Source organism: Streptomyces sp. NPDC049040 (genome assembly GCF_043197715.1).
Classification (GTDB): Bacteria; Actinomycetota; Actinomycetes; order Streptomycetales; family Streptomycetaceae; genus Actinacidiphila.
Genome location: NZ_JBICTO010000019.1, coordinates 1 through 109,774, shown reverse-complemented (window position 1 = coordinate 109,774; position 109,774 = coordinate 1). Strand labels below are relative to the sequence as shown.

Below are 109,774 nucleotides of genomic sequence, written 5' to 3'. Positions count from 1 at the left end.
CGGCCATCGCACCCGCCGCGGCCTGGTCGTCGCCTGCGAAGACGGCGGTGAACTCGGGGCGGCCGTCGCAGTCGGCGAGGATCTGGCGCATGGCCGCGTAGCCGTGGGAGCGGCCGAGGCCCACTCCGGCGATGCGCTCGGCGGCGGGGCCGAGGCCGTGGTCGGCGAGGGCGCGGCGGTAGCCGGCGATGCGGGGCTCCACCGTGGTGTGCCCCGGCATGGTGCCCAGGTAGAGGATGTCGCGGTGGCCGGCCGAGAGCAGGTGGCTGACGACGGCGTAGGCGCCGGCCTCGTTGTCGTACTCCACGACCAGCACCGGCATGTCGGCGCTGGGTGCCGGCCGGCCGCACAGGACCAGGCGGGAGCCGGCGGCGGCGAGCCCGTGGGCGTACTCGGTGAGCCGGGCCTGGTAGCGCTCGTCCTCGACGGCGCCGCCGACCAGGACCACGAACTCGGACCGCTGCTCCCGCATCATCTGGACCAGGGCGAGTTCGCGTGCCTCGTCGCCGCCGTGGCTGCACACCATGCACAGCCGGCCGCGGGCGGCGGCCTCCTGCTCGACGCCTTGGGCGACGCTGGCGTAGAAGGCGCTGTCCACGGAGGAGACGATGACGGCCACGGTCTTGGGCCCCGTGCCGGCCAGTGCGCGGGCGCGGCCGTCGATCACGTAGTCGAGGTCCTTCACGGCCCGCAGCACCTTGGCGCGTGCCGCGGCGGACGTGGGGTAGTTCCCGGCCAGTACCCGCGAGACGGTGGCGACCGAGACGCCCGCCCGGTCGGCGACATCGCGGATGGTGACGCGGCGGGCGCTGCCGCCGATGGTGCCCGGCCCTGGTGAAATCTCCGCCATCCCCGCCATCCGATGTCCCCGGCGCGCCGGTGTCCTTTGCGGCCCGCGCCGCCGCCCAGCGTAATGGGCCTGCCGCGGCGGCGCGGGCGGGTATCCGTCAGTGGTTCGAGGCGTAGTCCTTGGCGTAGTCCTCGGCGATCTGGTCCAGGCCCATGCTGCGCATCTTCTTGACGGTGTCGTCCCAGGCGCTCAGCGGTTTGCGGCCGGCGATGATCGAACCGACCGTGTCGGTGCGCAGGGTGTCGATGGACGCGCCGACCCGGCTGGTCGTCTCGGACTGCAGGCCGAAGCTGGGGTTGCGCACCAGCATCGGTGCGATCTTCAGCTGCCAGGCGTGGTTGCGCTGGACGACGTCCGGGCGGCCGGGCAGGTAGAGCACCTGCGGGGCGTCGCACAGGTACTTGATCGGGAGCTGCACCGGGTTCTCGACCAGGCCCAGCTCGGTGGCGATGGGCGCGCCGGTCTTGTCGCGGGTGAAGTGCGTGCCCTCCACGCCGAAGTGGTTGAGCTCGTACTCCTTGGTGCCGAACGGCGAGGCCAGGTAGTCGAGCACCCGCAGGATCAGCTTGATGCGGTCCGGTGTGGTCTTCTTCAGCGCGGTGTAGCCCCAGGCGCCCTTCGCCCGCTGCATGCCCGGCTTGGCGCCGTTGCTCGGCTTGTACGGGACTGCCGCGTCGAGGACGAAGGCGTCCTTGATGCTGGGGATGGAGGTGCCGAGCGCGCCGAAGCCGTCGACCATCGAGGCGACGGTGCCGTTGTAGAAGTACGTCTTGGTGTCGACGGTGGAGGTGCCGAGCACGTTCGGGTTGTAGAGGCCGGCCTTCCGCAGCTTGGTCATGTACTCCAGGCCGGCCCGGTATTCGTCGGTGGTGTAGGCGCTGACGAAGGAGCCGCCGTCGAGCTTCCAGCCCTGGGGCGCGCCGAAGGCCATGGTGTGCATGGTCTCGCCGAACAGCAGTGGCGCGGACGAGCCGAGCCCGTACTTCTTGCCGTGGGTGGCGTTCTTCGCGACGGCCATGAAGTCGTCCGAGGTCCAGCCGTCCTTCATGCCGGCCTGGGTGAAGACGTCGTTGTTGATCCACAGGCAGTTGCCGGGTGCGGAGCGCTGGACGGGGATGCCGTAGAGGCGCCCGCCGATGTGGCCCATGTCCTGCCAGACGTACGTCGGCAGGTTCGCCAGGTTCGGGTACGCCTTGATCGCGTCGCCGGAGATGTAGTCGGACAGGTCGGCGCACTTGGACGCCACGAAGTCGGCCTCGCGGGGCAGCGTGTGGCCGCCGCCGAAGTTGATGACGTCGGGCAGGTCGTTGCCCGCCATCATGGTGGCCATCTTCGTCATGTAGTCGGCGTCGGGCACGACGGTGAACTCGATGGTCACCCCCAGCGCCTCGTTGATCGCCGCCCAGAACTTGTTCTGCGCCGCGGGCTTGGGCGGGGTGCCGTAGGTGATGGCCATCACCTTGATCGTCTCGCCCTTGCCCGGCTTGTCGTGGACCGCGCTGACCAGGTTCTTGGGGTAGGACAGGTAGCCGGGCTGTATGCCGTCCGCGGTGCCGGGCAGGTCGGGGGCGGGGCCGGTGAAGGGGACGTACGCCGGCCAGGGGGCGAGCTTCTTTCCGGCGTTGCCCACATCGTGCTTGGCCGACGAGGTCGAGCAGGCGGCGAGGACGGACGGTGCGGCCAGGGCGGCGCCACCTGCGGCGATCGAACGCAGCAGCGTACGCCGCGAGAACGACGAGGAACTCACGGTGGGTCCTTTCTTCGAGGGGTGTGTGCGGGGGCGACAGGCCCTAGGACTTGATGGCGCCGGTGAGCACGCCCTTGGTGAAGTACTTCTGGAGGAAGGGGTAGACGAGCAGGATCGGCACGGTGGCCACCACGAGCACCGCCATCTGGATCGTCTGCGGTGCGGCCACGGTGCCCGCGTCGCCGGCGGCGGAGTCGGCGAGCTGCGAGCCGCCGACGACGTAGGTGCGCAGCACCTGCTGCAGCGGCCAGTGGCCGGAGTCGAGGTAGATCGACGCGTAGAACCAGGCGTTCCAGTACGAGACCGCGTAGAACAGCCCCACCACCGCGAGTGCGGCCTTGGACAGCGGCAGCACGATGCGGCGCAGGATCAGCCATTCGCTCGCGCCGTCCAGCCGCGCCGCCTCGTACAGCTCCTCGGGGACGGACTGGAAGAAGCCGCGCAGGACCACCAGGTTGAAGACGTTGATGAGCACGGGGGCGACGAGCGCGCCGTAGCTGTCGAGCAGGTGCAGGCCCTTGACCAGCAGGAAGGCCGGGATGATGCCGGGTGGGAAGAGGAAGGTGAACAGGATCAGCAGCAGGATCGGCCGGCCGCCGAAGACGTCGCGGCGGCTGAGGGCGTAGGCGAGGCCGATGGTGCAGGCCAGGCTCGCCGCGGTGCCGATGACGGTGACGCCGGCGCTGACCCACAGGGCGTGGGTGACGATGCCGCCGTCGAACAGCTCGCGGTAGGCGCGCAGGGTGGGGTGCTGCGGCCACAGCACCCAGCCGCCGTTGGCGACGACTTCCGCGTTGGACGCGAAGCTGGTCGAGACGATGATCAGGAAGGGGACGCTGACCAGCAGGACGACCGCTGCCAGGGCGACCGCCTTGGCGGCCTGGGTGGCCGGCTTCGGCCGCTCCATCCACGCCGGGCGCACCGGCCTTGCCGGGCCGCTCCGCCGCGGTGCGCGCCTGGGTCCGCGCAGGCTCCAGGTGGTGCTGCTCATCGGTAGACCCCCTGCTCGCCGAGGCGGTGTGCGACCTTGTTGGCGGCGAAGACGAGTGCGGCGCCCACGACGCCCTTGAACAGGCCGGCCGCGGCGGCGTATCCGTAGTCGCCGCCGACCAGGCCCTTGTAGTAGACGAAGGTGTCGATGACCTCGGCCGCGTCCGGGCCGACCGAGGCCCGCTGGAGCAGCATCTGCTCGAAGCCGACGGACAGGATGTCGCCGAGCCGCATGATCAGCAGCAGCACGATGATCGGGCGCACCGACGGCAGGGTGATGTGCCAGAACCGCCGCCATGGGCCTGCGCCGTCGATCGCGGCGGCCTCGTACTGCTGCTCGTCGACCTGGGTGAGCGCGGCGAGGAAGATGATCGTGCCCCAGCCGCAGTCCTTCCAGATCACCTCGGCGATCACCAGCGGCTTGAAGGCGGTGGGATTGCCGATGATGTCCACGGAGTGCAGGTGGGCGTCGCCGAGCACGTTGTTGAGCAGGCCGGTCTCGCCCAGCACCTGCTGGAAGACCGCGACGACGATCACCCAGGACAGGAAGTGCGGCAGATACGCCACCGACTGGACGAACTTGCGGACGCTGTCCCTGGTCAGGCTGTGCAGCAGCATCGCCAGCGCGATCGGCACCGGGAAGAAGAAGACCAGCTGGAGCAGCGCGATCCACACGGTGTTGAGGACCGCGGACCAGAAGTCCGGGTCGCCGAACATCGTCCGGAAGTTGTCGACGCCCACCCACTGGCTGGCCCACAGGCCGTCGAAGGGGACGTAGTCCTTGAACGCGATGACGTTGCCCGCCAGTGCGCCGTAGTGGAAGACCAGGAAGTACGCCACGCCCGGTGCCATGAGCGCCAGCAGCACCCAGTCCCTGCGCAGCCGTTTGAGGCGGGTGTCGTGCCCCTTCCGTCCGGCCCTTCGGTCTGCCCCGGACGCACCTGCCGCCCCTGTGCGGCTGGTGGCGTCCCGTTCGGCTATCGCCATCGCGTCCTCCTCGACGCCTAAGGTGGGACGGAAACTAAACCGGTTACTACGACACGGTCAACCCCTCGCGCCGGAATGACGTTGACCCTAGGCTGGCTCGCACCTAATCTGAGTGCATCAGGAAAGTAACCGATTACACGCGAGGGGCAGACATGGCGGAGCGGCCGAAGCTGGTGCTGGCGATGCGGCAGGACATCCTGGACCTGGTCCTTCCGGCCCCGCTGCGCGCCCGGCTCGACACGCTGGCCGACGTCCATCCGCTGCTGCTCACCGATGTGGCGGCACCCGGCGCGGGCGCCGCCCTCGCCACCGCCGAGGTGCTGCTCACCGGGTGGGGGGCGCCCGAGGTCGACGCCGGGCTGCTGGCCCGCGCGCCCCGGCTCGGCGCGGTCGTCCACGCCGCGGGCACCGTCAAGCACCATGTGCACGCGGCGGTCTGGGAGCGGGGGATCGCGGTGTCGTCGGCCGCCGACGCCAACGCCGGGCCCGTCGTCGACTTCACCATGGCCACGGTGGTCCTCGCCGCCCGGCGCACCCTCGGCGCCGCCGCCGACTACCGCCGCGGGCGGCTGCCCGGCTACCCCGAACGCCGCGGCGCCGACGGCGCCGTCGTCGGAGTCATCGGCGCGTCACGCATCGGACGCGGCGTCATCGCCCGGCTCCTCGCCGCGGACTCCGGCTTCCGGGTGCTGCTGGCCGACCCGTACGTCTCGGCGGCGGACGCCGCCGCACTCGGAGTGCGGCTCGTCGACCTCGACGAGCTCTGCGCCGCCTCCGACATCGTCACCGTCCACGCGCCCGACCTGCCGGAGACCCGGCACCTCCTCGACGGGCGGCGGCTGGGGCTGCTCCGCGACGGCGCCGCCGTCATCAACACGGCCAGGGGCCGGCTGGTCGACACCGAGGCGCTGGCCCGCGAGTGCGCGACCGGGCGGCTCGACGCCTATCTCGACGTGACGGACCCCGAGCCGCTGCCGGTCGGCCACGTGCTCCACACCCTGCCCAACGTGCTGCTCACCCCGCACATCGCGGGGTGCCAGGGCTCCGAGGTCCAGCGCCTGGGTGCCTACGCGGTCTCCGAGGTCGAACGCTGGGCCGCGGGCCGCCCGCTGCTCGGCGCCGTCCACGCCGCGGACCTCGCCCGCATCGCCTGAGGGCCGCCCCAGGGGCCTCAGTGGTGGCGGAGCAGGTGGGCGAAGCCGGACGCGCGGATGCGGGTGGCCAGGTCGTCCGGGGTCAGCGCGAGGGCGGCCGCCGCGCTGGGGATGTGCCAGTCGTGCGCGGCGAGGTGGGAGAGGATGTGGCCGCGGCGGATCTGCGCCTCGGAGAGCCGGAAGGTCTTCAGATAGGCGATACGGCCGTCGGGCGCGGTGATGGCCTCGCCGATGTGGTTCTCCGTACGCGGCCGGAAGGCGGGCAGGAAGCGCCGCAGGGTGAAGTCCCCGGCCCGGTGGACGGTGCGGGCGGTGTACTCGGGGGCCAGCAGCCCCGCCGCCATCGTGCCGCTGTGGAAGTCGGCCCACTCCCGCCGCTGTACGGCGAGCGCCGCGCGCAGGTCGGCCGTGGAGCCGATGCGCCCGGCGTCCAGGCGCGGGACGAAGTCCTGGACCGGGGCGCCGAGCAGCGCGTAATGGTGGATCAGGTCGCCGTAGAGGTCCTGGACCAGCGTGGTGTGCAGGGCGCGGTAGTCGTCGGGGTGCGGGACGGCGAAGGCCGCGGCGACGGCGTCCGCGGTGTGCAGGACGACCCCGCACTGGCCGGGGTGGATCTCGAACACCCGCAGCGCGTCGGCCAGTCCGCTGACCTCTGCGCCGATGTACGCCTCCTCCACCCGCGGCGAGAGCCCGCGCCGCAGCGCCTGCAGGGACCACTCCTCCCAGGCGATGGCGGGCCCGCCGAAGTGCAGCGCCAGGTAGCCCTCGAGGGCGAGGTGCAGCGGCAGGAAGCGCAGCCGGCGCTTGGCCACCCGGCGGGCCATGCGGCGGTGGACGTGCAGCGGCATCGCCTCGACCGGCTGCGGTGCGCCGCGCCCGCCGCGCAGCTGGGTGCCGTAGGCGGCCGCGGGCTGCGCACCCCAGTCGGCGACGAAACCGTGCGGGATGTACGACGTGTAGGCCGTGTGGTCGCCGACGTCGACCACGCCGACGCCGTCGGCGTACAGCTCGCGGTGCAGCCGAAGGCCCGGCAGCGGCTCGTCGCGCACCAGCGGTACGAGGCGGATGCCGCCCCACACCTGGGCGGGCATGGTGCGGAGCCCGTCCAGGTCGAGCCGCAGCGCGGCGGTGGCGGTCATCGGGCCTCGCCCCCCGCGGCGAGGAAGGCGGCGATCCTGGTGTCGAGGTGGGCGCGCAGCTCCGGCAGGCCGGTACGGCCGGTGGCGAAGTGCGCCAGGCCGACCAGCGAGGGGAGGTCCTCGGCGTCGCGGATGCCCGCGGTGGGGACCGCGGGCGACAGCCGGCGGACGTCGAAGCCGCCTGCGTCGTAGACCGGGTTGAGGTGGACGACGGCGACGCGGCCGTCCGGGTCGAGCCGCTCGCGCCACACCCGCAGCACCTCCGCGGCCATGCCGGGCGGCGCGTTGTCCCAGCCGTCGGAGACGATCACGAGCCGGTCGGGCCCGGTCTCCAGCGCGTCGGCGATGCGCTCGCCGAGCGGCGTCGCACCGAACGGGTACGCCAGCAGCGGGTCGCGGCGGCCCGAGGTCCACAGCGCGGTGTAGCTGCCGGCGAGGGCTTCGAGCAGGTGGTGCGAGGCGAGCGCGACGGCCAGCGGGCGGCGGCGCTTGTGGCCGGAGGCGTGGGTCGAGAAGCTGTCGTCGAGCACGGCCGTGACCCGGCCCCAGCCGCCCGCAGCGGCGCCGGCGGTGCGGCGGGCGGCGGCGCGCAGCGCCCCGGTCAGCTCGGTTCTGCGCGCCACCCGGTCGCCGAGCGGCAGCCCCAGGACGTACGAGGCCAGCCGGGTGAGCGGCATCCTGGCCAGGTCGGTGCGTACCGCGGTCGCGCCCCGCTCGCGAGCGGACTCCTGGAGGCGCAGCCGCTCGCCGCGGGTCATCCGCGGGGCGATCCGGTCAAGGAAGGCGCCGCGGGCGATGCCGTGCCGGGCCGCGAAGCCCTCGGCCACGGTGAAGGGCAGCTCGTAGACGGCCGCCTGCTCGTAGTGCGCCCGCCGCCACGTCTCCAGCAGCGGCGCCGCGTAGTGCTTGCGGCCGCGCGGCCGGAAGAGGAAGTCGCCCAGTTCGGGGTCGGGCGGCGCAAGGTGGGCGTGCCGCAGCGCGGTCTTCACCCCCGCGCGGTATTTGACGGCGTCGAAGACCGGGTCGGGCCGTGCCGCCAGCCAGTCCCGCAGGATCGCCCGGGTGCGGCGGTTGTTGACCTTCGCCCCGCGCAGTTCTGCGATGAGGGCGTAGACGCGCTGCGGCGGCAGCAGCGCCAGCCGGCGGGCGATCAGCCGCCCCTCGACGGCGCGCCGGCCGGGCGTGGCCTCGCGTGCGGTGGCCAGCAGGTGGCGGATGATCAGCGCCGCGTTGTGGTCGTTGATGTCGAGGGCGAGCACCGCGGCGTAGAGGTCGCGGTAGTTGCCGAGCATGTACGCGTGCAGGAAGTCCAGGGACAGCCGCTGCTCGGAGGCGTCGGTGTGGAACTCGCGTTGCGAGGTGGCGGTGATCGCGGCGTTGGTGAAGAGCAGGACGTCTTCTGCGGCGATCAGGCCCTCGGCGGGCATCGGCAGGCTCCCGGTGCGTTGGGGTGGGGGTGCCGACCGGGGAATGAGGGCGCGAGCTGCGAATCATTGCTTCAAAGGCAGTTTCCGGAAGTCGCGACGGAGTCCCGCGGTCGGCCCAGGCACCGTAACAGGCGCCGTGCGCGCGGCTCTCGGGGTTTTCCGCCGCCCTGCCCCACCGTCCGGCCGTACCGCCCTGCCCGCTCACGGGGCCGCACCGCCGGCCTGCCTCGCCGGCCCGGACGCTCAGCGCAGCCGGATCGCGTCCCGCACCGACGGCGGCAGGCTGTCCGCGGTGTCGTCGCCGAGGGCGAGCCGCTGGTCGGCGTGCTGCCACAGCGGGGCCTGCCAGCGGGCCGTGGCCTGCTCGGGGGACCGCAGCACCGCCAGGGTGGGCAGGCCCGCCGCGGTGCCCGTGGCAAGCAGGTCCGGCAGGTCGGGTGCGGGGGCGAGGGCGGCGACATCGTCGAGCACGAAGGTCAGTGGTGGGTCGAGCCGGCCGGCGGATGACCCTGCGGCCATGCGCCGGCCGTGCTCGACCACGCTCGAGAGGAGTGCGGTGAGCAGCGGCATCGCACCCAGGTGGGTGCGCGGGTCCTCGATCCGTTCGCCCATCACGTAGAGCGTTCCCTTTTCCGCGGCCCATGACTCCAGATCCAGGCCCCCGGTACGCGCCGGATTGCACGCGTCGCGGATGTGCACGGAATTCAGCGGCTCCAGGATCTGCCGGATCAGCGCCTGGGCGGCGTCCCGCCGTTCCGGATGGGCATGCAGCACCGACTCCAGCTCGCCGCTCCAGCCGGAGGCCGCGCCGGTGTCGGTGCGCAGGATGCGTACGGCGTCGGCCGCCGCGCTGCCGCCCGCCGTCCAGCGGTGCACCTGGCGGAAGGGGCGGCCGTCCACGGCGGCGGCGTGCAGCCAGCACCGCAGCAGGGTGACCGCGGTGGAGTGCACGATGGCCTCGTCGGCGCGCGCGGTACGCAGCGGCGCCAGCAGCGCCGCCGCCCGGGTGGCTGCGGTCGCGGGACGCTCGCAGCCGCGGTGCGGCGCCCAGCGCAGCCGTCCGGGCACGTCGAGCAGATGCGCCGGGTCGTAGACGTGGACGGGGCCGAGCTTGCTGCGGTTGCCGACTGTCTGGTGGTAGGTGTCAGGGTCGGCGCTCGTCACCAGCACGGGTCCCGCCGCGGCCAGGACAGCGGGCTGCACCACGCGTTTGGCCTGGTCGCCGCGGGGCCCGGCGAAGAGCGCGTAGGTACGGGTGACCTCGCCGCCGTCGAGGACGGCGGGCCGCGGCTCGCGGACGGGCGGCATCGCCAGGCCGACCGCGGGCAGTTCGGTGGTGACCGGGTCCGCGGCCCGCGGCGGGACGGCCCGCGGCACGGTGCGGAACCAGGCGTCGAGCCCGTCCCCCTCGGCCTTCCCGCCCGCCTCGCCGTGGCCTTCGCCATAGCCTTGGACGTGGCCTTCGCCGCGGCCTTTGACGGCCGGTGCGCGGCCCCTGCGGCGGGGCGTGGGCACCGCGGTGGCCGCGGGCTCCGGCTCGGCCCGCGGGTCCTCCTGGCGGCGCTCGTCGCGGGTACGCAGCCTGGCCACCACGTTGAGCACCCACACCGCGACCGTGAACAGCACCATCAACTGCCCGATGAGGATGCCCCAGAAGAGGCCGGCCCCCGGCAGCTCCCCCGGCCGGGCGCCGGGCCATGCCGCGGGGACGTCGTGCGGCTGCCCGATCAGCGCCCGCATCGCGCCCGGGGTGCGGGTGAAGTGCACGTCGCCGGGCCACGCACCGTGCGAGAGCAGGGCGGAGATGCCGGTCGCCGTCCACACCAGCAGGGTGACGCCCAGCAGGAACGCGATGATCCCGACGATCAGCCCGTCCGGCAGCCCACCGCTCTGCTCCCGCTTCCGTGCCGCCATGTCATGCCACCGCGTCGTCGGCCAATTGCTTGGCGAGTGCGACCTGCGCGGCGGCGTGCGCCTCCGCGCGGGCCTCCGCCTCGGCTTCGGCCTCCGCCTCGGCCGCCATGCCTGCGGCGTGCTGCACCGAGGTCTCCGTCATGGCGCGGTCGGTGAAGACCAGCGGCCGCTCGGTCTCGGTGATCAGGTGCTTGACCACCTGCACATTGCCGTTGACGTCCCACACCGCGATGCCGGGGGTCAGCGTGGGGATGATCTCCACGGCCCAGCGCGGCAGCCCGAGCACCCGGCCCGTGGCGCGCGCCTCGTCGGCCTTCTGGGCGTAGATGGTGCGGGTGGAGGCCATCTTGAGGATCGCCGCCGCCTCCTTCGCCGCGGCCCCGTCGACCACGTCGGACAGGTGGTGGACCACGGCGACGAAGGACAGGCCCAGCCGGCGGCCGAACTTCAGCAGCCGCTGGAAGAGCTGCGCCACGAAAGGCGAGTTGATGATGTGCCAGGCCTCCTCGACCAGGAAGATGCGCTTCTTCCGGTCGGGCCGGATCCAGGTGTGCTCCAGCCACACCCCGACGATGGCCATCAGGATCGGCATCGCGATGGAATTGCGGTCGATGTGCGACAGGTCGAAGACGATCAGCGGCGAGTCCAGGTCGATGCCCGCGCTGGTCGGCCCGTCGAACATGCCGCGCAGGTCGCCGTCGACCAGCCGGTCGAGCACCAGGGCCACGTCCAGGCCCCAGGCCCGCACGTCGTCCAGGTCGACGTTCATCGCCTCGGCGGACTCCGGCATCGGGTGCCGCAGCCGGTCCACGATGTCGGTGAGGATCGGCTGGCGCTCCGTCACCGTCTCGGCCACGTAGGCGTGCGCCACCTTCAGCGCGAAGCCCGACCGCTCGTCGAGGCCGCGGCCCATCGCCACCTCGATGATGGTGCGCAGCAGGGCCAGCTGGCCGGTCACCGTGATCGCCGGGTCCAGCGGGTTGAGCTTGATGCCGCCGTCGAGTGCCGCCATCGGGTCGAGGCGGATCGGGGTCAGGCCCATCGCCCTGGCGATGAGATTCCACTCGCCGACGCCGTCCTCGCCCTGCGCGTCGAGGACCACCACCTGCCGGTCGCGGAAGCGCAGCTGGCGCAGCACGTAGGTCTTCTCCAGCGCCGACTTGCCGTTGCCCGACTCGCCCAGCACCAGCCAGTGCGGGGCGGGCAGCTGCTGGCCGTAGAGCTGGAAGGGGTCGTAGATGTAGCCCTTGCCCGAGTAGACCTCGCGGCCGATGATCACCCCGGAGTCGCCGAGTCCCGGCGCCGCGGTCGGCAGGTAGACGGCCTGCGCCTGGCCTGTCGAGGTGCGCACCGGCAGCCTGGTCGACTCGACCCGGCCGAAAAGGAAGCTGGTGAACGCGTCGGTGAGCGCCGCAAGAGGGTCCAGCATGGGCATGGCGATGGCCTCCTCGTGACGGACGACTAGCGGCGGATGCCGGTCGCGAACGGCAACGTATTGACGAATGCCCGGTGGTGCTCACGATCGCACCATTCGAGCTTCAAATACGACTTACCGGCGGAAGCACGGATGGTGCGCTTGTCGCGCGCCAGCGCTTCCGGGGAGCGCGAGGACACCGTGATGTACCCCACCAGGTTCACCCCCGCGGCGCCGCTCGCCAGGTCCTCGCCGCGCTGGTCGATCCGCCCGTGGTGGGCGATGTCGCGCGGGTCCACCACGCGGTTCATCTTCGCGGCGCGGCTGGCCTCGGCGTCGTCGTTGGTCTTCTCGGTGAGCATCCGCTCGATCGCCACGTCCGTCGGTTCGAGGTCCATCGTCACCGCGACCGTACGGATCACGTCCGGGGTGTGCACCAGCAGCGGGGCCAGGAAGTTCACCCCGACCGGCGTCATCGGCCACTCCTTGATCCAGGCCGTCGAGTGGTGCCAGGGGGCGCGGGTCATCGACTCGCGGGTCTTGGCCTGGAGGAAGGTCGGCTCGGTCGCGTCCAGCTCGGCGGGCCAGGCGTTGCGCCTGGTCATCGCCTGGATGTGGTCGATGGGGTGGTCCGGGTCGTACATCGAGTGCACCAGGGACGCCAGCCGGGCCTGGCCCAGCGGCTGCCTGACCCGGATGTCGGCCTCGGCGAGCCGCGCGCAGATGTCGTTCAGCTCGCGGGCCATCACCGCGGCGAGGCCGCCGTCCTTGTCCACCTTGGTGCCGCGTACGGCCGTGGCGCGGGCCATCGCGTTGCCCTCGGCCGACAGCTCCCTGGTGAAGTGCATGCACGCCACCAGATACGCCCGGTGCTGCTCGGAGGATGTCGACACCATCGACTGGAGCTGCTCGTAGGACTCCTTGAGCCACCGGTCGGCGTCCGGGTCGCCGCGCTGGGCGACGTCCTTGGCGTGCGCGTCCGGGTCGGCGGGCAGCGTGCGGGCCAGCATCTGCAGCCGGGTGACGAAGCCGTCGCCGTTCGCCACGTGCTTGAGCAGCGTGCCGAAGCGTTCCACCAGGGCTTCCTGGTCCTCGCTGTCGCGCAGGCCCACACCGGGGCCCTCGATCTCGATGGCCGCGGTGACCGTACGCCGGTCCACATGCAGCAGCACCGCGATCTCGTCGGGCCCGAAGGGCGCCGCGAGCCAGCTGATCCGCCCGATGCCCGGCGGCGGCCCCACCTCGATCTCCCGCCCGTCCAGCGCGGTGCCCGCCTCCTGCACCGCCGAGCGGTAGGTGGGCGAGACCCGCAGAGTGCGGCGGTAGGTGCGGTTGATCTCGAACCAGCGGTAGAAGGTGCGCCGCCGGTAGGGCAGGAAGACCGCCGCCAGCGCCAGCGTCGGCCAGCCGACCAGGCCGATGATCCGCAGCAGCAGGATCGGCACCAGCAGACCGTTGAGCATGCCGAGACCGGCGCCGAGCACGATCAGGACGATCTCGCCGGTCTCCCGGTTCTTGCCCACGATCGCGTTGGGCCTTGCCTTGCCGATCAGATAGGTCCGGCGCGGCTGGGTGAAGGGCTGGGTCGTCACCCGCGATCACCTCCCTGCGTGCCGTTGTTCGATCCCTGGTTCGATCGGAAGGGCGAGCCGAAGCCGCCGCCTCCGCCGCCTTGCCCGCCGCCCGGCCGGGGTGGCGGTGGCGGTGCGGCGGCGCCGCCCTGGTTGCCGCCGCGGGAGCTGTGTGCGGCCATGCCGCCGGCCACCGCGCTGGACGGCTGCGCGCCGCCGCCCTGCGCCTGCTCCTGCGGGCCGCCGCGGGCGCTGTGCGTCTTGATGCCCTGCTTGACCAGCGCGGCGGGCGAGGAGATGACCGCGGCGGCCTGGCTCTGCCCGCTCGCCTTGCGGTTGTTGCGCAGATTCACGACGTCGTCGCCGAAACCGGGCACGAAGCGGTAGATCATGGCGCTCGCGAAGATCGCCAGCAGGATGATGGCCAGGCCAGAGACGACCGCGGAGAAGGCGTCGGGGCCGCTGTCGGACGAGGACAGCGCTCCGGCCAGGCCCAGCACGATCACGATCACCGGTTTCACCAGGATCACCGCGATCATGATGCCGGCCCAGCGCCTGACGTGGTGCCACATGTTCTTGTCCACCAGGCCCGCGTAGACCGCGGTCCCCAGCATCGCGCCCACGTACAGCAGGGCGGCCCTGATCACCAGTTCGAGCCACAGCACGCCGGCGGCGAGCACCGAGACCATCGACACCACGATCAGCATGATCGGGCCGCCGCCGATGTCGGTGCCCTTGGTCAGGGCGCCGGAGAAGGAGCCGAAGAAGACATCCGTGTCGGACTTCGTGCCCGAGGACACCACGTCGGTGACCGCGTCGGTCGCCGACACCACGGTGTAGAGGATCAGCGGGGTGAAGGCGGAGGCCAGCACCGTCAGCCACAGGAAGCCGACCGCCTCGGTCAGCGCCTCGGTCATCGGGACGCCGCGCACCGCCCGCTTGGCCACCGCCAGCAGCCACAGGATCAGCGTCAGGATCGTCGACGCGGCGAAGACCACGGCGTACTGCCGCAGGAAGGAGGTGTTGGTGAAGTCGACCTGCGTCGTCTTCGTCACCGCGGCCGACAGCTTGTCGATCGTCCAGGCGGCGGCGTTGGCACACCCCTTGGCGAGCGACGTGAGCGGGTCGAGCGAGTCGGTCGGGTTGGTGCCCTTGGCGGGGGCGCCGGTGTCGCCCTTCGTGCAGTAGTCCTTGGCGGCGCCGATGAGGCCGTCGCAGGCGTTGCTGGTGGGCGGCGCCGCGGAAGGGGTGGCACCGGGCGCCGAGGGCGGCGGGGTGGCCGCCAGCGCCGCGCGGGCGGGCAGCGCGAGCGCCGCGGCGGTGAGCACGGTCAGCGTGGCGGGTACGGACCAGCGGCGGTGGCCCGACTGGCCGCCGACGGTGCGGTTCTGACGTCGGGTGCGGCTGCTACCTGGCATACGTGAACCCTCCGTAGTCCCGGACCGCGCCGGCGATTTCGTCGGCGGAGGCGGCCTGGTTGTCGGCGGCGACCGGGGCGGGGCCCTCCTTCTGGGTGGAGGACCGGATCTTCCAGTCACCGCCCGCCCAGACCAGCTTCTCGGTGATGGTGAACCAGGCGGTGCTGACCGGCTTGGTCGAGCCGGTGCCCGCCAGGCCGATCAGGTCGGTGCACCAGACCTCGACCGTCCTGGCGTCGGCGGAGCCGCCCGCGGTGGTCTTGGTGCCGATCGGGACGGTGCGGGAGACGAAGGTGAGGCCGGCAGGCGCGGTGCCGTCGGCGGACAGGCCGAGGCTCTTGAGCGTCGCGCCCGAGTAGGCCCGGTCCAGGTCGGCCTGGAGGGCGGCGCTGACGGCGGGGTCGTAGATCGCGCCGACGATCGCGTGCCTGCGGCCTGCGTTGAACATGTCGGTGGAGCCCAGCGCCACCGCGAAGTTGGCCGCAGCGGACTGCGCGCCCTGCTCGGTGTGCGCGAAGCCGGCCGGGATGCCCGCGTCGCTCTTGCCCTCGACGGGCTTCTGCCCGGTCGGGGCGGTGGGCGCCGCGCCGGAGCCGCGGGAGCCGGTCGAGCCGCCTGAGGCCGTGCCGCTGCCCTCGCCGGCGCCGTCGGCCGACGGTCCGCCACCGCGGTTGGCGAAGGCGAGGGCCGCGATCAGCAGGACGACGACGCCCACCACCGTGACCAGGGCGCGCCGGGGCTGCGGGCGGCGGGTGCCGCCGCCGTGGGCCCCGTGGCCTTCGGGCATCCGGGTCCTGGTCGGAGGTCCGTCCTGGCCGAGACTCATCGCGCGGCCACCCCTCGGCGCGCCGCGGGCGCGCGGGAGGACCGCGTGGGGCGGACGGCTCCGCTGCTTGGTCGAGTGGGCATCAGCACGCAGCCTCGGGTGGGAAGGTGGGGCCTGGGACGGGCTCCGGGGACTTGGCGGAAGGGCAGGGCCGGGCGGCGGCGCGCGCGGCTACACGGCCATTCCGTAGACGATGGTGAACAGCGTGCCGAGCGATCCGATGATGAACACGCCGGTCAGCCCGGCGATGATCAATCCCTTGCCCTGCTCCGCGCTGAAGGTGTCGCGCAGCGCGGTCGCGCCGATCCGCTGCTTCGCCGCACCCCAGATCGCCATGGCCAGGCACAGCAGGATCGCCACCGCCATGACCACCTCGATCATCACACGGGCTTCCTGGCCGAGGGACCCGAAAGGCCCCCAGTCGGGTGCGATACCGCCGATGATGGTGTTGATGTCGCCCTTGGGGGCTGCCACGAACATGTAACTCACCACCCCGCTCTGTCAGTTGGCTCCCCTGCCGGGGCGCAAGGGGCCAGCATCTATCTTGACCGACGTTTCCGCTGTTGCGCGCCGCTCAGCGACTTTCTCGGCGGATCGTCCGTGTGATCCGGCCCGGAGCCGTCAGACTGTTGGGCGGACCGGTGTTCGATGGGACATGGATGACTACTCTGTGTATCACGAGCATAACCGCAGGGCAACGATGGGAACGTGCGTTCCTGCAAGGGCGCGCAGGGTGAGGTGGACACGGTGCGGAAGGGGAGGCGGCGCTGATGGTGCGTAAGGTCTGGCCGGCCGTCATCCTCGGCGGTGGGCTGCTCTTTTCACTCATGGCCCTGCTGGTGGTGGGCACCTATTCGGCGGCCGCCGGGCTCGCGGGCAAGAGCGGCGGCGCGGTGGGTCTGGCCAAGGGCGCGGTGCCCGACATCTACCAGCCGCTCGTGCAGCGGTGGGGCGACCTGTGCCCGGCGATCAACCCGCCTTTGCTGGCCGCCCAGCTCTACCAGGAGAGCGGCTGGGACCCGCGGGCGCAGAGCGGTGCGCAGGCGCAGGGCATCGCCCAGTTCATCCCCGGCACCTGGGCGACACACGGAATCGACGGCAATGGCGACGGCAAGGCCGACGTGTGGGACCCCGAGGACGCGATCCCGTCGGCCGCGACCTACGACTGCGACCTGGCCTCCTACGTGAAGAACGTGCCGGGCGACAACACCGACAACATGCTGGCGGCGTACAACGCGGGCGCGTACGCCGTGATCCAGGCCGGCGGGGTGCCGCCGTACGCGGAGACACAGAATTACGTGAAGACCATCCGCACCCTGGCGAAGAGCTTCGCCGCGCCGGTGGGGGCGGTGGCACCGTCCCAGCAGGCGGCGGGGGCCATCTACTTCGCGCAGCAGCGGATCGGCACCCCTTATCTGTGGGGCGGCGAAGGGACGGCGGCGCAGGGCGGGCGGTTCGACTGCTCGGGGCTGACGCAGGCGTCGTACGCCTCGGTCGGCATCACCCTGCCGCGCGTCGCCAACGACCAGTGGAACGCAGGCGCGCACCCGGCCAGGAGCGCGCTGCTCCCCGGCGACCTGGTCTTCTTCGCCTACAACCTCAACGACCCGCGCTCGATCCATCACGTCGGCATCTACGTCGGCGGCGGCTACATGATCGACGCGCCGCACACCGGCGCCGAGATCAGGTTCGACCGGATCGACAGCCCCGACTACATCGGTGCGACCCGGGTCACCCAGGCGGGCGCGGCGGCGCTGCCGGTGGCCGCGGCCTGATCGCTCGGGTGCGCCGGTGGCCGCCGGCGGCCACCCGCGGTCGCCGGGGCGAGGGCGGCGCCGCAGCGCCCGCCGGTGCGTCCGGAAGGGGCGTCAGGACACCTTCCCGACCGCGGGGCGTCATCCCCTGGCCTACGGTCGGCCGTTATGCATGTCCACTGGTCACCCTTGGATAACAGCATGGTGATCTTCTGGCGAAGACCGGAACGCTACGTACCGTGTCGGCCGTTGTACGGGCGACAATGGGTTGGTACGCAAGCGACGGGGGTTGCAGACGTGCCGAGCCGCTGAGGCACGGTCAGTTGCTAGTGGTTAAGGGGCACCACCGCCATGGCAGAGGTTGCTAACGACAGCGCGAACCCCGACATCACCCTGCTCCGCTCCATCAACGATCTCGCCAAGCAGGCCCCCCGCGGTGTCGACAAGGCCGTGGAGTTCGCCGGCGAGTACGGCCTGATCATCCTGACCGCCCTGCTGGCCGGATGGTGCTGGTGGCGGGTGGCCAGGCGGTCCTCCGACGCGCCCGCCGCGGTCGCCGGCGTGCTGTGGTCCTGCCTGGCCGCGGGCACCGCCCTGCTGCTCAACTTCCCGGTACGCGCGCTGGTGCGGCGGCCGAGACCCTACGTCGACCACGACGGCCTCGACGTGCTGGTGCCTGGCCACCACCCGATGTCCTTCGTCAGCGACCATGTCACGCTCACCGCGGCGGTCGCGGTCGGGCTGTTCATGGTCAGCCGCAAGGCGGGCGCCATCGCCCTGGTGATCGCCCTGGCAGAAGGCTTCACCCAGGTCTACCTGGGCGCGCACTACCCGACCGACGTCGTCGGCGGATTCGCCCTCGGCGCCGCCACCGCGCTGCTGCTCGCCCCGATCGCGCTGGCCCTGCTCACCGCCCTGACCACGGCGGTGGCCCGCACTCGCGCGTCCTTCCTGGTCCGGGCCCGCCCCACCCCCTACGGCGGGCCGCCGCGTGCCGCCTCGCCGCACCACCGGCACAGCGCCGACGACAAGGACCTGGCGGCCTGAGGGCTGCCGGTGATCCCCGGCGGCCGTGCGGCGACCCCCGCGGCACCTCGCGGCGTCGTCGGGCCCGCAGGACCCGCCCTTGGCCGGTCCTGCGGGGCCGGCCGCAGTCAAGGCGTCTTCCGGCCGTTCCGGCCGTTCGCGCGGAATGCGGTCACAGGGCCTGCGGGAAGTCGAACAGCCGCTGCGGGTCGAGGGTGTGCTTGAGCGCGGTGAGCCGGTCGGCGTTCTGCCCGTAGTAGGCGGTGCGCCAGTCGGTGAGGGCCGGGTCGGTGTAGTTCTGGTAGGCGCCGCCCGACGCGTAGCGGCGCATCGCGCTGTGGATGCCGTCCAGCCAGGAGGTCGTGGACAGGGCGTCGGAGGCCAGGTATTGGGCAAGGAAGCGCGAGCCGCGGTGGCTGAAGGCGGTCGCGGTGGGGGAGACCCGGTTGACGGCGCCACCCAGTGCGGTCAGGGCGACGCTGCCCGCCCCGCCGCCTGGGGTGTTCGCCAGCCGCTGGACCTGGGAGAGCAGGGCGCTGATGCCGGCCGCCGGCAGGTCGGCGTCGTAGAAGTCGGAGCGCGCGGTGTACGTCTCGCGCCCGAGGCGGCCGGCCGGCGCCGGATGGCACTGGGCGGCGGAAAGGCCGGAGCAGCCGGCGTAGGAGAAGGTCGCGTCCAGGTAGCTGTGCGGGTGCAGCGAGACCGAGGAGGCGGATGCGCCGGCGCTGTCCGCGAGCCGGTCGGCGGCGGCGGCCAGGTCGGAGCGCGAGCCGGTGGACAGCATCGCCACCGAGACCGTCGGTGAGCCGCCGGGGGAGCAGTCCAGGTGCAGCGCCGACCAGATGTGGTCCGGCTGGTCGGGCCCCCAGCCCTGCCAGGCGGCGATCACGTCGGCGGCCCGGCTCCAGGGCCAGGTCAGATAGCCGGTGACCACATCGGGCACCGGATGCGTGGTGAAGCGCAGCGAGGTGACGACACCGAAATTCCCGCAGCCCGCGCCCCGCAGCGCCCAGAAGATGTCCGGCTCGTGGTCAGCCGACACCTCGTGGGTCGTGCCGTCGGCGGTGATCAGGGTGGCGCCGATCAGGTTGTCGCAGGTCAGGCCCATGGAGCGGCTCATCACGCCGTGGCCGCCGCCGAGCGTGAGGCCGGACACGCCGACCGAGGGGCAGGACCCGGCCGGGATCGTGCGCCCGTATTTGCCGAGCGTGGCGTAGACGTCTATCAGTTTCGCGCCGGCGCCGACGGTGGCCGTGGTGCCGTCCAGCCGGACCGAGCTGAGCCGGGAGACGTCGACGATCAGCTTGCCGTCGCCGCTGGACCAGCCCGCGTAGGAGTGGCCGCCGCTGCGGACGACCGGTGTGGTCGCGGTGCGGTGGGCGAAGTCCAGGCAGCGCCGGATGTCGTCGGCGCCGGTCACGTAGGCGATGGCGGCAGGGCGCAGGCCGTCGAAGCGGGTGTTGTGCAGGCGCCGGTCGGTGGCGTAGGCGGCGTCCTGCGGGCGGACCAGGCCGCCGTGCAGGGAGGTGCCGAGCGCGGACCAGTCGGGGGCGACCGGCGAGAAGGACGGGCTCGGGCTGCGGGTGGCCGTCGTGGTGGCGGTGGCGGTGTGCGGCGGGGGCGCCTTGCCGTCACCGCCGTCCCCTCCGGCGGGGCCGCAGCCGGTCAGCCAGCCCGCGGCGAGGACGCCGCCGCTTGCCTTGAGCGCGGTGCGCCGCCGCACCCTTGTCGTGGTCCGGGGCCTGGGGGCCGGCTCGTCCACTGTCCTCACCACCGCATTCGTCGGGGACTCTGCAAGTCCTAGACGTGGCGGGGGAGGTGCTGGTTGCGGCTGGTGCGCGGGGGCGGGAGATCAGCCGGCGGTGTGCTCGCTGGCGTCGCGCCTGGCCCGGTCGCGGGCCCGGCGGGCGGGGCCCGACCAGCCGCAGGAGCAGCGGGCGCTGGCGAACGAGCCGCGCTCCACCACGGACGTCCTGTGGTCGCCGGCCGCCGGCTCCTGGCCGGTACGCATCTTGAGCACGCCACCACGGTAACGGGCGTGACGGCGTGCTTCCGCCCGTCGTTACCGAGGTGAGGCCCAGGCGTTGACAGGGATGGTTCAGGGATGGTGGCGGCGATGTCCACGGGGGTACCTGCGACGGCCGCGGGCCGGCGGCTTCTGCGTACGGCCACGGCGCTGGCCGCGGCCTGCTGCGCGCTGGTGCTGGTCACAGGTTGCGCGGAGCGCGGTGCCGCGGCGGACAGCGGTTCCGCGGCCGCGGCCGGCCCCGGCGGCGCGAAGGGTGTGGCCGCGGATCCGGCGGCGGCGGTGCGGGACGCGGCCGACGTGCTCGTACGGGCGGGCAGCTCGCGGGTGGACACCTCGATGCGGATGGCCAGCGGCGGCACCTGGGTCACGGTCACCGGCACCGGCGGCTTCGACTACGCCAGGCGGCAGGGCGAGCTGACCCTGGTGCTGCCGAGCGACGCGGCGGGGGCGCAGGAGCACAAGCCGGTCACCGAGCTGCTGACGCCGGGCGCGCTCTACATGAAGGACCGGGGCGAGGGCGTGCCCGCGGGCAAGTGGGTACGGGTGGACACCACGACGCTGCCGGACGGCAATCTCGTCACCGGGGGTGCCACCGAGCCGCTGGCCGCGGCGGAACTGCTGCTCGGCGCGCGGGACGTGGTGCTGGTCGGCACCGAGAAACTGCCGGGTGCCGCGGCGGTGCGGCACTTCCGCGGTGTCGCCGACATCGCGGAGGCGGCGCGTGCCGCGGAACCGGGCGCCCCCGGTGCGCTCACCGCCGCGGCGAAGGGCTTCGCGGTGACGGCGGTGCCGTTCGACGCGTGGCTCGATGGGGAGGGGCGGCTGCGCCGGCTCACCGAGCAGTTCACCTTCGGTGCGCGGGGCAGGGGCGTGGGTGTGACGTCCACGACGGTCTTCGACGGCTTCGGCGCGGGGGTGGCGGTCGCGCTGCCGAGGGGCGAGGACATCTGGGCCGGCAAGATCGTTTCTTCCCCGTAGCCGCAACGCCCCGCCGCGCTCCCCCGCCGACCCGGGCGGGGGGCCAGGAAATGGTCCTTACGTGCCATGCGCCGGGGCAAGGGCGATCCCTACGCTGGATGGCGGCCGTTGGACCGGACGCGTGGCGGAGGAGGTGGTGCGGACATGGTGCCGTCGCCCGGGGCTACGGTCCAGGACGATCCGGTGGCCCTGGCCGAGATCGAGCTGTGCGGGGAGCTGATCATCGCCGCCTCCACCGCCGACGAGGAGCGGCTGAGCTTCGCCCGCATCGACGAGGTGCTCGAGGTCGACCGCACCCCCGCACCCTGCCGGCTCTAAGGCGGGTCCCTTCGCGGCGGGGCTACGTCCGCAGCAGTCGCGCTATCGCCGCCGTCGCCTCGGCGACCTTCTCGTCGATCTCGGGGCCGCCGCCCACCGCCGCCGCGGCGACGCAGTGCCGCAGGTGCTCCTCGAGCAGTTGCAGCGCGAAGGACTGGAGCCCCTTGGTGCTGGCCGACACCTGGGTCAGGATGTCGATGCAGTAGACGTCCTGCTCGACCATCCGCTGGAGGCCGCGGATCTGGCCCTCGATCCGCCGCAGCCGTTTGAGGTGGGACTCTTTGTCATGGCTATAGCCATGCGGCCCCGGCGGCGACACAATCTCGTCTGCTGCAGAACCCGCCGATCCCGCCGCTGAATCCGTCACTGCCGTCTCCGCCGCCGTGTCCGCCATCCCGCCGCCCGCCCTCTCTGTCCCCTTATACCCCTGGTGGGTATATCTTACCGAATCGGTACCGTGTGCGACGCATCCCCTGTGAGGGGGACTCTGTCCCATGGGCGACACTGGATGACGCCGGTTAGCTGTGGCCGGATGTTGCGCCTAGCATCAACAGACCGACTCCGATGTATCCCGAGGAACCCACGTGCGCTTTCGTCTGACCCCCAGGGAGACGAGCTTCTACGACATGTTCGCCGCTTCCGCGGACAACATCGTCACCGGTTCGAAGCTCCTCATGGAACTGCTCGGAGCCGATTCGGCTACCCGCATCGAGATCGCCGAGAGGATGCGGGCCGCGGAGCACGCGGGAGACGACGCGACCCACGCGATCTTCCACCAGCTGAACTCCTCCTTCATCACGCCCTTCGACCGGGAGGACATCTACACCCTCGCCGGCTCGCTCGACGACATCATGGACTTCATGGAGGAGGCCGTCGACCTGGTCGTCCTCTACAACGTCGAGGAGCTGCCGAAGGGCGTCGAGCAGCAGATCGAGGTGTTGGCCAGGGCAGCCGAGCTGACCGCCGAGGCGATGCCGAACCTGCGGACCATGTCCAACCTGACCGAGTACTGGATCGAGGTCAACCGGCTGGAGAACCAGGCCGACCAGATCCACCGCAAGCTGCTCGCCCAGCTCTTCAACGGCAAATACGACGCCATCGAGGTGCTCAAGCTCAAGCAGATCGTGGACGTACTCGAGGAGGCCGCGGACGCGTTCGAGCACGTGGCGAACACGGTGGAGACCATCGCGGTCAAGGAGTCCTGACCCACGTGGACACCTTTGTGCTGATCGTCACCATCGCGGTGGCGCTCTTCTTCACCTACACCAACGGTTTCCACGACTCGGCGAACGCCATCGCCACCTCGGTCTCGACCAGGGCGCTGACCCCCAAGGCGGCGCTCGCGATGGCCGCCGTGATGAACCTGGCCGGCGCCTTCCTCGGCAGCGGGGTGGCCAACACGGTCAGCAAGGGCCTGATCGCGACCCCCGAGGGCCGGTCCGGCATGGGCATCCTCTTCGCCGCGCTGGCAGGGGCGATCGTCTGGAATCTCGCCACCTGGTACTTCGGGCTGCCGTCGAGTTCCAGCCACGCGCTCTTCGGCGGCCTGGTCGGCGCGGCGCTGGCCGGCGGCACCACCGTGCACTGGTCCGGCGTGGTCGACAAGGTCATCGTGCCGATGTTCCTGTCGCCCGCGGTCGGCCTGGTGCTGGGCTTCCTGGTGATGCTGGGAATCCTCTGGTTCTTCCGGAACGCCAACCCGCACAAGGCCAAGCGCGGCTTCCGCATCGCGCAGACCGTCTCGGCGGCCGGCATGGCGCTCGGCCACGGTCTGCAGGACGCGCAGAAGACGATGGGCGTGGTCGTGCTCGCGCTGGTGATCGACGACCCGACCAGGGGCTTCGGCATCCCGATCTGGGTCAAGTTCGTGTGCGCGGCCATGATGTCGCTGGGCACGTACGCGGGCGGCTGGCGGATCATGCGGACCCTGGGCCGGCGGATCATCGACCTGGACCCGCCGCAGGGCTTCGCGGCCGAGACGACGTCCGCGTCGATCCTCTACGCGACCTCGTACATCTTCCAGGCGCCGGTCTCCACCACCCACGTGATCACATCCTCGATCATGGGTGTCGGGGCGACCCGGCGGGTCAAGGCGGTCCGCTGGGGAGTGGCCAAGAACATCGTGGCGGGCTGGTTCATCACCATGCCGGCCGCCGCGCTGGTCGCCGCCGCCTGCTTCTACGTCGTCAAGCTGATCTTCGGCTGAGCGCCGAGGGTTCCGCACACCGGCCCCGCACCGCGAGCGGCCCGGAAACGGATCAGGCCCCGCCCCCCTTGGAAGGGGAGCGGGGCCTGCGCCTTGCGGTGGCACCGCCATGCAGCACCGCACGGCGGTCCTGGTTATCCGAAGCGGCCGGAGATGTAGTCCTCTGTGGCCTGCACGGACGGGTTGGAGAAGATCCGTTCGGTGTCGTCGATCTCGATGAGCTTGCCGGGCTGGCCGACCGCCGACAGGTTGAAGAAGGCCGTGCGGTCCGAGACGCGGGCGGCCTGCTGCATGTTGTGGGTCACGATGACGATGGTGAACCGGGTCTTCAGCTCGCCGATCAGGTCCTCGATGGCGAGGGTGGAGATCGGGTCGAGCGCCGAGCACGGCTCGTCCATCAGCAGCACCTGCGGCTCGACCGCGATGGCGCGGGCGATGCACAGCCGCTGCTGCTGGCCGCCGGACAGGCCGGAACCGGGCTTGTTGAGCCGGTCCTTGACCTCGTTCCAGAGGTTGGCGCCCTTGAGTGACTTCTCGACGATGGAGTCCAGCTCGTTCTTCTTGCGGATGCCGTTCAGCTTGAGGCCCGCCGCCACGTTGTCGTAGATCGACATGGTGGGGAAGGGGTTCGGACGCTGGAAGACCATGCCGACGGTACGGCGCACGGTCACCGGGTCGACGCCGGCCCCGTACAGGTTCTCGTCGTCGAGCATCACCTTGCCCTCGACGCGGCCGCCGGGGGTGACCTCGTGCATGCGGTTCAGGGTGCGCAGGAAGGTGGACTTGCCGCAGCCGGACGGGCCGATGAAGGCGGTCACGGAGCCGGGCTCTATGGTCATCGAGATGTCGTCGATCGCCTTGAAGGCGCTGTAATACGCGGACAGGCCGCTGATGTCGATTCGCTTGGCCATGGGGATCACTTCTTTTCTGCGGGCGGTCGCTGACTGCTGGGGGGTGGGCCGCGTCAGCGACCGGCCTTGGGCGCCTTCCAGCGGGAGATGAGCCTGGCGATCAGGTTCAGGATCATCACGAACGCGATGAGGACCAGGGCGGCGCCCCACGCGCGGTCGTAGCTGGGCTGGTTGCCGTTGTTGTACTGCTCGAAGATGTAGTACGGCAGCGAGGACTGCGGGTCCTTGAACGGGTTGGTGTTGATCGCCGCACTGCCGAAGACCAGCAGGGCGATCGGGGCGCTCTCACCCGCGATACGCGCGATGGCCAGCATGATGCCGGTGGTGATGCCGCCGACGGCGGTGGGCAGGACCACCTTGACGGTGGTGCGCCACTTCGGCACGCCGAGCGCCAGGGAGGCCTCACGCAGCTCGTTCGGGACGAGCTTGAGCATCTCCTCGGTGGAGCGCACCACGACCGGCATCATCAGCAGCGCGAGCGCCAGCGAGCCGGCGAAGCCGGAGGCCGGGGCCTTGTCGAAGGCCACGAACCACACGGACAGGATGAAGAGACCGGCCACGATCGACGGGATGCCGGTCATGACGTCGACGAAGAAGGTCACCCACTTGGCGAGCCTCCCCTTGCCGTACTCCACGAGGTAGATCGCGGTGAGCATGCCCAGGGGGGCGGCGATGACGGTGGCGATGCCGACCTGCTCCAGGGTGCCGATGATGGCGTGGTAGACGCCGCCGCCGGGCTGGATGGTCAGCACGTTGTTCATCGAGTGGGTCAGGAAGGTGCCGTCGATGACGTCGGCGCCCTTGCTGATCGTGGTCTCGACCAGCGAGTAGAGCGGGATGACGGCCAGGATGAAGCTCGACCAGACCAGGCTGGTGGCGACCCGGTCCTTGGCCTGCCTGCGGCCCTCGACACGGGCGGTGATGGCGTACGAGCCGGCCACGAACAGCACCAGGGCGATCAGGCCCCACTGGATGTGGCTGCTCAGCCCGGCGCCCGCGCCGATCCCCACACCGATCGCGATGGCGGCGGCGGCGATGGCCAGCGGGCTCCAGCGCGGCAGGTGGCGGGAGGCGAGCCGGGGGGAGGAAGGCCTGCCGGACGCCTGCTTGGCGTCCATGATCGTGTCGCTCATGCGTTGGCCCCCGAGTATTCCTTCCGCCGCTGGATGATCATCCGCGCGGCGCCGTTGACCAGCAGGGTGATCAGGAACAGCACAAGACCGGACGCGATCAGGGCGTCCCGGCCGAAGTCGTCGGCCTCGCCGAACTTGGCGACGATGTTCTGCGAGAAGGTGCCGCCGACCGGGTCCAGGATGCGCGCGGACAGCGTCGGCGAGGCGGACAGCACGGTGGCGACCGCCATGGTCTCGCCGAGCGCGCGGCCGAGGCCCAGCATGGAGGCGCTGATGATGCCGGAGCGGGCGAAGGGCAGCACCGACAGGCGGATGACCTCCCAGCGGGTCGCGCCGAGCGCGAGGGCCGCCTCCTCGTGCATCTTCGGCACCTGGTTGATCACTTCGCGGCTGACGTTGGTGATGATCGGCAGGATCATGATCGCCAGCAGGATGCCCACGGTGAACAGCGAGCGGGCGGCGGAGTTCGGGTCTTCCTTGTGGAAGATGTAGGTCCAGCCGAAGTAGTCGGTCAGCCAGAGGTTGACGCCCCGCAGGTGCGGCACCAGGAAGAGCGCACCCCACAGGCCGTAGACGATGCTGGGGACCGCGGCGAGCAGGTCGATCACGTAGGCGATCGGACCGCCCAGGCGGCGCGGTGCGTAGTGGGTGATGAAGAGGGCGATGCCGATCGCGATCGGCACGGCGATGGCCATCGCGATGATCGAGCTGACCACGGTGCCGTAGGCCAGGACCGCGATGCCGAAGACCGGCGGGTTCAGACTCGGCGTCCACTCGAAGGTGGTCAGGAAGTTGCCGTGGTCCTTGGAGATGGCGCTGACCGCGCGGACGGTCAGGAAGAGTGCGATGGCGGCCATCACCACCAGCAGCAGGATGCCGGATCCGCGGGCCATGCCGGCGAAGATGCGGTCGCCGGGGCGGGACACGGTCTTCGCCGCCCGGTGCGGCTCCGGCCTGGTCGGGGGTGGAGCGGTGGTTGTCATAGGTGTTTTCTCCGGTCTGGGTGGGGGAGCGCGCTCCCCCGGCGGCGGTGCACCGGATACGCGGAGGGTCCCGCGGCCGTCGGCCGCGGGACCCTCCGCGCTTCGATCAGGAAAGGGCGGAGATGGTGGAGCGGACCTTCGTGGCGATCTCGGTCGGCAGCGGCGCGTAGCCGGCGGCCGAGAGCTTGCCCTGGCCGGCGTCGCTCGCGATGTAGTTCAGGAAGGACTTGGTCAGGGCCAGGGCGTCGGCCTTGTTGCCCTTGTCGCAGGCGATCTCGTACGTCACCAGGACGATCGGGTAGGCGTTGTCCGTCTTGGTGGTGTACGCGGCGCCGAGGTCGAGCGCCAGGTCGGAGCCGGTGCCGGTGACCTTCGCGGCGGCGATGCCCGCGGAGGCGTTGGCGGTGGTGGCCTCGACCGGGGCGGAGGCACCGGTGTTGATCTTGACGGTGGGGATGCTGCTGGCGGTCGCGTAGGACAGCTCGAAGTAGCCGATCGAACCCTCGGTCTGCTTCACCAGCGCGGCGACACCCGCGGACTTCGCGGCGGCCTGGCCGCCCTTGGCGGCCCACGCCTTGGCGTGCTCGTACGGCCAGTCGGCCGGCGCCGAGCCCTTGAAGTACTTGGTCAGGTTGTCGGTGGTGCCGGAGTCGTCCTGGCGGTGGACGGACTGGATCTTGGTGCTCGGCAGGGTGACGCCCGGGTTGAGGGCGGTGATCGCCTTGTCGTTCCAGTTGGTGATCTTGCCGTTGAAGATCTTCGCCAGCGTCGAGCCGTTGAGCACGAGGTTGTTCACGCCGGGCAGGTTGTAGCCGATCGCGATCGGGCCGCCGACCATCGGGATGTTGATGCCCTGGCCGCCGGTGCAGACCTGCTTGGACTTGGCGACCTCTTCGGGCTTCAGCGGCGAGTCGGAGCCGGCGAAGGCGTCCGTGCCGTTGTTGAAGTCGATGATTCCCTCACCGGAGGAGGACGGCTTGTAGTTGATCGTCGCGCCGCTGCACGCCTGCTGGTAGTCCTTGACCCACGACTCGATCGCGTTCTGCTGGGCGGTCGAACCGGAGGAGAGGATCTTGCCGGTCGCGCAGGAGATGCCCGCCGCGTTGGTTCCGCTCGCCGCGCTGGTCGAGCCGCCGGCCGAGGCGCTCGGCGAGCTGGTGCTGTCGCTGTTGTCGTCCGAACCGCAGGCGGACAGGACGAGCGCACCGGTAATCGCGACCGCGCCGACGGTCAGGGCCCGCAGCCCGCTCTTACGCTGAAGCTTCACCTTCGTGTGTTCCTTCCGAGAGCCCGCCGGTCGACGGCGAAGCAGAGGGTTGTCTATCTGCGTCCTCCGGCGGCTGGTGCTCACCGGTACGGCCGAAATTAGGCAGATCAGGTGAAGCGACCAACGGGGGAGAATGAACGGGAGGTGAACCTCGTCCGTCAGGGTGGTGCCGCTATGCGCGTTGCGCGGAACGCGGGTCCTCTGTGACTCTTGGTGCTCGTGTGACTGGAGTGAAGAACACGAGCGGATCACGGTGAGGAAACGGACAGGTCACGGAGCTCGGTCCGGGCTGTTCAGCGGGGCAGTCGTGAAGATCGCCGCGACGAAACGTACGGCGGGTGAACGTCAGCCGACGCCCAGCACCGCGAGGAGCTCGTCGACCAGCGGGCGGTCGCGGTCGTGGGTGAGGCGGTCGCGGGCCGGCGCGGGGGCGAGCCAGACCATCTCGTCCACCTCCTCGTTGGCGACGAAGCCGCCTTCGCGGGCGCGGGCGGCCCAGTAGCGGACCTCCTTGGGCCGGCCGTCCACCAGATACCGCGTCGAGGACAGCGCGGCGCCCAGCTCGCAGTCGAGTCCGGTCTCCTCGCGGGTCTCCCGCACCGCGGCGGCGGCGAAGTCCTCGCCGCGCTTGAGCTTGCCCTTGGGCAGGCTCCAGTCGTCGTAGCGGGGCCGGTGCACCAGGGCGATCTCGACCCCGGCCGGCGCGGTGCGCCACAGCACCACTCCTGCCGCGCGGACGGCCGCGCTGTCGCCCGTGGTCATTCTCTGCGTGCCCCGGGGACCGCCGGCTGCCACAGCCGGGAGAAGGCGAAACGGGCCGCCTCGACCTCGTGCCGCTGGTCGGCGTGCAGCACGCCGAGCGCGTACGCCGTCGCGGGCGCTATCCGCGGGGTGCGCGCCGCCGAGGCGACAGCGGACGCGGACTCGGCCGCCTCCCGGTGCCGCTCCAGGAGCCCGGAGGCGTCGGCGAGCCGCTGCCGGTCGGCCGCCTCGCCGTCGGGGCGGACCACCTCGGCGGCGTAGCGGCTCAGCCGCAGCAGGACCCGGACCTGGTGCCAGGGTGCGTCCTGGAGGTCGGCGGTGAGGTCGGCGCCGAGCGAGGCCTGGACGGCGTCGGCGTTGTAGGGGTGCGCGGCCCGGTGCAGCGGCAGCGCGGCGGCGGCGTCGGCGAGCCGCTTGTACGCCTTCGCCGCCATCGGCGGCATGACCGTGCGGGCCCGGCCCGCGGCCGCGGGTGCGAGCGGCACCTCGGAGACCAGGACCGCGATCGAGTCGGCCAGCGCGTGGAACCTGGACGACCCCATGGCCTGGAGCGACGCCGAGTGCGCCCGCGTCCTGGCCAGCGTGAGCTGGCGTTCGAGCAGCGCGCCCGCGCGGGCCGCGCCCAGCGCCAGCGGGCCGCCGGACGGCGCGGGCCGCGGTGCGGCGCCGACCGTGACCACGGCCTCCTGGTCCTCCACGGCGACCGAGAGCCGCCGCAGCGCGTCCAGCAGCCGGGCCAGCCGGGCGGCGTACTGCGGCTCGCGGCCCAGCGTCGAGGACAGCCAGCCCAGCTCCGCGCGCAGCGGCTCGGCCCAGCCCGGGTCGGTGAGCTGCCCGTAGATGTGCAGCACCCCGCCGATCCTGCGGGCGCTGCCGCGCAGCATCGCGTCGGCCTCGGCCTCGTTCTCCCCGCGCAGGCTGAGCCCGCGCAGGAAGGCGGCGGCGCGCTCGTGCAGGTAGCGGGTGAGCGCCTCCCCCGCGGTGGCGCCGCCCGGTGGCGTGACGTCGTACGGTTCGGCGTTCATGCTGCTGCTGGTCCCCGTGTCCCCGTTGTCTGCCGGTACGGCCGGCAGTGCCGGTGCGCCGCCGCCGGGCGCGGTCAGGCGCTGCGGCCTGGCCATCTTCTGTGCCGCGGGCGGGGGCGGGTGTGCAGCCTCGCCCCCGTCGGGCAGGGTCTGCCGGTGCTGCGGCGGCAGCCGGTCAGGTAGCTGCTGATGGGCCACGCCGGCGCCTCCGGGCGTCGATGAGCATCTCCTGGACGTTGCGCAGCGGACGCCCGTCGGCGTCGGAGCTGTGCCGTGTCCAGTTGCCGTCAGCCGCCAGGTGCCAGGAGGACGTGCTGTCCGCCATCCCGGTCTCCAGCAGGCGGTTGAGGGTGGCGCGGTGGGCCGGGTCGGCGACCCTGACCAGCGCCTCGATGCGGCGGTCGAGGTTGCGGTGCATCATGTCGGCGCTGCCGAACCACACTTCGGGCTCGCCGCCGTTGCCGAAGGCGAACACCCGGGAGTGTTCGAGGAATCGCCCGAGGATGCTGCGGACCCGGATGTTCTCCGACAGCCCGGCCACTCCGGGCCGCACCGCGCAGATCCCGCGCACCCAGATGTCCACGGGGACGCCGGCCTGCGAGGCCCGGTAGAGGGCGTCGATCAGCGCCTCGTCCACGATGGAGTTGACCTTGATGCGGACGAACGCCGGTCGCCCGGCCCGCTGGTGCTCGATCTCGGTCATGATCCGGGCGACCAGGCCGTCGCGCAGCGAGCGCGGGGCGACCAGCAGCCGGTTGTAGGTGGCGCGCCGCGAGTAGCCGGACAACCGGTTGAACAGGTGCGAGAGGTCCGCGCCGACCTGCGGGTCCGCGGTCAGCAGGCCCAGGTCCTCGTAGAGCCTGGCCGTCTTGGGGTGGTAGTTGCCGGTGCCGACGTGGCTGTAGCGGCGCAGGGTGTCGCCCTCCTGCCTGACCACGAGCGACAGTTTGCAGTGCGTCTTGAGGCCGACCAGGCCGTAGACGACGTGGCAGCCGGCCTCTTCGAGCTTGCGCGCCCACTTGATGTTGGCCTGCTCGTCGAAGCGCGCCTTGATCTCGACCAGCACCAGCACCTGCTTGCCCGCCTCGGCCGCGTCGATCAGCGCGTCCACGATGGGCGAGTCGCCCGAGGTGCGGTAGAGGGTCTGCTTGATGGCCAGCACGTCGGGGTCGGCGGCGGCCTGGTCGAGGAAGGCCTGCACCGACGTGGAGAAGGAGTCGTAGGGGTGGTGCAGCAGCACGTCCCGCTCGCGCATCGCCGCGAAGATGTCCGGCGGTGACGCGGACTCCACCTCGGCCAGGTCGCGGTGGGTGCCCGCGATGAAGCGCTGGAATTTCAGCTCGGGCCGGTCCAGGCCCGCGATCGCGAACAGGCCGGTCAGGTCGAGCGGCCCGGGCAGCGGGTAGACCTCGGTGTGCTTCATCTTCAGCTCGTGCACCAGCAGGTCGAGGACCCTGGGGGCGATGGACTCCTCCACCTCCAGGCGCACCGGCGGCCCGAAGCGGCGCCGCATGAGCTCCTTCTCCAGGGCCTGGAGCAGGTTCTCCGCGTCGTCCTCCTCGACCTCCAGGTCCTCGTTCCTCGTCACCCGGAACATGTGGTGGTCGAGGACGTCCATCCCCGGGAAGAGCTCCTCCAGGTGCGCGGCGATCACGTCCTCGAGCGGGACGTAGCGCTGCGGCCCCGCCTCCAGGAAGCGGGACAGGATCGGCGGCACCTTCACCCGCGCGAAGTGCTCGTGCCCCGACACCGGGTTGCGCACCACCACCGCGAGGTTCAGCGACAGGCCGGAGATGTACGGGAAGGGGTGCGCGGGGTCGACCGCCAGCGGCGTCAGCACCGGGAAGATCTGCTGCCGGAAGAGCGTGGCGAGCCGCGCCTGCTCCTTCTCGGTCAGCTCCGCCCAGCGGATGACGTGGATGCCCTCGTCGGACAGCTGCGGGGCGACGTCGTTCTGGAAGCAGGCCGCGTGCCTGGCCATCAGCTCCCGCGACCTGGTCAGTATCAGGTCGAGCACGTCCCTGGGCTGGAGCCCGGAGGCGGAGCGGGTGGCCACCCCTGTGGCCATCCTGCGCTTGAGTCCCGCGACCCTGACCATGAAGAACTCATCGAGATTGCTGGCGAATATCGCCAGGAAGTTAGCCCGTTCGAGTAGCGGGGTGCTCGGGTCCTCGGCCAGTTCGAGCACGCGCTCGTTGAAGGCCAGCCAGCTGCGTTCACGGTCCAGGAAGCGGCCCTGCGGCAGCTCCGCGCCGAATTCCTCGCTTGCCGCCTCCAGGCCCGGCGCCTCGGGTTCCAGGTCGGGCACGACCCGCGGCCGGAAGGTGCCGAACGCGTCTGTGGTGCCCTCGCCGAGCCCCTGCCTGGGCTGGGCTGGGACGCTGGGATGATTCGTCTGGGCCATGGTGCGTGAGCCCTCCTCCGGTTCCGGCACGTCGTACGCGCGGCCGACACCCCCCGTCAGGCGGCCAGCAGCCGTCGCTCCATTGTCTCGTGCCAGCGGGGGTTTCGGCAGGTCGGGCGGGGGTGAGCGGTGGGGGGCAGCGGGCTGCATCCCGCGATGCTTGCAAGGGCGGTTGAACCGCCGGTAACGAGAGCATTGCCGTCAGGCAAGCGCAGCGCCTCCGACGAGGGTTTCCCCGCCCTTCGCAGGCGCCCCGTCCCCCTCCCGCGGGACCCCCGCACACCTGCTCGCGCCCGCCACCGCCCCGGGACCGCCGTCCCGTGGCGGGTCACGACTCCGTGCGGTACATCAGGTCGACCTCGTGGGTGGTGAAGCCCAGGCGTTCGTATACCGCGACGGCGGGCGCGTTGTCCGCGTCGACGTAGAGGAGCACCCCGGGCAGGCCGCGGTCCACCGCCAGGTGGCGCAGGCCGATCGTGGTGAGGGCGCGGCCCAGCCCGCTGCCCTGCTCGGCGGGGGCGACCCCGACGACGTAGACCTCGCCGAGGCCCTCGTCCGCGTGCACCTTCGTCCAGTGGAAGCCGACCGGCTCCGACCCCCGGAAGGCGAGGAAGAAGCCGGCCGGGTCGAACCACGGCTCCGCCTTGCGGTCGTCGAGGTCGCGCTGCGTGAGCGAGCCCTGCTCGGGGTGGTGGGCGAAGGCGGCCGCGTTGAGCGCGAGCCAGTCCGCGTCGTCCTGGCCGGGCCGGAAGGTCCGCACCGTCACCCCGTCCGGCAGCACCGGCTTCGCGAGGCCCTTGCCCGCAGGGTGCAGCGGCATCCGCATCTGCCGCAGCTCGCGGAAGAGCTTGAGGCCGAGCTGGACGGACAGGTGGCGCGCGGAGGGGTGGCCGCCGTGCGCCCACACCCGCAACCGGTGCCCGGTGGCGTCGAGCAGCGCGTCGCCGAGCGCCCGCCCGTGGCCGTGCAGCCGGTGCCGGGGAGCCACCACGAACTCCGCGGCGGGCGCCTCGACCGGGTCGGTGTCCTCGACCTGCCCGTATCCGGCGAGGACCTCGCCGTCCTCGCCGTCCGGTGCCCACAGCAGCAGGTGCCGTACGCCTTCCCTGCGCCCGCGGCGCACATGCAGCCGGCCCTGCTCCGACACCGCGGGCTGCCCGTCCGCCGCGGCGGCGGTGGCGATCAGGCCGAGCACGGCCTGCGCGGTGTCGGCGGGGAGGTCGGAAAGGGTGTCGAGCCGCCGGTCGGTCATGCCGGAATCGTACGGGTCGGCTCCGCCCCGGGCGGGGCGGGCACCGCCCGGGTCACCGGGATGACGGCGGCCGAGGCGCAGGCGGTGACGGCGGCAAGGGCGAAGCCGGGCCAGTAGGCGGTGGCGGAGATGACCGCGGCCATCACGGGCGGCACGACCGCGGCGGTCAGGTTCTGGCCGGTGTTGTGGACGCCGAGCGCGCGGCCGGACCAGGCGGGCCCCGCGTGTTCCGCGGTGGAGGTGAAGGACAGCCCGTTGGTGCTGGACGTGATCGCGATGGCGGTGACCAGCAGCAGCGCGGTCAGCGGCGAGGGGAAGGCGGTGGACACGGCGGCCGCGGCGACCACCGCCGCGGTGACCACGGCCAGCTGCCGCATGGGGCGCAGCCGGTCGCCGACCCGGTCCGACCAGCGGCCCACCAGGATCCGGGACAGCGCGCCCAGGCCCTGGGCGACGGCGATGAGCTGGCCCGCGTGCACAGGGGACCAGCCGCGTACGTCCACCAGCAGCACCAGGGCGAAGGCGCCGGCGGTGAACTGCGGGACGACCAGCAGGGCGGCCGACCCGTGGATGCGCCACAGCAGCCGCGAGCCGCGGTAGGGGTTGGGCGCAGGCTCCGCGTTCTTGGCGGCAGGGCGCGCGGGATCGGCGGCGAAGACCGCGATCAGCACGGCGATCACCCCGCAGAGCACGGCCAGGAAGCCGATGGCGCCCGGCAGCCCGTGCGCACCGGCCAGCGGCGGCATGGCCAGCGCCGCGAGGCCCATGCCCAGCGGGGTGGACGTCTGCCTGATGCCCATGGCGAGCCCGCGCTCGCTCGCCGCGAACCAGCCCATGACCAGCCGGCCGCTGGCCGAGTAGACCGACGCGCCCGCGGCGCCCGCCAGCACCAGCAGCGCGCCGAGGGCGGCCATGCCGTGCGCCCCCCAGGCGGCGCCGCCCAGCGCCCCGGCGGCCGCGCCGAGCCCGACCGCGATGACCACGCGCTCGCCCCAGCGGTCGGCCGCGGCGCCCCACCCGTACAGCGCGAGCACGAGACCCACGGTCGGGCAGGCCACCAGGAGGCCGACCTGGGTCAGGCTCAGATGCTGCTGTGTGCGCAGGTCGTCGGCGAGATACGGGATCCCGTAGACGAAGGCGCAGGCCGCGGTCTGCGCGGCGGTGCCCAGGGCGAGCATGATCCAGCGACGCACGGTCGACGCACCTCCGATGAGTGGATGGTGCAGCCAAGTATTCGCCTGTCGCCGATATCTGAGACGGCGGTTTCGCATGGTGAGACGTGCCGGCCGGGCCGCGGGGTGCTCCCGGCCCTCGGCCCACCGGGCGGTTACCCGGACTTAACCCCCGAACCCCTGCCGCGCTACGCGCGTTGACCCTATGCTGCCCCCGGCGTGACCCGTTGTTGACCTTTCTTTGACCCGAGGGGATCCATGTCTCTGACGCGCAGAATCTCCGCCGCGGCCGTCGCGCTCGCGGCCGTCGGCGCGCTCGTCGCCGCCGGCCCCGGCCACCACGGCGGCGGCCACCCCGGCCACGGGCGGCCGAGCAGCACGGTCGACCTCCAGCTGCTGACGATCAACGACTTCCACGGCAACCTGGAGCCGCCCGCCGGCTCCTCCGGCCGGGTCACCGAGGCGGAACCCGACGGAACGACCAAGACCATCGACGCCGGCGGTGTGGAGTACCTGGCCTCCAGCCTGCGCACCGCCCGCAAGGGCCACGACCGGTCGCTGACCGTCGCGGCAGGCGACCTGGTGGGGGCCAGCCCGCTGCTGTCGGGGCTCTTCCACGACGAGCCGACCGTCGAGGCGATGAACCGGATCGGCCTCGACGTCACCAGCGTCGGGAACCACGAGTTCGACGAGGGCAGGGGCGAGCTGCTGCGGCTCCAGAACGGCGGCTGCCACCCGGTCGAGGGCTGCTACGAGCCCGGCAGGAGGTTCGGGGGCGCCGACTACCCGATCCTGTCCGCCAACGTCGTCGACGAGAAGACCGGCCGGCCACTGCTGGCGCCGTACACGATCAAGAACGTCAAGGGTGTGCGCGTCGGCTTCATCGGCGTCACCCTCAAGGGCACCCCGAACATCGTCACCGCCTCCGGCGTGGCGGGCCTGAAGTTCCTCGACGAGGCCGAGACCGTCAACAAGTACACGGCGATCCTGCGCAAGCAGGGCGTCAAGTCGGTCGTCGCGCTGATCCACGAGGGCGGCTTCCCGGTCTCGGGCAACTACAACTACGCCTGCGACAGCGGCGGTCCCGGCGCCGGCATCTCCGGGCCGATCGTCGACATCGCCAAGAAGATCTCGCCGGACGTCGACGCGCTGGTCACCGGCCACACCCACAACGCCTACGTGTGCACCATCCCCGACCCCGCGGGCCACCCCCGGCTGGTCACCAGCGCCTCCTCCTTCGGCCGGCTCTACACCGAGCTGGACATGAAGGTCGACAAGCGCACCGGCGACATCGTGCGCACCTCGGTCAAGGGCACCAACCACGTCGTGGACCGCGTCCAGCCCAAGGCAGCCGACATGACCGCCCTGATCAGCCGCTGGAACACGCTGGCCGCCCCGGTCGCCAACCGCACCATCGGCTACATCAGCGCCGACATCGCCCGCACCGGAAGCACCGAGACGCCGCTCGGCGACCTCATCGCCGACGCGCAGCTCGCCTACGGCAAGACCCTCGACCCGACGGTGCGGGTCGCGCTGATGAACCCCGGCGGCATCCGCACCGACCTGGTGTACGCCCCCTCGGGCAGCGAGGGCCCAGGCGAGGTGACCTACGCCGAGGGCTTCGCCGTGCAGCCCTTCTCCAACACCGTCAACCTGGAGACGCTGACCGGCGCGCAACTGGTCACCGCACTCCAGCAGCAGGTCAGCGGGGCCAACGAGGCGGCGCCGAAGATCCTCCAGATCTCGGCCGGGCTCACCTACACCCTCGACCTCACCAAGTCCGGCGCGGCGCGGGTCGTCGCGGACTCCGTGCGGCTTGACGGCGTGCCCGTCGACCCGGCAGCGGACTACCGGGTCGCCATGAACAACTTCCTCACCGGCGGCGGCGACGGCTTCGCCGTCCTCGCCCAGGGCACCGCCCAGCTGGTCGGCGGCGACGACCTCGCCGCCTTCGCCGCCTACCTGACCGGAAACTCGACGGCCGCGGCGCCGCTCGCACCGCCCGCCGCCGACCGGGTCACCGTCATCAGGTAGCCGGACCCCGGCCGCCGAAGGCGGGCGGCCCGTCGGGCGGCGCGGTCGGCGCGCCCGGCAGCAGGAGGGAGGCGAGCGTGCCGCCCCCCTGCGCCGGGGTCAGCGTCACCTCGCCGCCCGACTGCTGCACGGTGCGGGCGACGATCGACAGGCCGAGGCCGCTGCCGGGCAGCGAGCGGGCCGACGGCGAGCGCCAGAAGCGTTCGAAGACGTGCGGCAGCTCCTCGGCGGGGATGCCGGGGCCGTGGTCGCGAACGGTGAGCCGGCCGTCGTGCAGGCGGACGTCGACGCGCCCCGCGGGCGGGCTGAACTTCACCGCGTTGTCGAGCAGGTTGACGATGGCCCGCTCCAGTGCGGAGGTCTCACCGCGGACGAACCACGGCGCGATGTCCGCGGTGATGGTCAGGTCGGGACCGCGCAGCCGGGCGCGCTCCAGGGCGGTGGTGGTGACCTCGTGCAGCGGGACGACGTGCAGCGTCGGCGTCGCGTCCGGGCGGGACAGCTCCTGGAGGTCGCCGATCAGCGCGGCCAGCTCGGTCATCTGGGCCTTCACCGAGGCCAGCAGCGCCCGCCGGTCCTCTGGGGGGATCGCCCGGCCGGTGGCCTCGCTGCGCTCCAGCAGCTCGATGTTGGTCCGCAGCGACGTCAGGGGGGTGCGCAGTTCGTGGCCCGCGTCCGCGATCAGCTGCTGCTGGCGGTCCCGCGAGGAGGCCAGCGCGGACGTCATCGCGTTGAAGGACTTGCCGAGCCTGGCGATCTCGTCCTCGCCCTCGACGGGGATGCGGACGCTCAGGTCCTCGGTGCGGGCGATGTGCTCCACCGTGCCGGTCAGCTCGTCCACCGGCCGCAGCCCGGTACGGGCGATCCACAGGCCGGCGCTGGTGGCGCCGAGCACCCCGATGCCGGCGACGGCCAGCAGGACCCAGGCCAGGGTGGTGAGGGGCTTGTCGACCTCGGACAGCGGGCGGGACACGGACAGGGCAAGACCCGAGGCACGGGCGGGGCCGATGAACAGCGGCTCGGTCGAGACGCGGACGGCCTGCCCGCTGTCGGTGCGCGCGTCGTGCGTCGCGCTGTGGACGCTGCCCGCCGCGACCTCGATGTCGGAGGCCTGCACCTTGACCGGTGTCGTGCCGGCCCCGATGCACCTGCTGCCGTCGCCCTTGACGATCTGGATGCCGACCGTGCTGGGCGGCAGGTTGCCGCTGGTCTGTGCGGTCGACTGGCAGTTGTCGAGGGTGTCGTTGAGGTAGCGGGGGTTGACCGACGCCGCCGTCGCGCGCAGCGTCGAGTCGAGCTGCCTGACCAGCTGGTCCCGGGTGATGAACCAGGACGCGAGCGCGACCGCCGCCACCGCCGCGGCCACCGCCGCGGCCGTCAGCAGCGTCAGCCGCGAGCGCAGGGTGAGCTTCTTCACGCGTGACCGCCGTCGGGGGCGCGCAGGACGTAGCCGACGCCGCGCACGGTGTGCACCAGCCGCCGCATGCCGCCCGCCTCCGTCTTGCGCCGCAGGTACATCACGTACACGTCGAGGGAGTTGGAGGACGGCTCGAAGTCGAAGCCCCACACGGCCTTGAGGATCTGCTCGCGGGTGAGGACCTGGCGCGGGTGGGTGAGGAACAGCTCGAGCAAGGTGTACTCGGTGCGGGTCAGCTCCACCGGGTGGCCGTCGCGGGTGACCTCGCGGGTGGTGACGTCCATCCGCAGGTCGGCGAATGACAGCACGTGGTCCGCGGGGTCGCCGCCGCCCGCGGCGACGGCGTAGGAGCTGCGGCGCAGCAGGGCCCGCAGCCGCGCCAGCAGCTCGTCCAGCTCGAACGGCTTGACCAGGTAGTCGTCGGCGCCCGCGTCGAGGCCGGTGACGCGGTCGCCGACGGTGTCCCTCGCGGTGAGCATCAGGATCGGCGTGGTGACCCCGGTGGCGCGCAGCCTGCGGGCGGTGGTCAGACCGTCCATCCGCGGCATCAGGACGTCGAGCACGATCGCGTCGGGGCGGTAGGTGTCCGCCGTCTCCAGCGCGGCCATGCCGTCCGCGGCCAGCTCGGTGTCGTAGCCCTCGAAGGCCAGGCTCCGCCGCAGCGCCTCGCGCACGGCGGGCTCGTCGTCCACGATCAGGATGCGGGCGGGTGCCTCGCCGGCCTCGCCGGCGCTGGGGGCGGGGCCGGGACCAGGGCTCATGGTGGGGGATACCTCGCTGCTCGACATGGGTGGTGCCGCTGACCCTCTCAGCGTCGCACGGCGCCGCGCGACCGGGGCCGGTCGGTGCCGCCGCCGCGCGAACGCGGCTAGTTGGTGCCGCCGCCGCGCAGCGTCGCCAGGTCGGCCTTGACGGTGTCGATCGGGATCGCGAAGCCGAGGCCGACGCTGCCGGAGGAGGACGAGGAGGAGCCGGGGGAGGACGAGTCCGAGTACATCGCCGAGTTGATGCCGATGATCTGCCCGGCCATGTTGATCAGGGCGCCACCGGAGTTGCCGGGGTTGAGCGAGGCGTCGGTCTGGATCGCCTTGTAGGTGGTCGTGGAGCTGCCGGTGTCGCCGTTGTACTGGTTGCCGCCGAAGGAGAACGGCCACTGGTCGCCGCGCCCGCTGCCGTTGGCGCCTGAGCCCTGGCCCTGGCTCTGGCCGTCCTCGACGGGCACGGTCACGTCGCGGTTGAGCGCGGAGACGATGCCGCTGGTCACGGTGTTGCTCAGGCCTTCGGGGGAGCCGATGGCGACGACCTGGTCGCCGATGGCCACGGACGAGGAGTCGCCGAGGGTGGCGGCGGGCAGACCGGTGGCGCCCTGGATCTTGATCAGCGCCAGGTCCTTGGCCGAGTCGGTGCCGACGACGGTCGCACTCGCGGTCTTGCCGTCGGCGTAGGTGACGCTGAGCTGGTCGGCGCCCGCGACGACGTGGTTGTTGGTGACGACCTGGCCGTCGGCGGTGATGATGATGCCCGAGCCGGTGGCCTTGCCCTGGCCGGAGGTCGCGTTGATCTCCACGACGCTGGGGTCGACCGCCTTCACGACGCCCGAGACGGTGCCGTCGAGCGCGGCGGCGTTCACCACGGCGGAACCGCCGCCGGTGGCGCTGCGCGCGCTGTCGGAGTGGTCGGTCGCGCTGCCGACCAGGGCGCCGACACCGCCGCCGATCACCCCGGCCACCAGCGCGGCGGCGGCGAAGAACAGGACGGGCTTGCGGGCCCGCCGCCGGTGGCCGCCGGGCTCGCCGGGACCGCCGGTCGGGGCGCCGGGGCCGTACGGGGGCGGCGGCGGGAAGCCGGCGTAGCCCTCGGTGCCCTGGCCCTCGGACGGCGCGTCGCCGCCGTCGTACGGGTGGGACGCGTGCACCGGGTATGCGGAGGGCTCCGGGTGGGCGGAGGGCTCCGGCGGCTGCGTGGACGCTGCGGACGGGACCGGGGCCCTGGGGCCGAAGTAGAGCGGAAGCTGCGGGTCGTGCGGGTGCTGGGGTTCGCCGCCGTTGCGGCTGCTCTCGGTCATGTCAATGACTCTGCGACCCGAAGATGAGAGTCGGCTGAGCACACGCTGAGAAGCCCGACAATATGCCCGATGTAAACAAGATCAGCCGGTGACGCGCCCCGCCCGGCGCCCGGCGCGGGCCGGCCGCGGGCTACTCGTGGCAGCCGCAGGACCCGCGGACCACCAGCCGGGACGGGAACTGCCGCAGCCGCTCCCGCCTGGCGCCAGGCACCCGCAGCGAGTCGTCGAGCACCGCGTCCACCGCGGCCCTGGCCATGCCCTGCCGGTCGGAGGCCACCGTGGTCAGCGGCGGGTCGGCGAGCGCCGCCTCCTTGACGTCGTCGAAGCCCGCCACGGCAAGCCCCTCCGGTACGTCGATCCGCAGCTCGCGGGCGGCGCGCAGGACGCCGATCGCCTGGTCGTCGGTGGCGCAGAAGATGGCCGGCGGCCGGTCAGGGCCCGCCAGCAGGTCGAGCGCGACCTTGTAGGCGTCGTAGCGGTTGTAGGGGGCCTGGAAGAGGCGGCCCTCGGTGGACCGCCCGGCTTCCTCCATGGCCCGCCGCCAGCCGACGACGTGGTCGGTGACGGGGTCGCCGATCACCGGGGTGACCTCGGTGCCGCCGAGGCAGGCGACGTAGGCGTGGCCGTGCTCCAGCAGGTGGCGCACGGCCAGCTGGGCGCCGCCGATGTCGTCGGTGCGGACCGCGATGTCGTCGATGGCCTCGGGCCGTTCGTGCAGCAGCACCACCCGGGCGTCCCACGCGTCGATCTCGGTGGCCGCGTTGTCGCTGAGGCCCTGGCTGATCAGGATCAGCCCCGACACCCGCATGCCGAGGAAGGCCCGCAGGTAGTGGACCTCGCGCTCGTCGAGGTAGTCGGAATTGCCGACCAGCACCATTTTCCCGCGCTCGGACGCGGCCTGCTCCACCGCGTGCGCCATCTCCGCGAAGAAGGGCTGGCGCGCGTCGGGGACGATCAGGCCGATCAGGTCGGTACGGCGGCTCGCCATCGCCTGGGCCACACGGTCCGGGCGATAGCCGAGCTGCTTGATGGCCGCGAGCACTCGCTCGCGGGTGGCCGGGGCTACCGGCCGGGGTCCGTTGTTGATGACGTAGCTGACGACCGCGGTGGAGGTCCCCGCCAGCCTGGCCACGTCGTCGCGCGTCACCTTGGGCACGACGCGCAGTCTACGCGTGTCTATCGGCTCGTCACGCGGATCGTCATACCCTCTGTTCAGCCGATGAACGGCCGTCCTGCCGGTCGCCCGGCTCCGCCGTCCGCGGGGCGGTCCCGCGGCCCTGTGCGGCCTCGCTGCGGGCGGCCTCCTCCGCGGCCCGCTCGACCTTCTCCGGGGTGACGAAGCGGTAACCGACGTTGCGCACCGTGCCGATCAGCGACTCGTGCTCCACACCGAGCTTGGCGCGCAGCCGCCGCACGTGCACGTCCACCGTCCGCGTACCGCCGAAGTAGTCGTAGCCCCACACCTCCTGGAGCAGCTGGGCCCGGGTGAAGACCCTCCCGGGGTGCTGCGCCAGGTACTTCAGCAGCTCGAACTCCTTGAAGGTCAGGTCCAGGACCCGGCCCTTGAGCTTGGCGCTGTAGGTGGCCTCGTCGACCGACAGGTCGCCGTTGCGGATCTCCATCGGGCTGTCGTCGCCGGTGATCTGCTGGCGGCCGGTCGCGAGCCGCAGCCGCGCCTCGACCTCGGCGGGGCCCGCGGTGTCGAGCAGTACGTCGTCGATGCCCCAGTCGGCGGTCACCGCGGCGAGACCGCCCTCGGTGACGACCAGCACCAGCGGGCAGCCGGGCCCCGTGGAGCGCAGCAGCTGGCACAGGCTGCGCACCTGCGGCAGGTCGCGGCGGCCGTCGATGAGGATCACATCGGCCCCCGGGGTGTCCACCAGGGCGGGGCCCTCGGCGGGGGCCACCCGCACGCTGTGCAGCAGCAGCCCGAGCGCGGGCAGCACCTCGGTGGACGGCTGGAGTGCGTTGGTCAGCAGCAGCAGAGAACTCACCTGAGGCTCCCGTCGGTCGTGCGGACATCGAGGGGGTTCGAGACCTCGCGCTTCGGCACATCGTGGCGGAGGTCGCGCGGCGGCCTGACCACCGCGGGCCTGCCGGATGGGTCGGACTGGCTCATTTCAACTCCTCCTCGGTGCTGCGAGGACGACATGTCTCGTGCGGAAAAGCACGAAAGGACCCGGGGGCTGCATTGCCCAGGTCCTCTTGCACGGAACAATAGCCCACATGGACAGCGCTGCCGAGGCCGAGGACACGCGTTTCTGTGTTTCACCGCTCACTTCGGGTGGTCGAAGTGCGGTTCTGTTGACGTCCGACGGCGTGCCGATAGAAGCCGAGCACCTGGCGGCCGCCGGCGGTGCGCGCGATCTGGCCATCGTCGTCGCGCACGGTTTCACCGGCGCCCTGGAGCGGCCCGCGATCCGCAGGGCGGCCGCGGTGCTGCGCGGCAGCGGCGGTGTGCTGACCTTCTCCTTCCGCGGGCACGGCCGCTCCGGCGGCCACTCCACGGTCGGCGACCGCGAGGTCCTCGACCTGGACGCGGCCGTGGGCTGGGCCCGCCGGCTGGGCTACGCGCGGGTGGCGGCGGTCGGCTTCTCGATGGGCGCCTCCGTGGTGCTGCGGCACGCGGGCGCCGGCCCCGACTCGGGCCTGCGCCCGGTCGACGCGGTCGTCTCGGTCAGCTCGCCCGCCCGCTGGTACTACCGCGGCACCGCGCCCATGCGGCGGCTGCACTGGGTGGTGACCAGGCCCGCGGGGCGGCTGGTGTCCCGGGTCGGGCTCGGCACCCGCATCCACCCCCGCGACTGGGACCCGGTGCCGCGCTCGCCGGTCGAGTCGGTGCCGCACATCGCCCCGACGCCGCTGCTGATCGTGCACGGCGACCGCGACGCGTACTTCCCGCTCGACCACCCCAACTCGCTGGCCGACGCCGCGGGCGACGGCCGCGCCGAACTGTGGATCGAACCCGGCTTCGGCCACGCGGAGAACGCCGCGGACGCAGGCCTGCTCGGCCGGATCGGCGACTGGCTGACCGCCCGTGTTGGAGCGCGGTGACACCGACGGTCCATGATGGAGGCGGGCCGGCCGTACGGTGGGCGGCGGCCCGCGGACGCAGGACGGCCCCGCAGCGGACGGCGACCGGCGGCCGCGGCGCAGCACAAGCACCCGACACAGCACGACGAAGGACGAGGGACGGAGCCGCGATGGCTGCAACCGACACGGCCGCGCGCCCGGCGGCGGGCACGATCCGCTACTGGGCCGCCGCCAAGGCCGCCGCGGGCACCGCGGAGGAGCCCTACCGCGCCGCCACGCTCGCCGACGCGCTGGCCGCGGCCCGGCAGCGGCACGCCGCGCGGCCCGACTTCGCCCGCGTGCTGCTGCGCTGCTCCTTCCTGGTCGACGGCCACCCGGTCGGCACCCGCGACCACACGGCGGTGGCGCTGCCCGACCGCGGCACCGTCGAGGTGCTGCCGCCCTTCGCCGGGGGTGCCGCGTGAGCGACCACGGCGACTACGAGTACGGCGACGGCCACGCCCAGGGCCGCGGCCACGACGAGCAGGCCTACCGCGGCCCTGCGTCCTACGGCACCGACGGGACCTACGTCCCCGAGCCGCTGCACGTCCCGCCGCCCCCGCAGCTCGGCCAGGACGCCTCCTACGGGGCGCCGCCCGCAGGCGACGACTGGTCGGGGCACGCCGCCGCCCAGGACGGCCAGGCCTACGGCGCCCCCGCCCCCGGGGACGGCTGGGGTGCCACACCGCCCGCCGCCCACCCCTGGTCGGCGCCGCAGGAATACCCGCAGGCGGGCTGGGAGCCTGCCGCGCCGCAGAACGCGTACCAGCAGGCCGCCTACTCCGAGGCCGGCCATCCCGAGGCGCCCGCGTACCAGGGCCAGGGCGCCGACTGGCCGCAGTCGCCGCACGCCTACGCGTACCCCGACCCGCAGGCGCACCCGGTCGAGCCGCAGGGGGCCGAGCACACCGCCGTACTCCCGGTGGTCGAGCAGGCGCCGCCCGCCGGCGGCAGGGCCGCCAGGCGGGAGAGCGCGCGGACCGCTCCGGTGCGGCCCGACGGGCGGACCGGCTCGCCGATCATCGCGCCCGGCATCCAGCCCGCCGCGCTCACTGCGGCTCTCGGCCTGCTGCTCGCGGGCGGCGCGGCGCTCGGCAAGCCGGGCCTCACGGTCTTCCTGGTGATCCTCCAGGCGGTCACCGCCGCCGGGTGGTTCCGGCTGAACGGCATGTGGCCTGCCCGGCAGGGCATCGTGCTGGCCTTCCTCGCCGGGGTGACCGCCGACGTCGCCATGCTGGTCGCGGACGGCGACCACGCACCCGAGGTGGTCGTCGGCACCCTCGGGGTGTGGCTGCTGCTGGTCCTGGTGCTCCAGCTGCGGCACCACGGCAGCTCAGACGAGCGCCTGTCGTCACTCACCGCGACCTCGGCCTCCACCCTGATCACGGTCCTGGCCTGCGGCTACCTGGCGGCCGCGGTCTCCGACGCGGGCACCGACCCGGTGGTGGCCGGTGCGATCGCGGTGGCAGCCGCGACCCTGGTCCGCGCCCTGCCGCTGCCCGGCGAGCCGCTGTCCGTGATCGCCGCCCTGCTGGTCGCGGCCGGCAGCGGGGCGCTGGTCGGCGGTGCGAACGGCCTCGGCACCGGCGACGGGCTGCTGCTCGCCGCGGCCTGCGGCGGCTGCGCGCTGATCGGCCTGCGGGTCGCCAGCTACGACTTCCCTTCCCGCTTCGTCCATTTCACCGCGGGCGTGGCACTGCCCCTCACGGCCGCGGCACCGGTCGTCTACGCTCTGGGCCGGGCGCTGACCTGAGCGGTTCGCAGATATCCACAGGTAACGGATCGGTCCCGCGGGGAACCGCGGACCCCCCGCCGCCCGTCAGGCGTTGCGGAAGTCCTGGACGGAACGAGTGGGGGAGTGCGGGCCCATGCGAGTGTGGCGGATAGTCCTGATCGTGGTGGTGGTCCTCGGCGGGCTCTTCGTCGCCGCCGACCGGATCGCGGTCTCGGTGGCCCAGAACAAGGCCGCCGAGCGGGCGCAGGCCACGGAGGGTCTGGACCGCAAGCCCAAGGTGTCGATCAAGGGCTTCCCCTTCCTGACGCAGGCCGCCTTCGGCAAGCTGGACGACGTCGAGATCAAGGCCGAGGACATCGCGGCGGGCGGCGACGGGCAGACGTTGCGCATCGCGACCTTCAACGCCGACCTGCACGGCGTGAAGTTCTCCAACGGCTACCGCACCGCGATCGCCGACAGCGCGGACGGCATGGCCTTCATCACCTACGCTGACCTGTCCAAGGCCGCGCCCCCCGGTGTCTCGGTGTCCTCCGCCGGCACCAGCGCGGACGGCAAGGCGATGGTGAAGCTGACCGGGACCATCCCCGGCATCGGCACGAAGATCAGCGTGCTCAGCCAGGTGACGGTGCGGGGCGCGAACTCGATAGGGCTGCACGCCGAGAACCTGCCCAAGGAGCTGACCGCGCTCGGCCTTGAGGACAACGTCCGGCAGCAGATCGACTTCGAGCGGGAGCTGACCCATCTGCCGGGGGGCATCTCGCTGACCTCGGTGACCACCACCCCCGAGGGCATCTCGGTGGTGGCCGGCGGCAAGCACGTCACTCTCGCCAACTGAGACGCGGCCGGGTCTCCACCGGCGTTCGGACAGTGTTCGACGGCGATTTCCGCGGAATTCCGGGGCCGGGAAGCGCTTCGTCCGCCATATGGACAATCTTGTCTCGCCATATGACACGCCGGTGACACCTACGGGTTCATTTCCCTACGATCGGGACTCATGAAGCGACAGGCGGATCTCACGAAGCGGCGGGCAGTCGATCTGTGCCGCGTCGCCGCCATGCTCTGTCGCATGCCCTAGGGGCAGCAGCTCCCCCGTGCCGAAGCCGGCCGCAAGGCCCCCGGCGCAGCCTGCCTGCCCCGTGCCGTGGAGCGCCGACCGAGCCGCTCGACCGCACCGCATCGCCCCCCGCGCGTCGCGCATCCGCAGCATCCGTACTGCCCCGGAGGAGAACAGCATGAGCCGCAGTGACGTCCTGGTCGACGCCGACTGGGTCGAGGCCCACATCGACGACCCCAAGGTGGTCATCGTGGAGGTGGACGAGGACACCTCGGCCTACGACAAGAACCACATCAAGAACGCCGTCCGCATCGACTGGAAGAAGGACCTCCAGGACCCGGTCCGCCGCGACTTCGTGGACCAGGCCGGCTTCGAGGCGCTGCTGTCCGCCAAGGGCATCGCGAACGACGACACCGTCGTCCTCTACGGCGGCAACAACAACTGGTTCGCCTCCTACGCGTACTGGTACTTCAAGCTGTACGGCCACGACTCGGTCAAGCTGCTCGACGGCGGCCGCAAGAAGTGGGAGCTGGACTCCCGTGACCTGGTCGCCGCCGTCCCGCAGCGCCCCGCGACCGACTACAAGGCCAAGGCGCAGAACACCGCGATCCGCGCCTTCCGCGACGACGTCGTCGCCGCGATCGGCACCCTGAACCTGGTCGACGTGCGCTCGCCCGACGAGTTCTCCGGCAAGCTGCTCGCCCCCGCCCACCTCCCGCAGGAGCAGTCGCAGCGCCCCGGCCACGTGCCGAGCGCCCGCAACATCCCGTGGTCGAAGAACGCCAACGACGACGGCACCTTCAAGTCCGACGCCGAGCTGGTCGCCCTCTACCAGGACGAGAACGTGGACCTGGCCAAGGACACCATCGCGTACTGCCGCATCGGCGAGCGCTCCGCGCTCACCTGGTTCGTGCTGCACGAGCTGCTCGAGCAGGACAACGTCAAGAACTACGACGGCTCGTGGACCGAGTACGGCTCGCTCGTCGGCGTGCCGATCGAGCTCGGCTCCAACTGACCCCGGAGGTATACCCGTTATGTGTGGAGCAAAGGCCGGCGGGCCCGACCTGTCAGGAGTCGACGTGGCGAACGAGACCATCATCCAGGGTTCTGTGACCCGCGACGGCGAGCCCGTCAGCGGATACGTACGCCTGCTTGACGGCGGCGGCGAGTTCACCGCCGAGGTGCCCACCTCGGCGACCGGGCAGTTCCGCTTCTTCGCGGCGCCCGGCACCTGGACGCTGCGCGCACTCGTCCCCGGCGCCACGGTGGACCGCACCGTCGTCGCCCAGCAGGGCGCGGCGGCCGAGGTCGCCATCGCCGTCTGACGGCAACGGACAGCCCCGGAGGGCCGCACCCCGCGCAAGGGGGTTGCGGCCCTCCGAGCTGTTTCGGTATCCGCCTGGCGGACGTACCGTTGAGACGTGGACGCACGACGCCGTCATTGGTATTTCGCCATGATGGGCACCTGTCTGGTGCTGTTCGTCATGGCATGGGCCGTCGTGCGCATCTGGTCCATACCCGCCGCCATCGGAATGTGCCTGGTGGCGGCGGTCATCCCGCCCTTCGCGGCGATCGTCGCGAACCGCCGCGGCCCGCACGAGCGCTGGTTCGACGAACCTCCCGAGGAATCGGACACCCGCGACGACAGGACCCCGGCCCCGCGCGCCCGCACCGGCGACCCGGAGTCCGACGCCTGGTGGGACGAGATCGAGGGCAGGAACCGCAAGGACCGCCGCAGATGACCGCGCGCCCCGGCGCCGGGCCGGTCGCCGGCGGCGCCGCTCAGTAGACGAGGGCCTGCACACCGTCCGGCATGATCTCGCTGACGAAAAGCTGCGCGCCGGCGATCCGCACCCCGTCGATGACGTCCTTCTCCGCGATCCCGCGCCGGGCCGCGCACTGGCTGCACAGGGTGATCCTCCCGGCGCCCAGCACCGCCTCGATCAGTTCGGGCAGCGGCGCCGCGTGCGGGAGTTCGAACTCCGCCGCGCGTCCGGGCAGCGCGAACCACGCCGACTCCCCGGTCAGCCACAGCGACACGTCCACCCCGCTGGCGACCGCGATCGCCGCCACCGTGAACGCCTGCGAGCAGCGCTCGGGCGCGTCCGCGCCCGCCGTCACCTTGATCACGAGCTTCTTCGCCATCCGCCCAGCGTAGGGGGTGCACCGTTGTGTCGCAGGTCACGGTCCTCGGGGCGGAAATCGGTACGGGCACGGCGAGTGGGCTGGACATAATACGAATCCGCGTGCGAGGGGATCGCACGCGTGTACGTCTTTGCCCGGGGGGGCCTCATGCAGCAGATCGACGGCGAAGCACGCCGTGACGACGGCGAAGCACGCCGTGAAGAAGGCCATGACGGGGAACCGGCCCCGATGTTCGAACCGGAACTCGTGTCGTCCTCGGTCGCTCCGCCGCCCGAGCCCTACCGGCCGATGGCCCGCGGCCGGCTGACGCTGATCGTCGCGGCGGCCGCGGTGCTCGGCGTGCTGGCCGGCGCGGCCGCCGGCTACCAGGTGCAGCGCGGCCGCACACCGACCGCGCTGCCGCCGCTGGTCGGGGCGGCACCTGCCCAGCCCGCGGGCGCCGCGCCCGCCCGGCCCGCGCCGAAGGTCGCCGACGACCGCGACGCGATCTACGAGGGCAACCTGCTGAAGCTGCTGCTGCCGACGCCCAAGGGGGCCGAGGAACAGGAGCGCGGCTGGCTGACGCAGGCGGACGAGGCCGACAACTACGACGACGCCGCGACCGTCTTCACGGACCTGGGAGAGCACGGCTACCGCCGGGGGGTCTCGGCGCGCTGGTCCGTGGGCAAGGCGAAGTTCACCGACACCTCGATCACCCTCACGCAATACCGCGACGACGTGACCCCGTACACCTCGGAGGTCCTGCGCGGGAGCGAGTACGCCGACGGCGCCCACCAGAGCTACGGCACCCCGGTCCCCGACTCCGTCGACGGCGAGGTCAGGCCGTCCGCCGAGCCGTACGACGAGGGCGACGGCCTGAAGGTCTACGTCGGCTCGGGCAAGGCCCGGGTCGGCAACATCTTCGTGGAGGTCTTCGTGTCAGGCGTCCGCCCGGTGTCGAGGAACGCGGTGCTTTCCGTGATCACGAAGCAGCTGGAGCGGATGTGAGCGAGATGTCCTCCGAGCCGGCACCCGAAGCTGCGCCCGCACCCGTCGAAGCCGCGCCCGCGTCTCCTGAACCGGTGTCCGTGCCGGTCGCGCACGCGCCGGTGTCGCCCGAACCGGTGCCCGCACCCGTCGAGGCCGCGCCCGCGTCTGCCGAACCGGTGCCCGTGCCGGTCGCGCACGCGCCGGTGTCGCCCGAACCGGCGCCCGCACCCGTCGAGGCCGCGCCCGCGTCTGCCGAACCGGTGTCCGTGCCGGTCGCGCACGCGCCGGTGTCGCCCGAACCGGTGCCCGCACCCGTCGAGGCCGCGCCCGCGTCTGCCGAACCGGTGTCCGTGCCGGTCGCGCACGTGCCCGCGCCTCCCGAAGTCCCGTCCGTACAGGCCGAGTCGGCGGCTCCGTCCGCCGGGTTCGCGCCGCTGCCGCCCGGCCCCGCCGCCGGGTGGGCCGGATACGCTCCCGCGCCGGCCGAACGGTCGCGGCAGCGGAGGGACCTGCTCATCGCCGGTGCCCTCGTGCTCGTCGCGGCCCTGGGCGGCGGCGGTTACCTCCTGCTCGGCGCGGGCGGCGACGGCACGTCCGGCGCGAAAGCCGCGGCGCCGGCCTCGCCTGCTCCCGCCGCGACCAAGGCGTACGGCGTCACCGCGGGCGGCACCCACTACGGCGACCTCGGCCAACTGCTGCTGCCCCGGCCGCAGACCATGGCGCCTGGACCCGACTTCCAGCAGTACGGCAACGACACCGTCCTGGACGCCGCGCAGGCCAAGGCGATGGCCGAGGACGGCGACGGCAGCTCCCGGCTCACCGCCAAGGAGCGCAAGCAGGCCGATGCCGCGCTCGACGCCATGCACATCAAGGGCGCGGCCCTGCGGACCTTCCGCAGCAAGGACGGCGGCCAGGAGTACCTGATCTCGATCGTGCAGGTCGGGAACAAGGTGGCAGCGGCGAGCGGGCCCGAGACCTTCCGCAAGCTCAGCGCGGGCTCCGACGTCTTCCGCAAGGGCCCCGCCGTACCCGGCCATCCGCACGCGGTCTGCGTGATGCCGCCTGCGGGCGGCGGGGACGACGACGAGGCCGGCGGGGACGACGAGGCGGACTGGCTCGACGCGATGTACTGCCAGGCGACAGAAGGGGACCTGATGGTGCAGTTCCAGGCCGTGGGACCCTCGCCGCTGACCCAGCGGGAGGCCACAGGGCTGATGGCCCAGCAGCTCGACCGCATCCAGGCACCGGGGGAGGGAGTCTGATGTCCGACGTCTCCGAGAGCCCCGCGGCACCCGAGCCGGCGGCGGTCGCCGAGCCCGTGGTGGCTGGGCCCGCTGCCGAGCCCGTGCCCGTGCCCGTGCCCGAGCCGGTTGCCGCGGCCGACCCCGCAGCCGTACCCGTGCCCGCTGGCCCGCCGCCCTACCCGCCGCCGCCCCCCGCCTACGCACCGCAGGGCGTCGCCGCCGCGCGCGGGATGAGCCCGCGGCTGCGGGTCGCGCTGCGCTGGACGTCGGTGCTGCTGGTCTTCGCGGTGTTCGGCGCCGGTACGGCCTACGCGGTGACGCGCCCGGAGCGGACGAAGATCCCGGGGCTGCGGACGCCGGACGACGGGCGCTGGAAGTACCCGCCGATCGCGCTGCCGAAGCTGCCCGCCCGCAAGCCGCGCCCGCTGGACACGGCCCGCAACCCCGCCGGCGTCCACTACGCGGACCTGCGCTCGCTGCTGGTCCCGCTGCCCGAGGGGGCGGCGGCCGACCCCGCCTTCCCCGGCGCCAAGGGCTGGCTGCCCACCGCCGGCTACCTCAAGGCGAGCCAGGGCGGCGGGGGCGGCAAGGAGAAGGAGCAGTACCTCAAGCAGGAGGGGCTGCGGCACATCGCGGCCCGCGCCTGGACGATGCCGGACGGCACCAGGACCGAGGTGTACCTGCTGCAGCTCATCTCGGCGGGGTACGCCAACGTCGTGGGGAACGACGCGGACGGCAAGCCGGTCGACGGCGTGACCACCGACCAGCGCGACAGGAGCCTGGTGGACGGCACCGTCCCGAAGCACGAGACGGTGTCCGGCTACGGCGAGACCGCCCCGTACGGCGACAGCATGACCCGGTTCGCCTACGTCACCTCGGGCGACACCGTGGCGCTGGTCCGGCAGACCCGCAGCGGCGGCGCCGTCCCCGAGCAGGCCTTCCGGCAGACCGTACGGCTCCAGGCCCAGCTGCTGGGCTGAGCGGCACGTCACGTGGGCTGACCGCGCCCGGGGCAGGGCCGCGCACTAGACTTGTGCGCGGCCCTGCCCGCTGCCCTCGCGAGGAGCACGACCCGTGCAAATTGAGTACTACTTCGACGCCCTGCTGGTGCTGGTCTGCGTCGGCGTCGCCGCGTTCGCCTTCTACGCGGTGAAGAAGCTCTACCAGGGCCAGCGCTGACATGATCGAGATCCCGTCGGACCTGCACCCCGACCTCGTGCCGCTGGCCTTCCTGCTCGGCCGCTGGGAGGGCGCGGGCGTGCACGACTTCCCGGGCTCGGAGAAGTGCAACTTCGGGCAGTCCGTCGCCTTCACCCACGACGGCCGGCCGTTCCTCGAGTACGTCTCGCACACTTGGGTGCTGGACGCCGAGGGCAAGAAGGTCAGGCCGCTGGAGAGCGAGAGCGGCTACTGGCGGATCGGCGAGGACCGCAAGGTCGACGTCACCACCACCCGCGACGAGGGTGTCGTGGAGATCTGGACCGGCGAGCTGGCCGAGGGCAAGCCGCAGATCGACCTGGTCACCGACGCGGTGGCCCGGCTGCCCGTCGCCCCCGAGTACAGCGGCGGCAAGCGGCTCTACGGGTACGTCAACAGCGACCTGATGTGGGTCGGCGAGAAGGCCACCCCGGCGGTGCCGCTGCGCGCGTACATGTCCGCCCACCTGAAGAAGGTCGTGGACCCGCGCGAGTGGATCGACGACCTCAAGGACCTGCCGGACGACGGCATCGCCTTCTTCAAGTAGCCAGACCGGCCCCGCAGGCGGCCGATCGGGCGGGCCGCCCGTCCGGCAGGCCGCAGGCCAGGGCTGTCCGCGCGCGAGTCGACCTACACTGGCCGGGTGGTCACCACCGACTGGAAGACCGACCTGCGCAGGCGCGGCTACCGGCTGACGCCGCAGCGGCAGCTGGTGCTCGAGGCCGTCGACTGCCTGGAGCACGCGACGCCCGACGACATCCTGTGCGAGGTGCGCAAGACCGCCTCGGGGATCAACATCTCCACCGTCTACCGCACGCTGGAGCTGCTGGAGGAGCTGGACCTGGTCAGCCACGCCCACCTCGGGCACGGCGCGCCCACGTACCACCTGGCGGACCGGCACGACCACATGCACCTGGTGTGCCGGGACTGCGACGCGGTCACCGAGGCCGACGTGGAGCTGGCGGCACCGCTCAAGGAAGGGCTGCGGGCGGAGTTCGGCTTCGAGACCGACATGAAGCACTTCGCGATCTTCGGCCGCTGCCGGGACTGCGCGGCGAAGGCGGCCGGTTCCTGAGCCGCCCGTCCGCGAGCTGCATGTGCGCGAGCCGCCGGTCCGCGAGCGCGGGCCGGATGTGGGCGACCCCCGGCGGGCGGTCCGGTCATACGAGCGGCCTGGTCGTAGTCTTGACGACATGACCAAGAGCCCTTTGCTGTCGCTGCCCGGCGCTGTCCCCGCAGAAGGCCCTGACGAAGGGGTGGCCGCGCACTACGGCGACCTCTTCCGCGAGCAGCGCGCGCTCGCCGACGGCACCGGTTTCGTGGACCTCTCGCACCGCGGTGTGGTGACGGTCAGCGGAGCGGACCGGCTGGCGTGGCTGCACCTGCTGCTCACCCAGCACGTCGAGAACCTGCCTCCAGGGCAGGCCACCGAGGCGCTGGTGCTGTCCGCGCACGGCCATGTCGAGCACGCCCTCTACCTGGTCGACGACGGCGCCACCACCTGGATGCACGTCGAGCCCGGCACCCAGGGGCCGCTGCTCGCCTACCTGGAGAGCATGAAGTTCTTCTACCGGGTCGACACCGCCGACGCCTCCGAGCAGTACGCGGTCGTCCACCTGCCCGCCGGCTCCATCACCGAGGTGCCCGCGGAGTGGACGGTGCGGGAGACGCCGTACGGGCGTGAGGTCTTCGTGCCGCGCGACCGCCTCGAGGAGTTCGCCGCGCAGGCCGGGCCGCCGATCGGGGTGCTGGCGCACGAGGCGCTGCGGATCGAGGCGCACCGCCCGCGGCTGGGCCTGGAGACCGACCACCGCACCATCCCGCACGAGCTGGGCTGGCTGGAGACCGCGGTGCACCTGCAGAAGGGCTGCTACCGCGGCCAGGAGACCGTCGCCCGGGTGCACAACCTGGGCCGCCCGCCGCGCCGGCTGGTCTTCCTGCACCTGGACGGCAGCGAGGTGCGGCTGCCGGGCCACGGCGCCGAGCTGCGGGTCGCGTCCGAGGACGGCGAAGGCCGGGTCATCGGCACGGTCACCTCGTCGGCCCGGCACTGGGAGCTCGGCCCGATCGCGCTCGCGGTCGTCAAGCGCAACACCCCCGAGGACGCGACGCTGCTGGCCGAGGACACCCCGGCGACCCAGGAGACGGTCGTCGCACCCTGAGCGGCGGCTCCTTGCCGGGCTTCCGGCTCCTGGGCCCGCCGGGGAGGGCCCTCAGAGCTCCACGACGACGGTGAACGGCCCGTCGTTGGTGAGCGACACCTTCATGTCGGCGCCGAAGACCCCGGTCTCGACGGTCGCGCCCAGCTCACGCAGCCGGGCGACGACCTCGTCGACCAGCGGCTCGGCGATCTGGCCGGGCGCTGCGGCGTTCCAGGTGGGGCGGCGGCCCTTGCGGGCATCACCGTAAAGCGTGAACTGGCTGATCACCAGAAGCGGTGCCGCGATGTCGGAGCAGGACTGCTCGTCGGGCAGGATGCGCAGCGTCCACAGCTTGCGGGCCAGCGCCGCGGCCTTCTCCGGGGTGTCGTCGTGCGTCACCCCGATCAGGACGCACAGTCCCGGCCCGTCGATGGCGCCCACGGTCCGACCGTCGACAACGACCTTCGCCTCGCTCACCCGTTGGGCCACCGCACGCATGGGGTCATTGTGGCGTGCGCGGGGGCGCCGCCCGTACCCGGGTGGGGGCGGGCCGAACGAGGGGGCGCCGCCGGGGCGCGTACGGGACGGGGCGCGCGCCGGGTCGGCGGTCTCGCACAACTGTCGTGACGGCCGTTCGGGTGCAGACTCGCTGCGGGGTGCCGGTGGCAAGTGGCAGCATCGACGGCACGATCCCCGCCGCGGCCGCCCACTGCTGCGGGCGGGGGACGCCAGGCATGATCACATCCGGCGCTGGACAGGCTCCCGGCACCGCCGCCGCTCCACCGGCGGTGCCGTCCCCCGACGCCCACCAGGAAGGGCCACCGCATGCTCAAGGCCGACGCACCAGGGCCGTTCCGCCCGCCCGCACCCCGCGGACCGCTGGTGGACACCCCGGCAGCCGACCTGGGCGACCTCGACCTCCTCGCGCTGCGCACCCTGCGCAGGGAGGCGCAGCGCGAGGAGGCCGACCTGTCGTATCTGCGCCGGCTGCTGCACGGGCGGATCGACATCCTGCGGGCCGAGCTGAGCCGCAGGGCGGGCGCCGACAGCGCCCCCGGCACCCCGGGCGGCCCGGAGGCGCCGGTCCTCGACCGGCTCCCGGAGATCCTGGCCGACGGCCCGTCCCGGGTCCGCTCCTCCGCCCGGCACGTCACCCTCGGCACCCCGCTGGGCGAGCGGGTGCAGCGGCTCGCCGCCGACATGCTCGCCGAGGTGGAGCTGTCCGACCTCGACGCCCGCACCGACCCCGAGCTGCACGCCGCGATGGGCCGGCTGGCCAGGCACGAGCAGCAGGTCTCCGGCCGCAGGCAGCGCCTCCAGCAGACCGTCGACGGCTGCTCCGCCGAGATCACCCGGCGCTACCGCGAGGGCGAGGCGCACATCGACGACCTGCTGTCGGACGACTGACCGCCGCCCCCGGCGCGGCGCTGCCGGTTATCCGGGTTATCCGGGTGCGCGCGCGGCGGGCGGCTGCGTAACGTGCCGGCATGGGTCTTGAGATACGCACGATCGCCGAGTCCGAGGTCGCGGGCTGGGTGCAGGCGATGCACACCGGATTCCACCGGTCGCAGCTGATCAGCCCGGAGGAGGTCGCGCTCTCGCGACCCGGCTACGACCTGGACCGCACCCGCGGCGCCTTCGACGGGGACCGCTGCGTGGGCACCTTCCGCAGCATGGCGCGCGACCTGACGGTGCCGGGCGGCGGGTCGGTGCCCGCCTCCGCCGTCACCAATGTCACCGTGACCGCCACCCACCGCCGCCGCGGCCTGGCCACCCGCATGATGGCCGCCGACCTCGCGGCGGCGAAGGAGCGCGGCGAGGCCGTGTCGATCCTGATCGCCGCCGAATACCCGATCTACGGGCGGTACGGCTTCGGCCCGGCCACCTGGGTCACCGACTGGGAGATCGATGTGCCCAGGGCCGCGCTCGACAGCCGTCACGCGGGCCCCGACCCGGCCGACGGCACGATCGAACTGGTCACCGGGGCCGAGGTGCGGGCCGTCGGCCCCGCCCTGCACGAACGGGTCCGCACCACGACCGCGGGGGCCATCAGCCGCGACTCCCGCTGGTGGGACCGTGCCACCGGTGCCCTGGTGCTGCCCTCGTTCGGCTTCCAGGAGCCCTTCTTCGCGGTCTACCGCAATGCGGCGGGCGAGGTCGACGGCATGGCCGCGTACCGGGTCAACGACCCGCACTGGCCCGGCAAACTGCCCAACGCCGACGCCGAGGTGGTCGGGCACCTCGCCGCCACCCCGGCCGCGGAGGCGGCGCTGTGGCGCCACCTGCTCTCCCTGGACTGGGTGGTGCGGCTCAGGACGGACCACCGCCCGCCTGACGACATCCTCCCGCTGCTGCTCGGCGACCCCCGCGCCGCGCGCACCGAGGCCTACGCCGACTTCATGTGGCTGCGGCTGCTGGACATCCCGGCCGCCCTGTCCGCCCGCGGCTACGCCCCGGTGTCCGCCGACCTCGTCCTGGACGTCGGCGACCCGGGGGGCCTGGCCGGCGGCGTCTTCCGGCTGGAGACCGCGCCCGGCGCCGAGCCGCGCTGCACCCCCGCCCCTGGTACGGCGCCCGACCTGACGCTGGACGTCGCCACGCTGGCCCGGCTCTACCTCGGCGACGAGTCCGCGGCCCGCCTCGCCGCCCTCGGCCTGCTGGCCGAGCACCGCGCCGGCGCCACGACCACGCTCGACCACCTCTTCCACACCCCGCGCCGCCCGTGGTGCCCCGAGGTGTTCTGACGTGTCCTGAGGTGTGCTGAGGTGTCCTGAGCCGTGGGACGGCGGGGAGCCCCTGGGCCGCGGGCCCGGGGGCTCAGCGCTGTGCGAGGTAGGCCAGCGCGATCAGGATTCCGCCCGCGCACCACGCCTGCGAGCTGTGCGAGCGGCTCCGCAGGCCTATCCCGCAGAAGAGGAGTCCCGCTCCCATGACCGGGCCGTAGCGGTTCTCCAGCCCCTGTTGCAGCAGCCAGACCGTCAGATCCATGAACAACATCGCCCTCACCCCCTCCTGGGCGACCGATGCGGTTCTCCTCCACCTTGTGCGGCGACGCTACGTCCGCCACTTGTCGGCGCCTACCGGGTCACCCGCCCGTACCTGCTCGGCTTGGCTGCCGGCCCGCGGGTGCCGGCCGGCACCCGCACGACGCCGGGCGGGCACAGGACCGAGCCTGATCGGTCAAGTTCGCCAACTCCTGGTCAAATCCTCAAAGTTGATTGACGCCTGACAATCATGTTGTGCCACTTGGCGGAGATCGCAAAACGAATCTCAGTCAAGTCCCATAAGTTGACGGAGGGTTGTACGCTGTCGGCGTGAGCCTGCATGAGTCGGCTGTGAGCGGGAGTCCGCCTGACACGCCGTATCTGCGGATCGCCTGGGAGCTGCGGCAGGACATCGAGCAGGGCACCTTCGGCTCGGGGGACCAACTGCCCACCCAGGCGGCGCTGGTGCGGCGCTTCGACGTGTCCCGCGCCACCGTGCAGCGCGCCCTCGACGAGCTGCGGCGGGACGGCTGGATCGACTCCCAGCAGGGCCGCGGCTCCTACGTCCTGGACAGGTCGGCACCCCATTCGCAGCCAGGGCCCGCAGGGGTCGAGCTGACCGACCACGTCTACGCCGCCTTCCAGGCCGCCGACGTCAGGCTCGACTCCTTCTCGCTGACCGCGGAGACCCTCAACTCGGCGCTCCAGGAGCCGTTGCGCCGGGTCAGGATGGGCGAGCTGCGGCCGGACTCGATCGGCGTACGGCTGCTGCTCCCGTCCCCGGAGGCGCAGCTCGCGCTGCCCAGGGCGGTGCAGGACGCCGCCGACGAACGGCCCCTGCGCAGGCTCCGCAGGCTGACGATCAGCCAGGCGGACACCCTGCAGAGCGCGGTCGGTGCGCTGGCGGACCTCGGGCACGTGGCCGACGTGACGGTGGAGATCAGGACGGTCCCCCTCACCCCCATGCACAAGCTGTACCTGCTCAACGGCACCGACGCGCTGTTCGGCTACTACGAGGTGGTCCGGCGCAACGTCCCGTTCAGCCGGCGGGAGATCGAGATCTACGACGTCCTCGGTCTGGAGGCGACCCTCTTCCACCACTCCACCGCGGGCGAGGACGGCGCGGGCGCGGAATTCGTCCGCAGCTCGCAGCGCTGGTTCGAATCGCTCTGGTCAATGCTCGCCGAGCCGCTGAGACTCTTCGAGTGACCTCGCACCCGAGCCCAGGAACGACGACGGCCGACACGCTCAAGGAGCTGCTCGCCGCCGCCCACTGCGTCCTCTTCGACTTCGACGGCCCGCTCACCGCCGTGTTCGGCGGCCACAAGGCGACCGAGGTCGCGGCCGCGCTGACGGCCCGCATCGCGTCGTGGCCGCGGGCCCCGGAGGTGACCGACGGCTCCGACCCGATGCAGGTCCTGCTGGACGTGGCGTACGCGTTCGAAGGCTCGGAGCACGACCACAGGGTCGCGGAACTGGACAAGCTGCTCGCCGACCAGGAGGCCATCGCGATCACCTCGGCCAGGCCGACGCCGTACGCGGACTCGCTGGTGCGGCGGCTGGTGGCCCGCGGCAGGTCGGTCGCGGTGACGACCAACAACTCGGCGACGGCGGTCCTGGGCTATCTCGAACTGCGCGGCCTCGCGGTCTGCTTCGGGCCGCACGTGCACGGCAGGGCGGCCGACCCCCGGCTGATGAAGCCGCACCCGTCGTGCGTGCAGGAGGCGATACGCAGCACGGCGGCCGCCCCCGGGCGCTGCCTGATGATCGGCGACTCCCCGCGCGACTACGAGGCCGCGTCGGCGGCCGGCGTCGCCTTCCTCGGATACGCGAGGAACACCAGGAAGCAGCGGCGGCTGGCCGAAGCCGGCGTCGTCCACATGGTCGACTCGCTGGCACCGCTGTTCGAGGCGGCGGCCGCCGTCTAGCGCGCAGCGCCGTACGGCGTCCCGGCGGACCCGCCGCGGCCGCCGTGGCGGGACTACGCTCCACTCCACGCGGCGGCGCGGCGGATGTGGCCGTCAGGTACTTCACCACGCAGTCGAGGGGTTCGGTGACCAGGGGAGTCGCAGCACACACCGCCCCGGTGGGGGCGGACCGGCTGGAGGGTCCGCTCAAGGGCTACCACCACCAGACGTTCGCCGTGCGCCTGGATCCGGGCTCGCCCCTGGCCAGGGAGTTCAACTGGCTCAAGCTCCGCGAGCCGAGGCCCGGGGTCTTCTGGTACGACATGCGGTACTTCCCTTCGGAAGACCTGCTGATGCGCCGGCTGCAGGGCCGGCTGCCGCGTGTCCCGAGGGTGGTCCGCTACCCGGCAAGGGACGGCGTGCTGACCTTCGCCGAGTTCATCGAGGGCGTCACCCTCGACCGGCTGCCCGCCGCCGCGGTGCGGGTGCCCGATCGCCTGCTGCGCCAGGTCGAGGAGCTGTTCGCCGCGATGGCCGCGGTCGACACGGGACCGCTGATCCCGGAAGGCCGCGCGGACTGCGACTGCCCGGCCGGCGCGGCACCCCCCGGTGACCGCGATGCGGCCGGCTTCCTGCACGAGCTGCTGCACTTCACCGTGGTGCACATCTACCTGCCGCACCGGAAGCGGCTGGGCGGGCTGTTCGAGGACCTGGGCGTGAGCGACGGGACGCTGACCGGCCTGCCGGACCGGGCGCCGGGGCTCACCGCCCGCGAGCCCCGCCTGCTGCACGGCGACCTCCACCGCAGGAACCTGGTGGTCGACCGGTGGGGGGCGCTGTGGACCATCGACTGGGAGCTGGCGCTGATCGGCGACCCGCTCTACGACCTGGCCACCCATCTGCACCTGATGGACTACCTGCCCGACCAGGAGCTCGACATGGTCCGCCGCTGGCGGCGGGCCGTCGGCGAGGCGGCGGCCCGCGGCCTGGAGGCGGACCTGCCGCACTACCGCGACTTCAAGCGCGTCCAGTCGGTGTGCACCGACGTCATCCGCGGGGCCGCGCGGCTGGCCGAGGCGCCCGGCCGGGCGCAGCTGCGGCGGGCGGCGACCGCCGTGCACCGGGCGCTGGTCGCGGCACGCGAGCCGCTGGGGATGGAGAAGGTGCTGCCGGCGGTCGCGGTCGAGGCGGCGTTCGAGGCGTGGCTGGCATCCCATGGATGCAGAGTTTCTTAACGATTTACGGTGCGATATTTAAATGGACCTACCGTGTCTGGTCGATGAGACTCGGTCCATGACGCCAGCCCTCCACGTACCGCTCATCACCCCCTTCACCGCCGCGGGCGACATCGCCTACGACGCGCTGGAAGACCTCGCGGGTGAGGTGCTGGCCGCAGGGGCGCAGGGCCTGGTGGCGCTCGGCACGACCGGGGAACCCGAGAGCCTCGATGACGCCGAACGGGGCCGGGTGGTGGAGGTGGTCGGGCGGGTGTGCCGGGCGGCCGGGGCACGGTTCGTGGTCGGGGTGGGAGACGGGCGGCGCGGTCTCGGCGCGTGGACGGCGGCCCCCGACGCGGCCATGGCGACCGTGCCGGCCTTCGTACGGCCGGGTGAGGCCGGGGTCGTCGCGCACTTCACCGCGCTCGCCGCGCGCAGCCCCGTACCCCTGCTCGTCTACCACGTCCCCTACCGCACGGGACAGCCGCTGACCGCCCGCGCACTGCGGGAAGTCGCCGCGATCCCCGGCGTCATCGGCGTGAAGTACGCGGTCGGCGGCATCGACGCCGAGACCGTCGACCTGCTCGGCGACCGCCCTGACGGCTTCGACGTGCTCGCGGGCGACGACGTCTTCGCCCCCGCCCTGCTCGCCCTCGGCGCGACCGGCGTCATCGCCGCCTCCGCCCACCTCGACACCGCGCAATGGGCCGAGCTCACCGCCACCGGCGACCGGGCACTCGGCCACCGGCTGGCCGCACGGGCCGCCGCGCTCTTCCGCGAGCCGAACCCGACTGTGATCAAAGCCGCACTCCACGCCGCCGGCCGCATCCCCACCCCGGACGTACGGCTGCCGCTGCTGCCGGCCGGCCCGGGGGCGCTGGCCGCCGTGCGTCTCGGCACCTGAAACCATTCGCCGCCCGCCCACCGCTGCGGTGATACTCGAACGGGCGGGCACACCCAGCGCCACGGACAGGCGCGACCAGATCGGAGAGACCGCATGAGGATCGGAATCGTCGGAGCGACCGGGCAGGTCGGCGGAGTCGTACGCAAGGTACTGGCGGAACGCGACTTCCCGGTGACGGAGCTGCGGCTCTTCGCGTCCGCGCGGTCCGCAGGGCGCACCCTCCCGTGGGCCGGCGCACCCGGCGGCGAGGTCACCGTCGAGGACGCGGGCACCGCCGACTACACCGGCCTCGACATCGTGATCTTCTCGGCCGGCGGCGCCACCAGCCGCGCCCTCGCGGAGAAGGTCGCGGGCCAGGGCGCCGTCGTGATCGACAACTCCTCCGCCTGGCGGCGGGACCCCGACGTGCCGCTCGTCGTCTCCGAGGTCAACCCGCACGCGCTGGCCGACCGCCCCAAGGGCATCATCGCCAACCCGAACTGCACCACCATGGCCGCGATGCCGGTGCTGCGCCCGCTGCACGACGAAGCCGGCCTGGTGTCGATGGTCGCCACCACCTACCAGGCCGTGTCCGGCTCCGGCCTGTCCGGCGTGGCGGAACTGCACGGCCAGGCCCGCGAGGTCGTCGCCACCGCCGACCGCCTCACCTTCGACGGCGACGCCGTCGCCTTCCCCGCGCCCGGCGTCTACGCCCGCCCCATCGCCTTCAACGTGCTCCCGCTCGCCGGGTCCATCGTCGACGACGGCAGCTTCGAGACCGACGAAGAGCAGAAGCTGCGGCAAGAGACCCGCAAGATCCTGGAGATCCCCGCGCTCAAGGTGTCCGGTACGTGCGTGCGCGTGCCCGTCTTCACCGGGCACTCCCTGCAGATCAACGCCAGGTTCGCGCGCGGGCTCAGCGTCGAGCGGGCGTACGAATTGCTGGCGCAGGCGCCGGGGGTCGAGATCTCGGAGATCCCCACTCCGCTGCAGGCGGCCGGCGGGGACGTGTCCTACGTGGGCCGCATCCGCCGCGACGAGACCGTCGACAACGGGCTGGCCCTCTTCGTGTCCGGCGACAACCTTCGCAAGGGCGCTGCGCTGAACGCCGTCCAGCTCGCGGAGCTCGTCGCGGCCGAGCTGGCCGCCACCGCCTGACCTGCGGTCCGCTTGGCGTGCCCCCCTTGCGGTGGGGTGTCTTCGTGCGGCGCGGCGGTGGCTTGTCGCGCAGTTCCTCGCGCCCCTGAGGGGTGCCCTTGGGGGAGAGGGCAACCATCAGGGGCGCGGGGAACGGCGCGGGCAACCGGCCACCGGGCGGTGGTCCGGGTGCGACAGCAAGAACCCCTTTGGGGCGGCAAACGGCACCCCAGGGGCGGCCGGGGGCGTCAGGGGCCGGGGGACAGGAGGCGGAAGGCGGCGAGGACGGCCTCGGTCTGGAGGTCGACCTGGGTCGGTACGGGCAGCCAGGTCAGCCCGTGCCCCGCAGCCAGCTCGGCCGCCCAACGGCCAAGGCGGCGTTCACCCGATCGGCGTATCCGGACGGCCTCGGGCCCGGCGGAGTCGCCGAGCACCTGGAGCAGCGTCCCCGCCGTACGCAGGGACATCCGGCGGGCGGCGATGTCCAGCGCGGCCACGTGCGCCCGCGACAACCGCACCGGCGACGCGTGCAGCCCTTCCCACTCCTCCGCCACCCGCGGGCCCATCGCGGCGACCCCGTCCGCGATGCGCAGCAGCCGCGCCTCGTTGGCGTCGGGCCGCGGCACCGCCTGCCGCACCTCGGCCAGCATCGTGCGCGTCAGCCCCGTCTGGTGCCGCAGCAGCACCGCGAGGTCGGCGAGGGCGCGGGCCGGGTCGGGGTGCGGGCTGGAGTCCGAGACGCCGGGGCTGGCCCACATGGGCACCTCGAACAGCGCGGTCATCCCGCCGTGAGCGTGCGGCCGTATCCAGGTGGACCGGCTGACGTCCTCGGGCAGGCTGTCGAACTGGCTGCGCTCGCCGGGTTCCGGCATGAGGTAGACGCCGGGTCCTGAGGCCCGCCAGTAGAGGGCGTCGTAGGTGCCGGTCTGCACCGGCACGTCCCGCTCGGCGGACAGTTTGCCGAGCTCCTCCGAGAGCCCCGGCAGGTCCCGGGTGAGCTGGACCCAGCTGCCGCCGATGTCGTTGCCGTGCAGTGAGCACTGCAGCACCGGGCGCAGCTCGTCGATGAGGGCGACCAGTGCCTCGGACTCGGGGAGCTGGTCGTCGGGCGGCCGGATCGAGGGCGCCCATTCGGGCTGCTCGTCGGCGGGCGGCCGGTAGGCGTGCCGGAAGTGCTCTGCGGGGGTGCGGCGGACCGCGGGGCCCGACTCGCTGCGCGAGGTGCCGTCAGGGTCGAGGCACAGCAGGAAGTGCCATGCGGAGCCGGAGCCGACGTGGAGCTGCGGGTCGAGCGCGACGCGCTCGGCGATGCGCAGCGCGCTGGCCCCGCCGACCCGCTCGTCGGAGTGGGGTCCCGCGACGACCAGGACGTTGCGCACCCGGGGCCGGTCGAGGCCGACGGTGAGCAGATGCAGCGGGCGGCCTTCCCGCGACCGGCCTATCACCCGCAGGGTGCACAGGCCCGGCCTGAACCGGACGAACGCGGAGGCCGCTGCGACGACCCCCGCGACGCCCGGATACGCATCGACCGTGGAATGGCTCACGTCCCGTTGGAATTGCTGTCGCCGGTGGTCTCCTTCTTGTCCAGCCGCCTGATGACGATGGTGCTCGCCATGCTGACTCCCCTCTCCTGTCCAAGTCGGTTACTGCGCACGGGAGTTGACTCTTCACCCCGGGTGACTCCCATGCCTTGTCAGAGTCCGGCGGCACGGCGACAGTGTCAAGGAGGGCGACGGGGGAAGGGGCGGGCCGGATGACGGCACTGACGGAGGCGGAAGCCGGCGGCACGGGCGCGGAGTCAGGGCGGCCGCGGATCAAACCGGAACACAGGGCGTATCGCACGGTGGACGGCAATGTGCGGATCGGCAGCGTCATCTACGGCATCGGCGCCGAGGTCGCCGACCCGGACGGCTGGATCTGGACGCTCACCGAGTGCATGGACGGCACCCGCAGCGGTGCGCGGATCGCCGCGGAGGTCGCCGCGCGGCACCCGGCCGCCGTGCGGCCGGAGACGGTCGGGGCGGCCATCGAGGAGCTGCGGCAGGCCGGCTTCGTGGAGGACGCGGCGGCCCCGCTGCCGCCGGGTCTCGCCGAGCGCGACCCGTTGCGGCACGCCCGCGGGGTGGCGCTGCTGCGCTGGATGGACCTCAGCCCGCGCGCCAGCCCCTGGCAGGCCCAGCTGCGATTACGCCACGCCAGCGCGCTGGTCCTCGGCGTGGGCGGCACGGGCGGGGCCGCCGCGCAGATCCTCACCGCGGCGGGTGTGGGGCGGCTGCACGTGGTGGACCCCGACACCGTCGAACTGTCCAATCTCAACCGCCAGTTGCTCTACGGCGAGGCCGACATCGGGCACCCCAAGGCCGACGCGGCGGTGGCCGCGCTCCGCGCCCTCAACTCCGACGCGGAGATCACCGGCGAGCGCCGGGAGATCCGCGGCCAAGACGGTCTCGCGGCGCTGATCGCCGAAGGCCCGCCCTACGACCTGCTGGTGCTCGGCGCGGACCGCCCGCCGGAGATCCGCCGCTGGGCGAACCGGGCCTGCCTGGCGGCGAACCTGCCCTGGGTGGAGGGCGGTTACCGCGGCCCCCTGGTCACCGCGGGCGTCCACGTCCCCGGCTCAGGTGCGTGCTGGGAGTGCCAGCGGGCGGGCGAGTCGGAACGCCGCGACCTGCGCCTCGCACCGGGCCAGGACGAGGCCGCCGCGTCCCCCCGGATGCCGTGGAACCCGGCCAGCGCGGTGACCGCGACCCTCTCCGGCACCCTGGTCGCCCACGCGGCCCTCGCCCTGCTCACCGGAGTCCCCCCGATGGCCCCCGGCTTCCGCTACGGCGTCAACCTCATGTCGCTGGGCGACCCCGTCCTCCAGCGCCACCCCCGCCGCCCCGGCTGCCCCGCGTGCGCCTCCCGGTAGGGCGGCGGACGGGCAGGGGCTACGAGAGCCGGTCCACCGCGGCCAGCACCGTCCTGGCCTGGAGCTCCACCTGGTCGTACACCGGCACCCACCGCGCGTCCAGCACCGAGACGAGTTCCCGAGCCCCGGCGTCGAGCCGCCGTTCGAGCCGGTTGCGCAGCCGCCCCGGCTCTGCGGCCGGGTCCTCGCCGAACGGCTGCTCGTCCAGCAGTCGCAACAGCATCCCTGCCACCCGCAGCGGTATCCGCCGCGAGGCGATGTCGAGCGCGGCGACATGTGCCATCGTCAGCGGCACCGGCGAGTCGACCGCGAGGGCGTCGTAGTCCGCGGCGAGGGCCGCGAACGCGCCGACCGCGTGCTCCACCCCGCGCAGCAGCAGGGCGCCGCCGCCGTCCGCGGTGCCGTGCCGCCCGATGACCGGCAGCGCGCGCTCCAGCGTCGCGGTGAGCGCGGCACCGTCCTTGCGCAGCCGCGCGGCCATCACGCCGACCGCGTGCGAGGGTTCCGGGTGCGGCGCGGGGTCGGCGACCCGCCGGGTGGCCCACATGGGCACCTCGACCAGCGCGGTCAGGCCGCCGTGCCGGTGCGGGCGGCACCAGGTGGAGCCGTTGGCGTTCTCCGGCTCGCTGGCGAACCGCTCCCGCCGGCCGCCGGGCGGCAGCACGTACACGCCGGGTCCCGAGCCCTGCCAGAAGAGCGCGTCGTAGGTGCCGGTCTGCACGGGGATGTCGAGTTCGGCCGCGTACTTCCCGAACGGCTCGGCCAGGCCCGGGATGTCGGAGGTCAGCTGCACCCAACTGCCGCCGACGTCGGTGCCGTGCAGCGAGCACTGGAGGAAGGGCCGCAGCTCGTCGATGACCGCCAGCAGCGCGTAGGTCTCGGGGAGTTCGTCGCCCGGGGCGCGGAAGGACCCCGCCCACTCGGGCTGTTCGCTGACCGCCGGCCGGTAGGTGTGCCGGAAGTGCACCGCGGGCGGCCGGGGTCCCGCCGGGCCGGTCTCGTTGAGCGCGGTGCCGTCAGGGTCGAGGCAGAGCAGGAAGTCCCAGGTCAGATCGGCGTCGGCCTGCCGCCGGCGGTCGGCGACCGCCTGCTCGGCCAGCCACAGCACCGTGCCGCCGCCGGCCTGCTCGTCCGGGTGCGGCCCGGCGACCACCAGCACGTGCCGCCTGCCGTGCCCCACCGACAGCAGCCACAACGGGCGCCCGGTCCTGGACTCCCCGGCCAGCCGCATCCTGACGAGGTCGGGGTGCCGGGCGCTGAGCACGCGGGCCGCCGCCGCGACACCGGACACGGTCGGATACGCGTCTGGCCCGCGCATGACGGCTCCTCCTCGGCTGGGCGGCTCTTCAGCTGTTCGACGGTGGTGCCGTTCGCGTCCCTGTGACGCCTGTTCGGCGTCCGTGCCGTGCCCGTCCCGACACCACTGCCACGCGGGTGGGCCGCGGGCACGGCGGAACCGACAGTGCGCCCCCGCGGGGACCGCGGGCGCGCCTGCTCAGACTCTGCGGGTCACTGCCGGGTGTCAAGGGCGCCCCGGCCGGCCCCGGCCACCCGGGACCGCTCGATGTCCGGCCCGCGGTACATCCGCTCGGGGATCCGCGCGAGCGTCGACTCGTGCACCCGCGGGCCGAGCCCGTACAGCTGCTGGAAGCTCATGATCAGCGGGCGCCAGCGGTCCGGGTCGATGCGGTCGCCGCTGCCCGCGAGCCGGATCTCCTCGTGCACCAGCACCCGCTGGATCCGCACCTCGAAGACGATGATGCCGCCGCGCTGCGCCGGGTCGTCGTCGGCCAGCGGGTGGGTGGCCTCGACCACGGCCTCCATCGCCACCGGGCACTCCGCGGCCCGCGGCGGCCCGACGGTCTCCGACGCCACCGCCGTCAGCCCGGCCCGGCCGAACTTGTCCCCCTCGTGGCGGTAGCCGCGCTCCGCCTTGCCGCCGGGTACGGGGTTGCGCCCCGTGGTCAGCGCCAGCCGGTCCACCGCGGCGGCCAGCCCGTCGTCGGGCAGGTTCAGCACGCACTCCCGCTCCCGCAGCAGATTCCGGGCCGTCTGCGACCGGGCCCCGAGCCCGAGCATGCAGCGCCATCCCAGCCAGAAGGCCGACGACATGGGCGCCAGGTTCGCCGTCCCGTCCTCGTTGGCGGTGGACAGCAGGACGACGGGCGTGCCGAAGTAGAGGATGCCGGGCTCGATGCGGGTGTGGTCGATCACCGCGGTGTTCTGTGAGGTCATGAGCCCAGCCTGCCCCGCGCGCGGGCCCCGGGCTGGCGGTTTTCGGACGGTGCGTCCCGCGCCCCCTGCGCCGCCCGCCGGCCCGCTCGGGCCGCCGCCGTGGTGTGGTGCGCGGGGCTGACCAGGGCCTCGAAGGCACGGGTTCCGGCCAGTTCGCGGGACCTGCGCCCGCGCTGCCGGAACCGCCCGACCACCGGGACACGTGCGCGCGACGGACGATCCCACGCATGATCCGCTCCCCGGTGGCGCCGCGGGTCCCGTCGACCCGCTCCTCACCTCCGTGCCGGACGGGACCGCCCGCACCCGACACGGTCACCTTCGCGACTTCCGCTCCGTCGTAAGGTCGGCGGACCGCGACGAGCGAAGGTGATCATGGACGAGCACGACGGCCTCGACCTGCTGGCGCAGCGGTTCGAGGCGGAACGGCGGCGGCTGACCGCCCTCGCCCACCGGATGCTCGGTTCCGCGGCCGAGGCCGAGGACGCCGTCCAGGAGGCCTGGCTGCGGCTCGCCCGGGCGGACGCGGCCGGCGTCGGCAACCTCGCGGCCTGGCTCACCACGGTGGTCTCCCGGCTCTGCCTCGACGCCCTGCGCGGCAGGGCCGCCCGCCGCGAGGACCCGGTCGGCGAGCACCCGCCCGATGTCGTACTGGACGGGGACGGGCCGCAGGAGGAGGCGCTGCTCACCGAGTCGGTGGGGCGCGCGCTGCTGGTGGTCCTGGACACGCTCGGGCCGGACGAGCGGGTCGCGTTCGTCCTGCACGACAGCTTCGCCGTGCCCTTCGACCGCATCGGGCCCGTCGTCGGGCGCACGCCGAGCGCGGCGAAGAAGCTGGCCAGCAGGGCGCGGGCCAAGGTGCACGGCACGCCGGCTGCGGGCGTGGAGGCGGCGCGGGCGCACCGGGCGGTCGTCGAGGCCTTCCTGGCCGCCGCCCGCGGCGGGGACATCGCAGAACTGCTCGCCGTCCTCGCGCCCGACGTGGTCAGGCGGGCCGACCCCGCGACGCTCCCCGAGGGGTCCGCGGCGCTGGTGAGGGGCGCCCGCGCGGTCGCGCAGGAGACGTCCCTCCTGAGCAGCCGGGCCCGTTACGCCGCCCCCGTGCTCCTCGACGGCGCCGTCGGCATCGTCGTGGCCCCCCGCGGCAGGCTCGCCCTGGCCCTGACGGTCCAGGTCACCGGCGCCCGCATCTCGTCGTACGAGGTGATCGCCTCCCCGGCCCGCCTCCGGGCGATGCGGGTGGCGCTGGCGCCGTGAGCCCCGGGGGACGCCGGCACACTGCCGTCGGCCGGGCGGCGGACCGCGGGCGTACTGCCCCTCGTGGACAGCCCCGCGTACCTCGTCGTGTCCGGCCTGCCCGGCAGCGGCAAGAGCACCCTGGCCCGTGACCTGGCCGCGCGGCTCGGGCTCGCGGTGATCGACAAGGACGTCATCCTGGAGTCGCTGTACGAGTCGCTCGGCGTCGGTCCGGAGCCCTGGCGCCACCGGCTCAGCCGGGCCGCCGACGACGTCCTCTTCGCGCAGGCCGCGCTGACGCCCCGCGGTGCTGGACGACTGGTGGCACCACGGCACCGCCCCTGACCGCCTGCACCGGCTGCGCGGGACGGCCGGCGGCCGCCTCGTCCAGGTCCACTGCGACTGCGAAGTCGCCGTCGCCGCCCGCCGCTTCGAGGCCCGCAGGCGCCACCCCGGGCACCTGGACGCGGTGCACACCCCGGAGCAGGTCGCGGAACGCGTCGCCGCGGTCCGGGCGTCCCACCCCGGCCCACTCGACCTCGAAGGGCCGCTGCTGAGGGTCGACACGGGCGGCGGCGCCCCCGTCGACACCCGGGCGCTCGCCGCCGAGGCCGCCGCGCTGCTCGACGGCTGAGGGCCGTCCCAGGACGCGGCGGCAGGACCGGCACGCGGCATCCGACCCCGCGGCGCGCCCGCGCCGGGCCGTCCTGGTGCGGGCTGCCGGGCCGGGTCCCCCGCTCGGCGCCCGGCGGGGAAGGGGAGGACGGGACCGCCCCGGGGCCTCACCCCACGCGTTCCGCGAGGAAGTCCTCCCAGGTCCTGGTGCCGGTGTCGGCGCCTTCCAGGGTGAGGTTGGCCCCGGTGCGGTAGGCGCGGCCGGTCCTGCCGGGGAAGGGGCAGGGCAGCAGGGGGCGGCGCTTCGCGTGGGCGGTGAGGTAGGTGCGCAGCAGGTCCGCCATCGGGTAGACGGTGGGTCCCGCGAGGTCGGGCACCCGGCCCGCGGGCTCGCCGAGGGCCAGTTCCGTGATGCGCGCGGCGACGTCGCGGACGTCGACCGGCTGGAGGCGCAGGCCGGTGGGGACCGGGACGACCGGGAGCTTCGTCATGCCCTTGGCCATCGTGAGGGCCAGGTCGTGGAATTGGGCGGCGCGCAGGATCGTCCACGGCAGGCCGGAGCCGGTGACCGCGCGCTCGGCGGCGAGCTTGGTCCGCAGGAAGCCGAGCGGCACCGTGTCGGCGCCGATGACCGAGATGAGGACCAGGTGCCGCACATCCGCGGCGACGGCGGCGCGCACCAGGTTGCGGGTCGCCTCGTCGTCGCCCTTGTTGCTGCCGGCCAGGTGCACCACCGTGTGGACGCCTGCGACGGCTGCCGCGGTGCCGGTGTCAGCGAGCAGGTCGCCGGTCACGTGTTCCACGCCGTCGTCGGCCGACTCGCGGCGGTGCCTGCTGAGCACCCGCACGGTACGGCCCGCGTCGCGCAGCATCGGCAGGACGTGGCGGCCCAGGGTGCCGGTGCCGCCGGTGAGGAGGAGGGGCGGGTTCTGTGTCATGGGGGTCATGGGGTGCTCCTTGGATTCGCTCGGTGAGGGCGCGTTATTTTGGTGACCCGCGGCGGAAGAGGAACGTGACCGATGGACGACGACGCGGCTCTGGCCTGGCGTTTCGAGGAGCAGCGGCCCCGGTTGAGGTCGGTGGCTTACCGCATGCTCGGCTCGGTGGGGGAGGCCGACGACGCCGTGCAGGAGGCCTGGCTGCGGCTGAGCCGGGCCGGCGCCGAAGGGATCGAGAACCTGCCCGCGTGGCTGACGACGGTGGTCGGCCGGCTGTGCCTGAACATGCTGCGGGCGCGCGACAACCGGCGTGAGGACCCGCTCGACGGCGCCGTGCCCGAGCCCGAGGACGTCGCCGACCCGGAGCGGGAGGCGGTGCTCGCCGAGTCGGTGGGCCTGGCGATGCTGGTGGTGCTGGACACGCTGGCGCCCGCGGAACGCGTCGCTTTCGTGCTGCACGACATGTTCGCCGTGCCCTTCGACGAGATCGGGACGCTCATCGAGCGCACGCCGATCGCCGCCCGCCAGCTCGCCAGCCGGGCCAGGCGCCGGGTCAAGGGCGCCCCGGCGGCCGCGGGGGACACGGCACTGACCGGGCAGCGGCGGCTGGTCGAGGCCTTCCTCGCGGCCTCACGCGGCGGCGACCTCGATGCCCTGGTGGCGGTGCTCGACCCGGACATGGTGCTGCACGCCGACCGCTCCGCGGGCCCGACACCCGAGCCGATCGACGTCCGCGGCAACCGGCGGATCGCCCAGGGCGCGATGCTGGCGTCCGGCCGTATCCCGTTCACCGAACCGGCCCTGGTCAACGGCCGCGTGGGCCTGGTCATGGCACCCTACGGGCGGCTCCGGCTGGTCCTGGCCTTCACCTTCGCCGGCGGCCTGATCACCGGGATCGACGTCGTCGCCGACCAGGACCGGCTGCGGGACGTGACGATCGAGGTGCTGTAGGAGTCGCGCGCAGGTCACGGGAGCACACGGGCGGGGCCGGGCGTAACCCGGTTGCGGGCCGCGGGGGCCGTGGCGATCATCCCTGGGTGACGTCACATGAGGGTGAGGACGGCCGCGCGGGTATCGACGCGGCCCTGGTGCAGCGGCTGATAGCGGCCCAGTTCCCGCAGTGGCGGGGGCTGCCGGTGCGGCCGGTCGCGGTCGACGGGTGGGACAACCGCACCTACCGGCTCGGCCGCGACATGACCGTACGGCTGCCGACGGCGGCCGGTTACGTGCCCGCGGTCGAGAAGGAGAACACCTGGCTGCCGGTGCTCGCGCCGCACCTGCCGGTCCCGGTGCCGCCGGTGCTGGCGAAGGGCGAACCGGGCGAGGGCTACCCCCATCCCTGGTCGGTGCGCGGCTGGCTGGCCGGCGAGACCGCGTCGGTGCCCGGCCGGATCGGCGACCTCACCGGCTTCGCCGTCGCACTCGGCGAATTCCTGCTGGCGCTCCAGGCCGTCGACCCGGCGGGCGGCCCGGCTGCGGGCGCGCACAGCTTCCAGCGGGGGGCGCCGCCCGCCTTCTACGACGGCGAGACGCGGGCCGCGCTGGACACACTGGGCGGCCTGGTCGACACCGCACGGGCGACGGCGGTCTGGGACGCGGCGCTGGCGGCCGGCTTCACGGGCCCGCCGGTGTGGTTCCACGGCGACATCGCGGGCGGCAACCTGCTGGTCGAGGGCGGCCGGCTGGCCGCCGTCATCGACTTCGGCACCTCGGGTGTCGGCGACCCCGCCTGCGACCTGGTGATCGCCTTCACCCTCTTCTCGGGGGAGAGCCGGGACGCCTTCCGCCGCACGGTCGCCAAGGACGGGGGGATGTGGGCGCGGGCGCGCGGCTGGGCGCTGTGGAAGGCGCTGATCAGCATGGCGCAGTTCCGCGCCACCGATCCGGCGCTCGCGGCCGAGCACGGCCGGGTGATCCACGAGGTGCTGGCCGACCACGCTGCGGCCGCGGCACCCGTCATCTGACCCCGGGGCCGGCGCGGGTCAGGGCGCCTCGCCGCGGGCGGCGAGGGTGTCGCCCAGGCCGGTGCGGCGGTAGCGCATCTCGTGGCGGTGCCGGGTCGCGCTGACCAGGCCGGTGTCCCGCAGCACGGACAGGTGCTCCGAGACCGTCGCGGGCGCGAGGCCGTGGCGGTGGGCCAGCCAGCCGGTGGTGGCGGGTTCCGTCAGCCCGGTCAGCAGCCGGGCCCGGGTCCTGCCGATCAACCGGGCCAGCGCGGCGTTCCCCGCCCTCGTACCTGCGGCCGGCTGCCACAGGTTGCCGATGCCGCGGGCCGGATAGATCAGGGTGGGCTGCCAGGGCGCGTCCAGGACGACCACCACCTGGTCCCACTTGAAGGCGCTCGGCATCAGCACCAGGCCCTCGCCGTGCAGGTCGCGGTGGTCGTCGCCGCCGTGCTCCCGGGTCAGGACGCCGTCGTGCCAGCGCACCGAGGGGTGCAGTTCGGCGAAGAGCCGGTCGAGGCCGCCGTCGGCGAGCCGCCGGGCCTGGTAGGCGACGTCCGTTTCGAGCAGCGCCCTGGTCCTCGGCCAGTACGGCTCGACCAGGGCCTGCCACGCGGCCGCCACCAGGTCCGACAGCAGCGCCACGGTGTCGGCCGGATCGCCGTCGAGCAGCAGCCGGCCGGTGGCGGTGGCCGCCGCGCCGGGCGTCTCGGCGAGCGACCTGGCGATCTCCGCGCGGGCCTGCCGCGGGGGCGTTGCGGCGATCCGCGCGAGGTCGTCGGCGAAGGAGTCGACCGCCCCCTGCGGGGGCGGCGCCAGGAAGTCGGGGGTGTAGCCGCGGCGGGGCTGGAGCAGCACGAGCGGCCGCAGGTCGAGGGCCCCGAGCCGCGGCTGTACGTCGGCGAGCCAGCGCCGGTGGTGCCCTGGCGGCTGCGGGCCGGTCGCGACGCGGACCGCGGCGAGCGTCTCGAAGGCCGGGGAGTAGGCGAACCGGCACCGCAGCAGGTCGGCGGGGCCGAAGCGGAGCGTGCTGATGGCGTGGCCTCCTGGGCGGTGCGGTGCCGCGGGACGCCCGGGGTCGCGTCCGCGGGAGGCCGCGTCCGGGTTCCGCGGTGCCGGGGTGGGGCGTGGCGGGCGGGCGGCAGGGGCGCGGCGCGGGTGGCGGCGGCGCCCTCACCGTACCGCGGTGATTCGGCGAGAACCGAATCACTGGTGCGCCTCGCGAGCCCGCTCGCAGGATGGCGGACGTCGCCGGGACACCGGCAGGCACCGGCACAGCACAGGCAGGAGCGTGGGACGTCATGACCACCGCAGCACAGCAGGCAGCCGCACCCCCGGCGGACTGGGAGCGCCGCAACGCCGACCTGTGGGCGTCGCTCGACGGCCGCACGGCAGAGGACTTCCGCGCCGCCATGGACGAACTGGTCGGCGAACTGCCGGACGGCGACCCCACCGCGCTCTTCGAGCGGGCCGCCGCCTGGGACTCCACAGGCCACTCCGACCGCGCCGTCCCCCTCTACCGCGCCGCCCTCGACGCCGGTGTCGGCGGCGAGCGGCGGCGGCGCTCGGTCATCCAGATGGCCAGTTCGCTGCGCAACCTGGGCCGCCCGCAGGAGAGCGTCGAGCTGCTGACCGCGGAGCGCGCCGCGGGCCACGACCACCTGGACGACGCGATCGCCGCCACTCTCGCCCTCGCGCTCACCGACCTCGGCCGCGCCCGCGAGGCCGTCTCGGTGGCCGTCGGCGCCCTGGGCCCCCACCTGCCGCGCTACCAGCGCTCGATGGCCAACTACGCCCGCCTGCTGGTCGAGCCCGACCCGGAAGGCTGACCGCCGGTGCGCGTGATGACCTGGAACGTGTGGTGGCGCTTCGGGCAATGGCAGGAGCGCCGGGAGGCGATCCTCGCCGTACTCGACGAGCTGCGGCCCGACGCCGTCGGACTTCAGGAGGTGTGGGCCCGCGGCGGTGAGAACCTCGCGGGCTGGCTCGCGGAACGCCTCGGCATGCACTGGACCTGGGCCGCCTCGGCCGCGCCCGAGCGCTGGCAGGGCCGTATCGGGGACAGCGCGGTCGACGTCGGCAACGCGGTGCTGAGCCGGTGGCCCGTCGTGGACCGTGCCACGGTCCGGCTGCCGGCGCCCGGCGGCCGGGACGACGGACGGCTCGCCCTGTTCGCGATGCTGGACGCCCCCGGCCACCGGGTGCCCTTCTTCACCACGCACCTGAGCAGCGGCATCGACGAGTCGGCGCTTCGCTGCCGCCAGGTCGCCGCCCTGGCCGGCTTCGTCGCCGCGCACCGCGGCAGCGGCCCCTTCCCGCCGGTGCTCACCGGCGACTACAACGCCTGGCCCGACTCCGACGAGATGCGCCTGCTCGGCGGCTACCGCACCGCTCCCGCCGTCCCGGGCCAAGTGCTGCTCGACGCCTGGGAGTACGCCGACCCGGCCGCGCCCGCGGCCACCTGGGACACGGCGAACCCGCTCACCGCGCACGTCCTCGACCCCAGCCTGCGCTGCGACTTCGTGCACGTCGGCCCGCCGGGCGACGGCGGCGTCGGCCACGTCCGTGCCGTGGCCCGCGCCGCCGACGCCCCCGTGGGCGGGGTGTGGCCCTCCGACCACTTCGCGGTCGTCGCCGACCTGGCGGCGGCCCCCGCGGGGAGCACCTCCTGAGGGGCGACCTGCGGGAGCCGCGCGATGACGCATGCTCATCGTCCGCCGTCCGCCGTCCGCCGTCCGCCGTCCGCCGCCGGGCCCGCGGCTGACCACCGCAGGCCGGAACCGCGGCCGCCGTCCCGTACCCGGGGTGCCGGACCGCGCCCCTACCCCGGGAGCGGTATGACGTCGGCGACCACGCAGCTGACGTTGTCGGGGCCGCCCGAGTCGTTGGCGAGGGCGACGAGTTCGCGGGTCGCCTGCCCGGGTTCCGCCGCCGCGGCGAGCACCCGGTGGATCTCGTCGGTCGTCACGACCGCCGAAAGGCCGTCGGAGCACAGCAGGTAGCGGTCATCCGCCCGTACGTCGTGCAGGCGCATGTCGGGCCTGCCGTCGGCCCCCGCGCCCAGGGCGCGCACCAGCATCGACCGCTGGGGGTGGGAGGCGGCCTCCGCCTCGGTGATACGCCCCTCGTCGAGCATCGACTGCACCACGGTGTGGTCGTGCGTGATCTGGAACAGCTGCCCGTCGCGCAGCAGATGGACCCGGCAGTCGCCGATGTGGACGAGTGCCAGCTGCGATCCGGTCCAGAGCATCGCGGTGAGCGTGGTGCCGGCCTCCTCCGGCGCGGCGCCGGGTCCCGCGACGGCGCCGACGGCCCGCGCGGCCTGCTCGACGGCGTCCTCCAGGATGCCGAGCAGGTCGCCGCCCGGGAGGCCGCCGGCCTCCAGGTGCTTGAGCGCGCCGATCGCGGCCGCGCTCGCCGAGGCGCCCGCGCTGCCGCAGCCGTCGGCGACGGCCAGCAGCCGGGATCCGGCGTGGACGGTGTCCTGGTTGCTCTCGCGGACCAGCCCCCGGTCGGACAGGGCGGCGTAGCGGAGGGCCAGGTGTTCGTTGACAGCAGACATGGCGGGGTCCTTCCGTGACAGGTGGTCGACGAGGAAGGAGGCGAGGTCCCGGCGGGCCGCGGTGTCGGCCTCGACCTGCGCCCAGAAGGCGCGGATCTCCCGTGCGGCCACGGGCGCGTCCAGTGCGCAGACGCCCTTGATGCGGGCCAGCGGCATCCCCAGCCGGCGGAGCCAGGCGACGAGCCGGGCGCGTTCCAGCTGCTCGGGGGCGTAGAAGCGGTATCCGGTCGCGGGGTCGACGCGGGCGGGGGCCAGCAGCCCCAGCTCGTCGTAGAGACGCAGCGCCTTCGGCGACAGCCGGGACGCCCTCGCGAACGCCCCGATGGTCAGCAGCCCCATGCTCGCTCCTCCTCGTGCCGGGCGTTCTCGCCCGGCCCTGCCGATGCTGCGGCCTGCCCCAAGGTGAAGGTCAACGCCCAAGCGGAGCCGCGATCGCGTGGGCCCGCAGGCGGGTCCCGCCCGGCCCCGCCGTCTGGGATACGCTACCTTCCTGTTAGTCACTAACGAGTTGATGGACACTCACAGATCATCGGATGCTGACCGATCGACAGGTACCTGCGGAGCAGCAGCCGCCGGCGGATCGTCAGACACTCACAGGCAGGGGAGCGGTATGGGCACGCAGACCGGCAGGACCGCGCTGGTGACCGGCGCCTCACGCGGCATCGGACGGGCCATCGCGGAGCGTCTCGCCGCCGACGGCGCGACCGTGGCCGTGCACTACGGCCACAGCGAGTCGGCGGCGCGGGAGACGGTCGCCGGGATCGAGCGCGCCGGCGGGCACGCCTTCGCCGTCGGCGCGGAACTCGGCGTGCCGGGGGATATCGACACCCTCTTCGCCGGCCTGGAGAGCGGGCTGGCGGGGCGGCCGCTCGACATCCTGGTCAACAACGCCGCCGCGGCCCCGGCGGGCCCGATCGAGACGGACACCCCCGAGCGCTTCGACCAGCTCTTCCAGGTGAACGTCAAGGCGCCCTACTTCGTCATCCAGCGGGCCCTCCCGCTGCTGCGCGACGGCGGCCGGGTCATCACCCTGTCCTCGGTCGTCACCCGGGCGGGCAACCCCGGCCAGACCTCCTTCGCCATGGGCAAGGCCGCCCTCGAGGCGATGACGCTCAGCCTGGCCTGCGCCTTGGGCGGCCGCCGGATCACCGTCAACGCCGTCGCCCCCGGCATCACCAGGACCGATGCGAACACCGCGTTCTTCGAGGCCCTGGGCCGTGAACTGGAGGACCACCTCGTCGGTCTCACGGCGCTCGGGCGGCTGGGCAGGGCCGAGGACGTCGCCGACACCGTGGCCTTCCTCGCCTCCGACGACGGCCGCTGGATCACCGGCCAGGTCCTCGACGCCAGCGGCGGCCTCCACCTCGGCGCCCGGGTCTGACGCGGCGGCCGTCCCGCCGCGGAATTCCGTACGGCGGGCCTCAGCCGGCCTGGCCCACCGCGACCGTGTCCCCGGTCCTGACGACGCCGGGCTCGACGACCTCCAGATAGACGCCGAGGCAGGACAGCGGCCCCAGGGTGAGCACCGGGATCCGGTGCTCACGGGCCACCGCACGCATGATGCCCGGGTCGGCGGGCAGTTCGTCGTGCCCCAGGGTGGGGACCACGCACCGGGGCGTGGGCAGGGTGACACGGAAAAGGGCCTCGCCGATCCGCAGTTCGCCGCCGAGCCAGGCGTCCTCGGGGAAGCCGGGGGCGCCGGGCACATCGACCACCAGGTTCGGCCGGAATCTGCGGGCGTCGAAGTCCCCCTCGGGCCGGACCGCGCGCAGCCGCTCCAAGGCGGCCGTGGTGACCAGGTGGACCATCCCGAAGTCGTAGAAGGTCCCGGCGGCGACCTGGCCGGAGGTGACGGTCTCGCCGGTCTCGTCGACGAACGCGCGCTTCCGCGCGGCCTCCGGCACACCGCCCTCGTACTCGGGGACGGCGCGCTCCAGCACCCCGTCGCGCGGCGGGCTGTCCGACACCGACACCTGGCGGCCCAGCAGCTCGGACAGCCGCTTGTCCAGCTCGTCGTCACCGCAGTGCAGGGCGGTGCCGCAGGGAAGCTCCACCAGGGCCGTGCCCGACCCGGCCGTCCGGCTCCTGCAGCGCAGCAGCGGGCCCCACTTGCGGGGGTGCTTGGCGCTGCCGACCGCCCCGTCGCCGTCGACCACCGCGAACCCGCGGTCGCCCGCCAGCCCCCGCTCGGTGACGCGGACGGCGGCCAGGTCCTCGCCGAGCATGGACTTCACCGGATACCTGCGCAGCCCCACCACTGTTCCCATGCCGGGATTATGCGGCGCCGTCCGCCCGCGGTGGCATGCTCTGCCCTGCCGCGGAGGCGCCGCGGCGCTTGCGCGGGGCGGCGGAGCGCGGCGGCTGGGCGCGCATGTGGTCGCGTACGCGGGTCATGACCTCGCCGAGGCGGCGCAGGTCGTCGGCGGCCAGCGGATCGACCAGCATGCCGCGCACCACCTGGACGTGGCCGGGCAGCACGCGGTCGACCAGCGCCCGGCCGTCGTCGGTGACGGCGACCAGGACGGCCCGGTCGTCGTCGGGGCTCGGTTCGCGGGTGACCAGGCCGGCCTTCTCCAGCAGGCCCGCCTGGTAGGTCAGGCCGCTGCGGCTGTAGACGACGCCGTCGGCCAGCTGGGTCATGGTCAGCGGTCCCGGGGCGTGGGCGAGGCGGGCCAGCAGCTCGAACTGCACGTAGCTGATGCCGCCCTCGGCGCGCAGCTGCCGTTCGACCTGGTGCTGGAGCAGGCTGACGGCCTCCATCAGCACGAAGTAGGCGTCCAGCTGGTCCGGTTCGAGCGGCTGGACGCCCTCGGCGCTGGCGCCCGTGTCGGGCCGGCTGTCGGTCATCCGCTCACGCTACCCGGTCCGAATTCGCAGCAGTGTGACCCGCCTCACCCGCGTTCCGGGTTGCTTCGAAGTCGAAGCGAGTTAGGGTTCTCTTATGTGCTTCAACTTCGAAGCAGCAATCGAGGAGTCCTCATGAAGGCAGTGCGTTACCACTCCCACGGCGACAGCGACGTCCTGGTGTACGAGGAGGTGGACCGCCCGGTGGCGGGTGCCGGGCAGGTGGTGGTGCGGGTGACCGGCACCGCGTTCAACCTGCTGGACGCCGCGATCCGCGGCGGCCTGCTGGAGCAGGTGTTCCCTGTGGCGCTCCCGCACATCCCAGGACACGACATGGCCGGCGTCATCACCGAGGTCGGAGAGGGTGTGCACGGCTGGAGCGTCGGTGACGCGGTGGTGGCCTTCCTGCCGCCGGTCGGGCCCGGCGCCGCCGCCGAGTACGCGGTCGCACCCGCCGATGTGCTGGCCGCAGCTCCCCGCACGGTCGAGCCGGCCGACGCGGCGGCGCTGCCCTCGGTCGGACTGGCCGCCTGGCAGGCCCTTTTCGAGCACGCAGGGGTGAAGGCCGGGCACAGCGTCCTCATCGACGGCGCCGGTGGCGCGGTCGGCGGCTTCGCCGTCCAGCTGGCCAAGCAGGCCGGCGCCACGGTGACCGCGACCACGGGACCGCGCAGCCGCGACCGGGTCCGCTCCTACGGCGCGGACCGGATCGTCGACCGCACCGACGGGCCCGCGTCCCGGACGCAGGCCGGGCAGCGGTTCGACGCGGTGCTGCACCTGGCGCCGAGCACCGCGGACCTGGAGACCACCCCGGAGGACGAGATCGCCCGGCTGGTGGACCTGGTCGCCGACGGCGGGGCCTTCGTCAGCACCACCGTGTCCGGTCCGCAGGACCCGGGCCGCGGGGTCAGGGCGGTGCGGGTCTTCACCCGCAGCGACGCCGCCCAACTGGCCGAGCTTGTCGCCCGCGTCGACGCAGGCGACCTGCGGATCCACGTGGCGGAACGGCGCCCGCTGGCGGACCTGCCCGCCGTCCACGAGCAGGCCGCGGCCGGCCGGCTGGCCGGCAAGACCGTCCTGATCCCGGCCTGATCCCGGCCTGATCCCGTCCTGAATCGGCAGCGGCCGGCCCGGGCGACGCACGGGCCGACCCCCGCCGCGGCCGTCCCCGGCGGGGGAGTGCGCGCGCCGTCCTCGTGCGTCACCGCCGGGAGGGCGGGCGCCGTTTGCCAGTTGCAAGCAGCTTGCTTGCAATAGTTAGCGCAGTGGTGCACTCTCGAACGTATGGCGTCACTCAAGGTCGGCAACGTCGGCGAGTATCTGCGGGATCAGCGGCGGAGTGCGCAGCTGAGCCTGCGGCAACTGGCGGAGGCGGCCGGTGTGTCGAATCCGTATCTGAGCCAGATCGAGCGGGGGCTGCGGAAGCCTAGTGCCGAGATTCTCCAGCAGCTCGCGAAGGCGCTGAGGATCTCCGCCGAGACGTTGTACGTCCAGGCGGGAATCCTCGACGCGCGGGACCGGGACGAGCTGGAGGTGCCGGCGGCGATCCTGACGGACCCGTCGATCAACGAGCGGCAGAAGCAGGTACTGATCCAGATCTACGAGTCCTTCCGCAAGGAGAACGCCGCCGCGGGGGAGTCGCGGGCGGCAGAGGACCTGGCCCAGGACGTAGCAGAGGCAGAGGCGGGTGGCCGCGAGGCGTCCGCCGCCGTACGGGAGGAAACCGGAAAATGACCATCACCGACGACATCGTGAAGAGCCTGCGCAACCCGACCCCGCTCTACGCGGTGGCAGGCACCGCGGACCTGGCGGCCGAGAAGCTGCGCGAGGTGCCCGCCCTGATCGGGAAGCTGCGTGAGCAGGCCCCCGAGCACATCGAGAAGATCAAGGGCACCGACCCGAAGGTCGTGCAGGGACGGGTCACCGCGGGTGCGAAGGACGCGCAGGCGAAGCTGTCCGAGACGTACCGCGAGATCGACCTCAAGGCGTTCAAGGAGATGCCGGACTTCAAGAAGCTCGGCGAGTCCGTGCAGGACCTGGCGCTCCAGGGCGTCGGCCGGGCCACCGGTTACGCCGTGAAGGCCCGCGAGACCTACGACGAGCTGGCCGAGCGCGGCAAGGGCGCCGTGGCGACCTGGCGCGGCGAGACCGCCGACCAGGTGGTCGGGATCGCCGCCGCCGTCGAGCCGGACAAGGCGCCGCCCGCGGCGAAGCCCGCCCCCGCCGCCCGCAAGGCGCCGGTGCGCAAGCCCGCCGCGAAGAAGGCCGACAAGACGGCCGAGTAACAGCGCGAAAGGGCCGGGCACGCATCGCGTGCCCGGCCCGTTGTACGCGTACGGCCGGTACGGTTGCGGGTGGGACCGGCGGCGAAGGACGGCGGACGACGAAGGCGGGTGGACGCGTGCTGATCACACAGTTCTTCGGGGTGGTCGCCCTGATCTCCTGGGCGCTCTTCCTCCTGGCGGTGTTCGCGTTCGTCGACGCCGCCGTGCACCGCGAGGACGCGTATCGCGCGGCGGGCAAGCAGAAGAAGAGCTTCTGGCTGATCATCCTCGGCATCTCGGCCGTGGTGATGAAGCTGTTCCCGATCCTGTCGTTCCTGCCGGTGATCGGCCTGGTCGCGGTGATCGTCTACATGGTCGACGTCCGCCCCGCGGTCCGTGAGGTCAGCGGTCGCGGCGGCGCCCAGCGCCGGCTGCTCGGGCGCGGCGGGCGCAACAACCGCAGCAGCAGCAGCGACGGACCCTACGGCCCCTACAACGGCAGGCGCTGACGCCCTGCGCACCGCACGGGGCCCGGCGCACCGGGCCCCGGTTCTCCCCCGGGGCAGCCGTCAGGGCTGCAGTCCGGTCCGCTCCAGCAGGACGATCGCCACGTCGTCGGTCAGCTCGCCGCCGTTCAGCTCGCGCACCTCGGTGACGGCGGCGTCGAGCAGCGAGTCGCCGTGCAGGCCCGCGGCCAGCAGCCGGGAGACCAGCCGCACCATGCCGTCCTCCTCCAGCCGCTGGGTGCCCACGCCGATCCGGCCCTCGATCAGCCCGTCGGTGTAGAGCATCAGCCGCCATTCGCCGTCCAGCGCGACCGGTACGGGCTGCCACTCGGCGAGCGCGTCGGGCAGCAGGCCGAGCGCCGGACCGCCGTCCTCGTGCGCCAGCAGCCGCGGCACCCGTCCGGGTCCCGCGAGCAGCGGCGCCGGATGGCCCGCCAGGTAGAGGTCCGCGCCGTCGCCGTCGGGGGCGATGTCCAGCGCGCAGAGCGTCGCGAATATCTCGTCGTCGGCCCGCTCGTGCACCAGCACCTGCTGGAGCGTGCGCAGCAGCGTGTCGCCGCCCAGGCCGGCGAAGGTCAGCGCCCGCCAGGCGATGCGCAGTTCGACGCCGAGGGCCGCCGCGTCCGGCCCGTGGCCGCAGACGTCGCCGATCATCGCGTGCACCACGCCGTCTGAGGTGCGGACCGCGTCGTAGAAGTCGCCGCCGAGCAGCGCGCGGCTGCGCCCCGGGCGGTAGTGCGCGGCGAAGCGCAGGTCGGCGCCGTCGAGCAGCGGGGTCGGGAGCAGCCCGCGTTCCAGCCTGCGGTTCTCCTGGGCGAGCAGCCGGGTCTCGGTGAGCTTGCGCAGCGCGAGGTCGGCCCGCTTGCGTTCGACGGCGTAGCGCACCGCCCGGGTGACGGTGCCGGCGTCGACCTCGCTCCGTGCCAGGTGGTCCTGCGCGCCCACCCGTACCGCTTCGGCGGCCCTGCCGTCGTCGCTGCCGTCGGTCAGCACCAGCACGGCGGTGCCGGGGGCGACCCGCAGCACATGCCGTACGCCGTCCAGCACGTCGGGCAGGTCGAGCAGGATGCAGTGCACGTCGTCGGTGAGCAGCCGGCCCGCGGCGGTGAGGTTGCCGGCCCGCAGGATGCGGATACGGGGGCCGCCGCCGTCCTGGAACCAGGGCGCGGTGAAGGCGCCGGTCGGGTCGTCGCCGACGACCAGCAGGTTGAGGGCCGCGGGTCCGTCTGCGGTGTCCTGGCGCTGGCGCGGGAGGGTCAACGCCGGTTTGCCCGCGGCGGTTTCCTGGGCCTGGGGCGCTGCGGCGGTGGCGGAACCCTCCGCCCCGGGATCGGTGGCCGAGGGCCGTTCGGTGCCGCGCTTGGCAGCGGACATCAAGCGACTCCTTTCCGGTCCCCTGAAGGATTCGAGGTCTTTCCTTTGCCTTGCTTTGCCACCCCTGGTCTCAGGAGACCCTAGTGGCTGCACCCGACGTCACGGGAGGGCCGCAGGGAAACCGTCAGCGTCATATGCGGAGGCCAGGGCGGGATTTCACCCTCGATGTGGGGATCCGCACATGACACACATCACGCTCCCGCACTGCAACCGTGCGCATGGTCCGGCCTTTTCGCGGACCTGCCGGGAGCGGAATGCGCGAATAGGCGCACTGCGAAAGGAATGGCCCCGAAGTCATCCTTTTGTGTGGTTTCCGTGGTGTCCGGGGAGCCGCCCGGCGGCCGGGTACCCTCGCCGCATGGGCGGTGTGCGGGCGGTCGGGGTGGTGACCAGGGGGACGACCAACCCGAACCGGCTGCGCCGGATGGACCGCTGGATCGCCGCCACGCACGGCCCGCGGCTGCGGCAGTCGGCAGACCCCCTCGCGGTGGACCTCGGCTACGGCGCCGCGCCCTGGACCGCGGTCGAGCTGCTCGACCGGCTGCGCCGGGTGCGCCCCGACGCGGAGGTCGTCGGCGTCGAGATCGACCAGGACCGGGTGGCCGCCGCCCTCCCCTATGTCCGCGACGGGCTCCGCTTCGTTCGCGGCGGCTTCGAGGTCCCGCTGCCGGACGGCCGCAGGCCCGCACTGATCAGGGCCGCCAATGTGCTGCGCCAGTACCCGGAAGACGAGGTCCCCGCCGTCTGGCGGCGGCTCACCGCCCGGCTCGCGCCCGGCGGGCTGCTCGTCGAGGGCACCTGCGACGAGATCGGGCGGCGGCACGTGTGGGTCGCGCTCGGCCCAGAAGGGCCGCGCACGGTCACCTTCGCCACCCGGCTCGGTTCCCTGCACCGCCCCTCCGACCTGGCGGAGCGGCTGCCGAAGGCGCTGATCCACCGCAATGTGCCGGGGGAGCCGGTGCACGCGTTCCTCACCGCCTTCGACCGGGCCTGGGCCGCGGCGGCGCCGCTGTCCGCGCTGGGCGCGCGGCAGCGCTGGATCGCGGCGGTCCGCGCGCTGCGGGCGGACGGCTGGCCGGTGGCCGACGGCCCGGCGCGCTGGCGGCAGGGCGAGGTCACGGTGGCGTGGGAGGCGCTCGCCCCCCGCTGAGGCGGCACCGCGGGCACGGCGGGCGGAGGACGCCCCGGGCGCCGCACTGTCAAGCGATTTCATCACGCTTCGGCAAAGCCGGAAATGGAACGCGTTCCTCCGATGTTCCCCGTGGTTGAGCGCGGGGGTACGGCTGCCGGAAGGAACGAAGGTGACCCAGCACACGTCGCGGTTCAGCGGGCTGCGCGACGCTGCCGGTGCGGCTGCCGCCGCCTACCGGCCGCACCGTAGGTGGGGCGGCGGGCGCAGGGTGCGCAGGGTCGCCATGCTGAGCGTGCACACCTCGCCGCTGCACCAGCCCGGCACCGGCGACGCCGGCGGTATGAACGTGTACATCGTCGAGCTGGCCAAGCGCCTCGCCGACCGCGACATCGAGGTCGAGATCTTCACCAGGTCCACCAGCGGCGGCCGGCCGCCCTGCGTGGAGCTGGCCCCCGGCGTGCTGGTCCGGCACGTGGACGCGGGGCCGTACGAGGGCCTGGCCAAGGAGGAGCTGCCCGCCCAGCTGTGCGCCTTCACCCACGGCCTGATGCGGGCCTGGGCGACGCAGCGCCCCGGGCACTACGACCTGGTCCACTCGCACTACTGGCTGTCCGGCCACGTCGGCTGGCTGGCCGCCGAGCGCTGGGGCGTACCGCTGGTGCACGCCATGCACACCATGGCCAAGGTCAAGAACGCCGCCCTCGCCGAGAACGACGCGCCCGAGCCGATCGCCCGCGTCATCGGCGAGACCCAGGTGGTGGCCGCGGCCGACCGGCTGATCGCCAACACGGAGGAGGAGGCGGACGAGCTGGTCCGGCACTACGCCGCCGCCCCGGGCAAGGTCGCCGTCGTCCACCCCGGCGTCAACCTCGAACGCTTCAGGCCCGGCCGGGGCCGCGCCGCCGCCCGTGCCAGGCTCGGCCTGCCGCAGGACGCGCTGATCCCGCTGTTCGCCGGCCGGATACAGCCGCTCAAGGCCCCCGACGTGCTGCTCCGCGCGATCGCCGTACTGCTGGAGGAGGACCCGGGGCTGCGCGACCGGCTTGTCGTGCCGGTGGTCGGCGGCCCGAGCGGTACGGGCCTGGCCAAGCCGGAGGCGCTGCACAAGCTGGCCGCCCGGCTCGGCGTGTCCGACGTCGTACGCTTCCAGCCGCCGGTGGACCAGGAGCTGCTGGCCGACTGGTACCGGGCGGCGACCGTCCTGGTCATGCCGTCGTACAGCGAGTCCTTCGGCCTGGTCGCGATCGAGGCGCAGGCCTGCGGCACCCCTGTGGTGGCGGCGGCGGTCGGCGGGCTGCCGGTCGCGGTGTCCGACGAGCGCACCGGCTTCCTCGTGCCGGGGCACGACCCGCGCGACTACGCCCGGGTGCTGCGCCGCTTCGTCGACCACCCGCGACTCGGCGCCACGCTGGGCGACGCGGCGGCCGTGCACGCACGGGCCTTCGGCTGGGACGCGTCGGCCGCCGACACCGCCGACGTGTACGCGGCAGCGCAGTTCGAGCACCGGCGTCGCCTACGATCGGCGCATGGCTGAGGCGGAGCACGAAGGCCCTGCGCGGGCGGCGTTTCCGGCGGCGGACCGTGACGATTCCGACCCGGGTGCCGCCCCCGACGGGCGCGAGGCGGCGCCGGCGGACGCGGTCGCGGCCGCCGGGCGGGTCATCGAGCAGGTCCTGCGCGAGGCGGACCTGCCCTGCGAGTCGCCGCGCCCCGGCACGTACGTGACCCAACTGCCCGGCACCCGCAAGCTGTCCACCACCTGCCAGCTGATCGTCGGCCGCCACACCCTGTCGCTGAACGCCTTCGTCGTCCGCCGCCCCGACGAGAACCACCAGGCCTTCTACCGCTGGCTGCTGGAGCGCAACCTGCGCCTCTACGGTGTCGCCTACGGCATCGACAGCCACGGCGACGTCTATCTGAGCGGGCGGCTCCCGCTGGCCGCGGTCACCCCTGCGGAGGTCGACCGGCTGCTCGGCGCCGTCGTCGAGAATGCCGACGGGTCCTTCAACGTCCTGCTCGAACTCGGGTTCGCCACCGCGATCCGCAAGGAGTATGCCTGGCGGGTGTCGCGCGGCGAGTCCACTCGGAATCTGGCCGCGTTCACGCATCTGACCAGCGAGGACGACTGACGTAACCGTTTACCTCGGTCCCGGGTCTTCCCAGCGGATCGGGGTTCGTGGCACCCTCAGGCCCGTCGCACATCTGAATGTTGTTCAGATACGTGGAAGGCGGATGATCGTGGTCAGTCGCAGGAGACTGCTCAGCGGCGGCGTCCAGGTGGCCTCCGCAGCCGCCGCGACGGCGGCGATCGGCACCCCGGCCACAGCGGCCGACCAGTCCGCCGGCCGGACCGCGGACGGGGACGCGGTCCGGCCGGCCCACCAGCCCGCGGGCCTGTGGGCGGAATTCCGCGCCACCCCCTACACCCACCCGCAGATCCCCTACGTCGCCCTGGCCGGCTTCGAGGGCGGCAACCCCTGCTTCCCCCGGCACCCGGTCCGCGCCAACGCCCTGCACCACGGCGCCCGCCCCGACGGCAGCACCGACTCCGCGCCCGCCATCAACCGGGCCCTGCGCGAGGTCGGCGAGTCCGGCGGCGGCACCGTCCTGCTGCCGCCCGGCACCTACCGCATCGACGACGTCATCACCGTCGGCTGGAGCAACACCACCCTGCGCGGCGCCGGCAGCGGCGCGACCACCCTCCACGCCACCGCCTCGCTCACCGACCTGATCGGCCCCTACGGCAGCCGCTACGGCGGCGACAAGTCGTCCTGGTCCTGGGCGGGCGGCCTGGTCTGGATGTGCCCCGCCGACCGCTACCGCACCCTCACCGACGCGATCCGCGCCACCGCCTGGCCCTTCGAAGGCTGGACCGGCAACACCCGCGACGAATACACCGAACTGGCCCGCATCACCGGGCAGACCCCGCAGGGCGGCCACAGCGTCACCGTCGACGACCCCGCCCGGCTGCGCCGCGGCGACCGCGTGCTGGTGCAGTACACCGACGACCCCGGGCACGGGCTGCTCGCCCACATGGCGGGCGACATCGAGGGCGCGGCCTCGTACGAGTGGTCGGACAAGACCAAACTCCTCTCCTACGTCCCCTACGAGTGGCCGGCCAGGATCACCGCGGTCCACGGACGGCAGGTCACCTTCGACCGGCCGCTGCCGCTCGACACCAGGGCGCAGTGGCAGCCCCGGATCACCACCCTCGTCGAGCCGCTGGTCAACTCCGGCGTCGAGGGCCTGACCATCCGCATGACGCCCACCCCGCAGTCCCCGCACCTGCTCGACAAGGGCTGGAACGGCCTTGCCGCGCAGTGCACCTGGGACTGCTGGGTCGACGACGTGCACGCCGTCGACGTCGACAACGGCTTCCTCATGGTCGCCGCCAAGGCCACCACCTTCCGCCGCACCCGGGTCTCGGGCCGCGGCAGCCACCACCCGTACGCCTGCCGCGAGGGCTCGCACGACAACCTCTTCGAGGACTTCACCATCGACCAGCGGACCGTCCCGGCCCCGGCCGGCACCCAGTTGCACGGGATCAACGTCGAGGGCCTGTCGTCGTACAACGTCTGGTCCCGCGGCCGGATGGCGATGGGCACCTTCGACACCCACCGCGGCATGCCCTTCGCCTGCGTCCGCACCGACATCACCGTCACCAACGACGGCCAGCACGGCGGCGACGCCTCCGCCGGCCCCCTCTACGGCGCCCGCTTCACCCACTGGAACGTCACCGTCACCAACGGCCGGGCCGGCTGCGTCCGCATCGACGACGTGGCACCGCGCAGCGCGACCGTCGCCATCTCCCCGGTCAGCCCGTCCGGCCAGATCGACGTCCCGGACTTCACGGGCCCGCTCGACTCCCGCCTGGAGTCCTACGGCACCCCCGGCGTCCCACCGCCCAACCTCTACGAGGCGCAGCGGCGCCTGCTGCCGTGAGGTGGCCCTGCCGGGGCGGGGCGGGGCGGGCCGGTCTCGGGGGGCGGCCCACCGGCCCGGCCCGGGGGGCGGCTGGGGCCGGGCGGCCAGGTCGGGGCGGCCCGGCCCGCGGGGGCGGGGGGATCGGGGGCTGCCCGGTCCGGCCCGGAGGGCGGCTGGGGCCGGGGGTCCGGCTGCGGGTACGGTCGGCGCCCGACGGCCTCCAGCAGTCGTACGAGTGAGCGGCCCTGGGATGCGAAGATCGGCGGATGGTGCGCGTAGGTGAATTCTTCCTTGCGAGGGACGATGAGTCCGCCCTGCGAGTGGGTCCCCACCGTGGCCACGATTTCCCGGCCGTCCCGTGCGACGGCATCTACCCGGATGACGCGGTCGGGAGGTGGGAAGCCCAGCTGACGGGCGCCGAGAGCACACTCCGAGCCGTACTGCCCCTGGCGAATGACGGATTCACCGTCTTTGCTGTCCCGGAGCAACTGTGCACGGCTCTGGCCACCGCAGGAAGGGATCGGCTCCGAGGTGCCGCTCTCACATGGGCCGAGGCCGTCTCGGAACCGAACGACGAAATCTCGCCGGACTACGCGGTTGGCCTCGTCGAAGGTGTGTCAGCCCTGGCCGGCAGCCGTGTGGAGAGACACCTCGGCCTGTACTGCTGGTACTTCGCGCCCTGACCTCGCCGCAGTGACGCGTCGCTACGGCGATCGGCCGGACAGGCTCAGGCGACCGGCAGGTCCTGGCCGGCCTCCCGCACGACCGCCGGCGCGAGCGTGGCGGTGCGCGGCCGGAGCAGCAGGTAGTAGCCGACGCCTGCCACCGTGCCGAGCACCGCGCAGCCCAGCCAGACGGTGTCGCGGCCGAGATACTGGAGGGTCAGGCCGCCGGCCAGCGGTCCCGCGAAGGCCGCCGCGGACCAGGCGAGGGTGAACATCCCCTGGTAGCGGCCGCGCGCGTGCGCGGGAGCGAGGTCGGCGACCACGGACATCGAGGCGGGCGCGTGCACGATCTCGCCTAGCGTCCAGATCACCACGGTCAGCGCGTAGACGGCGACCGAGGTGGCGAAGACCGTCAGGCCGATGCCCCACGCCAGCACGAGGGAGCCGGCGGCGAGCAGGACGGCGCTGCTGCGGGCGCGCAGAGCGCGGGTGACCGGGATCTGGAGCAGCACGATCACCACGCCGTTGACGGCGGCGACCAGGCCGAACTGGCGGGCGCTCAAGCCGTGCTGCCCCATGTCGACGGCGAGGGTGGAGCTGGCCTGCTGCATCACCGCGGCGAACAGGAAGGTCAGCCCCGCCAGCGCCATGAAGCGGCGGTCCCGCATGACGTCGAAGAGGGTGGTGTCCCTGGCGGCGGCCGCCTTCGCGCCGTCTTCCGCCGGGGCGCGCACCGGGCCGGCCGGCATGGTCTCCGGTGCCTTCGCGTAGACCACCAGCGCGCACAGCACGGTGGTGAAGGCGTCGCCGAGGAAGAGCCACAGGTAGCCCTCCGCGGCGATGAAGCCGGCCGCCGCGGCCGAGACGCCGAAGCCGATGTTGATCGCCCAGTAGTTCAGGGAGAAGGCGCGGACCCGGTCCGCGGCCGGCACCAGGTCGGCGATCATGGCGGAAAGCGCGGGCCGTGAGGCGTTGCCGGTCAGCCCGACCAGGGTGGCCACGGCGGCGATCGCGACCGGGCCCGTCACGAATCCGAGCACCGCGGTGGTGACGGCCGCGCCGAGCTGGGCCGCGAGCAGCGTCGCGCGGCGGCCGACCCGGTCGGCGAGCACCCCGCCGAGCACCGCCCCCGCGGCGCCGCCGAGCCCGAACAGGGCCGCGACCAGACCGGCGTAGGCGGCGGAGTAGCCGCGCTGCACGGTGAGATAGAGGGCGAGGAAGGTGACGACGAAGCCGCCGAGCCGGTTGACCAGCGTGCTTGTCCACAACCACCAGAACTGTCGGGGCAAGCCGCCGGTCGTCTCGCGTACCGCTCGGCCGATCGCCGCCACGGCTCCCCCTCGTTCTTGGTAAGAGTCACTGATGCTTCGCGCATATTACCGAGGCCGGTCGTGAGGCGCCACGGCATTTCGATTAGGCTCGGAGACATGGCTGCTGCTGCGTACAAGCTGATCCTGCTCCGCCACGGCGAGAGCGAGTGGAACGCGAAGAACCTGTTCACCGGCTGGGTGGACGTGGATCTCAACGACAAGGGCGAGAAGGAGGCGGTGCGCGGCGGAGAGCTGCTCAAGGACGCCGGACTGCTCCCCGATGTGGTGCACACCTCACTCCAGAAGCGCGCGATCCGCACCGCGCAGCTCGCGCTGGAGGCCGCCGACCGCCACTGGATCCCCGTGAACCGCACCTGGCGGCTCAACGAGCGGCACTACGGCGCGCTCCAGGGCAAGGACAAGGCGCAGACCCTCGCCGAATTCGGCGAGGAGCAGTTCATGCTGTGGCGCCGCTCCTACGACACCCCGCCGCCGCCCCTCGAGGACGGCGCCGAGTTCTCCCAGAGCGACGACCCGCGCTACGCGACGATCCCGCCGGAGCTGCGGCCGCGCACCGAATGCCTCAAGGACGTCGTCGTCCGGATGCTTCCCTACTGGTACGACGGCATCGTCCCCGACCTGCTGACCGGCCGCACCGTCCTGGTCGCCGCCCACGGCAACTCCCTGCGCGCCCTGGTCAAGCACCTCGACGGCGTCTCCGACGCGGACATCGCCGGCCTGAACATCCCCACCGGCATCCCCCTCGCCTACGACCTCGACTCCGACTTCCGCCCCGTCACCCCGGGCGGCCGCTACCTCGACCCGGACGCTGCCGCGGCGGCGATCGAGGCAGTGAAGAACCAGGGCAAGAAGTAGCCCTTCTTCGCCGAAGCGCCCCCGACCTGCGGTTTTCTCCGCGGGAAGGGGGCAGTTTCGCTCTCAGGAGCCGGCGGTGGGCTCCTGGCAGTTCTGGACATGCTCTTTCACTGAGCCCCGCCCTACCAAGGACATCTCGTCTGCCTCCGGTTGAGGGGAATGCCCTGCCTCCGGTCAGCGGCTGCCCTGGGTATGGAAGACCGGTCTGAGGGCGGAGCCGTCAGGGGGAGGAGATGCCGCAGGCTGCGGATACGAGGTGTAGCCGTGTCTGGGAGGCCTGTGTCAGCGGCGGCACGAGCAGGGTCGCTACCCCGGCTTCAACAGCGGCGCCGTCGTAGCCGGAGCGGTCGCCGACCATCAGTGCCTCGCAGGACCGCACCCCGAGCGCGTCCAGGGCAAGGCGGAAAACAGCGGGATCAGGCTTGCAGACGCCATGCTCGAACGAGAGCACGAAATGGTCGATGTACCCGCCGAGGTCATTCTTGACGAAAGCCGGGCGGAGATCGAAGTGGATGTCGCTGACAACCGCCAACTTCAACCCCGCTGCCTTCAGGGTCCTGAAAGTAGGCTTGGCGTCGGCGGCAAAACGAGCGTCGGTGGGGTCGGACAACGCCGCGTACATCTCCTGAGCCAACGCGGAGTCGATACCAGCAGCGTTCACCCAGTGGTTGTAGCCCTGGCGGTGCGACTCCGCAGATGCATCAGCCTGGAACCAGCCTTGCTGGACGTCCGGCCGCCTGCTCGCCGTACTCAGCGCCGAGCTGATGCGCCGCACCTGCAGTTCCGACGCATCACGTCCGAGCTGCCGCATCGAGCGCTCTATCCACGAGGCACCTCTCGGACGTCCCTCGGCAGGACCCCACTTGGGGACGATGAGCGTTCCCACCCAGTCGAACAGGACGGCTTTGAAGAACGGCATGTCTCCCCTGAGGCAAGGAGGTCCAAGATCACGAGGAGATTCCCACGGGGCGTTCGGGCAGTCAATCACGGCGCATCGCGCACGATGCTCGCCCTCGACGACCGCCCAGAAATGATCTTCGAAAGCGGGGGGTGAAGGGAGTCGGGCCAATTCTGCACGTCCCTGGTGCAGAGCGGAGCGGGTAGGTGCGTCAGCGATAGTCGTCGGGATGGCCCTGCATCCAGATGTTGATCTTGTCGCGAGTGCTGATCAGCAACGTCTGATGGTTCTCCAAAGGAGCCGAGGACTGGCCGCCGTCAACCTCCGCGTCGAGCTTCTTGATCAGGTCGATCGGCTCGGAAAAGTGTCCGGGCCCTTTCGGGTCCGCCTTCATGGCCCGGTCCATCCTTTGAAGTTCGTCGTACACCCGCCCCAGGAAGTAGGCGCAGTTGCCCGGGGTGCACGAGTCATTCAGGGTCGCCTGGAGCCCGGCGAAGGCGTCGCGGACTTTCTCGGCGGAGATCGTGGGTTCCGCCGACGAAGATGGTGCGCTGCCCGGTAGACCCGAGGCGCTGGCCTGGGTATCGGCCTTCGGCGTCGTACTGCAAGAGACAGTGAGCGCGGCCAGCGCTAAGGCGACAACAGCCGCGCCCCGAGCTGAGGACTTGAACATGAAATCCCCCCGTGATCGTTGAGTCAGGTGACTCTACAGAAGCCACATGACCCGGTGAAGGCCGACGAACGGGATCATGATCCAAGCGGGACTGCCCTGAGCGGGGTGCAGCAGCGAAGTACAGCGACCTCCCTGAGCTTCGCCAGCCCGATCGACCTCTGGAATGGGCTGACAGGCCCGGCAGACGTCAGCGACCGCCACGCCTGGTCCCGCCGCCGGAGGGTCTGGGAGCCTGGTCGAGTTGCTAGCGAGGGCGCCGCGCCGCTGCTTCGGACTTCTCGACCCAGTCCAGGTACCAGTCCAGGAAGCCGACAGGCGTGCCAGGGGTACCCAGGGGAGAGAAGGTGCCGTCTCCTGGGCGCCCGTCGTGCCACATGCGACCGCGCTCCGGACCGGAGACGATCAGCCAGTAGCAGTAGCCGCAACCCTCATGACTCAGGTTCACTGCACCGGACGTCGACCACGTGAAGAGGGCGTCGTCCTCTTCGAGCCACGCCCGATAGGCATTCGCATACGCGTCTTCGTCCTCGAACGCGGACTCGTCGGGTTCTCGGCCGGCGTGCTCGGCTTGCCTCCGCGAACTGTGCTCGGCTGAAGGGCACGGGTGCCGCAACCGGTCGTGCCGCGTGCCGGCACCACCGGTGTCGTCCCAGAGCCAACCGGTGGCGACCCGCCCCAGGGTGCTGAGTCCGTAGCCGGGCCCGGCACCGCCCGCGCCGACTTCGAGGAGAAAGCCGCGGTAGCCCTCCGGCAGGGAAACGCCCCACTGGGCTTCCGCCTCACTGACGTCCGCCTCGGACAGTGGATCGGCGAGCCGGAAGTGGTGGCCGCGAGCGCCGTAAGCGTCCCAGGCGCCGAAGACCCTTCGTGATCGATCTTCCCGGGCGAGTGCTTCGACCCGCTCCCGGACACCGCCCCAGTCACTGACCCCCATGCGGCGAAGCCTAGGCGAAAGGTGGCCGAAGCCTGCGGGCCAGGAAGGGGGCGCTCGACCTTCATGCCGATCATCGGTTGTCAGAGCTGGCCAATACCGTGGCCGCAACCGGGCGGCAACCAGGGGAAAGGGGCTAGGTGGACGAGGAGTTCATGGGGATGAGGGCACCCGTGTCGGGTTCTTCGGCTCTTCCGGCGACTGAGCCCCATCCGCGCCATCCGGCCGTCCGGCGTCACCCCCGGTCATGATCCGGGCAGGTTGAGCGTGTAGCCGTTGCGGGAGTCCCCGCGCATGGACCGTGCCAACGCAGCCACATATTCCGCCTGTTCTGCGGAAAGCCGGCGTGCCTCCCACAGCAGAGCCGCCGCGTCCTGGGCTTCGGGTGGCGGGGGCGGTGGGATCCCAGGGAGGACGACACCTGTCATCGCAGCCAGTTCCCCGGCCTCGATCCCCAGCAGCGCCGAGAAGTCGATCACCAGGCGGGGAGTCAGCTCTTTGCGGTCGGCGCCGATCCTGCCGAACGTCGAAGCCGCCAGGTAGGTGGGAGTCAGGACCGCCATGGTCTTGGCCAAACCCGACCAACTCAGGTTCCGATACCTGAGCATGCGGATGATCCGGTTGCCCGGGGCGCTGGAGAGGGGGTGAAGTCGCTGCGGGACGAAGACCCCGGTCCGCTCCTCCTGGGGCAGGGAGCGTACGAGGTGCAGAACCTCGCCTCGTCCTGCGGCTTTCAGGTGAACCGCCTCCGTGACGATGCGGGGCACCCAGAGCTCTGCTGCCGGGTCCAACGGCTCCAGGTCTGACGGTACTTCGAGCCCCGCGAGGATCAGGAGGTCGACCGCGTGGAAGCCCAATGCCGATGCGAGCCGCCGGACCAGTTCCGTGCTGGGGCTCTCGCCTGACAGCACGGCCCGGATCCCGTCCGCGTTCAGCCGGGCGCTCGCGGCCACGTCCCGCACGCGGACCTCTCTGCGCCCCAGCAACGAGGCCAGCATCGCTCCGAATTCGGGGACCTCAGCCATGCCCGCAGTGTAGGAGCGCCCGAGGTTCGACCCCGGCCGCGCAGCCGGGGGCTGCACGGAGCCGATGCGGGATCGGGGTCCGGGCAGCCCGCGGGGCGGGGATCAGGCCGTGGGCGCGGCGGCGGGGGAGTTCTGGTAAGCCGCGAGCAGCCACCTGCCGTCCTGCCTGGTCAGGACCCAGGTCGCGAGCCCCTGGCGGTCGGCGGGCGCCTCGGTGTCGCCCGGGAAGAGGACGGTCGACTCGCTGACCACGACGGCGGCGTCGTCGTTGAGGAAGCGGAGGGCGAGCACCTTGTTGCGGGTGGTGGAGCCCTTCAGGTAACTGTCGAAGCCGGTCCGCATGCTCTGGCGGACCTCCTCGCGGGACGCCCGGTAGGACCCGGGCAGGATCGCGCTGGCGTCCTCGGTGTAGTCGGCCACGAACGCGTCGGCGTCATGGGCGTCCCACGCGGCGTAGACACCGCCAAGCACCTGAAGGATGGCCGTCTCGTCGGCTGTGCGCGTCTGGTTGGCAGTCACGGTATTTCCTCGCCTGGTCGTACTGCGGCGGGTCGTCGCATGGCTGCGACGCACCGGGAGCCGAGTGCGGCTCCACGGGTACATACCGGCGGCCCTTCCCGAACTCATCGCGCCGCTGCGGACTTTTCCCGGGACCTCGGCCGACCGCCCGGGAGCAGCCGCCACGGCCGGGTCGGCGCCGGCCCGGCGAGCCGCCGTCAGGCCTCGATCGTGGGAGCCAGGCCGAAGCAGGCGAATATCTCGTCGTCCCGGAAGACGGTGTTCCTGCTGATGCCGGCGGCGGTGACGGTGAAGACCTGGAGCGTGTGCAGCTCGTAGGCCCCGCTCTCGCCGAGGTTGTACGCGGCGAAGCCCGGCTGGCCGTTCGCCGCGACGGGCACCAGGCGCCACCGGGTGCCGGCCGCGGCGAAGACCCAGCCCATGAACCGGGCGTAGTTGTCCCGGCCGACGAACCAGTTGAGCATCGGCGGCATCTCCATGAGGACGTCTTCGGCGAGCAGCCGCTTCAGCCCTTCGATGTCGGCGTTCTCGAATGCCTTCATGTAGCGCTCGACGCAGGCCCGCTGCTCCGCCTGCGAGGGTTCGCCGACCTGGTCCTCCAGGACGCCTGCCCGGTTCAGCCGTGCGCGCGCCCGTTGCAGCGAGCTGTTGACCGAGGCGGTCGACGTGTCGAGTATCTTCGCGGTCTCGGCGGCGGAGAAGGCGAGCACCTCGCACAGGATCAGGGCGGCGCGCTGCCGCGCGGAGAGGTGCTGGATCGCGGCGACGAAGGCCAGCCGCAGGCCTGCGCGGTCCAGGCCCGTGCCGGCCGAGTCCGCCGAGTCCGCCGGGTGCAGCAGCGAGTCGGGCATCGGTTGCAGCCAGGTGGCCTCGCCGCCGTGGACCAGGGGGTCGAGTGGCGGGCGGTCGGCGACCGTTCCTGACGGCAGCGGTCTGCGACTGCGGCTCTCCAGCGCGGTGAGGCAGGCGTTGGTCGCGATGCGATACAGCCAGGTCCGCAGCGAGCTGCGCTTCTCGTCGTAGCGGTCACGGGCCCGCCAGGCCCGCAGGAAGGTCTCCTGGACCAGGTCTTCCGCATCGTGGACCGAGCCGAGGAAGCGGTAGCAGTGGGCAAACAGCTCCGGGCGGTACCGCTCGAGCCGACGGTCGAAGTCCTCCACCCCGGTCGCCATCCCCGGCCCCTTCCCCCGTGCTTCCCCTGCCGGGGACCCTACCGGGCGGCGGGCATCGCCGGCCGTCGCCAGTCGCCGGCCTTCGCCATCCGGCGCTCTTCGTCAGGCGCCCGGCCTCCGTCAGGCGCCCGGCCTTCGGCAGGCGCCCGCCCTCCGTCATCCGTGCGGGATTCCGGCCGAGGGCGCGTCCGCGGGGCCTCCCTCTCCGCTGACGCAAGGTGGGAGGAAACGGAAGCTGTGATTCATACGACAGGATATCGCCGGGCCGTGTTGCCCTACGTGGCCCGCCTGTTCTGGTCCCGGCACCCGGCACCCGGCACCCAGCATCCGGCACCCGGTCAGCGACGATTGGCAGGATCCGTATGGACGAGACGCTTCTCCGTCCTTCCGAGGACGACCACGCCGCCGAATCACCGTCGCGCGGCTGGCGGCGCACCGCGCTGGCCGTGCCGCCGCTGGTGGTGACGGCCTTCGTGCTGTTCGGGATATCCGCCACGATGGGGGACGACCGCATCGACCGGATATCCGACGGCTGCGCGTGGCTTCCGTTGTCCTGGGGAATGTGGGCCGCCAGTTGCGGCGCCCTCTTCGCGGCCGCTCTGGCGCTGGCGCTCCAGGTCGGGCTGCGCCGATACGGGCGGGCCCGCGGCTGGGCGCGGCGGAGGACCTGGCAGGGCGGACTGGCCCTCGGCTTCGCGGTGCTGGGGGTGCCGGCGCTGGTCCTCGCGGCCGTCGCGGTCTACCTCACCACGTCCGACCAGGCCGACTACAACGCCCACCGCGGGCAGCCGATCTGCGAAGGTCTCGCGGTCCCGGGCACCCCGGGCACCCCGGGCACCCCGGGCGATCGTGGCGCCCCAGGTGATCCCGAGCCGTCGGCGGTCGCGGACCGCTGATGGCGACGGACCGCTGATGGCGACGGACCGCCGATGACCGCGGAGCCGCCATGGTCGCGGACCCCCGGTGACCGCGGACCCCCGTGACCGCGGGGCCCACATGTGCGGCAAGGCCCGTCGTACGAAGTAGCCTTCGTTCCATACGTGCCCCCGGGCCGCGGTCGGTCCGCGGGCCGGGGGCACGTGTGCGTACGGCAGGCTCGGGCCTGCGCCGGGCAGGGTCCAGGCCCTGCGCGGGGAGGGCTTCAGCCCCCGCACTGGCAGGCGCCACCGGACTGGCAGCCGCAGCCGCAGCCGGAACCGCAGCCGCAGGCGGCGACCAAGGGGAGCGGGATTCGCAGCGGGTCGCTGGAATCGGGTGTCGGCTGATCGCGTACGGACGTGGGCGTGGGGGTCTCCGGCATCAGGTGCACCTTCCTCAGGCTCAGCTGACCACCAGTGAACGCCCACGCCCTCCCGCGCATCAAGGGCGCACGAGGGCATAACGCCCAACGGCGCACCACCCGCACGCCCCCGGGCGGCTACGCGCTCTCCACCTCGGTGGGGGCCGGTGACATCGCGCCGACGTGCTCACCGGTCACGAGGTAGACGACGCGCTTGGCGACGGAGACCGCGTGGTCGGCGAAGCGCTCGTAGTAGCGCCCGACGAGGGTGACGTCGACCGCGGTCTCGATGCCGTGCTTCCAGCGGTCGTCCAGCAGGTGCTGGAAGAGCGCGCGGTGGAGTTCGTCCATACGGTCGTCGTCGGCTTCGAGCTGCAGCGCGTCGTCCACGTCCTTGGTGATGATCACCTCGGCGGCCTTGGCCATCAGGCGCTGCGCGAGCTGGCCCATCTCCAGGATGGTGCTGTGCAGGTCGTTCGGCACGGCCGATACGGGGAAGCGCAGCCTGGCGAGCTTCGCGACGTGGCGGGCGAGGTCGCCCGAGCGCTCCAGGTCCGCGCTCATCCGCAGGCTGGTGACGACGATCCGCAGATCGGTGGCCACCGGCTGCTGGCGGGCGAGCAGGTTGATCGCCCGGGTCTCCAGCTCGCGCTGGAGGTCGTCCACCTTCTCGTCGGCGGCGATCACGCTTTCCGCGACTTTCAGGTCCGCGTCGAGCAGCGCGGTGGTGGCCCGGCCTATCGCCGAGCCGACCAGCCTGGCCATCTCGACCAGCCCGTCACCGATGGAGTCAAGCTCCTCGTGGTATGCGTCCCGCATCGCGTTCCTTCCGTATGTGCAGAATGTGCTCAGGCTTGTACAGAGGCTTCTCCTCCACGCTGTCACGCTTGTCGCCCTGTGCGTACCGGTCGCGCACCCGGAGTGAACCAGCACCTACGTGAAGGTGAACTCTTGGCAACGTGCATCCGAGAGGTAGCTCTCAGGGTTGTGGAGCGCTTGTGCAGGCCACCTACCCTGGGGCCATGGACGTGAACGCGGCAGTCGCCGCAGCCAGTGCGATAGCCGGTCTCCTGACCGGCGTGATCGCCGTGCTCGCGTTCCGCTGGAGCGAGCGGGAACAAGCCCGCCCGACCCGTACCGCACTGCACACGGACGCCGTGCTCCCACCGGGAGTGGACACCGTGCTGTCCGTACTGCGCTCGTCGGCCGTCGTCCTGGACGAGGGCGACACCGTGGTCAAGGCCAGCTCGGCGGCATATGCCCTCGGACTGGTGCGCGGCGGCCGTCTGGCCGTCGACCAGATGCTGCAGATGGCCCGCGAGACCCGGCGGGACGGCGAGATACGCCAGGTGGAACTCGATCTTCCGCGCCGCGGCGCGGGCCGGGGCGAGGGCCTCGCGGTCTCCGCCCGGGTGGCACCGCTGGGCTCCCGCCTGGTGCTGCTGCTGGTCGAGGACCTGACCGAGGCGCGGCGGATCGAGGCGGTACGGCGGGACTTCGTGGCGAATGTCAGCCATGAGCTGAAAACACCGGTCGGTGCGCTCTCACTGCTCTCGGAAGCCGTGATGGACGCCTCGGACGACCCGGAGGCGGTGCTCCGCTTCGCCGGCCGGATGCAGATCGAGGCCACCCGGCTGACCAGCCTGGTGCAGGAGATCATCGACCTGTCCCGGGTCCAGGACGACGACCTGCTGGACGACGCGGAACCCGTGGCGGTGGACGACCTGGTCGCCGAAGCCGTCGACCGCTGCCGCCACCAGGCCAACACCAAGCAGATCACCATGGCCACCGGCACCACCCCCGACCTCTTCATATGGGGCAACCGGGGCCAGCTCGCGGCAGCGCTCGGCAATCTCGTCGAGAACGCCGTCAACTACAGCCCGGCCCGCACCAGGGTCGGGATAGCAGGACGCCGGATAGCCGCGACGGGCGGTGACCTCATCGAGATCTCGGTCACCGACCAGGGCATCGGCATCTCCGAGAAGGACCGCGACCGTGTCTTCGAGCGCTTCTACCGGGTCGACCCGGCGCGCTCGCGGGCCACCGGCGGCACCGGGCTCGGCCTGTCCATCGTCAAACACGTCGCCGCCACCCACGGCGGCGAGGTCACCGTGTGGAGCGCGGAAGGCCAGGGCTCCACCTTCACACTGCGGCTTCCCGAGGCCGGGATCGCCCGCGACCGCGCGCTTCCGCCAGGCACCGATCCTGATGCCGAAGCGGATGCGGAACCGGCCGACGAGCCGTCGGACGACCAGCTGTTCCAGACCCTCCCCGAACACATCCCCGCCCCGGAGGTCCTTCCGTGACCCGCGTACTCGTCGTCGAGGACGAAGAGTCCTTCAGCGACGCGCTGTCGTACATGCTCCGCAAGGAGGGCTTCGAGGTCGCCATTTCCGCGACCGGGCCCGACGCGCTGGACGAGTTCGAAAGAAACGGCGCCGACCTGGTACTGCTCGACCTGATGCTGCCGGGGCTGCCCGGCACCGAAGTGTGCCGCCAGCTGCGGCTCAAGTCCAATGTCCCGGTCATCATGGTGACCGCCAAGGACAGTGAGATCGACAAGGTCGTCGGCCTGGAGATAGGCGCGGACGACTATGTGACCAAGCCGTTCTCCTCGCGGGAGCTGGTCGCCCGCATCCGCGCGGTGCTGCGCCGCCGCGGTGAGCCGGAGGAGCTCTCCCCCGCCGCCCTGGAGGCGGGCCCGGTCCGTATGGACGTGGACCGGCACGTCGTCACGGTCGGCGGCGGCAAGGTGGACCTGCCGCTCAAGGAGTTCGACCTGCTGGAGATGCTGCTGCGGAACGCCGGCCGGGTGCTGACGCGCATGCAGCTGATCGACCGGGTGTGGGGCGCCGACTATGTCGGTGACACCAAGACCCTCGACGTCCACGTCAAGCGGCTGCGCGCCAAGATCGAGCCCGACCCGGGCGCGCCGCGCTACCTGGTGACGGTGCGGGGGCTCGGCTACAAGTTCGAGCCGTAGGCCGCCTCCGCGCTCTGCGGTGATCGGTGAGGGGCCCCGCACCTGGTGCGGGGCCCCTCACCGGCGTTTCGCGGCCGGCGGGGCGGCCCGCGCCCTTCATCACGGCGTCGGGGCGCCCGCGCCCGCTACTGCGTCGGGGTGGCCGTGCCCGTCGGGGTGGCGGTGCCGGTGGGCGTGGCCGTGTCGCTCGGGGTGGCGGTGGTGCCCGGCGTCGCGGTGGCCGTGGCGCTGTCCGTGGGGAGCGGGGCCGTGGTGGTCGGCAGTGAGCTGGGGCCGTACGGCTCGAAGAAGCCGGCCGCGGGCGTCACGTTGATCGGCATGGCGACGGCGCCGGTGGTGCTGAAGTCGAACACGGCCTTCTGCACGTCGCCGTCACGCAGCGACTCGACGCCGCTGTTGATGGTCGCGGCCGGGTTGCCCTTGCCGCCGAGGAGCACGGTGCCGTGCGCGGGCACCGTGATCGTGCCGCCGCCGTCGGCGCCCGACAGCTGCGCCGACAGCCCGCCCGCGACCTGCACGGCCTGGAGCGTCTGGTCGGCGGTGCCGTTGTTGAACAGCCGCGCGGAGACGGTGGCGGGGCCGTCCGCCTGGGTGAGTACGAAGGCGTTCTGCACCTGGATGTCGCCGACGGTCACGGACTGGCTGTCCGGCTTGACCTTCAGGGACTGTGCGCCGTTCCCGGCTGCGCAGGCGGCGAGCGGGGCGAGCGAGAGCGCGACGACGGCGGCGAAGGCGCCGCGTCGGAAGCTGCGGACCACGGCGGCGGCATCTCCTTGGGCAGATTCTGACGATCTTCCAGCGGCCTTAGATTACCGAGCCGCTCGGGCGCCCACACACCGGGTGGTCCCTCCGTGACGCTCCCTCACCCGACCGGTGGTGCGTGAAGCCCGCGGCAGCGTCCTGAGCAGGCCGGGAGCATCCGGCGGCGCGCCCGGGCCACGGGCGCGCAACATGCCCGCAATGTATTCCGGCATTACCACGGCGGGATTACCGGCGGATCGACGCGAGCGGGCGCGCGGGGGATTTCCATGAACGTGCAAAATTGGATCTTCAACGGCCGGGAACCCGAACGGAGTAGCGAAGATCCACTCGTCCGGGAGTGACAAAACGGGACGTATCGACCACCGTTCCCGCGCTTCGCGGGGCGTGACGTGTGCGATTCCGCTTTGCCGTATACCTGCTCCGACCTGCGGATACCGCCCGAGTGTGGCACCCTCCAGCACGTTCCAGGGGCGCTTGTCAAGCCCCGAGATATGCCCTGACCTGCGAAAACGCCATTCAGATGAGGGCGTTCCCGTGTTACCCTGGATAGCCACGGAAGGGGTACCTGTCACATGACGTTCAAGGTTGGCGACACCGTGGTCTATCCCCATCACGGGGCCGCGCTGATCGAGGCTATCGAAATTCGCCAGATCAAAGGCGTGGACAAGACCTACTTGGTGCTCAAGGTCGCTCAGGGCGACTTGACGGTGCGCGTACCCGCGGACAATGCGGAGTTCGTCGGCGTACGCGACGTGGTCGGTCAGGAGGGTCTGGATCGGGTCTTCGAGGTGCTGCGCGCGCCGTACACCGAGGAGCCGACCAACTGGTCCCGCCGATACAAGGCAAATCTGGAGAAGCTCGCTTCCGGCGATGTCATCAAGGTTGCGGAAGTCGTCCGTGACCTGTGGCGCCGCGAGCGCGAGCGCGGCCTGTCGGCCGGCGAGAAGCGCATGCTCGCCAAGGCGCGGCAGATCCTGGTCAGCGAACTCGCTCTGGCCGAGAACACCAACGAGGACAAGGCCGAGGCCCTGCTCGACGAAGTCCTCGCGTCGTAAGACCGTCCCTTCCAGGACGTTCTCGTGTCGCGTCCCTACAGCGCCACCCACGCTGCCGTGACGTACTGACTTACGCAGACGCAATCCCCTCGGACGACCCCCGAGGGACCTGCCGCGGCACCCGGCTCAGCATGACGGCCGGGTGCTGCGGCATGCGGTGGCCGCAGGTGCGGCGGCGAGCATGCCGTGGCCGCGCGCCGTCCTACGGCCCACCCGCCGCTTTCGCGCACCACCGGGCGCTACGGTCTTCACGGAGGACTTCACGGAAGGGGTCCTCCGGACTACCGTGCCCCGGCTCCGGGCCTCGCCCGGTGATCCACCCCCTGACTTCGCCCGGGGGCGCCACCCGGCCGATCGGCCCGGGGGCACCTCCAAGCGATACCCATCTCACGCAAGGACACAAACCTGCGTACCGCAGCCGTCATTCCCGCCGCCGGACGTGGTGTCCGGCTCGGCCCCGGCGCGCCCAAGGCGCTGCGCACCGTCGGCGGTGTCCCGATCCTGGTCCACGCGGTCCGCGCGATGGCCAGGGCCAGGGCCGTCACCGTGATCGTCGTGGTCGCGCCGCCCGACGGCGCCGCCGAGGTCCGCGCACTGCTCGACGTGAACGGGCTGCCCGAGTCCACCGACATACGGGTGGTGCCCGGCGGCGACGACCGCCAGGACTCCGTACGCCTCGGCCTGGCAGCGCTGCCCGACGACGTCGACGTGGTCCTCGTGCACGACGCCGCCCGCCCGCTGGTGCCGGTCGAGACCGTCGAGGCCGTCGTCGAGGCGGTCAGGGGCGGCGCCCCCGCCGTCGTGCCAGGACTGCCGCTCGCCGACACCGTCAAGAGCGTCGATCCCGCGACCGGCGAGGTCACCGGCACCCCGCAGCGCGCCCTGCTGCGGGCCGTGCAGACCCCGCAGGGCTTCGACCGGGCGATATTGGCCAAGGCCCACGCCACGGTCACCGGCGACGTCACGGACGACGCCGGCATGGTCGAGCGGCTGGGCGTCCCCGTCCTCGTCGTGCCCGGGCACGAGGAGGCGTTCAAGGTCACCAGGCCGCTCGACCTCGTGCTGGCGGAGGCCGTACTGGCGCGCAGGAGGGCCAATGGCCACTGACTTCCCCGCTGGGACCCCGCCGCTGCCGCTGGTCGGCATCGGGACCGACGTGCACGCCTTCGAGGCGGGGCGCGAGCTGTGGTGTGCCGGTCTGCACTGGGAGGGCGCCGAATTCGGCCTCTCCGGCCACTCCGACGCGGACGTGGCCGCGCACGCCGCCTGCGACGCGCTCTTCTCCGCGGCCGGTCTGGGCGACCTCGGCGCGCACTTCGGCACCGACCGCCCCGAGTGGGCGGGGGCGTCCGGCGTCACGCTGCTCGCGGAGGCGGCCAGGATCGTGCGGGCGGCCGGCTTCGGCATCGGCAATGTCGCGATCCAGGTGATCGGCCTCCGCCCGAAGATCGGCAAGCGCAGGGACGAGGCGCAGGCCGCACTGTCCGCGGCCGTAGGCGCGCCGGTCTCCGTCTCCGGCACCACGACGGACGGGCTCGGCCTCACCGGCCGCGGCGAAGGCCTCGCGGCCGTCGCCACCGCCCTGGTCGTCCGTCTTCCCTGAGCGGCGCCGGCGCCGGCTGTACGGGGCGCCGGCCGCCCGCCGCCCGCCGGGCCCGACCCCGAGGGCGGGCGGCACCGCAGGGCACGCCACCATGGACCCGCCGCCGGAGAACCGGCGCACGGCAGCAAGGGAAGGCACGCCATGGCGGAACTCTCGACCTCAGCCCGCGCACTCTTCGACGGCGCGAACTTCGCGACCGTCGCCACCCTCCAGCCGGACGGCACGTCCCAGCTCTCCGTCGTGTGGGTGACGCTCGACGGCGACGACGTCGTGTTCTCCACCAAGGAGGGCCGCCGCAAGCACGTCAACCTGGCGCGGGACCCCCGGATCACGCTGCTGGCGATGCCGGCCGACAACCCGTACGCGTACGTCGAGATCCGCGGCACCGCCACGATGGTGACCGAGGGCGGCGACGAGCTGATCAACGCGCTCAGCGAGAAGTACACCGGCGGCCCGTTCACCGGTGACAAGCCGGGTGACGTGCGCCTCGTGGTGCGGATATCGGCCGACCGCGTCGTCGAGCACGGCTGACCCCTGCGCCTGCGCGCCACCGCCGGAAAAAGGATGTGCGGTCTGTCTGTGGCAGACCGCACAAGGCACCCTCCAACGCCCACTACCCTGGATGCGTGACTATTCGCCTGTACGACACCAACGCGCGCCAGGTCCGTGACTTCGTCCCGCTCACGCCGGGCTGCGTCTCGATCTACCTGTGTGGCGCCACCGTGCAGGCGGCACCGCACATCGGCCACATCAGGTCAGGCCTGAACTTCGACATCCTCCAGCGCTGGTTCCGGCACCGCGGCTACGACGTCACCTTCATCCGCAACGTGACGGACATCGACGACAAGATCCTGCGCAAGGCCGTCGACCAGGGCCGCCCCTGGTGGTCCATCGGGTACGAGAACGAGCGGGCCTTCAGCAGCGGCTACGACGTGCTGGGCTGCATGCCGCCCACCTACGAGCCGCGGGCCACCGGCCACGTGCCGGAGATGATCGAGATGATGCGCGGACTCATCGAGTCCGGCAACGCCTATGTCTCCGACGGCAACGTCTACTTCGACGTCCGCTCCTTCCCCGGCTACCTGGGGCTGTCCAACCAGGAGCTGGACAACCTCCGCCAGCCCGAGGGCGAGGGCGAGACCGGCAAGCGCGACCAGCGCGACTTCGCGATGTGGAAGGCCACCAAGCCCGGCGAGCCGTCCTGGGAGACGCCCTGGGGCCGCGGCAGGCCCGGCTGGCACCTGGAGTGCTCGGCGATGGCGCACAAGTACCTCGGCTCGGTCTTCGACATCCACGGCGGCGGCATCGACCTGATCTTCCCGCACCACGAGAACGAGATCGCCCAGGCCAAGGCCTACGGCGACGAGTTCGCCCGCTACTGGGTGCACAACGCGTGGGTCACCATGAGCGGCGAGAAGATGAGCAAGTCGCTCGGCAATTCCGTGCTCGTCTCGGAGATGGTCCAGCGCTGGCGCCCGATCGTGCTGCGCTACTACCTGGGCACCCCGCACTACCGGTCGATGATCGAGTACAGCGAGGAGGCCCTGCGGGAGGCGGAGTCCGCCTTCGCGCGGATCGAGGGCTTCGTGCAGCGGGTCGTCGAGAAGGCAGGTCCGGTGGAGCCCGCGGCCGAGGTGCCGCCCGCCTTCGCCGAGGCGATGGACGACGACTTGGGCGTGCCGCAGGCCCTCGCCGTCGTGCACACCACCGTCCGGCAGGGCAACAGCGCGCTCACCGCGGACGACAAGGAAACAGCGGTAGCGCGGCTGGCCGAGGTCCGTGCGATGCTCGGAGTGCTGGGCCTCGACCCGCTGGACCCGCACTGGACCGGCGCGGACCGCGGGGACGACCTGCACGGCGTCGTGGACTCGCTGGTGCAGCTGGTGCTCGAACAGCGGCAGTCCGCACGGTCCCGCAAGGACTACGGGACAGCGGACGCGATCCGCGACCAGCTGGTCCAGGCGGGCCTGGAGATCGAGGACACGCCGAGCGGTTCGCGGTGGACGCTGCGGGGCTGACCGCCCCGCCGCGGCCCGCGGCCCGCGGACAAGACATACCGACACATTCGACGCAGAGACGTGGAGACGTAGCGACGTCGAGACGCAGACAGAAGTGAGAGAGCCCCATGGCCGGCAACAGCCAGCGCAGGAACCGCCGTACGTCCAACAAGAAGGGCGCCACGGTCGGCAGTGGCGGGCAGCGCCGCAAGGGCCTCGAAGGCAGGGGCCCGACGCCGCCGGCCGAGGCGCGCAAGGGCCACAAGAAGAACCGTGTCGCCTCCGCCCAGGCCCGGCGGGCGGTGTCGGGCCAGTCCCGCCGCCCGTCCGGGCGCGGCGCCAAGTCGACGTCCGAGATGGTCGTCGGCCGCAACCCGGTGGTCGAGGCGCTGCGCGCCGACATCCCGGCGACAGCGGTCTACGTCCAGCAGTTCATCGACAGCGACGACCGGGTGCGTGAGGCGCTGCGGCTCGCCACCGACCGCGGGGTGCCGCTGCTGGAGGCCCCCAGGCCGGAACTCGACCGGATCACCGCGGGCCTGAACCACCAGGGCCTGGTGCTGCAGATCCCGCCGTACGAGTACTCCCACCCCGACGACCTGCTCGCCGAGGCCAACGACCAGGCCGACCAGCCGCTGATCGTCGCCCTCGACGGGGTGACCGACCCGCGCAACCTGGGCGCCGTCGTCCGCTCGGTCGCGGCCTTCGGCGGCCACGGAGTGGTGGTGCCCGAGCGGCGCGCCGCGGGCATGACCGCGGGCGCCTGGAAGACCTCGGCCGGCACCGCGGCCCGCGTCCCGGTGGCCCGCGCCACCAACCTCACCCGCACGCTCGAGGCGTACCAGAAGGCCGGCCTCACGGTCGTCGGCCTGGCCGCCGACGGCGACGTCGACCTCTACGACCTCGACGTGCTCACCGGGCCCGTCGTCATCGTCGCGGGCAGCGAGGGCAAGGGCCTGTCCCGGCTGGTCGGCGAGACCTGCGACCTGCTGGTCCGCATCCCGATGCCGGGCGGCGCGGCCGAGTCGCTGAACGCGGGCGTCGCGGCCGGCGTGGTGCTCTACGAAGCGGCGCGGCGCCGGGCCTGAACAGCGCCGTGAGCGGCTGCCGGGGACCGGCGGGAGGGCATCATACGGGTTCGGTGTGATTGACGCGTCTCGGACATCAAGGCCACGGGCAGGCAGTGTCCTAAAGGTCCGTCACTCGGTTAGATGAGCGTGGACACCAGAACATCCCACCCCTCCACAGGGGGAGGGACGCCCGGATTCGACGAGTCGGTCATGACGATGGCGCGGGTGCCGAGCGATCCCGCCCAGGTCATCGTCAACCATGCGAGTTTCCGTGTGCAGCTGGGACGGACCTCGGTCCGTTCCCTGGGACTCGGCGACATCACCGGGATCACGGCCGCCCCGCACTACGCGGACGCAGCGGGCGCCCCCGGCCGCCGCAAACTGGCCCCCGTGGTGTGGTCGGGCCGCACCGGCGACCCGCCCCCCGCCGCCGGCGCGGGGACCCCCATGAGCGACCTGCTCAGGACGGCGCGCGGGGCCGGCACCCCCGACGACTCCTCGGGCGCGGCCACCCAGGTGCTGCCCCGGATCGACGGCACCACCCCGCCGCCCGCCAGGCCGACCGTCGTCCGCCCGCGCAACGGCCAGTCCCCGACCGGCCTGCTCGACGGGGTACGCCCCGCACGCGGCGCGTACGACCACGACGACGACACCGTGGTGCGCCACCGCGGCCACGGTGCCGGACGCGGCGACGGTGACGGCTACGCCTACGACGACGGCGAGCAGGAACGCAGGCCGCGCAAGAGCAACGGCGAATTCGTCAAGCACGCCTGGTACCCGGGCCGCCGGATGAACCTCGGCATCGTGCTGCTGCCGCTGCGCGTCTTCCTCGGCTTCGTGTCGATCTACGCCGGCATGGGCAAGCTGTGCGACCGCGTCTACTTCGACGGCGGCGAACGCGGCTCCATGGTCACCTGGCTGGCCTCGCTGCACCCCTGGGCGGCGGCAGAACCACTCCGCGACGCCGCGCTCAACCACCCGGTGGGCGCGGGCCTGAGCATCGCCTTCCTCCAGGTCGTGGTCGGCGTGCTGACCATCTGCGGCCTGTGGCAGCGGGTCGCCGCCGTCTTCGGCGCGGGACTGTCCATCGCCCTGCTCGTCACGGTGAGCTGGCGCACGGTCCCCGTCTACGACGCTCCCGACTTCATCTACCTGGCCGCCTGGAGCCCGCTGGTCATCGCCGGCGCCCCCGTCTACTCGATCGACGGCAAGCTCGCGGGCGACGCCTGGCGCCGGCTCGGCCCCCGGGTCGGGCTGTGGGACCTGCGCCGCTACGTGCTGCGCCGCGGTGCGGTGCTCGGCACGGTCATCGCCGGCTGCGCGCTGCTGCTCGGCTCGGTGCTGGGGGCCGCGGTAAGGGCCACCTCGACGCCCGAGCACCGCCCGACGGTACCGACCGCCCCGCCGGTCAACAGCCTGCCCGGCGTCCCGCTGCCCCGCGCCTCGGGCGACGGGAACGGCTCGACGCCCACCGCGCCCGCGCCGACGAAGCCGGCCAAGGCCAAGAAGAAGAAGGCCGACGGCGACACCCCCGCGGCCACCCAGGCGCCGGCCACGACGCCCGGCAGGACCCACGCCCCCGGCCGTACCTCCACCGGCGGCAGCGGCCACTCCTCGTCCTCCTCCGGCCACAATCCCGGCGGTTCCTCCGGGTCCTCCCAGCCCCCGCCTGCCGCCCCGCCGAGCCAGGCGGCCCCGCCGCCGCCACCCCCGCCCGCCAGGCCCACCCAGGGCGCCATCGGCGGCCTCCTCGGCGCCCCGCTCCTCGGCGGCCCGCCGGCCTCCCCGGCCCCGACGGCCTGACCCCCTCCGACGAAGATCCCCGCGCCCGGTCAACGGGCGCGGGGATCTCGGCGTTTCCACGGGGGTCGGCCCCGGGCGCGGGGGCACGGCCCCGATGGGATGAGGAGGGGCCTCGCGGCGCGAGGGCAGGGGAGTCGGCTTCGACCGGGGCGGGTGCGGGCCCCGGCGGGGGCGGCGAAGGTCAGACCGGGGCCGAGCCCAGCTCCCTGGCCGCCTCACGGAGGTCCTTGGCGGTGTCGATGGCCCGCCAGTAGGCACCCTGCGGGATGGGGTAGCCGGCCAGCCGGCGTTCACGCGCGAGCCGCGGGAAGGTGGTGCGCTCGTGGTCGCCCAGGTCCGGCAGCATCGCCGTGAAGCCGGGCGCGAAGACGTAGACGCCCGCGTTGATCAGGAAGGGCGAAGGCGGGGACTCGATGAAGTCCAGGACCTGCCCGAACTCGTTGGTCTCGACGGCCCCCCAGGGGATCCGCGGCCTGGCGAGCGCGAGCGTGGCGACGGCGTCGCGCTCCTCGTGGAAGGCGGCCATGCCGCGCAGCGAGAAGCGGGTCCAGATGTCGCCGTTCGTGGCGTACCACGGCTCGTCGGGCCTCGGCAGCGACGCGGCCGCGTACTTGAGCCCGCCGCCGCGGCCGAGCGGCTCGCGCTCGACGACGGTGGTCACCTTCAGCGGCAGCGCCGCGCTGTCCAGCCATCCCTGGAGCACCTCCGCGAGGTGCCCGCACGAGACGACGACGTCGGTGACGCCCTCCGCGGCGAGCCAGGCGAGCTGGTGGCCGATGATCGGCGTGCCCGTGCCCGGGATCTCGACCATCGGCTTGGGCCGGTCGTCGGTGTAGGGGCGCAGCCGTGAGCCCTGGCCTCCGGCCAGGATGACGGCCTGCGTGACCTGGGTGACCTCGTGCGCGGTGGTGTCGTGCGTCATGGAGCGCACCCTATGCGACGGGACAGGCGGGGTACGGCCCGGGCGTGGACCGTACCCCGCCGCCGTGCACCGCGCGGGGCTCGTACCGGGTCAGCCGACCGACGCGACGCCCGTCGCGAAGGCGGTGTCGCACACCGGGCGAGACCACGACTGGGCGCGCTGGGCCGCGCCCTCGTACTTCGCCACGGCCGCACGGCCCAGCGAACGCGCGATGGAGGTGCAGTACTTGGCGAGCGACGGGTGGGCGGCCATGGCGACCTGGAGGTCGGTCAGGGCCACTCCCGGGTCCCGCTCCTGGAGTTCGGCCAGCAGCCGCGAGCGCAGGGCCTCCTGCGGCGCCTTGGCGGCCGTCTCCGCGGCCACCTGCTGGCGGCTTTTGGCGGAGGCGGTGAGCACCTGTGCGTCGGAGGAGGAGACGGCCCACGGGACGCGGGTGACGGCGAGCGTTCCCGACAGCACGAGAACGACCGGGAGAACGAGCGCGAATGTCTTGCCGAGACGGCGAGCTACCTGGTTCACGCCTCGGATCGTAGCGACTGGTGATGATTTGGCGACATTTAGTCACTCTCCCGAGGGAGTGGAATCGCCTTCCGGGCGTTCGGATGTTGACGAACGGAGCCGAAAGGACGCTTATGCGGCTGTATGCGCCGGGGGTTGGCGCCCCGGCGTCGGCGCCTGGTGTCTGGCGCCCGGCGCGCTTGTGCTGGCGGGACCTGGCGCCGGCGGGCGGCGGGCGGCGGGACCTGGCGCCGGCGGGCGGCGGGGGCACGACGACGGCCGGGGGGGGGGGGGGGGGGGGGGCGCCGGCCCCCCGCCCCGCCGACGCGGGGAGGCAAGCGCGGCCCCCCCCCAGCCCCCCCCCCCCCCCCCCCCCGCGGCGCCGCGCGGCGCG

Annotated in this window: 110 protein-coding genes (1 of these 110 cut by a window edge); 57 read left to right on the top strand and 53 right to left on the bottom strand. The window is 72.8% G+C overall.

Annotated elements, in window-relative coordinates; all coding sequences use genetic code 11:
- From ACGFMP_RS31535 to ACGFMP_RS31520, 4 genes are all read right to left on the bottom strand, one after another.
- A protein-coding gene (locus ACGFMP_RS31535; protein ID WP_393676732.1) for a LacI family DNA-binding transcriptional regulator crosses the window boundary here: on the bottom strand, nucleotides 1-850 show its 5' portion. Its footprint begins 254 nt before the window's first position; 850 of the gene's 1,104 nt are visible here — the first part of the coding sequence; its start codon is at nucleotides 848-850; its stop codon lies beyond the left edge, outside the window.
- Between the two features lie 97 nt (nucleotides 851-947).
- Nucleotides 948-2,597, bottom strand: coding sequence for an extracellular solute-binding protein (locus tag ACGFMP_RS31530; RefSeq protein WP_393676730.1), 1,650 nt, complete (start codon nucleotides 2,595-2,597; stop codon nucleotides 948-950).
- A gap of 43 nt (nucleotides 2,598-2,640) precedes the next feature.
- Nucleotides 2,641-3,504: a carbohydrate ABC transporter permease gene (locus ACGFMP_RS31525; RefSeq protein WP_393676741.1), complete on the bottom strand. Its 864-nt coding sequence runs from the start codon at nucleotides 3,502-3,504 to the stop codon at nucleotides 2,641-2,643.
- A gap of 80 nt (nucleotides 3,505-3,584) precedes the next feature.
- Complete coding sequence (locus ACGFMP_RS31520; protein WP_393676728.1) at nucleotides 3,585-4,574, bottom strand: ABC transporter permease; 990 nt, start codon at nucleotides 4,572-4,574, stop codon at nucleotides 3,585-3,587.
- Nucleotides 4,575-4,726: 152 nt separating this feature from the next.
- Here ACGFMP_RS31520 and ACGFMP_RS31515 point away from each other — a divergent pair, with 152 nt between their 5' ends.
- On the top strand, nucleotides 4,727-5,728 hold the full coding sequence (locus tag ACGFMP_RS31515) for a hydroxyacid dehydrogenase (protein ID WP_393676727.1): 1,002 nt from the start codon (nucleotides 4,727-4,729) through the stop codon (nucleotides 5,726-5,728).
- Between the two features lie 17 nt (nucleotides 5,729-5,745).
- Here the strand turns inward: ACGFMP_RS31515 and ACGFMP_RS31510 are convergent, their stop codons facing one another.
- The 8 genes from ACGFMP_RS31510 to ACGFMP_RS31475 all read right to left on the bottom strand — a co-directional run bounded on the left by ACGFMP_RS31510 (nucleotide 5,746) and on the right by ACGFMP_RS31475 (nucleotide 15,917).
- Entirely contained in the window at nucleotides 5,746-6,867 is a 1,122-nt protein-coding gene (locus tag ACGFMP_RS31510) for a hypothetical protein (protein WP_393676725.1), read from the bottom strand.
- On the bottom strand, nucleotides 6,864-8,294 hold the full coding sequence (locus tag ACGFMP_RS31505; RefSeq protein ID WP_393676723.1) for a hypothetical protein: 1,431 nt from the start codon (nucleotides 8,292-8,294) through the stop codon (nucleotides 6,864-6,866). The genes ACGFMP_RS31510 and ACGFMP_RS31505 overlap by 4 nt, the downstream gene beginning before the upstream one ends.
- Nucleotides 8,295-8,537: 243 nt before the next feature.
- Nucleotides 8,538-10,208 carry a type IV secretory system conjugative DNA transfer family protein gene (locus ACGFMP_RS31500; protein WP_393676721.1) on the bottom strand — a complete coding sequence of 557 codons (1,671 nt, stop codon included), beginning with the start codon at nucleotides 10,206-10,208 and terminating at the stop codon, nucleotides 8,538-8,540.
- Nucleotide 10,209: 1 nt separating this feature from the next.
- Nucleotides 10,210-11,637, bottom strand: coding sequence for an ATP-binding protein (locus ACGFMP_RS31495; RefSeq protein WP_393676739.1), 1,428 nt, complete (start codon nucleotides 11,635-11,637; stop codon nucleotides 10,210-10,212).
- A gap of 32 nt (nucleotides 11,638-11,669) precedes the next feature.
- Complete coding sequence (locus ACGFMP_RS31490; RefSeq protein ID WP_393676719.1) at nucleotides 11,670-13,214, bottom strand: SCO6880 family protein; 1,545 nt, start codon at nucleotides 13,212-13,214, stop codon at nucleotides 11,670-11,672.
- Nucleotides 13,211-14,611: a hypothetical protein gene (locus ACGFMP_RS31485; protein ID WP_393676717.1), complete on the bottom strand. Its 1,401-nt coding sequence runs from the start codon at nucleotides 14,609-14,611 to the stop codon at nucleotides 13,211-13,213. The genes ACGFMP_RS31490 and ACGFMP_RS31485 overlap by 4 nt, the downstream gene beginning before the upstream one ends.
- Complete coding sequence (locus ACGFMP_RS31480; RefSeq protein ID WP_393676715.1) at nucleotides 14,601-15,437, bottom strand: hypothetical protein; 837 nt, start codon at nucleotides 15,435-15,437, stop codon at nucleotides 14,601-14,603. The genes ACGFMP_RS31485 and ACGFMP_RS31480 overlap by 11 nt, the downstream gene beginning before the upstream one ends.
- 171 nt (nucleotides 15,438-15,608) lie before the next feature.
- Complete coding sequence (locus ACGFMP_RS31475; protein WP_031524459.1) at nucleotides 15,609-15,917, bottom strand: hypothetical protein; 309 nt, start codon at nucleotides 15,915-15,917, stop codon at nucleotides 15,609-15,611.
- A 290-nt stretch (nucleotides 15,918-16,207) separates the two neighbouring features.
- On the opposite strand from ACGFMP_RS31475, the gene ACGFMP_RS31470 reads away from it, so the two are divergent.
- The gene (locus tag ACGFMP_RS31470) at nucleotides 16,208-17,212 is read left to right on the top strand and encodes an NlpC/P60 family protein (RefSeq protein WP_393676713.1); all 1,005 of its coding nucleotides are present in this window, start codon (nucleotides 16,208-16,210) and stop codon (nucleotides 17,210-17,212) included.
- A gap of 330 nt (nucleotides 17,213-17,542) precedes the next feature.
- Nucleotides 17,543-18,238 carry a phosphatase PAP2 family protein gene (locus ACGFMP_RS31465; protein WP_393676711.1) on the top strand — a complete coding sequence of 232 codons (696 nt, stop codon included), beginning with the start codon at nucleotides 17,543-17,545 and terminating at the stop codon, nucleotides 18,236-18,238.
- Between the two features lie 151 nt (nucleotides 18,239-18,389).
- On the opposite strand, the gene ACGFMP_RS31460 is transcribed toward ACGFMP_RS31465, so the two are convergent.
- Together ACGFMP_RS31460 and ACGFMP_RS31455 are read right to left on the bottom strand one after the other, a co-directional pair.
- Nucleotides 18,390-19,940: an FAD-binding oxidoreductase gene (locus ACGFMP_RS31460; RefSeq protein WP_393676710.1), complete on the bottom strand. Its 1,551-nt coding sequence runs from the start codon at nucleotides 19,938-19,940 to the stop codon at nucleotides 18,390-18,392.
- Nucleotides 19,941-20,069: 129 nt separating this feature from the next.
- Nucleotides 20,070-20,237, bottom strand: coding sequence for a hypothetical protein (locus ACGFMP_RS31455; RefSeq protein ID WP_393676743.1), 168 nt, complete (start codon nucleotides 20,235-20,237; stop codon nucleotides 20,070-20,072).
- Between the two features lie 96 nt (nucleotides 20,238-20,333).
- On the opposite strand from ACGFMP_RS31455, the gene ACGFMP_RS31450 reads away from it, so the two are divergent.
- Nucleotides 20,334-21,224, top strand: a complete 891-nt coding sequence (locus ACGFMP_RS31450) for a hypothetical protein (RefSeq protein WP_393676709.1) — start codon at nucleotides 20,334-20,336, stop codon at nucleotides 21,222-21,224.
- 144 nt (nucleotides 21,225-21,368) lie between these two features.
- Nucleotides 21,369-21,542: a hypothetical protein gene (locus tag ACGFMP_RS31445; RefSeq protein WP_393676708.1), complete on the top strand. Its 174-nt coding sequence runs from the start codon at nucleotides 21,369-21,371 to the stop codon at nucleotides 21,540-21,542.
- Nucleotides 21,543-21,564: 22 nt separating this feature from the next.
- On the opposite strand, the gene ACGFMP_RS31440 is transcribed toward ACGFMP_RS31445, so the two are convergent.
- Nucleotides 21,565-21,936, bottom strand: coding sequence for a metal-sensitive transcriptional regulator (locus ACGFMP_RS31440; RefSeq protein WP_393676706.1), 372 nt, complete (start codon nucleotides 21,934-21,936; stop codon nucleotides 21,565-21,567).
- A 190-nt stretch (nucleotides 21,937-22,126) separates the two neighbouring features.
- Here ACGFMP_RS31440 and ACGFMP_RS31435 point away from each other — a divergent pair, with 190 nt between their 5' ends.
- Nucleotides 22,127-22,747: a DUF47 family protein gene (locus tag ACGFMP_RS31435; protein WP_327289566.1), complete on the top strand. Its 621-nt coding sequence runs from the start codon at nucleotides 22,127-22,129 to the stop codon at nucleotides 22,745-22,747.
- Nucleotides 22,748-22,752: 5 nt separating this feature from the next.
- Complete coding sequence (locus ACGFMP_RS31430) at nucleotides 22,753-23,748, top strand: anion permease (RefSeq protein ID WP_393676704.1); 996 nt, start codon at nucleotides 22,753-22,755, stop codon at nucleotides 23,746-23,748.
- A gap of 134 nt (nucleotides 23,749-23,882) precedes the next feature.
- Here the strand turns inward: ACGFMP_RS31430 and pstB are convergent, their stop codons facing one another.
- From pstB to ACGFMP_RS31385, 9 genes are all read right to left on the bottom strand, one after another.
- Nucleotides 23,883-24,659, bottom strand: coding sequence for a phosphate ABC transporter ATP-binding protein PstB (pstB, locus tag ACGFMP_RS31425; RefSeq protein ID WP_393676703.1), 777 nt, complete (start codon nucleotides 24,657-24,659; stop codon nucleotides 23,883-23,885).
- Nucleotides 24,660-24,712: 53 nt separating this feature from the next.
- The gene (pstA, locus tag ACGFMP_RS31420) at nucleotides 24,713-25,792 is read right to left on the bottom strand and encodes a phosphate ABC transporter permease PstA (RefSeq protein ID WP_393676701.1); all 1,080 of its coding nucleotides are present in this window, start codon (nucleotides 25,790-25,792) and stop codon (nucleotides 24,713-24,715) included.
- Entirely contained in the window at nucleotides 25,789-26,775 is a 987-nt protein-coding gene (pstC, locus tag ACGFMP_RS31415) for a phosphate ABC transporter permease subunit PstC (protein WP_393676700.1), read from the bottom strand. The genes pstA and pstC overlap by 4 nt, the downstream gene beginning before the upstream one ends.
- Nucleotides 26,776-26,881: 106 nt before the next feature.
- Nucleotides 26,882-28,042: a phosphate ABC transporter substrate-binding protein PstS gene (gene pstS / locus ACGFMP_RS31410; protein WP_393676698.1), complete on the bottom strand. Its 1,161-nt coding sequence runs from the start codon at nucleotides 28,040-28,042 to the stop codon at nucleotides 26,882-26,884.
- A gap of 345 nt (nucleotides 28,043-28,387) precedes the next feature.
- Nucleotides 28,388-28,804, bottom strand: coding sequence for an NUDIX hydrolase (locus ACGFMP_RS31405; protein WP_393676697.1), 417 nt, complete (start codon nucleotides 28,802-28,804; stop codon nucleotides 28,388-28,390).
- A complete protein-coding gene (locus ACGFMP_RS31400) occupies nucleotides 28,801-29,829 on the bottom strand; it encodes a CHAD domain-containing protein (RefSeq protein WP_393676737.1) in 1,029 nt (342 codons plus the stop codon). Before ACGFMP_RS31400 ends, ACGFMP_RS31405 begins: the two co-directional genes overlap by 4 nt.
- A 175-nt stretch (nucleotides 29,830-30,004) precedes the next feature.
- Nucleotides 30,005-32,233 (bottom strand): RNA degradosome polyphosphate kinase, encoded by a 2,229-nt coding sequence (locus ACGFMP_RS31395; protein WP_393676695.1) that lies wholly within the window; start codon nucleotides 32,231-32,233, stop codon nucleotides 30,005-30,007.
- Nucleotides 32,234-32,561: 328 nt separating this feature from the next.
- The gene (gene mshD / locus ACGFMP_RS31390) at nucleotides 32,562-33,485 is read right to left on the bottom strand and encodes a mycothiol synthase (protein WP_393676694.1); all 924 of its coding nucleotides are present in this window, start codon (nucleotides 33,483-33,485) and stop codon (nucleotides 32,562-32,564) included.
- Nucleotides 33,482-34,678, bottom strand: coding sequence for an MFS transporter (locus ACGFMP_RS31385; protein ID WP_393676692.1), 1,197 nt, complete (start codon nucleotides 34,676-34,678; stop codon nucleotides 33,482-33,484). Before ACGFMP_RS31385 ends, mshD begins: the two co-directional genes overlap by 4 nt.
- Before the next feature lie 237 nt (nucleotides 34,679-34,915).
- Between ACGFMP_RS31385 and ACGFMP_RS31380 the strand changes: the two genes are divergently transcribed.
- Nucleotides 34,916-36,691 carry a bifunctional metallophosphatase/5'-nucleotidase gene (locus ACGFMP_RS31380; RefSeq protein ID WP_393676691.1) on the top strand — a complete coding sequence of 592 codons (1,776 nt, stop codon included), beginning with the start codon at nucleotides 34,916-34,918 and terminating at the stop codon, nucleotides 36,689-36,691.
- Here ACGFMP_RS31380 and ACGFMP_RS31375 read toward each other — a convergent pair.
- The 6 genes from ACGFMP_RS31375 to ACGFMP_RS31350 all read right to left on the bottom strand — a co-directional run bounded on the left by ACGFMP_RS31375 (nucleotide 36,684) and on the right by ACGFMP_RS31350 (nucleotide 42,292).
- Nucleotides 36,684-38,108 carry a sensor histidine kinase gene (locus ACGFMP_RS31375; RefSeq protein WP_393676689.1) on the bottom strand — a complete coding sequence of 475 codons (1,425 nt, stop codon included), beginning with the start codon at nucleotides 38,106-38,108 and terminating at the stop codon, nucleotides 36,684-36,686. The two genes, ACGFMP_RS31380 and ACGFMP_RS31375, sit on opposite strands and share 8 nt — an antisense overlap.
- A complete protein-coding gene (locus ACGFMP_RS31370) occupies nucleotides 38,105-38,869 on the bottom strand; it encodes a response regulator transcription factor (RefSeq protein WP_393676687.1) in 765 nt (254 codons plus the stop codon). The genes ACGFMP_RS31375 and ACGFMP_RS31370 overlap by 4 nt, the downstream gene beginning before the upstream one ends.
- 107 nt (nucleotides 38,870-38,976) lie before the next feature.
- Nucleotides 38,977-40,173, bottom strand: a complete 1,197-nt coding sequence (locus ACGFMP_RS31365; protein ID WP_393676685.1) for a S1C family serine protease — start codon at nucleotides 40,171-40,173, stop codon at nucleotides 38,977-38,979.
- A gap of 130 nt (nucleotides 40,174-40,303) precedes the next feature.
- A complete protein-coding gene (locus tag ACGFMP_RS31360) occupies nucleotides 40,304-41,329 on the bottom strand; it encodes a LacI family DNA-binding transcriptional regulator (protein ID WP_393676684.1) in 1,026 nt (341 codons plus the stop codon).
- Nucleotides 41,330-41,372: 43 nt separating this feature from the next.
- Nucleotides 41,373-42,167, bottom strand: coding sequence for a response regulator transcription factor (locus ACGFMP_RS31355; protein WP_393676683.1), 795 nt, complete (start codon nucleotides 42,165-42,167; stop codon nucleotides 41,373-41,375).
- Nucleotides 42,164-42,292, bottom strand: a complete 129-nt coding sequence (locus ACGFMP_RS31350) for a hypothetical protein (RefSeq protein ID WP_393676681.1) — start codon at nucleotides 42,290-42,292, stop codon at nucleotides 42,164-42,166. The genes ACGFMP_RS31355 and ACGFMP_RS31350 overlap by 4 nt, the downstream gene beginning before the upstream one ends.
- Nucleotides 42,293-42,399: 107 nt before the next feature.
- Between ACGFMP_RS31350 and ACGFMP_RS31345 the strand changes: the two genes are divergently transcribed.
- The 8 genes from ACGFMP_RS31345 to ACGFMP_RS31310 all read left to right on the top strand — a co-directional run bounded on the left by ACGFMP_RS31345 (nucleotide 42,400) and on the right by ACGFMP_RS31310 (nucleotide 47,776).
- Nucleotides 42,400-43,227, top strand: a complete 828-nt coding sequence (locus ACGFMP_RS31345) for an alpha/beta hydrolase (protein ID WP_393676679.1) — start codon at nucleotides 42,400-42,402, stop codon at nucleotides 43,225-43,227.
- A gap of 149 nt (nucleotides 43,228-43,376) precedes the next feature.
- A complete protein-coding gene (locus tag ACGFMP_RS31340) occupies nucleotides 43,377-43,670 on the top strand; it encodes a MoaD/ThiS family protein (RefSeq protein ID WP_393676677.1) in 294 nt (97 codons plus the stop codon).
- Nucleotides 43,667-44,998, top strand: a complete 1,332-nt coding sequence (locus tag ACGFMP_RS31335; protein WP_393676675.1) for a hypothetical protein — start codon at nucleotides 43,667-43,669, stop codon at nucleotides 44,996-44,998. The genes ACGFMP_RS31340 and ACGFMP_RS31335 overlap by 4 nt, the downstream gene beginning before the upstream one ends.
- Nucleotides 44,999-45,113: 115 nt before the next feature.
- Nucleotides 45,114-45,815 carry a DUF2993 domain-containing protein gene (locus tag ACGFMP_RS31330; protein WP_393676673.1) on the top strand — a complete coding sequence of 234 codons (702 nt, stop codon included), beginning with the start codon at nucleotides 45,114-45,116 and terminating at the stop codon, nucleotides 45,813-45,815.
- 159 nt (nucleotides 45,816-45,974) lie between these two features.
- Nucleotides 45,975-46,055 carry a putative leader peptide gene (locus ACGFMP_RS31325; RefSeq protein WP_355342331.1) on the top strand — a complete coding sequence of 27 codons (81 nt, stop codon included), beginning with the start codon at nucleotides 45,975-45,977 and terminating at the stop codon, nucleotides 46,053-46,055.
- Between the two features lie 157 nt (nucleotides 46,056-46,212).
- Nucleotides 46,213-47,049: a sulfurtransferase gene (locus ACGFMP_RS31320; RefSeq protein WP_393676671.1), complete on the top strand. Its 837-nt coding sequence runs from the start codon at nucleotides 46,213-46,215 to the stop codon at nucleotides 47,047-47,049.
- Between the two features lie 19 nt (nucleotides 47,050-47,068).
- Entirely contained in the window at nucleotides 47,069-47,359 is a 291-nt protein-coding gene (locus tag ACGFMP_RS31315; protein WP_393676669.1) for a DUF1416 domain-containing protein, read from the top strand.
- A gap of 96 nt (nucleotides 47,360-47,455) precedes the next feature.
- Nucleotides 47,456-47,776 (top strand): DUF3099 domain-containing protein, encoded by a 321-nt coding sequence (locus ACGFMP_RS31310; RefSeq protein ID WP_393676667.1) that lies wholly within the window; start codon nucleotides 47,456-47,458, stop codon nucleotides 47,774-47,776.
- Nucleotides 47,777-47,816: 40 nt separating this feature from the next.
- Here the strand turns inward: ACGFMP_RS31310 and ACGFMP_RS31305 are convergent, their stop codons facing one another.
- Nucleotides 47,817-48,179 (bottom strand): DsrE family protein, encoded by a 363-nt coding sequence (locus ACGFMP_RS31305; RefSeq protein WP_393676665.1) that lies wholly within the window; start codon nucleotides 48,177-48,179, stop codon nucleotides 47,817-47,819.
- 147 nt (nucleotides 48,180-48,326) lie between these two features.
- On the opposite strand from ACGFMP_RS31305, the gene ACGFMP_RS31300 reads away from it, so the two are divergent.
- The 6 genes from ACGFMP_RS31300 to ACGFMP_RS31275 all read left to right on the top strand — a co-directional run bounded on the left by ACGFMP_RS31300 (nucleotide 48,327) and on the right by ACGFMP_RS31275 (nucleotide 53,751).
- Nucleotides 48,327-49,166 carry a hypothetical protein gene (locus ACGFMP_RS31300; protein WP_393676663.1) on the top strand — a complete coding sequence of 280 codons (840 nt, stop codon included), beginning with the start codon at nucleotides 48,327-48,329 and terminating at the stop codon, nucleotides 49,164-49,166.
- The gene (locus ACGFMP_RS31295) at nucleotides 49,163-50,410 is read left to right on the top strand and encodes a hypothetical protein (protein ID WP_393676661.1); all 1,248 of its coding nucleotides are present in this window, start codon (nucleotides 49,163-49,165) and stop codon (nucleotides 50,408-50,410) included. Before ACGFMP_RS31300 ends, ACGFMP_RS31295 begins: the two co-directional genes overlap by 4 nt.
- Nucleotides 50,410-51,372, top strand: a complete 963-nt coding sequence (locus ACGFMP_RS31290; RefSeq protein ID WP_393676659.1) for a hypothetical protein — start codon at nucleotides 50,410-50,412, stop codon at nucleotides 51,370-51,372. The genes ACGFMP_RS31295 and ACGFMP_RS31290 overlap by 1 nt, the downstream gene beginning before the upstream one ends.
- Nucleotides 51,373-51,572: 200 nt before the next feature.
- Complete coding sequence (locus tag ACGFMP_RS31285) at nucleotides 51,573-52,136, top strand: FABP family protein (protein WP_393676658.1); 564 nt, start codon at nucleotides 51,573-51,575, stop codon at nucleotides 52,134-52,136.
- 96 nt (nucleotides 52,137-52,232) lie between these two features.
- Entirely contained in the window at nucleotides 52,233-52,664 is a 432-nt protein-coding gene (locus ACGFMP_RS31280) for a Fur family transcriptional regulator (protein ID WP_393676656.1), read from the top strand.
- A 118-nt stretch (nucleotides 52,665-52,782) separates the two neighbouring features.
- Entirely contained in the window at nucleotides 52,783-53,751 is a 969-nt protein-coding gene (locus ACGFMP_RS31275; RefSeq protein ID WP_393676654.1) for a YgfZ/GcvT domain-containing protein, read from the top strand.
- 51 nt (nucleotides 53,752-53,802) lie between these two features.
- On the opposite strand, the gene dtd is transcribed toward ACGFMP_RS31275, so the two are convergent.
- Entirely contained in the window at nucleotides 53,803-54,228 is a 426-nt protein-coding gene (gene dtd / locus ACGFMP_RS31270; protein WP_393676652.1) for a D-aminoacyl-tRNA deacylase, read from the bottom strand.
- A gap of 327 nt (nucleotides 54,229-54,555) precedes the next feature.
- Here dtd and ACGFMP_RS31265 point away from each other — a divergent pair, with 327 nt between their 5' ends.
- Nucleotides 54,556-55,137 carry a hypothetical protein gene (locus ACGFMP_RS31265; RefSeq protein WP_393676651.1) on the top strand — a complete coding sequence of 194 codons (582 nt, stop codon included), beginning with the start codon at nucleotides 54,556-54,558 and terminating at the stop codon, nucleotides 55,135-55,137.
- Nucleotides 55,138-55,217: 80 nt separating this feature from the next.
- Nucleotides 55,218-56,474: a GNAT family N-acetyltransferase gene (locus ACGFMP_RS31260; protein ID WP_393676649.1), complete on the top strand. Its 1,257-nt coding sequence runs from the start codon at nucleotides 55,218-55,220 to the stop codon at nucleotides 56,472-56,474.
- Between the two features lie 73 nt (nucleotides 56,475-56,547).
- On the opposite strand, the gene ACGFMP_RS31255 is transcribed toward ACGFMP_RS31260, so the two are convergent.
- Nucleotides 56,548-56,718 carry a hypothetical protein gene (locus ACGFMP_RS31255; protein ID WP_393676647.1) on the bottom strand — a complete coding sequence of 57 codons (171 nt, stop codon included), beginning with the start codon at nucleotides 56,716-56,718 and terminating at the stop codon, nucleotides 56,548-56,550.
- Between the two features lie 326 nt (nucleotides 56,719-57,044).
- Here ACGFMP_RS31255 and ACGFMP_RS31250 point away from each other — a divergent pair, with 326 nt between their 5' ends.
- The 5 genes from ACGFMP_RS31250 to ACGFMP_RS31230 all read left to right on the top strand — a co-directional run bounded on the left by ACGFMP_RS31250 (nucleotide 57,045) and on the right by ACGFMP_RS31230 (nucleotide 61,879).
- On the top strand, nucleotides 57,045-57,923 hold the full coding sequence (locus ACGFMP_RS31250) for a GntR family transcriptional regulator (protein WP_393676645.1): 879 nt from the start codon (nucleotides 57,045-57,047) through the stop codon (nucleotides 57,921-57,923).
- The gene (locus ACGFMP_RS31245) at nucleotides 57,920-58,642 is read left to right on the top strand and encodes an HAD family hydrolase (protein WP_393676643.1); all 723 of its coding nucleotides are present in this window, start codon (nucleotides 57,920-57,922) and stop codon (nucleotides 58,640-58,642) included. The genes ACGFMP_RS31250 and ACGFMP_RS31245 overlap by 4 nt, the downstream gene beginning before the upstream one ends.
- A 125-nt stretch (nucleotides 58,643-58,767) precedes the next feature.
- Complete coding sequence (locus ACGFMP_RS31240; protein WP_393676641.1) at nucleotides 58,768-59,856, top strand: phosphotransferase family protein; 1,089 nt, start codon at nucleotides 58,768-58,770, stop codon at nucleotides 59,854-59,856.
- A 58-nt stretch (nucleotides 59,857-59,914) separates the two neighbouring features.
- Nucleotides 59,915-60,742 (top strand): dihydrodipicolinate synthase family protein, encoded by an 828-nt coding sequence (locus tag ACGFMP_RS31235; RefSeq protein ID WP_393676640.1) that lies wholly within the window; start codon nucleotides 59,915-59,917, stop codon nucleotides 60,740-60,742.
- Nucleotides 60,743-60,835: 93 nt separating this feature from the next.
- Nucleotides 60,836-61,879 (top strand): aspartate-semialdehyde dehydrogenase, encoded by a 1,044-nt coding sequence (locus ACGFMP_RS31230; RefSeq protein ID WP_393676638.1) that lies wholly within the window; start codon nucleotides 60,836-60,838, stop codon nucleotides 61,877-61,879.
- A gap of 227 nt (nucleotides 61,880-62,106) precedes the next feature.
- On the opposite strand, the gene ACGFMP_RS31225 is transcribed toward ACGFMP_RS31230, so the two are convergent.
- Entirely contained in the window at nucleotides 62,107-63,402 is a 1,296-nt protein-coding gene (locus ACGFMP_RS31225) for a M14 family zinc carboxypeptidase (protein ID WP_393676636.1), read from the bottom strand.
- A gap of 209 nt (nucleotides 63,403-63,611) precedes the next feature.
- Between ACGFMP_RS31225 and ACGFMP_RS31220 the strand changes: the two genes are divergently transcribed.
- Nucleotides 63,612-64,769 (top strand): ThiF family adenylyltransferase, encoded by a 1,158-nt coding sequence (locus ACGFMP_RS31220; RefSeq protein WP_393676635.1) that lies wholly within the window; start codon nucleotides 63,612-63,614, stop codon nucleotides 64,767-64,769.
- 19 nt (nucleotides 64,770-64,788) lie between these two features.
- Here ACGFMP_RS31220 and ACGFMP_RS31215 read toward each other — a convergent pair whose 3' ends face one another.
- Both ACGFMP_RS31215 and ACGFMP_RS31210 read right to left on the bottom strand, forming a co-directional pair.
- Nucleotides 64,789-66,087: a M14 family zinc carboxypeptidase gene (locus ACGFMP_RS31215; RefSeq protein WP_393676633.1), complete on the bottom strand. Its 1,299-nt coding sequence runs from the start codon at nucleotides 66,085-66,087 to the stop codon at nucleotides 64,789-64,791.
- A 191-nt stretch (nucleotides 66,088-66,278) separates the two neighbouring features.
- Nucleotides 66,279-67,004 (bottom strand): flavin reductase family protein, encoded by a 726-nt coding sequence (locus ACGFMP_RS31210; protein ID WP_393676632.1) that lies wholly within the window; start codon nucleotides 67,002-67,004, stop codon nucleotides 66,279-66,281.
- Between the two features lie 372 nt (nucleotides 67,005-67,376).
- On the opposite strand from ACGFMP_RS31210, the gene ACGFMP_RS31205 reads away from it, so the two are divergent.
- From ACGFMP_RS31205 to ACGFMP_RS31195, 3 genes are all read left to right on the top strand, one after another.
- Complete coding sequence (locus ACGFMP_RS31205; RefSeq protein ID WP_393676630.1) at nucleotides 67,377-68,258, top strand: sigma-70 family RNA polymerase sigma factor; 882 nt, start codon at nucleotides 67,377-67,379, stop codon at nucleotides 68,256-68,258.
- Between the two features lie 63 nt (nucleotides 68,259-68,321).
- Nucleotides 68,322-68,582: an AAA family ATPase gene (locus tag ACGFMP_RS31200; protein ID WP_393676628.1), complete on the top strand. Its 261-nt coding sequence runs from the start codon at nucleotides 68,322-68,324 to the stop codon at nucleotides 68,580-68,582.
- A complete protein-coding gene (locus tag ACGFMP_RS31195; RefSeq protein WP_393676626.1) occupies nucleotides 68,545-68,871 on the top strand; it encodes a hypothetical protein in 327 nt (108 codons plus the stop codon). Before ACGFMP_RS31200 ends, ACGFMP_RS31195 begins: the two co-directional genes overlap by 38 nt.
- A gap of 148 nt (nucleotides 68,872-69,019) precedes the next feature.
- Here ACGFMP_RS31195 and ACGFMP_RS31190 read toward each other — a convergent pair whose 3' ends face one another.
- On the bottom strand, nucleotides 69,020-69,799 hold the full coding sequence (locus tag ACGFMP_RS31190; protein WP_393676625.1) for an SDR family oxidoreductase: 780 nt from the start codon (nucleotides 69,797-69,799) through the stop codon (nucleotides 69,020-69,022).
- 72 nt (nucleotides 69,800-69,871) lie between these two features.
- On the opposite strand from ACGFMP_RS31190, the gene ACGFMP_RS31185 reads away from it, so the two are divergent.
- Both ACGFMP_RS31185 and ACGFMP_RS31180 read left to right on the top strand, forming a co-directional pair.
- A complete protein-coding gene (locus ACGFMP_RS31185; protein WP_393676624.1) occupies nucleotides 69,872-70,741 on the top strand; it encodes a sigma-70 family RNA polymerase sigma factor in 870 nt (289 codons plus the stop codon).
- An 86-nt stretch (nucleotides 70,742-70,827) separates the two neighbouring features.
- Nucleotides 70,828-71,754, top strand: coding sequence for an aminoglycoside phosphotransferase family protein (locus ACGFMP_RS31180; protein WP_393676622.1), 927 nt, complete (start codon nucleotides 70,828-70,830; stop codon nucleotides 71,752-71,754).
- A gap of 18 nt (nucleotides 71,755-71,772) precedes the next feature.
- On the opposite strand, the gene ACGFMP_RS31175 is transcribed toward ACGFMP_RS31180, so the two are convergent.
- Nucleotides 71,773-72,591 (bottom strand): DUF5937 family protein, encoded by an 819-nt coding sequence (locus ACGFMP_RS31175; RefSeq protein WP_393676620.1) that lies wholly within the window; start codon nucleotides 72,589-72,591, stop codon nucleotides 71,773-71,775.
- 443 nt (nucleotides 72,592-73,034) lie between these two features.
- On the opposite strand from ACGFMP_RS31175, the gene ACGFMP_RS31170 reads away from it, so the two are divergent.
- Together ACGFMP_RS31170 and ACGFMP_RS31165 are read left to right on the top strand one after the other, a co-directional pair.
- Entirely contained in the window at nucleotides 73,035-73,562 is a 528-nt protein-coding gene (locus tag ACGFMP_RS31170; protein ID WP_393676618.1) for a tetratricopeptide repeat protein, read from the top strand.
- Between the two features lie 15 nt (nucleotides 73,563-73,577).
- On the top strand, nucleotides 73,578-74,405 hold the full coding sequence (locus tag ACGFMP_RS31165) for an endonuclease/exonuclease/phosphatase family protein (protein WP_393676616.1): 828 nt from the start codon (nucleotides 73,578-73,580) through the stop codon (nucleotides 74,403-74,405).
- A gap of 149 nt (nucleotides 74,406-74,554) precedes the next feature.
- Here the strand turns inward: ACGFMP_RS31165 and ACGFMP_RS31160 are convergent, their stop codons facing one another.
- Nucleotides 74,555-75,634: a MerR family transcriptional regulator gene (locus ACGFMP_RS31160; protein ID WP_393676614.1), complete on the bottom strand. Its 1,080-nt coding sequence runs from the start codon at nucleotides 75,632-75,634 to the stop codon at nucleotides 74,555-74,557.
- Between the two features lie 271 nt (nucleotides 75,635-75,905).
- Here ACGFMP_RS31160 and ACGFMP_RS31155 point away from each other — a divergent pair, with 271 nt between their 5' ends.
- Nucleotides 75,906-76,676 (top strand): SDR family oxidoreductase, encoded by a 771-nt coding sequence (locus tag ACGFMP_RS31155; protein WP_393676613.1) that lies wholly within the window; start codon nucleotides 75,906-75,908, stop codon nucleotides 76,674-76,676.
- Nucleotides 76,677-76,716: 40 nt separating this feature from the next.
- Here the strand turns inward: ACGFMP_RS31155 and ACGFMP_RS31150 are convergent, their stop codons facing one another.
- Both ACGFMP_RS31150 and ACGFMP_RS31145 read right to left on the bottom strand, forming a co-directional pair.
- On the bottom strand, nucleotides 76,717-77,562 hold the full coding sequence (locus ACGFMP_RS31150; protein ID WP_393676612.1) for an MOSC domain-containing protein: 846 nt from the start codon (nucleotides 77,560-77,562) through the stop codon (nucleotides 76,717-76,719).
- A 7-nt stretch (nucleotides 77,563-77,569) separates the two neighbouring features.
- Nucleotides 77,570-78,142, bottom strand: a complete 573-nt coding sequence (locus ACGFMP_RS31145; RefSeq protein ID WP_393676610.1) for a MarR family winged helix-turn-helix transcriptional regulator — start codon at nucleotides 78,140-78,142, stop codon at nucleotides 77,570-77,572.
- A gap of 132 nt (nucleotides 78,143-78,274) precedes the next feature.
- Here ACGFMP_RS31145 and ACGFMP_RS31140 point away from each other — a divergent pair, with 132 nt between their 5' ends.
- From ACGFMP_RS31140 to ACGFMP_RS31125, 4 genes are all read left to right on the top strand, one after another.
- Nucleotides 78,275-79,231, top strand: coding sequence for an NADP-dependent oxidoreductase (locus ACGFMP_RS31140; RefSeq protein WP_393676608.1), 957 nt, complete (start codon nucleotides 78,275-78,277; stop codon nucleotides 79,229-79,231).
- A 192-nt stretch (nucleotides 79,232-79,423) separates the two neighbouring features.
- The gene (locus ACGFMP_RS31135) at nucleotides 79,424-79,873 is read left to right on the top strand and encodes a helix-turn-helix domain-containing protein (protein ID WP_393676606.1); all 450 of its coding nucleotides are present in this window, start codon (nucleotides 79,424-79,426) and stop codon (nucleotides 79,871-79,873) included.
- Nucleotides 79,870-80,424, top strand: a complete 555-nt coding sequence (locus tag ACGFMP_RS31130) for a hypothetical protein (protein ID WP_393676605.1) — start codon at nucleotides 79,870-79,872, stop codon at nucleotides 80,422-80,424. The genes ACGFMP_RS31135 and ACGFMP_RS31130 overlap by 4 nt, the downstream gene beginning before the upstream one ends.
- Before the next feature lie 116 nt (nucleotides 80,425-80,540).
- Nucleotides 80,541-80,912 carry a DUF2516 family protein gene (locus tag ACGFMP_RS31125; RefSeq protein WP_393676603.1) on the top strand — a complete coding sequence of 124 codons (372 nt, stop codon included), beginning with the start codon at nucleotides 80,541-80,543 and terminating at the stop codon, nucleotides 80,910-80,912.
- 60 nt (nucleotides 80,913-80,972) lie between these two features.
- Here ACGFMP_RS31125 and ACGFMP_RS31120 read toward each other — a convergent pair whose 3' ends face one another.
- Nucleotides 80,973-82,283, bottom strand: coding sequence for a PP2C family protein-serine/threonine phosphatase (locus ACGFMP_RS31120; RefSeq protein WP_393676602.1), 1,311 nt, complete (start codon nucleotides 82,281-82,283; stop codon nucleotides 80,973-80,975).
- Between the two features lie 358 nt (nucleotides 82,284-82,641).
- On the opposite strand from ACGFMP_RS31120, the gene ACGFMP_RS31115 reads away from it, so the two are divergent.
- From ACGFMP_RS31115 to ACGFMP_RS31100, 4 genes are all read left to right on the top strand, one after another.
- On the top strand, nucleotides 82,642-83,433 hold the full coding sequence (locus tag ACGFMP_RS31115) for a class I SAM-dependent methyltransferase (RefSeq protein ID WP_393676601.1): 792 nt from the start codon (nucleotides 82,642-82,644) through the stop codon (nucleotides 83,431-83,433).
- Nucleotides 83,434-83,584: 151 nt separating this feature from the next.
- A complete protein-coding gene (gene mshA, locus ACGFMP_RS31110; RefSeq protein ID WP_393676599.1) occupies nucleotides 83,585-84,949 on the top strand; it encodes a D-inositol-3-phosphate glycosyltransferase in 1,365 nt (454 codons plus the stop codon).
- Nucleotides 84,942-85,544 (top strand): YbjN domain-containing protein, encoded by a 603-nt coding sequence (locus ACGFMP_RS31105; protein WP_393676597.1) that lies wholly within the window; start codon nucleotides 84,942-84,944, stop codon nucleotides 85,542-85,544. The genes mshA and ACGFMP_RS31105 overlap by 8 nt, the downstream gene beginning before the upstream one ends.
- Nucleotides 85,545-85,647: 103 nt before the next feature.
- Nucleotides 85,648-87,357: a glycosyl hydrolase family 28-related protein gene (locus tag ACGFMP_RS31100; RefSeq protein WP_393676596.1), complete on the top strand. Its 1,710-nt coding sequence runs from the start codon at nucleotides 85,648-85,650 to the stop codon at nucleotides 87,355-87,357.
- Between the two features lie 709 nt (nucleotides 87,358-88,066).
- Here ACGFMP_RS31100 and ACGFMP_RS31095 read toward each other — a convergent pair.
- On the bottom strand, nucleotides 88,067-89,272 hold the full coding sequence (locus tag ACGFMP_RS31095) for an MDR family MFS transporter (protein ID WP_393676594.1): 1,206 nt from the start codon (nucleotides 89,270-89,272) through the stop codon (nucleotides 88,067-88,069).
- A 159-nt stretch (nucleotides 89,273-89,431) separates the two neighbouring features.
- Here ACGFMP_RS31095 and ACGFMP_RS31090 point away from each other — a divergent pair, with 159 nt between their 5' ends.
- Nucleotides 89,432-90,190, top strand: coding sequence for a phosphoglyceromutase (locus ACGFMP_RS31090; RefSeq protein ID WP_393676592.1), 759 nt, complete (start codon nucleotides 89,432-89,434; stop codon nucleotides 90,188-90,190).
- A 220-nt stretch (nucleotides 90,191-90,410) separates the two neighbouring features.
- Here ACGFMP_RS31090 and ACGFMP_RS31085 read toward each other — a convergent pair whose 3' ends face one another.
- The 6 genes from ACGFMP_RS31085 to ACGFMP_RS31060 form a co-directional block, all read right to left on the bottom strand.
- Nucleotides 90,411-91,109, bottom strand: coding sequence for an HAD family hydrolase (locus ACGFMP_RS31085; protein ID WP_393676590.1), 699 nt, complete (start codon nucleotides 91,107-91,109; stop codon nucleotides 90,411-90,413).
- Nucleotides 91,110-91,299: 190 nt separating this feature from the next.
- Nucleotides 91,300-91,761, bottom strand: coding sequence for a hypothetical protein (locus ACGFMP_RS31080; RefSeq protein ID WP_393676588.1), 462 nt, complete (start codon nucleotides 91,759-91,761; stop codon nucleotides 91,300-91,302).
- Nucleotides 91,762-92,005: 244 nt separating this feature from the next.
- Nucleotides 92,006-92,695, bottom strand: coding sequence for an SMI1/KNR4 family protein (locus tag ACGFMP_RS31075; protein WP_393676586.1), 690 nt, complete (start codon nucleotides 92,693-92,695; stop codon nucleotides 92,006-92,008).
- 242 nt (nucleotides 92,696-92,937) lie between these two features.
- A complete protein-coding gene (locus ACGFMP_RS31070) occupies nucleotides 92,938-93,717 on the bottom strand; it encodes a hypothetical protein (protein ID WP_393676584.1) in 780 nt (259 codons plus the stop codon).
- A gap of 102 nt (nucleotides 93,718-93,819) precedes the next feature.
- The gene (locus ACGFMP_RS31065) at nucleotides 93,820-94,236 is read right to left on the bottom strand and encodes an SgcJ/EcaC family oxidoreductase (RefSeq protein WP_393676582.1); all 417 of its coding nucleotides are present in this window, start codon (nucleotides 94,234-94,236) and stop codon (nucleotides 93,820-93,822) included.
- Nucleotides 94,237-94,433: 197 nt separating this feature from the next.
- Nucleotides 94,434-95,408: a sigma-70 family RNA polymerase sigma factor gene (locus ACGFMP_RS31060; RefSeq protein ID WP_393676580.1), complete on the bottom strand. Its 975-nt coding sequence runs from the start codon at nucleotides 95,406-95,408 to the stop codon at nucleotides 94,434-94,436.
- 362 nt (nucleotides 95,409-95,770) lie between these two features.
- Between ACGFMP_RS31060 and ACGFMP_RS31055 the strand changes: the two genes are divergently transcribed.
- Nucleotides 95,771-96,304: a hypothetical protein gene (locus tag ACGFMP_RS31055; protein WP_393676579.1), complete on the top strand. Its 534-nt coding sequence runs from the start codon at nucleotides 95,771-95,773 to the stop codon at nucleotides 96,302-96,304.
- 521 nt (nucleotides 96,305-96,825) lie between these two features.
- Here the strand turns inward: ACGFMP_RS31055 and phoU are convergent.
- Nucleotides 96,826-97,506 (bottom strand): phosphate signaling complex protein PhoU, encoded by a 681-nt coding sequence (gene phoU / locus ACGFMP_RS31050; protein WP_393676577.1) that lies wholly within the window; start codon nucleotides 97,504-97,506, stop codon nucleotides 96,826-96,828.
- Nucleotides 97,507-97,709: 203 nt separating this feature from the next.
- Here phoU and ACGFMP_RS31045 point away from each other — a divergent pair, with 203 nt between their 5' ends.
- Nucleotides 97,710-98,993 carry a cell wall metabolism sensor histidine kinase WalK gene (locus ACGFMP_RS31045; protein ID WP_259442177.1) on the top strand — a complete coding sequence of 428 codons (1,284 nt, stop codon included), beginning with the start codon at nucleotides 97,710-97,712 and terminating at the stop codon, nucleotides 98,991-98,993.
- On the top strand, nucleotides 98,990-99,670 hold the full coding sequence (locus ACGFMP_RS31040) for a winged helix-turn-helix domain-containing protein (RefSeq protein ID WP_393676575.1): 681 nt from the start codon (nucleotides 98,990-98,992) through the stop codon (nucleotides 99,668-99,670). Before ACGFMP_RS31045 ends, ACGFMP_RS31040 begins: the two co-directional genes overlap by 4 nt.
- A gap of 125 nt (nucleotides 99,671-99,795) precedes the next feature.
- Here ACGFMP_RS31040 and ACGFMP_RS31035 read toward each other — a convergent pair whose 3' ends face one another.
- Nucleotides 99,796-100,428, bottom strand: a complete 633-nt coding sequence (locus tag ACGFMP_RS31035) for a DUF461 domain-containing protein (protein ID WP_393676573.1) — start codon at nucleotides 100,426-100,428, stop codon at nucleotides 99,796-99,798.
- A 576-nt stretch (nucleotides 100,429-101,004) separates the two neighbouring features.
- Between ACGFMP_RS31035 and ACGFMP_RS31030 the strand changes: the two genes are divergently transcribed.
- The 7 genes from ACGFMP_RS31030 to ACGFMP_RS31000 all read left to right on the top strand — a co-directional run bounded on the left by ACGFMP_RS31030 (nucleotide 101,005) and on the right by ACGFMP_RS31000 (nucleotide 107,960).
- Nucleotides 101,005-101,487 carry a CarD family transcriptional regulator gene (locus tag ACGFMP_RS31030; protein WP_033174074.1) on the top strand — a complete coding sequence of 161 codons (483 nt, stop codon included), beginning with the start codon at nucleotides 101,005-101,007 and terminating at the stop codon, nucleotides 101,485-101,487.
- 378 nt (nucleotides 101,488-101,865) lie between these two features.
- Nucleotides 101,866-102,594, top strand: a complete 729-nt coding sequence (gene ispD, locus ACGFMP_RS31025; protein ID WP_393676736.1) for a 2-C-methyl-D-erythritol 4-phosphate cytidylyltransferase — start codon at nucleotides 101,866-101,868, stop codon at nucleotides 102,592-102,594.
- Nucleotides 102,584-103,090: a 2-C-methyl-D-erythritol 2,4-cyclodiphosphate synthase gene (gene ispF, locus ACGFMP_RS31020; protein WP_393676571.1), complete on the top strand. Its 507-nt coding sequence runs from the start codon at nucleotides 102,584-102,586 to the stop codon at nucleotides 103,088-103,090. Before ispD ends, ispF begins: the two co-directional genes overlap by 11 nt.
- 141 nt (nucleotides 103,091-103,231) lie before the next feature.
- Nucleotides 103,232-103,621 carry a PPOX class F420-dependent oxidoreductase gene (locus ACGFMP_RS31015; RefSeq protein WP_393676569.1) on the top strand — a complete coding sequence of 130 codons (390 nt, stop codon included), beginning with the start codon at nucleotides 103,232-103,234 and terminating at the stop codon, nucleotides 103,619-103,621.
- Nucleotides 103,622-103,716: 95 nt separating this feature from the next.
- Entirely contained in the window at nucleotides 103,717-105,108 is a 1,392-nt protein-coding gene (gene cysS / locus ACGFMP_RS31010) for a cysteine--tRNA ligase (protein ID WP_393676568.1), read from the top strand.
- Between the two features lie 107 nt (nucleotides 105,109-105,215).
- The gene (rlmB, locus tag ACGFMP_RS31005) at nucleotides 105,216-106,175 is read left to right on the top strand and encodes a 23S rRNA (guanosine(2251)-2'-O)-methyltransferase RlmB (protein WP_393676567.1); all 960 of its coding nucleotides are present in this window, start codon (nucleotides 105,216-105,218) and stop codon (nucleotides 106,173-106,175) included.
- Nucleotides 106,176-106,298: 123 nt separating this feature from the next.
- On the top strand, nucleotides 106,299-107,960 hold the full coding sequence (locus tag ACGFMP_RS31000) for a DoxX family protein (RefSeq protein WP_393676565.1): 1,662 nt from the start codon (nucleotides 106,299-106,301) through the stop codon (nucleotides 107,958-107,960).
- 181 nt (nucleotides 107,961-108,141) lie between these two features.
- Here the strand turns inward: ACGFMP_RS31000 and ACGFMP_RS30995 are convergent, their stop codons facing one another.
- Together ACGFMP_RS30995 and ACGFMP_RS30990 are read right to left on the bottom strand one after the other, a co-directional pair.
- The gene (locus ACGFMP_RS30995) at nucleotides 108,142-108,882 is read right to left on the bottom strand and encodes an NDP-sugar synthase (protein ID WP_393676564.1); all 741 of its coding nucleotides are present in this window, start codon (nucleotides 108,880-108,882) and stop codon (nucleotides 108,142-108,144) included.
- A 90-nt stretch (nucleotides 108,883-108,972) separates the two neighbouring features.
- Nucleotides 108,973-109,401, bottom strand: coding sequence for a hypothetical protein (locus ACGFMP_RS30990; RefSeq protein WP_393676562.1), 429 nt, complete (start codon nucleotides 109,399-109,401; stop codon nucleotides 108,973-108,975).
- Nucleotides 109,402-109,774 lie beyond the last annotated feature (373 nt).

Excerpts from the sequence above, each read along its gene's own strand:
- ACGFMP_RS31505 (WP_393676723.1), bottom strand. The coding sequence starts at position 8,294 with ATGCCCGCCGAGGGCCTGATCGCCGCAGAAGACGTCCTGCTCTTCACC.
- ACGFMP_RS31315 (WP_393676669.1), top strand. The coding sequence starts at position 47,069 with ATGTGTGGAGCAAAGGCCGGCGGGCCCGACCTGTCAGGAGTCGACGTG.
- ACGFMP_RS31170 (WP_393676618.1), top strand. The coding sequence starts at position 73,035 with ATGACCACCGCAGCACAGCAGGCAGCCGCACCCCCGGCGGACTGGGAG.
- ACGFMP_RS31405 (WP_393676697.1), bottom strand. The coding sequence starts at position 28,804 with ATGACCACGGGCGACAGCGCGGCCGTCCGCGCGGCAGGAGTGGTGCTG.
- pstC (WP_393676700.1), bottom strand. The coding sequence starts at position 26,775 with ATGACAACCACCGCTCCACCCCCGACCAGGCCGGAGCCGCACCGGGCG.
- ACGFMP_RS31060 (WP_393676580.1), bottom strand. The coding sequence starts at position 95,408 with ATGGCGACCGGGGTGGAGGACTTCGACCGTCGGCTCGAGCGGTACCGC.
- ACGFMP_RS31000 (WP_393676565.1), top strand. The coding sequence starts at position 106,299 with ATGAGCGTGGACACCAGAACATCCCACCCCTCCACAGGGGGAGGGACG.
- ACGFMP_RS31480 (WP_393676715.1), bottom strand. The coding sequence starts at position 15,437 with ATGAGTCTCGGCCAGGACGGACCTCCGACCAGGACCCGGATGCCCGAA.
- ACGFMP_RS31220 (WP_393676635.1), top strand. The coding sequence starts at position 63,612 with ATGACGGCACTGACGGAGGCGGAAGCCGGCGGCACGGGCGCGGAGTCA.
- ACGFMP_RS31070 (WP_393676584.1), bottom strand. The coding sequence starts at position 93,717 with ATGGCTGAGGTCCCCGAATTCGGAGCGATGCTGGCCTCGTTGCTGGGG.
- ACGFMP_RS31120 (WP_393676602.1), bottom strand. The coding sequence starts at position 82,283 with ATGTCCGCTGCCAAGCGCGGCACCGAACGGCCCTCGGCCACCGATCCC.
- ACGFMP_RS31475 (WP_031524459.1), bottom strand. The coding sequence starts at position 15,917 with ATGTTCGTGGCAGCCCCCAAGGGCGACATCAACACCATCATCGGCGGT.
- ACGFMP_RS31055 (WP_393676579.1), top strand. The coding sequence starts at position 95,771 with ATGGACGAGACGCTTCTCCGTCCTTCCGAGGACGACCACGCCGCCGAA.
- ACGFMP_RS31105 (WP_393676597.1), top strand. The coding sequence starts at position 84,942 with ATGGCTGAGGCGGAGCACGAAGGCCCTGCGCGGGCGGCGTTTCCGGCG.
- ACGFMP_RS31080 (WP_393676588.1), bottom strand. The coding sequence starts at position 91,761 with ATGTTCAAGTCCTCAGCTCGGGGCGCGGCTGTTGTCGCCTTAGCGCTG.
- ACGFMP_RS31440 (WP_393676706.1), bottom strand. The coding sequence starts at position 21,936 with ATGGCGGACACGGCGGCGGAGACGGCAGTGACGGATTCAGCGGCGGGA.
- ACGFMP_RS31160 (WP_393676614.1), bottom strand. The coding sequence starts at position 75,634 with ATGGGGCTGCTGACCATCGGGGCGTTCGCGAGGGCGTCCCGGCTGTCG.
- ACGFMP_RS31395 (WP_393676695.1), bottom strand. The coding sequence starts at position 32,233 with ATGGCCCAGACGAATCATCCCAGCGTCCCAGCCCAGCCCAGGCAGGGG.
- ACGFMP_RS31015 (WP_393676569.1), top strand. The coding sequence starts at position 103,232 with ATGGCGGAACTCTCGACCTCAGCCCGCGCACTCTTCGACGGCGCGAAC.
- ACGFMP_RS31100 (WP_393676596.1), top strand. The coding sequence starts at position 85,648 with ATGATCGTGGTCAGTCGCAGGAGACTGCTCAGCGGCGGCGTCCAGGTG.
- ACGFMP_RS31465 (WP_393676711.1), top strand. The coding sequence starts at position 17,543 with ATGGCAGAGGTTGCTAACGACAGCGCGAACCCCGACATCACCCTGCTC.
- ACGFMP_RS31075 (WP_393676586.1), bottom strand. The coding sequence starts at position 92,695 with ATGGGGGTCAGTGACTGGGGCGGTGTCCGGGAGCGGGTCGAAGCACTC.
- dtd (WP_393676652.1), bottom strand. The coding sequence starts at position 54,228 with ATGCGTGCGGTGGCCCAACGGGTGAGCGAGGCGAAGGTCGTTGTCGAC.
- ACGFMP_RS31510 (WP_393676725.1), bottom strand. The coding sequence starts at position 6,867 with ATGACCGCCACCGCCGCGCTGCGGCTCGACCTGGACGGGCTCCGCACC.
- ACGFMP_RS31045 (WP_259442177.1), top strand. The coding sequence starts at position 97,710 with ATGGACGTGAACGCGGCAGTCGCCGCAGCCAGTGCGATAGCCGGTCTC.
- ACGFMP_RS31030 (WP_033174074.1), top strand. The coding sequence starts at position 101,005 with ATGACGTTCAAGGTTGGCGACACCGTGGTCTATCCCCATCACGGGGCC.
- ACGFMP_RS31320 (WP_393676671.1), top strand. The coding sequence starts at position 46,213 with ATGAGCCGCAGTGACGTCCTGGTCGACGCCGACTGGGTCGAGGCCCAC.
- ACGFMP_RS31155 (WP_393676613.1), top strand. The coding sequence starts at position 75,906 with ATGGGCACGCAGACCGGCAGGACCGCGCTGGTGACCGGCGCCTCACGC.
- ACGFMP_RS31150 (WP_393676612.1), bottom strand. The coding sequence starts at position 77,562 with ATGGGAACAGTGGTGGGGCTGCGCAGGTATCCGGTGAAGTCCATGCTC.
- pstB (WP_393676703.1), bottom strand. The coding sequence starts at position 24,659 with ATGGCCAAGCGAATCGACATCAGCGGCCTGTCCGCGTATTACAGCGCC.
- ACGFMP_RS31140 (WP_393676608.1), top strand. The coding sequence starts at position 78,275 with ATGAAGGCAGTGCGTTACCACTCCCACGGCGACAGCGACGTCCTGGTG.
- ACGFMP_RS31445 (WP_393676708.1), top strand. The coding sequence starts at position 21,369 with ATGGTGCCGTCGCCCGGGGCTACGGTCCAGGACGATCCGGTGGCCCTG.
- ACGFMP_RS31380 (WP_393676691.1), top strand. The coding sequence starts at position 34,916 with ATGTCTCTGACGCGCAGAATCTCCGCCGCGGCCGTCGCGCTCGCGGCC.
- ispF (WP_393676571.1), top strand. The coding sequence starts at position 102,584 with ATGGCCACTGACTTCCCCGCTGGGACCCCGCCGCTGCCGCTGGTCGGC.
- ACGFMP_RS31495 (WP_393676739.1), bottom strand. The coding sequence starts at position 11,637 with ATGCTGGACCCTCTTGCGGCGCTCACCGACGCGTTCACCAGCTTCCTT.
- ACGFMP_RS31135 (WP_393676606.1), top strand. The coding sequence starts at position 79,424 with ATGGCGTCACTCAAGGTCGGCAACGTCGGCGAGTATCTGCGGGATCAG.
- ACGFMP_RS31130 (WP_393676605.1), top strand. The coding sequence starts at position 79,870 with ATGACCATCACCGACGACATCGTGAAGAGCCTGCGCAACCCGACCCCG.
- ACGFMP_RS31365 (WP_393676685.1), bottom strand. The coding sequence starts at position 40,173 with ATGACCGAGAGCAGCCGCAACGGCGGCGAACCCCAGCACCCGCACGAC.
- ACGFMP_RS31485 (WP_393676717.1), bottom strand. The coding sequence starts at position 14,611 with ATGCCAGGTAGCAGCCGCACCCGACGTCAGAACCGCACCGTCGGCGGC.
- ACGFMP_RS31400 (WP_393676737.1), bottom strand. The coding sequence starts at position 29,829 with ATGAACGCCGAACCGTACGACGTCACGCCACCGGGCGGCGCCACCGCG.
- ACGFMP_RS31185 (WP_393676624.1), top strand. The coding sequence starts at position 69,872 with ATGGACGACGACGCGGCTCTGGCCTGGCGTTTCGAGGAGCAGCGGCCC.
- ACGFMP_RS31165 (WP_393676616.1), top strand. The coding sequence starts at position 73,578 with ATGACCTGGAACGTGTGGTGGCGCTTCGGGCAATGGCAGGAGCGCCGG.
- ACGFMP_RS31260 (WP_393676649.1), top strand. The coding sequence starts at position 55,218 with ATGGGTCTTGAGATACGCACGATCGCCGAGTCCGAGGTCGCGGGCTGG.
- ACGFMP_RS31235 (WP_393676640.1), top strand. The coding sequence starts at position 59,915 with ATGACGCCAGCCCTCCACGTACCGCTCATCACCCCCTTCACCGCCGCG.
- ACGFMP_RS31145 (WP_393676610.1), bottom strand. The coding sequence starts at position 78,142 with ATGACCGACAGCCGGCCCGACACGGGCGCCAGCGCCGAGGGCGTCCAG.
- ACGFMP_RS31085 (WP_393676590.1), bottom strand. The coding sequence starts at position 91,109 with ATGCCGTTCTTCAAAGCCGTCCTGTTCGACTGGGTGGGAACGCTCATC.
- rlmB (WP_393676567.1), top strand. The coding sequence starts at position 105,216 with ATGGCCGGCAACAGCCAGCGCAGGAACCGCCGTACGTCCAACAAGAAG.
- ACGFMP_RS31370 (WP_393676687.1), bottom strand. The coding sequence starts at position 38,869 with ATGAGCCCTGGTCCCGGCCCCGCCCCCAGCGCCGGCGAGGCCGGCGAG.
- ACGFMP_RS31340 (WP_393676677.1), top strand. The coding sequence starts at position 43,377 with ATGGCTGCAACCGACACGGCCGCGCGCCCGGCGGCGGGCACGATCCGC.
- ACGFMP_RS31525 (WP_393676741.1), bottom strand. The coding sequence starts at position 3,504 with ATGGAGCGGCCGAAGCCGGCCACCCAGGCCGCCAAGGCGGTCGCCCTG.
- ACGFMP_RS31190 (WP_393676625.1), bottom strand. The coding sequence starts at position 69,799 with ATGACCCCCATGACACAGAACCCGCCCCTCCTCCTCACCGGCGGCACC.
- ACGFMP_RS31520 (WP_393676728.1), bottom strand. The coding sequence starts at position 4,574 with ATGGCGATAGCCGAACGGGACGCCACCAGCCGCACAGGGGCGGCAGGT.
- ACGFMP_RS31230 (WP_393676638.1), top strand. The coding sequence starts at position 60,836 with ATGAGGATCGGAATCGTCGGAGCGACCGGGCAGGTCGGCGGAGTCGTA.
- ACGFMP_RS31350 (WP_393676681.1), bottom strand. The coding sequence starts at position 42,292 with ATGAGCCAGTCCGACCCATCCGGCAGGCCCGCGGTGGTCAGGCCGCCG.
- ACGFMP_RS31210 (WP_393676632.1), bottom strand. The coding sequence starts at position 67,004 with ATGACCTCACAGAACACCGCGGTGATCGACCACACCCGCATCGAGCCC.
- ACGFMP_RS31205 (WP_393676630.1), top strand. The coding sequence starts at position 67,377 with ATGGACGAGCACGACGGCCTCGACCTGCTGGCGCAGCGGTTCGAGGCG.
- ACGFMP_RS31500 (WP_393676721.1), bottom strand. The coding sequence starts at position 10,208 with ATGGCGGCACGGAAGCGGGAGCAGAGCGGTGGGCTGCCGGACGGGCTG.
- ACGFMP_RS31470 (WP_393676713.1), top strand. The coding sequence starts at position 16,208 with ATGGTGCGTAAGGTCTGGCCGGCCGTCATCCTCGGCGGTGGGCTGCTC.
- ACGFMP_RS31290 (WP_393676659.1), top strand. The coding sequence starts at position 50,410 with ATGTCCGACGTCTCCGAGAGCCCCGCGGCACCCGAGCCGGCGGCGGTC.
- pstA (WP_393676701.1), bottom strand. The coding sequence starts at position 25,792 with ATGAGCGACACGATCATGGACGCCAAGCAGGCGTCCGGCAGGCCTTCC.
- ACGFMP_RS31300 (WP_393676663.1), top strand. The coding sequence starts at position 48,327 with ATGCAGCAGATCGACGGCGAAGCACGCCGTGACGACGGCGAAGCACGC.
- ACGFMP_RS31515 (WP_393676727.1), top strand. The coding sequence starts at position 4,727 with ATGGCGGAGCGGCCGAAGCTGGTGCTGGCGATGCGGCAGGACATCCTG.
- ACGFMP_RS31330 (WP_393676673.1), top strand. The coding sequence starts at position 45,114 with ATGCGAGTGTGGCGGATAGTCCTGATCGTGGTGGTGGTCCTCGGCGGG.
- ACGFMP_RS31215 (WP_393676633.1), bottom strand. The coding sequence starts at position 66,087 with ATGCGCGGGCCAGACGCGTATCCGACCGTGTCCGGTGTCGCGGCGGCG.
- ACGFMP_RS31255 (WP_393676647.1), bottom strand. The coding sequence starts at position 56,718 with ATGGATCTGACGGTCTGGCTGCTGCAACAGGGGCTGGAGAACCGCTAC.
- mshD (WP_393676694.1), bottom strand. The coding sequence starts at position 33,485 with ATGACCGACCGGCGGCTCGACACCCTTTCCGACCTCCCCGCCGACACC.
- ACGFMP_RS31275 (WP_393676654.1), top strand. The coding sequence starts at position 52,783 with ATGACCAAGAGCCCTTTGCTGTCGCTGCCCGGCGCTGTCCCCGCAGAA.
- ACGFMP_RS31345 (WP_393676679.1), top strand. The coding sequence starts at position 42,400 with ATGGACAGCGCTGCCGAGGCCGAGGACACGCGTTTCTGTGTTTCACCG.
- ACGFMP_RS31305 (WP_393676665.1), bottom strand. The coding sequence starts at position 48,179 with ATGGCGAAGAAGCTCGTGATCAAGGTGACGGCGGGCGCGGACGCGCCC.
- ACGFMP_RS31090 (WP_393676592.1), top strand. The coding sequence starts at position 89,432 with ATGGCTGCTGCTGCGTACAAGCTGATCCTGCTCCGCCACGGCGAGAGC.
- ACGFMP_RS31450 (WP_393676709.1), top strand. The coding sequence starts at position 20,334 with ATGTCCACGGGGGTACCTGCGACGGCCGCGGGCCGGCGGCTTCTGCGT.
- ACGFMP_RS31265 (WP_393676651.1), top strand. The coding sequence starts at position 54,556 with ATGCTCAAGGCCGACGCACCAGGGCCGTTCCGCCCGCCCGCACCCCGC.
- ACGFMP_RS31325 (WP_355342331.1), top strand. The coding sequence starts at position 45,975 with ATGAAGCGACAGGCGGATCTCACGAAGCGGCGGGCAGTCGATCTGTGC.
- ACGFMP_RS30995 (WP_393676564.1), bottom strand. The coding sequence starts at position 108,882 with ATGACGCACGACACCACCGCGCACGAGGTCACCCAGGTCACGCAGGCC.
- phoU (WP_393676577.1), bottom strand. The coding sequence starts at position 97,506 with ATGCGGGACGCATACCACGAGGAGCTTGACTCCATCGGTGACGGGCTG.
- ACGFMP_RS31115 (WP_393676601.1), top strand. The coding sequence starts at position 82,642 with ATGGGCGGTGTGCGGGCGGTCGGGGTGGTGACCAGGGGGACGACCAAC.
- ACGFMP_RS31285 (WP_393676658.1), top strand. The coding sequence starts at position 51,573 with ATGATCGAGATCCCGTCGGACCTGCACCCCGACCTCGTGCCGCTGGCC.